The sequence below is a fragment of the Rathayibacter sp. PhB152 genome (assembly GCF_003751395.1).
GTDB classification, from domain to species: domain Bacteria; phylum Actinomycetota; class Actinomycetes; order Actinomycetales; family Microbacteriaceae; genus Rathayibacter; species Rathayibacter festucae.
The window spans coordinates 398,383-507,140 of sequence record NZ_RJUT01000001.1; the positions used below are offsets into that span (position 1 = coordinate 398,383).

The following is a 108,758-nucleotide window of genomic DNA, read 5'->3' on the forward strand; positions in this document are numbered from 1 at the left end:
GGGTCGGGGTGGCGGATCGGCACGTCGCGCCCGGAGCGCACCTCGGACCGGATCGCGTCGAGCAGCCCGGCGATCCAGACCTCGTCGCGGTCCGGCTCCTCGTCGGCGCGGCGGCGCAGCGCGCTCGCCGACAGCTCGTTCAGGCGGGTGAGGTTCGCGAGCGCCAGGCGGCAGGCCGCGGAGCCCTCGATGGAGGGATCGACCGGGGTGCGCCCGCGGTCGAGGTACTCGCCGAGCTCCTCCAGCGTGTGGCCGTCGAGGTCGTCGTCGGGCGCGGCGTTCTCGGGCACGGCGTCGACCGGCACGGCGTTGTCGTCCGGCTCGGCGGTGGGCATGTCGTCGGTGGTCATCGCCATGCCTCCAGTTCGTGGAGCAGGAAGCGGCGGGCTCGGGCGAGCAGGCCGCGGACCGTCGAGACGGGGAGTTCGAGAGCGTCGGCGATCTCCTGGTAGCTGTAGCCGGCGGTCTCGCGGAGCAGCCAACAGCGTCGCTGATCGGGAGGCAATCGGTCCAGTGCCTCCCAGACGGCGTCCAGCTGGAGCCGCGCCTCGACGATCCGCTCGGGCGAGCTCTCGGCGGGCGCCGGCGGGTCCCAGTCGTCGATGTCGTCGTGGCGGCGCCGGACGCGGATCCGGTCGATCGCCTTGTGCGAGACGATCCGCATCAGCCAGTTGCGGATGTGCGCGGGGCTGTCGAGGTCGCCGAGGCGGCGCCAGCCGGTGAGGAACGCCTCCTGCACGATGTCGTCGGACTCCGCCTCGGAGCCGAGCAGCTTGGCGGCGTACACCCGCATCAGCGCGCCGTGGCGCCGGGCGAGCTGCTCGAACGCGGCGACGTCGCCGTCCACGGCCCGCGAGGCGAGCGTCGCGTCGGACGCGCGGAGCAGCGGATCGTCGGGCTGCGCGTCGTCGGGCTGGGCGTCATCGGGCCGGGCGTCGTCGGGCCGGCCGTCGTCGGGTCGCGCGTCGTCGGGCCGGGCGTCGTCCTGCCGGGCGTCGTCGGGCTGCGCCGCGGGCAGTGCCTCCGCCACGATCGCCACCTCCCGCCGTTCCGCCGTCGTTCCGCGCCTGCGGGCGTTCTCCGCAGGTGCCGCTCCGAATGCCTATCAGCCTCCACCCTCTCCGGCGAATCCGCTGGCCGGATTGCGAGCACGCCCCGGATCCGTGACGTTTCCGGCCGTCGACCCGTCTGTATCTGTAGAGCCCCGAGGCCCACCCCCGGTCCGCCTCTGGTCTCCCAGACCCCGAGAGAAGCCCGACCATGCACACCTCCCCTCCACGGACGGCACGCCCGGCCGTCCCCGGCTCGACCGCGACCCCCGGCTCGACCCCCGCCCCCCGTTCCACCCCCGCCCCCGGCTCGACCTTCACGATGGGCAGCCCCTTCGCCTCCGCCGGCGACCTCTCCGGCGGCACCGAGCGGCGCTTCGAGGCCGCCGGAGGCGACCCCGCCGAGGCGTCCGCGGTCTACGCCGAGGCGTACGGCGGCGGCTCGTTCCGCGTGGAGCCGGGCTCGCGCGGCTTCTCCTTCCGCTACGCCTACCGCGGGAGCGAGCGCGTCACCCTCCGCACCTCCGACTGCGCCGGCGCGCTGACCGGCGAGATCGCGCACCTGCGCGAGTACGTCGTCGGCTGGTTCCGCGCCGGCGGCGGCCAGCTCAACCTGCGGCCCTTCACCCGCACCGGCGCCGCGTCGGCACCGTTCCTGCTGCCCGCCGAGCGCCAGTTCGGCCTGGCCTACCAGCCGCACCGCCAGAACCTCGTGCACTTCGCGCCCGGCTTCCTCGAGGACGTGGCGACCGAGTCGCACTCCGGCCCCCGCCAGCCCGTCTCCTTCGACCACGAGGCCGACGCCGACCCCGGCGTCCTCGCCCGCTGGCGCACCGCCGTGACCGACGCGACGGCCGCGCTCGCCAGCGCCGCGATCGCGCCGCTGGTGCGCTTCACCGCCGAGCTCAACCTGGCCCGCGCGCTGCTGCTGCTCTTCCCGTGGCGCGCCTGGGACGTCCCCGCCGTGCTGCGCCGCCCCTCCGCCTCGCGCACCCGCGTCGCCCTGGACTTCCTGCAGCACCACGCGCACGAGCCGATCACCCCGGCCGACGCCGCCCGCGCCGCCGGCCTGCACACCCGCACCCTGCAGCAGGCCACCCAGCGCCACCTCGGCGTCTCGCCGTCGGTCTACCTCCGCGACGTCCGCCTCGACCGCGCCCACCACGACCTCGTCGAGGGCGACCCCTGCTCGACGACCGTCGCCGCCGTGGCCCGCGACTGGGGCTTCGGCAACCTCGGCCGCTTCGCGAGCGCCTACCAGACCCGCTTCCAGGAGCTGCCGAGCCACACGCTGCGCCACTGAGCGCGCGGCGGCCGCGCCGCGGACGTCACTGCCCCCCGATCATCGCGAGCGACGGCGCGCGGCCCTTCTCGATGTGGGTGAAGGCGATCGACTCGGCGAGGCGGTCGTTGCCCGCGCGGATCGCGTCGAGCAGGCCGTGGTGCTCGTCGGACTGCTGGCGCTGGTCGCGGGCGCTGGTCAGGTAGAACAGCCAGGTCATCCGGCCGGTGACGGCGCGCATCAGCGAGGTGAGCAGGGCGCTGCCGGCCACCTCGACGATCGCCTCGTGCACGACGGTCGAGGTCTCGGCGACCTCCAGCCAGTCCTCGCTGTCGAGGGCGCGGTGCTCGGCGTCGATCGCGTCGAGCAGCGGAGCGAGGGAGGCGCCGCGGGCGACGGCCTGCGCGGCGAGGCGCGCGGCGAGCGTCTCGAGACTCAGCCGGACGTCGAAGAGCTCGACCACGTCCTCGACGCTCCACTGCGCGACGCGGGTGGAGCGACGGGGCAGCATCCGCACGAAGCCCTCGTTCGCGAGCTGCGGCACGGCCTCGCGCACCGGCAGCCGCGAGACGTGCAGCTCGGCGGCCAGTGAAGCCTCGACGAGCCGCGACCCCTGCGGGTGCTGGCCGAGGATGATCTGCCGGCGCAGCGTCCGGTAGGTCTGGCTGGCGAGCGACTCCTCGGTGCTGGCGAGTGTCATGACGGTCCTCCTCGCGACGCCGGTGCGCCCATTCAACACGCTCGGCCCGGCCTGCGCGGTCCGCCGGCCACCGCGCCCATCCGCGTGCTCAGCCGCCGGGCCAGCTGCGCTCCTTCGGCAGCGGCCGGGCGTAGCTGTCGATCCGGCTGGTGCCGAGCCGCTGGCGGACGAGCGTCTCGACGAGCGCGGCCGCCGCGGCGACCCCGTCGACGACCGGCACCGGCAGCCGCGCGCCGACGTGCTCCTCGAGTCCCGCCATGCCCGCGCAGCCGAGGCAGATCACCTCGGCGCCGCGGGCGATCGCCCGCTCGCCGGCGGCGACGAACGCGTCGAGGGTGGCCTGCGGATCCTCCTCCAGCTCGAGGACGCCGAGGCCGGTGTCCTCGATCGCGGCGCAGTGCGCGATCAGGCCCGCGGTGGTGAGGCTGTCCTCGATCTGGCCGACCGCGCGGCGGACCGTGGTGACCACCCCGTAGCGGCGGCCGAGCAGCATCGCGAGGTGCGCGGACGCCTCCGTGATGTCGACGACGGGCACGTCGAGCAGCTCGCGGGCGCCCTCGCGGCCGTGCTCGCCGAAGCCGGCCATCACGACGCCGTCGATGCCGGCCGGCAGCCGCTCGAGGGTGTGCAGGACGGCCGCGGCGCTGAGGAAGCTGTCGTACCAGCCCTCGGCCGAGGCGACGCCCCAGCTCGGCGTGATCGCGACGATCTCGGTGCCCGGCCCGACGGCGAGCCGGGCGCGGGCGGCGGCCGTCTCGGTCATCGACTCGGTCGTGTTGCAGTTGACGACGGCGATGCGCATCAGCGGCCCGCCGCCGCGGGGACGCCGGACAGCCGGACAGTGCTGCCCGCGTCCCGCAGCCGCGCCAGGTCGATCAGCGCGGCGGCGACGGCGAGGTCCTGCGCGGCGAGGCCGACGGAGTCGAACACGGTGATCTCCTCCGCGCGCGTGCGGCCGGGAGCGGTGCCGGCCACGACGTCACCGAGCTCGAGCAGCCCGGCCGCGGCGTCGAGGGCGCCCTCCGCGATCGCGAGGACGAGGTCGCCGGACTTCGCCCGCGCGGTGGCGGCGCTGTCGACGACGAGCGTGCCGATCGCCATCGCCGCGGAGTCGAGCTCGCGGTGCTCCGGCCGCGGGCGGGCGCCCACGGCGTTCACGTGCTGGCCGGCGTGCAGCCAGGCCCCGCGCACGATCGGCTCGACCGACGGCGTCAGCGTGCAGAGCACGTCGGAGCGCTCGGCGACGGCCCGCGGATTGGTGGCGCGGGTCACGGAGCGCCCCACCGCCTCCTCGAACCGGTCGAGCGTCGCGTCCGACCGCGACCAGACCACGATCTCGTCCAGGTCGCGCACCGCCTGCAGCGCGCGGACGTGCGCGACGGCGAGGTTGCCGGCGCCGATCAGCCCGAGGACCCGGCTGTCCGCCCGGGCGAGGTGCCGGGTGGCGACCGCGGAGGCGGCGGCGGTCCGGGCCCGGGTGATCAGCGCTCCGTCCAGGACGGCCACGCACTCCCCGGTGAGCAGCGAGGTGACCAGGATGGTCGAGCGCTGCGTCGGCAGCCCTCGCGCCGCGTTGCCGGGCAGGTCCGCCATCAGCTTCACGGCGGCCAGGCCCAGGGCGTCGGAGCGGACCGCCATCGGCAGGATCAGCCCGTCGTCCTCGCCCGCGAGGGCCGTCGGCGCGCCCTGGTGCAGCGCCCCGGAGCCGAGGTCCGCGAACACCTGCTCGACCGCGCCGAGCACGTCGACGTCGGGGAGCAGTCCGGCGATCTGCTCGGAGGCGAGGACGAGCGTCATCAGCGCGCGCCGACCGTCGTGCGGCCGGTCAGCTCGGCGAGCGAGGGGGCGCGGGTGACGAGCCCGGCCTCCGCGAGGATCCGCATCCAGCGGTCGGAGGCGGCCTCGTCGATCACGGTCGTGTCCCAGACCCCGCCGGCGGCCATCTCGTCGGCGGCCTCGTGCAGCAGCACCGGGTCGCGGTCGGGCCAGCGCGCGGCGAGCACCGCGTCGATCTCGGCGCCGGCCTCGCCCGCCGTGATCCGCTGCATGGCCGTCTCGATCGCGTCGACGAAGCGCTCGGTGCGGTCGGCGAGCTCCTCGACCCGCTCGGTGCGGGTGTAGTAGACGCTGTTGGGCATCACGCCCGCGTCGAGGTGGCGGAAGACGATCTGCCCGCCGCCGGCCGCGACGAGCTCCTTCGCCGAGAGCAGGTCGAGCACGATCGCGTCGCCGAGGCCGTCGCGGTAGAGCTCGAGCATCATCGCCGTGGACAGGTCGCGCGCCCAGCGGGTGGCGGAGACGTCGAGCCCGGCCTCGCGGATCAGCCCGGCGGTGAACTCGAACGGCGCGCTGCCGCCGGCGCCCGGGGCGAGGACGACCTTGCCGGCCAGCCAGTCGAGGCCGACCGGTCCGGAGCCGTCGCGGGCCACGATCGTCATCGGGAAGCGGTGGTTGAGCTGGCCGACGACGGTCAGCTCCCGGCTGGTGCCGGCGTACATGCCGGGGACCCAGAGCCCGCCGAGGGCGAGGTCGGCGGCGCCGGAGTCGAGGTCGTCGAGGACGCCGGTCCAGGGGTCGCAGGCGGTGGCGGTGACGGCGAGGCCGCGCTCGGCGAACAGGCCGCCGACGTCGGCGACGTACTCGGGGAGGTAGTTCAGTCCGTTGGCGGTGGCCGAGACGGTGAGGGTGTCCATGGTGCTCCTTGAGGTGCTGTCCGGTGGTGGGTCGCGCCCCCGGCGCCGGAGCGCCGGGGGCACGGGTGGGTCAGTGGGCGGCGGCGGCGATCGCGTTCTCGTTGACGTCCTCGAGCGAGCGTCCCCGGGTCTCCGGGGCGAAGCGGGAGGCGACGACGAGCACCGCGTACATCACGGCGGCGAGGCCGAAGACGCCGGCGAAGGCGAACGAGCCGTAGAGCGCGACGGCGAGGAACGGCATGACCGCTCCGGCGATGTTGCCGATGCCGTTGACGATCGAGGCTCCGGAGGCGCGGATCGCGGTCGGGAAGATCTCGGCGGTCCAGGTGGCGAGGGTCGTGTTGGTGACCATCGTGAAGAACTGGAAGAGCGCGCCGAGCACGAGGATCGCTCCGGTGCCGTTGCCGAAGCCGGCGAAGGCGAGCGCGGTGAGGCAGCCGAGGACTCCGGCGGCGCCGACGGCGGTGCGGCGGCCGACGCGACCGGCGATCAGGGCCGCGGTCGTCGCTCCGAGGAGCGAGCCGATGTTCATGATCATCGTGTAGAGCAGGCTCTCCGAGACGGAGTAGCCGCGCTCGACCAGCAGGGTCGGCATCAGGAAGTTCAGCGTGACCTGCGAGCCGAAGGCCATCCAGGACGCGATGCCGAGGGCGGCGGTGCGGCGGATCACCGGGCGGCTGAAGACGGCAGCGGGGGAGGCGGACATCCGCACGGGCGGCAGGTCGTCGGGCGAGAGCTCGACGGGCGGGCGGGCGGTGGTGGGGGTGAGCGAGTTCGAGGCGAGGATCGCGAGCGAGCGGTTCGCCTCCTCCGTGCGGCCCTGCGAGAGCAGCCAGCGCGGCGTCTCCGGCAGCTTGCGGCGGTAGAAGACGACCAGCAGTGCGGGGACCGCGAGGATCACGAACGACCAGCGCCACACCGAGTCGGGGCCGCCGAGCGGGGTCTCCAGCGGGCCGAGCAGCAGCAGGAACAGGCCGTAGGAGAGGAAGTTTCCCAGGCCGCCGGCGCCGACGTTGACGGCGCCGATCGCGGTGCCGCGGAAGCGGGTGGAGACCATCTCGGAGAGCATGACCAGGCCGATCATGAACTCGCCGCCGATGCCGATGCCGACGATCAGGCGGCTGACGAGCAGCATCTCGTAGTTCATCGCGACGGCGCTGAGCAGTCCGCCGAGCGTGTAGATCAGCAGGTTCAGGCTGAGCGAGAAGCGGCGGCCGTAGCGGTCGGCGAGGTAGCCGGCCAGCAGGCGGCCGATCAGTCCGCCGATGACCGTGGCGGTGTTGATCGTCGTGAGCTGGATGTCGCCGATCTGCAGCGTCTCCTTGATGTGGCTGCCCATGGCACCCACCGAGTTCTGCTCGAGTGTGTTGAAGAACTCCCCGGCGAGGATCAGCAGGAAGATCCAGAACTGCGCGCGGGTGAAGCCGATGGAGTCGAGGACGGAGGCGACCGTGTGTCCGGAGGCGGGCGGAGCGGTGGTGCGGGATACAGCTGACATGTGTAGCTCCCAGCAGGGCGAGGGGTGAGGCGGCTCCAGAGTGATGGTCACCGCGAGGACTCCTCTTTTGTATCCCAAACCCCGTTTCGGGCAGGTTTCCACGATGCTACAACCTGCGCACGCGGGCGTCGAACCGGGTGAGAGGGCGCTTGCGGTGCGGTGATTCCGCACCTGCTGTATACAAAACGGGTCTGAACGCAGTGCGGAGCCCGCCCCGAGCCCGCCCCACGACTGCGCGGAGCCCGCCCTGAGCCCGCCCGGACGCTCGCACGGACGCCCGTGTCGCCGACAGCTGCCGCGCATCTCCCGGGCCTGTGGACGGCGCTGGCCGCAGAGCGCGTCGTCGCTCGACGTTTCCTGCGCACTGGCTGATCCGGCGGGACGATCCCGGAGCCGCGCACGTCTGATTCATGTGCGACGGATCGTCGTCACCGCGACCGAGTCGCGCATCACCTTCTATCAGGGAGAGCATCATGACCAACGTCACCCCCAGCACCCTCGCCACCACCTCGGCCAAGCACGGCACCGAGACCTCGACCGGCAAGAACACGATCGCCGACGGCGTCGTCGAGAAGGTCGCCGGCATCGCCGCCCGCCAGGTCGCCGGCGTCCACGACCTCGGTGGCGGAGCCGCCCGCGCCATCGGCGCCATCCGCAACGCGATCAACGCGCAGGACCGCGGCCAGGGCATCTCCGTCGAGGTCGGCGAGAAGCAGGTCGCCGCCGACATCACGGTCGTCGCCGAGTACCCCGTCGCGCTGCAGAAGCTCGCCGACAGCATCCGCTCCGCCGTCTCCGAGGCCATCTCCTCGGTCGTCGGCATGGAGGTCACCGAGGTCAACGTGACCATCGCCGACGTCTACATCCCCTCGGACGACAAGGACGAGGACACCGAGAGCCGCGTCAAGTGACTCCGTCCCACCTCGGCCTGATCCTGGGCGCCGTCCTCGCCGTCACCGGCCTGGTCTTCGGCTTCTGGGCACTCCTCTGGGTCGCCCTCGCCATGGCCGTCGGCTACGGCGTCGGCCGCGTCGTCGAGGGCAAGCTCGACCTGAGCTCGCTCGCCGACACCCTCCGCGGGCGGCGGTCCTCGTGACCGCGGCGGTGATGGCCGACCAGGCCCGCCACGGCCGCACGACGATCACCTCGCGCGCCGTGCGCAGGGTCGTGTCGGCCGTCACCGCGGAGGCGCTCGACGTCGACGCGTCGGACGTCTCGGTCGAGCTGGACGACGACGGGGGGAAGCTGCACGTCACCGCGCAGGCCCCCCTGCGCATCCGTCCGCTCGGCGAGGAGGACCGCCGCTCCGGCACCGTCCTCAGCCGTCTCAGCACGGCCCAGTCCACCATCCGCACCCGCTGCCTCGAGCTGACCGGGTCCACCATCGGGCGCGTCGACCTCCGGATCACCGGGGCCGACCTGCGCGAGCGAAGGAGAGTCTCGTGACGACCCCCGCAGCATCAGGGACCCGCTCCACGGGCGCGCTGTACCCCAGGCTCGTCCGGCGCGAGATCACCTCGTCCCGCTCCACCTCGGCGATCGTCCTCGCGGTCCTGCTCATCCTCGTCTTCGCGTGGATCGGCACGGAGGCGGTGCTCGCCGCCCTCGGGCAGCCCGCGCTGCTCGTCGCCCCGCAGGACGGAGCGGCCGCGGTGCTCGGCGCCGCGAGCGCTCCCGTCCCGCTGATCGTCGCCGGCGGAGTGGTCGCCGCGCTGATCGGGCTCGTCCTGATCATCGTGTCCTTCTCCCCGGGCCGTCGCGGCCGCCGCCGCGCCGCCGCCGACCGCACCGCGGCCGTCATCGACGACCGCGTGATCGCGCAGAGCCTCGCCCGCACCGCCGCCTACGCCGGCGACGTCGACCCCGACCAGGTGTCGGTGTTGATCGGCGGACGCACGGCCGGTGTCACCGTCGGCCGCACCTCCGGGCGCAGCCTCGACGTCGGCACCATCCGCGAGGCGGTCGACGCCGAGCTCGCCGGCTACGACATCAGCCCGAAGCTCACGGCCCGCGTGCGCCTGTCCGAGAAGGGGACGGTCCGATGACCACCACCAACCGGTTCCTCAACCGCCTCCTCCTGTTCGTCGTGGGCCTCGTGCTCCTGCTCGCCGGCGGTGCCGTCGCGGCGGGGGCGCTGTTCCCCGACGTCCAGCAGACGGTCTCCACCGGCGCGGAGGACGCGACGCAGCCCACCAGCGACGCCCTCTCCGGCGGGCAGCCGTGGATCCTCTGGGTCGCGGCCGTGGTCGCCCTCGTGCTGATCCTGCTGCTGGTGCGCTTCATCGTGCGCCAGGGCCGGGGACGCACCTCGACGCTGCTGCGTGTGGGCTCCGGCTCCGGCGCGGGCACGCCGACCGGCGGCTCCGTGACCATCGACGCGAAGGTCGCCGAGCACGTCCTCGAGGAGGCGCTGTCGCACGATCCCTCGATCGTCGCGCTCGACGTCACCGCCTTCGAGGTCAAGCACCGCACCGTCCTCCGCGTCACCGCGCACACCCGCCGCGGCGTCTCGCCGATGCGGACCCGCCGCGCGATCGACGACGCGGTGAAGAGCTGGGACGCCGTGCTGGGCGAGGAGACCCCCGTGGTCATCCAGATCGTCAGCGGAATCCGCACCAGGATGAGCAGCAGCGCCCGCGTGCAGTAGCGGCGTCCGCGCCGCCCCGTGCCGCGCACCCGCCGCACCGGACGATCCGGCCCTCCCGCTCGGGAGGGCCGGAAGACCACTGAGGAGTACCCCATGACCGACACCGTCGGAACGAACGACCTCCGCGCCATCGACGGCGCGCACCCGGAGGACGAGTCGATCGAGCGACTGCTCGCGACCGCCGCCGCGGAGACCACCGCCGGTGTCACCGGCGTCCACCACCTCGGCGGCGCCGCCGCCCGCACCCTCGACCGCGCGACCCGCGCCGTCCTGGGCACCAGCACGAGCCCCGGCGTGAGCATCGCCCGCGTCGACGGCGCGCTCGTCCTCGACCTCGACCTGGTGTCGGAGTACCCGCGCCCCGTCCAGGAGGTCATCGACGCCGTCCGCGAGCAGGTCGGCAAGGCCGCCGCGCAGCTGACCCGCGAGCGCGTCGTCGTCAACGTCAACGTGACCGATGTGCACGGCCCCTTCGACCCGATCGAGGTGCCCGACTCGGAGCGCGAGGACGGCCCCTCGCTGGTCGAGAAGGCCGGCGACGCGATGGACTCCGCCCGCGAGAAGGGCGGTGCCGCCCTCGACTCCGCCCGCGAGAAGGGCGCGGCGGCGCTCGACACCGCCCGCGAGCGGACCGCCGACGCGCTCGACGACGCCTCGGACCGCCTCGACGAGGCCGCCGACCGCGCCGCCGCGTCGGACGCCACCGCGGACTCGCTGTCCGACGAGGTCGCGACCCGGCCGGCCCGCGCCGAGCGCGACGCCGACCTCGACGCGGACTCCGACTCCGACGCCGTCGAGACCGTCGTCGTCACCGCCGATGCTCCCGCCGCCGAGTTCGTCGTCCGCGTCGAGGTCGAGCCGGTGGAGGCCGGCACCTCGGCCACCGACGCATCGGCCGCCGACACCTCTGCCGACGGCTCCGACGCCGAGCGCCGCGGGTCGGAGTAGGCCGTGCGCACTCGCTCCTACGGCTCGCGCCGGAAGCCGCGCGCGGCCTGGGCCGCCCTCGCGACCGGCGTCGTCGTCAGCTTCCTGATCGTCGTCGGCGTGCTGCTGCCCGTGCTCGGCCTGATCGGCGCGGCCGACGCGACGACCGCGGGCGTCCTCGACGTCCCGGTCGGCGCGATCACCCTCTCGATCGTGATCAGCTACCTGATCGCCCTGGCGTTCCTCGCGCTGGCTTTCGTCTCCCGGAACGCCGCCCTCGCCTGGGTCGCCGCGGTCGCCGCCGTGATCGCCACCCTCGTCGGCTCCGTCTGGCCGCTGCTCGCCACCGCCTTCGCGAGCGTCGACCAGGCCGGCGACGTCATCCCCTTCATCCAGGACCTGATCGCCCGCGTCACCGGCTGAGCCCGGCGCCGCATCCCGCCGGTCGAGCAGGCGGAGCCGCTTCGCGCCTCGGCGATGGGGAGTGGACCCTCCTGGTCGATCAGCCCCACAGGGGCATGTCGAGTCTCATGCTGGTCGAGTAGCCCCGAAGGGGCGTATCGAGACCCGCCGTCATCCGCACGGCAGTCTGCGGACTCGTCTTCCGACGCGAGCGGACCTCCACGTGCCCGCTGCGCATGCTGTGCGATCAGCAGAGAAGCCGCTCGAACGGCGTGGAGCGCTCGATCGCTGCAGAACATCAGCTGAGAAGGGGTGGCCTCCGCTGTCAGGGGAGGCCCCCTGCTCTCAGCTGATGTTGTGCGCACCCCTGCCGGTCGAGGAGCCAGCAGGGGTGTCTCGAGACCCGCCGTCACCAGCAGGGCGGATCTGCAGACGCTCGGTGGTCGACCCGGGACTCGACCACCTGCTGACATCACAACATCAGCTGACAGCCACCCTCATCGCCCATCGCAGACGAGAACTCGCCTCGGCCGATGTTCTGCTCCGTCGATCCGGGTACACCTGCCGACCGCACCCCGCCAACGCCGCGATACAAGGAAAATCGGCCCGAGCCGTGAGGCGAGCGGGCCGATCGTGATGGTTCGAGGCTAGCCGTAGTCCGCCCGGTGGCAGGTTCTGGCGTCGTCGGCCGTAGCGTGGTGGGATGACCGCCAGCACCGACCCCGACGACCTCCGTGCCCAGTACCTGCGCGTCTACGACGAGCAGCTCCGCACCGACGCCGAGACGCCGAGCGCCGTGGCGGTGACTCTCGCCGGGCCGCTCCGGCTGGTGACCTTCGCCGGCGGGCGCGCCTTCGTCACCTACCGCGACCTCGGCGGGGCGGACGAGGCGGCGATCGACGCCCTCGTCGCCGCGGCCCGCGCGCACTTCGATGCCGACCCGGAGCTCCGGAAGGTCGAGTGGAAGACCCGCGGCCACGACCGGGCGCCCGGTCTGCACGAGGCGCTGCTGCGCCACGGCTTCGCCGCCGAGGAGACGGAGTCGATCATGATCGGCCCGCTCGAGGCGCTGACCCGCGACGCCCCGGTGCCCGACGGCGCGACCCTGCGCCGCGTCGTCGACGAGCCGGACGTCCGCGCGTTCAGCGCGATGATCGACGCCGCGTTCGGTGAGGACGTCGACACGGACATCGCCGACGCGCTGGTCGCACGGCTGGCTCGCGGCGACGGCATGGAGCTGTGGGTCGCCGAGGTCGACGGCCGCATGGTCGGCGGCGGCCGGCTCGAGCCGGTCGCGGACTCCGACGTCGTCGGCGTCTGGGGCGGCGCCGTGCTCGAGGAGTACCGCGGCCGCGGCATCTACCGCGCGCTGACGGCCGCGCGCGCCGCCTCCGCTCTCGAGTCGGGCCGCACCCTCGTGCACAGCGACTCGACCGAGTACTCCCGCCCCATCCTCGAGCGCTCTGGCCTCGTCAAAGTCTCGACGACGACCCCATACCTCTGGCGCCGCCCGTGAGAGGCACATGCTGATCGAGTAGCCCTCGGAGAGGGCGTATCGAGATCCACCGTCCTCAAGACGTGGGGTCTCGATACGCCCCTGCGGGGCTACTCGACCAGCATGGACGCGCGATCCGCGCGGCATTTCTTGCTGATGAAGCAGCGGGCCCGTTTCATGCTGATCGAGTAGCCCTCGGAGAGGGCGTATCGAGATCCACCGTCGTCCGATGGGTGGATCTCGATACGCCCCTGCGGGGCTACTCGACCAGCATGGAGGCGCGATCCGCGCGGCATTTCTTGCTGATGAAGCAGTGGGCCCGTTTCATGCTGATCGAGTAGCCCGCGCAGCGGGCGTATCGAGATCCACCGTCCTCAAGACGCCGGGTCTCGATACGCCCCTCCGGGGCTACTCGACCAGCATGGGCAGGTGTCAGCTCGGCGAGCTGATCTCCAGCGCGATGTTGTCGGGGTCGCGGAACTCGAGGATGCTCTGGCCGCCGGCGTCCTTGATCGGCTCGTGCGCGATGCCGAGCTCGTCGAGCGCGGCGGCGGCGGCCTTCAGGGCGTCGAGGTCGGCGACGGCGAAGCTGAGGTGGTCGAGGCCGATGCGGTCCTCGTCGAAGCGGTCGCCCGCGTCGGCGACCGGGCGCAGGCCCAGCAGTCCGCCCGGGAACTGGTAGATCACGCCGCCGAAGAGGAACGCGAGCTGCTCCTTCTGCTCCTCGGGGGCGTCCGCGGGCGGCGCCTCGAAGGCGACGTCGAAGCCGAAGACGGAGTCGTAGAAGGCGCGCGACACGGCGATGTCGCGGACGGTCAGTCGGATGTGGGCGTAGTCGACAGCGGGGATCGGCACGGTGGTTCCTCTCGGGAGCGGAGGGCGGAGTCGCCCTGCCTTCATGATTCGGAGCGGGCGCCGCACCCGGTGAGGGCTGGCGCCGCGCCTCGGGATCGAGTAGCGCCGCTCACTCCAGCTGGGCGGGCCGCGCCGGCTCGGCCAGCAGCGCGCGCGCCGCCATCCCGATCACGGCGCTGTAGGTCGGATACGCGAACCGCACGTTCGCCAGGGTCGCGACGTCGACGCCGGCCGCCATCGCGGATGTCACGGACTGCACGACCTCGATCGCGTTCTCGCCGACGGCGTGCGCGCCGAGCAGCAGCTCGCGGCGGCGGTCGGCGATCAGCGTCAGGAACCCGCCCTCGCGGTCGTCGATCACGGCGCGGTCCACACTCGAGAACGGCACCGACGCGACGATGCACTGCGGGTCGCGCTCGCGCGCCTGCTCCTGGGTGAAGCCGACGCCCGCGTAGTCCGGGTCCGTGAAGCCGCCGGCCGGCAGCAGGAACTGCGGAGTGCGCCGGTTGGCGCCCAGCACCGCGTTCTCGGCAGCCGCCTCCGCCTCGAACTGCGCCGCCTGCACGAGCATGTCGCGCCCGTTCGCGTCGCCGACCGCGAAGACGTGCGGCAAGACCGTGCGGAAGTACTGATCGGCCGGGATCGCCGAGCGGACGACCTCGATGCCGGCGTTCTCGAGCCCCAGGTCCTCGACGTCGGCGGGCCAGCCGGTCGCCATGATCACGGCGTCGACGCCCTCGGAACGCGCGGAGCCGTCCTCGCGCCAGGTGATGTCGATCGAGCCGTCCTCCGCGCGCTCGAGGCGCTCGACCGTCTCGATGCCCAGGTGCACGCGCACGCCCTGGCGCTCGAAGGCGCCGGCGACGTGCTCCGAGATGCTCGCGTCCGAGGTGGTGAGGATGCGCGGCGCGACGTCGAGCAGCGTCACCTCCGAGCCGAAGGCGTTGAACACCGTGACCAGCTGCGCGCCGGTGTTGCCGCCGCCGATGACCGCGACCCGGCGCGGGAGGGCCGGCAGCGCCAGCACGTCCTCCGGGACGGTGGCGAGCTCGGCGCCCGGGATCGGCAGGCGGCGCGAGTGGCCGCCGACGCAGATCAGGATCGAGCGGGCGCGGATCCGCCGGCCGCTGTCCAGGACGAGGGTGCTCTCGTCGACGAAGCGCGCGCGGCCCTCGTGGATCAGCTCGACGCCCGCCTCCTCAAAGCGCTGCGCCTCGCGCTTGATCGAGCGGACCTTGTCGACCCGCGCATGCACGTGGCGGACGGTCGCGGCCCAGTCGACGACGGGCGTGCCGACGTCGACGCCGTAGTCGCCGGCGGTGCGGGCCTCGCGGACGATGCGCGCAGTCTTCGCGAGCACGCGGGTGGGCACGCAGCCGGTGTTGACGCAGGTGCCGCCGACGCGGCCGGCCTCGAGCACGACCACCTTCGCGCCGAGCTCGGCGGCGCGCAGGGCGGCGGCGGTGCCGGCCGGGCCCGCGCCGATCACGGCGACGTCGTACTCCTGGGGCGCGGTGGTGCCGGGGTCGGTGGCGGCGGTGGCGTTCTGGGTGCTGGCGGGCACGGCGGGGCCTCTCGGGTCGGTGCTCGGCGGAGCGGGCGGTGTCCCCGCATCCTGGCGCCCGCGCCCTCGGTTTCTCTGAGCGTCCGCGCAGGCTCGACAGGCGCGTTCAGCGCTCGGTGCTCGCGCCGTCAGGACCGCCGGGCGCGGAGGAGCAGCTCCCGGTGAGCGCGATCGGCGCCCTGGGCCTCCGTCGCCGAGATCGGCCGCGCCGAGTAGCCCGCCTTGGTCTTCAGCGAGAGGAGCCGCTCCAGGTGCTTGGCCGCCTCCGGATCGGCGCGACGGAGCAGCGCGACGGCCTCGGCGTGCGAGCCGGTGGGCGAGTAACGCCCGAGGCGGCGGATGCAGATCACGTCGCTCGCGGCGATCCCCGCGTGCACGGCCATCGTCGTGAACGCGTCGGTGCTCTCGATCGTGCCGTCCGAGCCGACGAAGACCGCAGCGGCGTCGGCGAACTCCTCCGCCTTCGAGAGGCGGCCTGCGGCGACGGCCGGGTCGGCGTCGCGATCCGCCGTCATCGCGCGCCCACGAGCCGGCGGAAGGCGAGGGGCGAGCCGATCAGAGGGATGCCCTCGTCGACGATGGATCGGAGCACCGGCTCGTCCGCGGCGGCGTCGCGCAGCTCGCCCTCGGACATCTCGAGGACGCGCGGGTCGTTCCCGGTCCAGGCCTTCGCGTCGCGCACGAGGGCGGACACCTGCTCGTGCCAGGCGTCCGTCGGTGCCGCGGGCTGCTGCAGGAAGAGGTCGAGGTCACTGCCCGCCCGCATCTCTCCACGGGCGGCGGAGCCGAACATCGCCGCGTAGCCCGGCTGGGGCGCCCAGCCCTCGAGGGTCGAGACGAGGCGCTCGTGCAGCGTCTCGTCGAGGCGCGCGAGCTCCATGATCGCGCCGGCGGCCAGATGGGAGCGATTGAGCCGGTAGATCGTCGTCCTGCCGACCGCCTGGCTCGTGACGATGCCCTCCTCGACGAGGCGGGTGAGCGTGCGGCGGATTCCTTCGAGTGAGCGGCCGCCGATCCGGCTGCGCAGCTCGCCGACGGTGAACCAGTCGTCGGCGCGCGCCAGAACGGTCAGCACGTCGCCGTCGACGGTCGGCGTCACGACGGCGAGTGGGCTCTGCGTCCGCATGCGGCGCTCCTCACTCAGAAAAGTTGGTGACAACCGATAATAATACGCTTCCTGGGTCGAACAGTGAGCTCAGCGTCGTGATGGCGCGATCTACGCCTCCGGCCCTGGGGTCGCGACGAGCTGGAAGCCGCCCTCGATGCTGCCGTCGGGGCGGAGGGTGACGCGGGTGTACACCGGGGTCCCGTCGCCGGTGGCCGTGCCGACGACGTCGAGCGCGTCGCCGGCGAAGAAGGCCTCGAGGCCGGTGCAGCCGGCCGAGAGCGAGCCGTCGGGGCGCTCGAGGGCGAGGCAGATCCGGGTGGCGTCGGGCGCCGTGAGCAGCAGCCGATCGTTCTGGGTGGTCTCGAAGGTCGGGCTGTAGACCTCGGCGTCGCCCGAGATCAGCGAGAGACCGGTGGGGATGTCGGTGGTGACGGCCCAGCCCTCGACGATCGCGGCGAAGCGGTCGGTCGCGCGCGGGGTCGGGGTCCCGGTCGCCGGTGCGGGCCCGCTCGAGGACGGCTGCGGGACGGCCGCGCCGATGACGGAGGCGGTGGCCGCGCCGATCGCGAGCCCGCCGACGAGCAGCCCGGCGCCGAGGAGGACGAGGCGCGACCGGGCGGGGGGTGCGGCGGGCGAGGGTCCGCGCGCCGTCCGCGCGGGTCCGGCGGCTCGTGGGGCGGGCTGCGCCTCCGCGGCGGCGGCGGCCACGAGTCGGCGCTGCGCCTCGGCCCGCTGCACTTCGATCCGCTGCGCTTCGGCCCGCAGCGCCTCGTCGTGGTCGTCCCCGGTCGGGCGGGCGTAGAGCGCGCGCTCGAGATCCTGGCGCTCGTCGTCCTCGTCCTGCACGCCGTCAGTATGGCGGAGTGTCCAGCGGCCGGCGGGTCGATCAGCGGCTCAGGGCCCCGTCGTCCCGGTGCCGGGCGTCCCGTCGACCCGCAGGTACTGCAGGCGCACGACTCCGCGCGGCGAGGTGACGGCCGGCCCGTCGAGCCGCAGGTTCGACGGCACGGCACCGCCGCCGAAGACCGGCTTGCCGGAGCCGAGCATGATCGGGTGCAGCCAGAGGGTGAGCCGGTCGAAGAGCTGCTCCGCGAGCAGCGTCTGCACCAGGTCGAGGCTGCCGATCACGTGCACGGCGGAGTGGCGCTCGCGCACCTCGCGGACGGCGGCCGGCAGGTCGGCGCCGAGCTGCACCGATCCGGCCCAGGGGAGCGCCGGCGTGCCACGGGAGGCGACGTACTTCGGGATCCGGTCGAACAGCTCGGCGATCGGCCCCCGCTGCTGCGGCCAGTAGCCCGCGAAGATCTCGTAGGTGCGCCGGCCGAGCAGCAGGGCGTCCATGCCGGCCATCCCGTCCAGGACCTGCTCGCCGACCGTCTCGTCGACCAGCGGCGCCTGCCAGCCGCCGAACGCGAAGCCGCCGCTCGGATCCTCCTCGGGTCCGCCGGGTGCCTGCGCGACCCCGTCGAGCGTGCTGAACAGATCGATGTCGATGCTTCCCACGGTGCGCTCCTCTGCGTCGGCGGCTGCGGCCCACAGTCCCACTCGCGGAGGGGCTGGGCAAGCGTCCGCCGTCCCGCTGCCGGGGACACCGGCGCGTCGCTCCCGAGTCCCCCTTAGGGTGACACTCCGTCGATCCGCGCCCGGATTCCCAGGGGATCCGCGCCGGACCGGCGATCGCGTCCTGTACTCCTGCTCAGGCCCGGGGCTACGGTTCGACTCCACTCACCTCGGGTGTCACGCGCCCACGCTGTCGTGGGCGGAACGCTGCGCAACGATGCCGCACGGAACTCCTTCCCACGTTCGACGAGACCGGGCCCGCTGGAAGGTGGGGATCGCGGCGTCGACCGGGATCCTGCTCCTGTCCGCGGGGCTCCTCTCCGCCACCGCCGCCCAGGCGGCCACGGCGCCGACCCTCGGGAGGGCCGGGAACTTCTCGGTCCTCGGCGGATCGACCGTCACCAACACCGGCGACACGCTCCTGCCGCTCGACCTCGGCGTGAGCCCCGGCACCGCGATCACCGGCTTCCCGCCGGGCGAGGTCCTCGGCGCGACCCACGCCGCGGACGCCGACGCGATCGGCGCGCAGTCCGACCTGGTGAAGGCGTACGACCAGCTGACCTCGCAGGCCACCACCGAGTCCGTCGCCGGCGACCTCGTCGGCCGCACCTTCACTCCCGGCGTCTACACCGCCTCCGGCCCGATCGGAGTCACGGGCACCGTGACCCTCGACGCCGAGGGCGCGAACGGCGCCGTCTTCGTCTTCAAGGCCGCCTCGACCCTCATCACGGGCTCCGGGAGCCGGATCGAGCTGATCAACGGCGCGCAGGCCTGCAACGTCTTCTGGCAGGTCGGCAGCTCCGCGACCCTCGGCACCTCCTCCGACTTCGCGGGCTCGATCCTCGCGCTGACCTCGATCACCGTGACCAACGCGGTCACCGTCGACGGCCGCGCCCTCGCCCGCAACGGCGCCGTGACCCTCGACGACGACACCTTCGTCTCGTCCTCCTGCACCCCGGCGACCACCGCCCCGCCGACCACCGCGCCGACCACTGCGCCGCCGACGACGCCGCCGACCACGCCTCCGCCGACCACGCCTCCGACGACGCCGCCGACGACGACGCCTCCGACGACGCCGCCGACGACGCCTCCGACGACGCCTCCGACGACGCCTCCGACGACGCCGCCGACGACGCCGCCCGTCGTGACGCCGACCCCGACGCCCACGCCGACCCCGACGCCCACGCCGACCCCGACGCCGACGCCGACGGTCCAGCCCACGCCCCGGGCCTCCACCCCGCCGGTGATCCCGGCGAAGTCCGGGACGCCGCCGACCAGCGGACTCGCCTCGACCGGAGTCGAGACCGGTGCGGGTCTGTCGCTCGCGTTCCTCGCCCTGGGTGGCGGCGCACTGCTGCTGCTCCAGCAGCGACGAGCACGACGCCGCAACCGCAGCTGATCGCCTCGACGCGGCGCTGTCGCTGAGAGGGGGAGCCGAGCCTCCCCCTCCCGGCCGGCGGGTGCCGTGGTGACAGCACCGCGGCACCCGCACAACAAAGGCTGAGAGCGCCGGATCCCTGACTAGCAGGGGGTCCGGCGCTCTCAGCCTTCTCTGCGCCGTGCGGCGCACGCCCGGTTCAGCCGGACGGGTTCTCAACCGGGTCGCCCTCGGGGTCGGTCGCCGTCTCGGGGTCGACCTCGTCGGGCTCGACCGGCTGGGTGTCGGGGGTGCTCGTGTCCGTCATGGGATCCTCCTCGTTGCTCGTTCCGCGGTCGGTCCTGCTCCCGCGGGTGTTCGGATCGTGCGTCGGCCACGCTACGGTCCGCCCGGCCCGCCGTGACCCCCGTTGACGCGAGCGGGGAGAGCGTGAGCGGGGCCGTTCCGCGCGTGTCCCGCGCAGGGTCCGCGAGCGCGCGTGGCAGTCCGCCGCCTCCTCCGCAAGGCCTGGCTGGACTTCGGCGCGATTCGTAGGGTGAGGGCTCCTAAGTCGAGGAGCAGGCGCGCCAGATGATCCGAACCACCGTCACCATCGAGGGCAAGACCTACGGACTCTCCCAGGGGACGGACGTCGACGATCTCAAGGAGTCCGCGACCCGCGCGACCCAGGCCGGCGGCGGGCTCATCGACTTCGTCGTGGTCGGCAACCGCCAGGTCAGCGTGCTGATCTCCTCCGGCGTGCCGGTGATCTTCGAAGAGGTGCAGGTCCCCGACGACGACCGCGACACCGGCGACCTGCAGGAGCCGTGGGACGACATCGACTACCTCGACTGACCCGGACCTCCGCCCGGACGCCTCCCGAGGGAGCGCCGCCCCCGCGGTCTCAGACGCCTGAGGGGCGCCGCCGGCTGGACCCGGCGTCCCTCGGGCTCCTTCTCTCCTGCACCCGCCGCTGCGATCCGCGTGTCAGAGGGCGGTGGACTGGTCGTCCTCCGCACCGGCGTCGGCGAGCTCGCCCGCGACGAGGATCGCCGCAGCGCTGCCGAGGGCCGAGCGCACCTGCTCGGCGCTGATCGCGAGGAGGTCGGCGATCACCGCGACGTCGTGCCCGCCGGTGTGGCGCAGTAGCCAGCACTGGCGCTCGAGAGCGGGCAGGCCGTGCAGGCGGCGGTGGAACGCGGAGCGGAGCAGGTCGTCCTCGCGGAGCCCGACCGGAGCGGACTCCGGAACGAGCGCGGCGCGGCGGCCGACGCTGTGACGGCCGATCTCCGTCCGTGCGATCTCGAGGGCCGACTGCTCGTCGACGATCCTCGGTGATCCCGAGCGGAGGGTGACCGCGGCCTGGTGCAGGGCGGCGGTGGCCATCGACTCCGAGAGCGTGAGCCGGTAGGCGTAGGCGTAGAGGCCGGCGGTGCGGTTCAGCGCGGGGGACTGCGCCTTCTCCGCTCTCGCGGGCTGGGCCGTCGCCTGCAGGGCGTTCGCGGGCAGGGCGTTCGCGCTCACGGGTCTCTCCTCGTCTCTGCGCGGCCGGGGCGGGCTCGCGTCGAAGCCGATGCTAGAGGTGTCGAGAACGATCGTTCTACCCTTGACTTTCTCAGGCGATCATCGATACATACGCATCTTCGCTCGCCGTCACTCGCGCGCGGAGAGGATGCAGAACTCGTTCCCCTCCGGATCCGCGAGCACCACCCATGACTGCTCGCCCTGGCCGACGTCGAGCCGGGTGGCGCCCAGCGCGATCAGCCGGTCGACCTCCGCCGCCTGATCGTCGGGCACGAAGTCGAGGTGCAGGCGGTTCTTCACGGTCTTCCGCTCCGGCACGTCGAGGAAGAGGAGACTCGGGCCGCGGCCGGACGCGGGCAGCAACTCGATCCCCTCGTCGTCCTCATCGACGATGTCCCAGCCGAGCGCCTCCTGCCACCAGTGCCCCAGGGCGCGGAAGTCGGTGCAGTCGACGATGATCTCTTCGAAGCTCAGGCTCATGCCGCCGACGCTAATCGGCGTCCGCGGTGTCGCGGAAGGGGTCGCGGAGATCGGTGGAGAGAGCCCCGCACTCGGCGCCTGGGGAGGAGTCCGTGCCGAAGCGGCACGACGGCTGGCTCCGGAGCGCGCGGTCCGGCATCCTCGAGCGGAGCCGGACGCACGCGCCGCGCTCGCCGGAGGGAACGACATGAGCAGCGAGCACGAGCACCGCACCGAGCAGGACACCGAGCCCGGGACCGCCCGCGAGCACTGGGAGGCGCGCTACTCCGACTCCGACCGCGTCTGGTCGGGCCGGCCGAACGCGACCCTCGTCGAGCTCGTCGGCGACCTGACTCCCGGCCGCGCCCTCGACCTGGGCTGCGGCGAGGGCGGCGACGTCCTCTGGCTGGCGGCGCAGGGCTGGACCGTCACCGGCCTCGACCTCTCCGAGACCGCGCTCGAGCGCGCCCGGGCCGAGGCGCTCGCCCGGGGTCTCGTGATCGACGTCCGCCAGGCGGATCTCGGCGCCGACTGGCCGGTCGAGGGCGTCTTCGACCTGGTCGCGTCGAGCTTCCTGCACTCGATGGTGGAGTTGCCGCGGATCCCCATCCTGCGCCGTGCCGCCGAGCTCGTGGCGCCCGGCGGAGTCCTCGCGGTCGTCTCGCACGCGGCCGCGCCGCCCTGGTCCGCGCACGCGCACCGGCATGAGGGCGGACCCGTCCTCGCCTCGCCCGAGGAGGAGCTCGCCGCCCTCGCCCTCGATCCGGCGGAGTGGACGCCCCGGGTCGTCGAGACCCGCGAGCGGACGGCGACCGGCCCCGACGGCGAGGACACGGTCCTCCTGGACGGGGTCCTCCTCCTCGAGCGCGCAGCGCCTGCACGCTGAGGCGCCTGAGCCGCCGCCGTCGCTCCTCCACAGGAGCTCTTTCGCGGAGTTGTCTGAGGGCTGATCGAGACGGCCCCGCGGGTGTCGGCGGTCCCTGATTCGATACTCGTATGGATGAGATCAGCGACGCGAGCAGCGCGGAGGAACCGACCGGGCCGGTCGCCGCGGTCGGTGCGGTGCTCGGCGTCGCCGCCGATCTCGGTGTCACATCGGCGCGGTTCCTGCTCACGCGAGCCGAGGCCGTGCATCTGGCGTACCGCACGGCGCTCACCGCTCCCGAGGAGTTCGCGCGGGGCGGCGGACTGTCCCGGAGCGAGGCGACCAGCCTCGTCGAGCGGTCGATCCGGGCGCAGTTCGCGGTCGCGCTGCGCCTGTCGGAGCGGGCGGCGTCGAAGGTGATCGATCACGCGGTGCTGCTGGTCGAGGAGCTGCCGTGCGCGCGCGCCGCGGTGGCGGAGGGACGCCTCCTCTGGGAGTCGAGCGAGGTGATCTGCGCGACCGCCGCGACTCTGCCCGCCGCTTCTCGCGCCGCCTTCGACGAGCGCGCCGCGGGCGTCGCGCCGGACGTGACGCCGACGCAGCTGAGGCGGATCGTCGCCCGGCTCCGCGACGAGCTGCACGAGGAGCCGTTCGCTCAGCGCCACGCCCGCGCCCGCCAGGACCGCGCCGTGTGGATCTCGCCCGAGATCGACGGGATGGCCACCCTCTGCGCGCTCCTCCCCGCACCGGACGCGATGGGCATCGGGGATCGTCTCGACCGCATCGCCCGCTCCCTCCGGGAGGGCGGCGACGAGCGCACCCTGGCTCAGGTGAGGGCCGATGCCCTCACCGATCTGCTGCGCGACGGCGACATCGCCGGCACCACTCCCGCGAGCGACGGTCCTCCACTGTCCGCGTCGTTCGTCCCCGGGATCCGAGCCGAGGTGCGGCTCACCCTCGCCGCGTCGACCGCCGCGGGACTCGATGACGCACCAGCCGACCTCGACGGCTACGGCCTCATCCCGGCCGACCTCGCCCGCGCGCTGGTCGAGACCGGCGCCTCCTTCACCCGCGTCCTCACGGATCCGGACACCCGCGCGGTCGTCTCCGTCGGCCGCACCTACCGGGTCCCGCCCCCGCAGATGCGCCTGCATCTGCAGCTCCGAGACCAGACCTGCCGCTTCCCGGGCTGCACCCGCTCCGCATCGAGGTCGGAGGCGGACCACACGATCGAGTGGCGCAACGGCGGGGAGACGTCCCTGGAGAACCTCGTCTCCCTCTGCACGTCGCACCACCACGTGCGCCACGGCGATCGGTGGACCTACGTCCCCCGCCCCGACGGCGGCATCGTCTGGACCACCCCGACCGGCCGCACCGTCACGATCCGCCCGCCCGCCCTGGCCGGGGCGCCGCCGGGCCCCCGCTTCGAGGACGTCCCGCCGCCGTTCTGACGCGCGGGTCTCGATACGCGCTGCGCGCTACTCGACCAGCATGGTCCGCCCCCGTTCAGGCGGGGGGCGGGGCTCGATACGCGCTGCGCGCTACTCGACCAGCATGGTCCGCCCCGCGGACACCGGGCTGGAGTGATTCATGCTGATCGAGCAGCCCTCGGAGAGGGCGTCTCGAGATCCACCCTCCGGCAGAACGCTGACTACCGTGTTCCCCGTATCCCTCACCCACCCAGGAGGCACCGTTGCCGCTCGATCCCTACCTCGCCGCCCGCCTGCCGCTGCTCGACGGCGTCGCCTACCCGCTCGACGCGGCGCAGGCGGCGAAGGTCGCCGAGTTCGAGGAGGACCCCGGCCCGTGGTCGCTCCCCGAGGGCGTCACCGTCTCCGACGCCGCGATCGACGGCCCGCACGGCCCGATCCCGCTCCGGACCTACGCACCCGCAGAGCCCACCGTCTCCGCCCTGCTCTGGGTGCACGGCGGCGGCTTCCAGGCCGGCGACCTCGCGATGCGCGAGTCGCACGTCGTCTCCGCCGAGCTCGCCGCCCGCGCGGGCGCTCGCGTCGTGGCGGTCGGCTACCGGCTCGCGAGCGCCGAGGTCCGCTTCCCCGTCCCGCTCGACGACGTGCAGGCCGCCTGGCGCCACCTCCGCTCGGAGACCCCCGACGCGCTGCCCGTCGCGATCGGCGGGGCCAGCGCCGGCGCCGCCCTGGCCCTCGCCACGACGCTCCGCGAGCGCGACGCCGGCACCCGCCTCCCGGACCACGTGCTGCTCGCCTACCCGTTCGCGCACTTCCCGAACCCGGCACTCGACGACTCCGTGATCCGCGAGCTGCTCCCGCTCCCGCCGCTGCTGCGCTTCCCGACCGCCGGGATCGAGGACATGGTCCGCACCTACGTCGGGCGACTCTCCGACCTGCCCCCGCACGCGCTCCCCGGCGCCGCGCCGCTGCACGGACTGCCGCCGGCCTCGGTCCTCGTCAACGAATTCGACGAGCTCCGCGGCTCGGCCGAGCTCCTGCTCCGCCAGCTCGCGGAGGCGGGCGTCGAGGCGACGGGCTACCTCGCGCAGGGCATGCCGCACGGCCACCTCAACCGCACGCCCGCGCTGCCCGAGGTCGACCGCTCGCTCGCCTTCTTCGCGGCCCAGCTGCGCGCGCTGACGCAGGACAGGCGGTGAGGTCCCCGAACCCGCCCTCGGCGCCCCGGCCAGCACGTGGTGATGAGATGTCCTGTCTGCGCGGTCACCGGTCGTCGGTGCTGGGCTGTGAGTGATGGCCGGAGCCGTACGCTGCCCACCGCGTGACAGTGGGCCGGATTGACCGCCGGCCCGACGGTGTGTGCTCGCTCCGGTGCGCCTACCGACTCACCGCCCGACCGCGCCCCGCAGGGCGCTGCGTCTCACTCCTGCAGCAGATCGACCTCCCAGTTGGTGCGCTGGATCGCCGCGTCCAGGTCGCGCAGCTCGCGGGCGAGCACGTCGGCCCGCGCGCGCAGCTCGCGCACCGGCAGCGCCGGCAGCCGCCGCAGCTCGCTGCGCAGCTGCCGGTAGCCGCGGTCGCCCGCCGCCGCGTCGGCCGCGCGCACGACGATGCTGTGCTGCGACCGGAGCGCCTCGCGCCGGGCGAGCGCCGCGGTCAGCCGCACGCCGTCGGGCGTGGTCGCCGCCGTGTTCGTCAGATTGACCGCGGTGACCAGGCGCTCCAGTGCGTCCAGCGCGCGCAGGCCCTCGGCCAGCAGCTCCGACGGGTCCTCCGTCGGCTCCTCGCCCTCCTGGTAGGAGGCGTTCGCGACGATCCGCGACTGGAGGGCCTCGATCCGCTTCTGCAGATCGGCCCGCTCGAGGAGTGCTTCGGCAAGCTTCATGCCCCCAGGCAACCACACGCGCGGCGTCCTCGCTGCCCGTCTAGGCTGCCGATCGTGCCGCTGCAGAATCACCCGGGAGACGTCGAGTTCCCCGTGCGCTCCCGCCTGCGCTACGCGCGTGCCGCGGACGCGCACCGGCGCGCTCCCGGCGGCGGGATCGGCCGCCGCGCCCTGCTGGTCACGGCCGTCGCCGCGCCGCTCGGGATCGTCGGCTTCGTGCTCGGTCTCGCGAGCGCGGACGGCAGCACCGGACTGCCGATCTTCACCTTCGGCATCGGTCTCGTCCTCGGGCTGGCCCTCGCGTCGATCGCCTTCCAGATCCGCGACGCCGGAGCGCCACGCCGGCAGCAGCTCGCCTACCGCGCCGAGGCGCGGACGCCCGCGCCGACCCTGCGCCAGCAGCAGCTGCTCGCCCTCGACGCCGTCAGCGACTTCTCCTTCGGCGGCTGGAACTCCTCGCTCGCCTTCCAGCCCACCTGGGCCGAGCTGCCCGCCGAGCTGCGCGCCCGCTTCGCCGACGGCGCCAAGGGCTCGCCCTGGCCGGAGCTGCCGATGCCGGCGCTCACCGAGCAGCGCGGCGCGCTCGACCGCGACTTCCGCATCGCCTCCGCCGAGGACGTCGAGCTGTTCGTCGCCGACGTCCTCTCCCGCGGTCCGCTGTCGACGCGCTTCGCCGAGGTCTCCGCCTCGGAGGACGCCGAGCGGATGCGCTCCCGGATCGCCGCCCTCACCGGCGAGAGCGAGTTCCACCTCCTCGAGCGCGCGCAGCCGGTCGGCGGCCGCCCGCCCGTGCTGCTGCTCGCCGGCGACGCCGAGCGCACGATCGGAGCGATCCGCTACGCCTACGTCGCCGGCTACCTGACCGCCGACCGGGCCTGGGAGCTGCTGGAGAGCATCGGCTCCCGCGTCTTCGCGCAGTACAGCGGCTGGGACGGCTACTGGCGCGACGCCGCCGTCGCGATCGCGTTCCGCACCGACTCGCTCAGCGCCGTGCAGCAGTACCACCGGCTGCGCGGCGAGCTGCTGGCCTCGGACTGGCCGGCGGCGAGCACGCCGTATCCGGAGAGCGCATCGTGACCGAGTCGCGTCACGATCGAGACGCCCACGATCCCGAAGTCCCGGACGACCGCGACCCCGCCCAGCAGGCGCTCGAGGCGATCCAGCGGATCAGCAGCGGAGGCGATCCCGCCGCCGCGGCCTTCGCGCTGTCGAACGCGTGGACCGACCGGCAGGTCGACCGGCTCAAGGCCTTCTGGCGGCGGTCGCGCCGGGGCACCAGCGGCTCCTGACATCGGAGGCTCATAGGCGACGCAAAGGGTCGCGCCTGCCGCGCCGGTCAGCCTGGGGTTCCCCGAGCCCCCGAGTGACAAGGATCCCCCGATGTCCCGCATCCCCGAGCCCGACCGCACCCCCGACGGCCTCCGCTACGAGGGCCGTGCCCTCGTCCGCCCCGACGACGAGGTCGTCGACCAGGGCCTCTCCTTCGACGTCGGCACCCTGCTGAGCCGCCGGATGCTCGATCGGCGCCGCGTGCTCGGCCTGATCGGGGTCGGCGCCGCCACCACGGCGCTGGCCGCGTGCTCGGCCGTCGCGGGCAGCGCCTCCGGAACCGCGACGGGCAGCGCGAGCAGCAGCGCCGCCGCGACCACCGGCGAGATCCCCGACGAGACCGCCGGTCCCTACCCCGGCGACGGCTCGAACGGCCCCGACGTGCTGAGCGACTCCGGCATCGTCCGCAGCGACATCCGCTCGAGCATCGACGGCGGCGCCACCGCGGCCGGCGTGCCGCTCTCCTTCACCCTGACGATCCTCGACACCGCGAACGGCGGCGTCCCGTTCGAGAACGCCGCCGTCTACGTCTGGCACTGCGATGCGTCCGGCGGCTACTCGATGTACTCCGACGGCATCACCGAGGAGACCTACCTCCGCGGTGTGCAGATCGCCGACGCGAACGGCGAGGTCGGCTACAGCTCGATCTTCCCGGCCTGCTACTCCGGCCGCTGGCCGCACATCCACTTCGAGGTCTACCCCGACGTCGACTCGATCAGCGACTCCGGCAACGCGATCGCGACCTCGCAGCTGGCCGTCCCCGAGGACGCCTGCACCGCGGTCTACGCGCTCAGCGGCTACGAGGGCTCGAGTGAGAACCTCGCCCAGGTGAGCCTCGACGACGACAACGTCTTCGGCGACGACGGCGGCGAGCTGCAGCTGGCGACCGCGACCGGCGACGCCGCCTCCGGCTACCGCTTCGCCCTCACGGTCCGCGTCGACACGACGACGGAGCCGACCGGCGGGTCGGTGCCCTCGGGCGGCGGCGGCGCGGGTGGGGGACGTCCGCCCTCGGCCTGACCCCGCGCGGCGTGCCAGGCTTGCCGCATGGCTGTCGAGGTAGGTGCGGATCTCGAGGTGTCCGCGCGCCTGACGATCCCCGCGTCCGAGCTGCAGTGGCGGTTCTCCCGCTCCTCCGGCCCGGGCGGGCAGCACGTCAACACCTCGGACAGCCGCGTGCAGCTCACCTGGAGCGTCGCGGAGTCCGCCGCGCTCACGGACGACCAGCGCGAGCGCCTCCTCCAGCGGCTCGCCCAGCGCCTGGTCTCCGGAGCGATCACCGTCACCGTCTCGCAGGAGCGCTCGCAGCTGCGCAACCGCGAGGTCGCCCTCACGACCCTCCGCGACCTCGTCGCCGCGGCCCTCGCCCCGCCCGCCGCCGCGCGCCGGCCGACCCGCCCCACCCGCGGCTCCGGCCGCCGCCACCTCGCGAGCAAGCAGCAGCGCTCCGCCACGAAGCAGCAGCGCCGCCGCCCGACGGAGGACTGAGGACGCAGGACCGGCGCTAGAGCCGGTCGCTCCGCCACTCCGCCGCGAGCTCCTCGCCGCGGGCGAAGGCCTGCTCCTCGCGCTCGCGCAGCTCGACGCGGCGGATCTTGCCCGAGATGGTCTTGGGCAGCTCGTGGAACTCGATCCGGCGCACCCGCTCGAAGGAGGAGAGCAGCTCGTCGGTGTGGCGGAAGATCGCCGCGGCGGTCTCGGCGGTCGGCTCCCAGCCGTCCGCCAGCGCGACGTAGGCCTTGACCACGCTGTGCCGGGTCGGGTCGGGCGCCGGGACGACCGCGGACTCGGCGACGGCCGGGTGCTGCAGCAGCACGCTCTCGACCTCGAAGGGCGAGATCTTGAAGTCGGACGACTTGAAGATGTCGTCGGTGCGGCCGAGGAAGGTGATGGTGCCGTCGACGGCGCGGACGGCGACGTCGCCGGTGTGGAAGTAGCCGTCGGCCCGCGCGCGGGAGGTGCGCTCGTCGTCGCCGTGGTAGCCGGACATCAGGTTGACGGGTTCTGTAGACAGGTCGAGGCAGATCTCGCCGGTGGAGGAGGACTCGCCGGTGACCGGGTCGATCAGCGCGATCGCGACGCCCGGCAGCGGCCGGCCCATCGCTCCGGAGACGACCTCGGCGCCGGGCGGGTTGGCGATGATCGCCGTGGTCTCGGTCTGGCCGTAGCCGTCGCGGATGGTGAGGCCCCAATCGCGCTCGACGGTCGCGATCACCTCGGGGTTCAGCGGCTCGCCGGCCGAGAGGATCTCGCTGAGAGCGCGCGGGCGGGCACCGAGATCGGACTGGATCAGCATCCGCCAGACCGTCGGCGGCGCGCAGAAGGTGGTGACGCCCGCGCGGTCCAGCTGCTCGCGCAGCGCGACCGGCGAGAACCGCGAGTAGTTGTAGACGAAAACGGTCGCCTCGGCGTTCCACGGCGCGAAGAAGCAGCTCCAGGCGTGCTTGCCCCAGCCGGGCGAGCTGATCGCCGAGTGCACGTCGCCCGGCTGCACGCCGAGCCAGTACATCGTGCTGAGGTGCCCGACCGGGTAGGACTCGTGGGTGTGCACGACCATCTTCGGCTTCGAGGTGGTCCCCGAGGTGAAGTAGATCAGGCAGGCGTCGGTGCTGTCGACGACGACGCTCGGCGCGATGCCGGGGGCCTCGATCGAGTCGGCGTAGTCGAGCCAGCCCTCGGGCACGCCCGCCGCGCCGCCCACCGCGATCAGCCCGACGTCCTCCGTGAGGCCCTCGAACTTCGCGGTCTCGGTCGCGTCCGCGATCACATGCGCGACCTCGCCGCGCTCGAGGCGATCGGCGAGGTCCGCGGGGGAGAGGAGCGTCGTGGTGGGCAGGATGACCGCGCCGAGCTTCATGATCGCGAGCATCGACTCCCACAGCTCGAGCCGGTTGCCGAGCATGAGCATCACGTGGTCGCCCTGCTCGACGCCGACGGAGTGCAGCCAGGCGGCGACCTCGTCGGAGCGCCAGCGCATCTCGTCGAAGGAGACCTTCGTCTCCGAGCCGTCCTCCTCGACGATCCAGAGGGCGGTCCTCTCGTTGCCGATCGCGATCTCGTCGAACCAGTCGACGGCCCAGTTGAAGTGCGGGCCGACGTCCGGCCAGCGGAAGGCGTCCGTGGCGGCCGCCGCGTCGGTGCGGTGCTCGAGCAGGGTGTCGCGCGCGGCGCGGAGGCGCCCGGTGGGGTTCATCCGACCATCCTCTCGCGCCGCGGCGGCTTCGAGGAGAGGGCTCAGTACTTGATCGACTGCCCGCCGTCGATCGGCAGAACGACCGCGTTGATGTAGGAGGCGTCGTCCGAGAGCAGGAAGGCGACGACCGAGGCGATCTCGGCGGCCTCGCCGTAGCGCTTGGTCGGGTTCACCTGGATGAACTCCTCGGCGGCCTTCCGCGGGTTCTCGGCGTCGAGCTGCTTCATCGAGTTCTCGACCATCGGCGTCCAGATGGCGCCCGGGGCGATGGCGTTGATGCGGATGCCGTACTGCCCGTACTCGATGCCGGAGTTGCGGGTGAGGCCGACGACGCCGTGCTTCGCGGCCGCGTAGCCGGACTGGTTGCCGATGCCGGTGATGCCGCCGACGCTCGCGGTGTTGACGACCATGCCCGAGCCCTGCTCGCGCATCACCTTGAGCACCTTCTCGAGGCCGAGGAACACGCCGCGGAGGTTGATCGCGACGACCTTGTCGAACTCGTCGGCGGTGAAGTCCTCGGTGAGGTTCTGGCGGCCCTCGATGCCGGCGTTGTTGAAGAAGCCGTCGATGCGGCCGAAGCGCGCGAGGGTCTGCGCGACGTAGTCGTCGACGTCGGACGCCTTCGACACGTCCGCGATCACGGTGAGCGACTCGGTGCCCTCGGGGAGCGCCTCGACGGTCGCGGCGAGTCCCTGCTCGGAGACGTCGACGAGGGCGAGCTTCGCGCCCTCAGCGGCGAGGCGGACGGCGGTGGCGCGGCCGAGGCCGGAGCCGCCGCCGGTGATGAGGACGACGCGATCGGTGAAGCGGGTGCTGCTGATATCCATAGGTGCACTATATACCTAGTAGTACTCGGGAATCTGGGCGCAGGCTCCGTGGGTCCGATGCCCGGAACCGTCGCGTCCGGTGCTCCGCGTCCCTGGCAACCGCCGCAGAGACCATCCCGCTCGGCGACCGCCTCGGGTAGACCGGAGGGACCGACACGACCGCCGACACGAGCAGGGGGAGCCGTGAAGAGCAGGAGAAGAACGATGACGACGGGGGCCGCGCTGGCCCTCACCGGGCTGGCCTTGGCCGCCTGCACCGCCCCGGCGGAGAGCGGAGCGGAGGCGACGCCGACCGTCTCGGAGGCGCCCGCGGCCTCCTCGACGGCCTCGGCCTCGGCCTCGCCGGGTGACCGCCCGATCGGACCCGTCCGGCTGCCCGAGGGGGCGACCGCCGCCGTCGAGTGGGTCGACGAGACCGGCGCCGTCGAGCCGCGGACGGTGCGCCTCACCGGAGAGCCGCTCTACGTGACCGTCTCGGTCGTCTGCGACACCGACGACGCCGAGGTGACCGTCGAGGTCGAGGGCCTGATGACCACCGGCTCGTCCTGCGTCTACAGTCCGAACACCACCCGCACCCCGGGCGAGGGCGGCGGCAACACCGGCTCGATGGAGATCGCCGTCGACCAGGACGCGCGCATCACCGTGACGACCGACCCCGCCGACGCCCACTGGTCCGGCGCGGTCTCGACCGGCCCGCGCACCGTGCCGCTGGGCTGATCCAGAGGCTCCGGCTCGGCTCTAGCCCAGCGGCACGCCCAGGGCGGCCATGAACGGCACGGCGTCGACCGCCTCGCCGTCGACGCGGGTCTCGAAGTGCAGGTGGCAGCCGGTGGAGGCGCCGGTCGAGCCGCGGGTCGCGATGACCTCGCCCGCGACGACGGTGTCCCCGACGTCGACGAGCAGGTCGGTGTTGTGCGCGTAGCCGGTCTCGATGCCGTCGCCGTTGTCGAGCAGGATCCAGTTGCCGTAGCTGCCGGAGTAGGCCGCCTCCTCGACGGTGCCGCTCGCGGCCGCGAGGACCGGGGTCCCGCAGGCTCCGGCGAGGTCGGTGCCCTTGTGGAAGAGGTTCACGCCGGCGACCGGCTGGTCCGGGCGGGGGCCGTAGCTGCTGCTGATGTGGCCGGCGATCGGGAGCACCCAGGTGCCGGAGACCCCGGCGGCCGCGGCGGTCGACTCGCCCGCGCCGGCGGTGATCGCGTCGAGGGAGGCGGTGGGCACGAGGACCTCGGGCTTGGCCTCGGCGGCGAAGGCGTCGCGGGTGACGCTCTGCTGCACGACGCCCGCGGCGACGAAGCTCTGCGGGCGGGCCGCGGCGACGGCGTTCGCGGTGTCGGTCGCGACGGCGGACTCCGGGGTGTCGCCGACGGCGAAGGCGGGCATCGTCGAGGTGACGGCCAGGCCGACCACGAAGGTCATCGCGGCGAAGGCGGACACGCGGCGCGTCGAGGGGCGGCGGACGGCGGCGCTCCGGGCCGTGCTGCGCGCGGCGGCGGTGCGGGCGGCGGCGGTGCGGGCGACGCCGCGCGCGGCGACCTGCTCGGCCTCGCGCTGCTCGCGCAGCTGTCGGCGGGTCGGGAGGGCCTGCGGGGTCGCGGCGGAGACGGGGGCCGGCGCGTGGTCGGAGTGGTGCATGCAGTCGTGGTTTCCGGGTCGTTCGCCGCGGGGGAACGGGGGCGCGGCAGGGCGGGTCGGGGCGGCGGAGCGCTCAGCAGGGCTCAGCAGGTGGTGCTCAGGGGAGTGTCAGCCGGGGCTCAGGGGTCCGCGCGGCGACCCTCCAGAGTACCTGCGCAGCTCCGGAACGCCACTGGGAGAATGCCGAGTGGTGCACGGTATCGATGCCGCAGGCTCAGGCGAGCGCCTCCGCGCAGTGGCGGAGCAGGGCGTGCAGCTCACGGATCCGCGCCCCGTCCAGCCCCGTCAGCATGCGCTCCTCGACCGCCCGGACGGCCGCGCTCGCCTCGCCCAGGAGCTCCTCGCCGGAGGCCGTCAGCCGGATCGGCAGTGCCCGGCCGCTCGGCGCCGTCTCGGCCCGGATGAGGTGGCCGTCGCGCTCGAGCGACTGCAGCAGCACGTGCATCGACTGCCGGGTCACGAACGCGCCCCGCGCCAGCTCGGAGCTGGATAGCCCCGGCCGGTGCGCCAGCAGCTCCAGGCAGGAGTAGGCGGTGACCGTGATCCCGAGCGGCCGCAGCGCCGCCTCCATCGCGACGCGCAGGGCGCTCGACGCCTCCTTCAGCACGTAGCCGACGGAGGTGTCCAACTCGATCCGTGCCGTGCTCTCGCCCTGTTGACTCATGTCAGTAGTCTGACATACGCTCCATGTAAGGAAACTGACACCCACCCCCGACGAAAGGCGCTCCCATGGCGATCACCGGCCCCGACTTCCTCTCCCTCCAGGTCCGCGACCTCGAGCGCTCCGCCGAGTTCTACGAGACCCGCCTCGGCCTCTCCCGCCGCCCCGGCCCGCCGCACGCTGTCGTCTTCGACACCGCGCCGATCCCCTTCGCGATTCGCACTGTGCTCATTCCCTTCGCGTCCCGCGACAACCTCCCCGGCACCGAGCTCCCCGCCGAGCCCGGCCGCGGCGTCGCACTCTGGCTGCACGCCACCGAGGTGGCCGCCCTGCACGACGACCTCGCCGCCGCCGGCGTCCCGATCACGTCGGCCCCGGCCGAGGGCCCCTTCGGCCTGACCTTCACCTTCGCCGACCCGGACGGCTACCTGATCACCCTCCACGACCGCGCCTGAAGCGCGGTGCCGTCCGGGTGCGCCGGGCGGCTAGGCGTCCGCGCCCGCCGGCTGCCAGAGCTGGAGGCGGTTGCCCTCGGGGTCGTGCAGGTCGGCGAAGCGGCCGTTCGGGTAGGTCTCGGGGTCGATCTCGACGGTGATGCCCGCGGCGCGGAGCTGGGCGACGAGCGCGTCGAGCGAGCGGACGCGGAGGTTCAGGGTCCAGCCGGCGGGGCCGAGCGGCTCGGAGCCGGCCGGCATCGGGGCGAGGACGGTGGTGCCGGCGTCCTGACGCCACGAGGGGGCGCCGTACTCCATCGGCACCTCGTCGATGCCGAGGTGCTCGGCGTACCAGCGCGCCAGCGCCTCCGGGTCGCGCGCGGCGAAGAAGAAGCCGCCGATGCCCGTGACCCTCTCGCGCGGCACGACTAGTACCGGCCGCTCGTGAAGACCAGCAGGGCGATCAGGCCCGCGACGGTCGCGGCGACGCCGGAGCCGAGGCGCCACCACATCCAGCGGTCGCGCTTGGGGCCGCGCATCGGGCGGCGCAGGGCGTTCCGGCCGTGATAGCCGCCGGGGTTCGGAATGAAGACCATGACTCCAGCCTGCCTCACGCGGCGCGCCGGGTCACGGCCTCACGCGCTCCACTCGCTGTCGTCCCGCCAGGGCGCGAGATCGACCTCGTTGCCCTCCGGGTCAGCGAGGGTCCACCACTCCGGCGCGTTCGAGTCGTCGACGACGCGGCCGCCCGCGGCGAGGGCTGCGGCGAGGCGGGCGTCGACGACGTCGCGCGGCAGGTAGAGGTCGAGGTGGATCGTGTTGCGCTCCGGGCGCGGGCCCTCGATCCGCTGGATCCAGAGATTCGGGCCGAGGGCGCGCGGGTCGGCGAGGTCGGCGTCCTCGACGGGGGAGTAGCCGAGCACGGCCCGCCAGAAGGCGCGGACCGCGGCGACGTCGACGGCGTCGATCGCGATCTGCAGGCTCTGCACCGCGGCCGGCTCGGCGGCGAGGTCGAGCGCGCGGGCGGCGGCGGAGATCTCGCGGGCGAGGGCCACGTCGCGCTCGCTGATGTCGCCGACGTCGTGGCTGATCAGGCGCACGCCGACGCCGCCGTAGCGCAGATCGACGTCGGGGTGGTGGCCGGCTTCCTCGGCGAGGGCGGCGATCGCGGTGACCAGGGCGGCTCCCGCGGCGAAGGAGCCGGCCCCGAGACCGCCCGTGCGGAAGTAGGCGAGGGCGCCGTCGCCGACGACCCGCCAGTCGGCGGTGCCGGGGGCGGCGCGGAAGTCGCGCGGGGAGATCGCATCGGTCATGCGGCAGTTGTACTCCCCGGCCGGCCGTTCTGCCCAGGCCCCGTGCGGTGCCCGCTCGCTACGGTGGACCCACGACCGATCGGGTCGACGAGTGTGAGGAGCCAGCATGGCGCAGAAGAAGAAGTCGGATTCGAAGAAGTCGTCGCAGAAGACCGACGACAAGGCCGCGCAGAAGCGCGCGAAGAAGGCCCTCGCCAAGGCGGAGAAGTCGGTCCGTGCGGCCCACGACGCCGTCCGCGACTCCAGCAAGAAGCTGCGCAAGAAGGCCCGCAAGCTCGCCGAGCAGACCGACAAGCTCAAGCGCCGGCAGGAGAAGGCCGCGAAGAAGGCCGCCCAGGCCGAGAAGCGCAGCGCGCCCTCCGCGCCCAAGCACGTGGTCGAGCGCGAGCACGTCGCCGTCGGCGCGGCCGACCCGTCGGTCACGCCCGACTTCACGCCGCCGCTGCCGAGCGCGGCGCACGACGAGCAGGACCAGGAGCAGGCTCCCGAGGAGCAGGCCGAGGAGCAGGCCGAGGAGCAGCCCGAACAGCAGCCCGACGCCGACCCCGAGCACGTGCCGGACCTCACGCCGCCGCTGCCGCACTCCTCGAACTGAGCGAGCCCCGCGGGACGCCCCTACCCTGAGAAACTGCACAGGGTAGTCCGGCGCGCCGCTCGGAGAGGTGAACAGCCGGTGAACGCCCCGGCGAACCCTTCCGAGCGGCCTGCGCGGGCGAGAGGATCTCCTCCGTGGATCCCTTCATCCTTCTCGCGCTCGTCATCGTCACCGCTCTGGCGTTCGATTTCACCAACGGCTTCCACGACACGGCGAACGCGATGGCCACGTCCATCGCGACCGGCGCGTTGAAGCCGAAGGTGGCCGTCACGCTCTCCGCCGTCCTCAACCTGGTCGGCGCGTTCCTCAGCATCGAGGTGGCGCTGACCGTCACCAACGCGGTCGTCAAGATCCAGGACTCCACCGGCGCGCCCGACCCGGCGCTGCTCGAGGGCGGCGGCTCGGCGCTCCTGCTGATCGTGCTCGCCGGCCTCATCGGCGGCATCGTCTGGAACCTCCTCACCTGGCTGCTCGGTCTGCCCTCCAGCTCGTCGCACGCCCTCTTCGGCGGCCTGATCGGCTCGGCGCTCGCCGGCCTCGGCCTCAACGGCGTCAACTGGGCCGGTGACGGCTCGAAGCTCGACGGCGTCGTCGGCAAGGTGATCCTGCCCGCGTTGATGTCGCCGGTGCTCGCCGGCGCGGTCGCCGCGATCGGCACCTGGCTCGTCTTCCGCGTGATCGGGAACCTCGCCGACCGCCGCATCCACCGCGGCTTCCGGATCGGCCAGATCGGCAGCGCCTCGCTCGTCTCGCTCGCGCACGGCACCAACGACGCGCAGAAGACCATGGGCGTCATCACCCTCGCGCTGATCGCGGCCGGCGGTTGGAGCGACACCGAGTCCGTCCCGTTCTGGGTCAAGCTCAGCTGCGCGCTCGCCATCTCGCTCGGCACCTACATCGGCGGCTGGCGCATCATCCGCACCGTCGGCAAGGGCCTCGTCGAGATCGACACCCCGCAGGGCATGGCCGCCGAGAGCGCCTCCGCCGCGGTCATCCTCGCCTCCAGCCACCTCGGCTTCGCCCTCTCGACCACGCACGTCGCGACCGGCTCGATCCTCGGCTCCGGCGTCGGCCGCCCCGGCGCGCAGGTCCGCTGGCGCGTGGCGCTGCGGATGGTGATCGCCTGGGTGATCACGCTCCCCGCCGCCGCCCTGATGGGCGCCGTGATGTGGTGGATCGGCCACCTGGTCGGCGGAGCCGCCGGCGGCATCCTGATGACCGCCGTCCTCGTCGCCGTCGCGATCGTCATCTACGTCCGCTCGCGCCGCGACAGCATCGGCGCGCACAACGTCAACGACGAGTGGTCGGACGCGGGCACCGCGGCCGAGCAGCCCGCCGGCGCCCTGCGCTGACCCCTCTCCACTCCAGCGACTGAAAGGACCGACCCGTGCTCTCCCTCTTCTTCGGTGCCGCCGGCCAGGTGGCGCTCATCGCCGTGCTCCTCGGAGCGGGCCTGCCCGTGCTCTTCGCCGTCGGCGTCCGCTCGTTCGCCCTCGCCGGCGGTGACGGATCAACCGGAGCAGCGGCCTCGACCGCGCAAGCTCCCGGCCTCCCCGCGCCGCTGCTGCGCGCACTCGGCGTGCTCTGCTTCGTGATCGTGGTCGCCGCCGTGGCGGTGGGCCTCAGCATCATCATCGCGACCGGCCTCGGCCAGGCCGTGAGCTTCGAGCACGTCTTCCCGACGTTCGTCCCCAAGGGCTGAGCATGGCGGCGACCGACCCGGCGGCGCCCGACGCGGCCGCTCCCGATGCGGCGGCTCCCGCTCAGGCGGACGGCGTCGTCGCGCGGGTGGTCAGCTGGCTCCGCGCGGGCTACCCGACCGGCGTTCCCGAGACCGACTACGTTCCGCTGCTCGGCCTCCTCCAGCGCAGCCTCACCCGTGACGAGCTGGAGCAGGTCGTCCGCGAGCTGCTCTCCGACGCCGTCCGCGCCGATGCGGCCGGCGAGGAGCTCTCCGCGGCCCGGATGCGCGCGCGCATCGAGGAGACGCTCCTCGGACCCGCGCTGCCCGAGGACCTCGTCCGGGTGTCGGCGCGGCTCGCGAGCGCGGGCTGGCCGCTCGCCCGCCCGGAGGAGCTCGCCGAGCCGGAGCGCCCGGCCTCGGAGCGCGCCGGCCTCGTCACGCGGGTCGTCCGCTGGCTGCGCGCCGGCTACCCCGCCGGGCTGCCCGAGCAGGACTTCGTGCCGCTGATCGCGCTGCTGCGCCGCAGGCTCTCCGACGAGGAGGTCGCCGAGGTCGCGACGCGCCTGGCCGCCGAGGGCGGGCTGCCGGCCAGCCGCGTCGACGTCGGCACGGCGATCGCCGCGGTCACCTCGGAGCTGCCGTCGGACGCCGACATCGAGCGGGTCCGGCTCTCGCTGGCCGAGCACGACCGGCCGGAGGAGTTCGCGAGCTGAGCGGGCCGGTTCAGCGGGCTCAGGCCAGCAGCACGCGCTGCGGGTAGGGGTCGTGGCTGAAGCAGAGCGTCAGCCCGGCGGCCTCGAGGCGCTCCAGCTCGTGCGACGTGCGGTGGTGCGCCTCCGCGTCGTGGCTGATCAGCCGGGGGAGGAAGCGCAGCCGGTCCGACCAGGTCAGGAACTCGCGGCCCCAGGCCGCGTCGCCGGCCAGCAGCACGCGGCCCTCGACCAGCGCGCCGAGGTGGCCGCTCGCGTGCCCGGGGAGCGGGGTGATCACGAAGCGGCCGTCGCCGAACAGGTCGTAGCCGGAGACGCCGCTGGGAGTGGTCGCCACCGGCTGGTCGTCGACGAGCGTCGCCGTGTCCGCCCGGGTCGGGATCAGCGCCGCGAAGACGCCGTCGGTGATCCGGCTCCGCTCGATCGTCTCGAGCTGGCCGCGCGAGAGCACGAGCGTCGCGTCCGGGAACCAGCGCAGGCCGCCGACGTGGTCGGGGTGCAGGTGCGAGAGCACGACCGTGTCGATGTCGGACGGCGCGAGGTCGACGGCCGCGAGCCGCCGGTCGATCGTCTCGTCGGCGCCGACGCGCGCCGGGAGGATCCGCCGGTAGAGCGCGCCGACGGCCCCCGTGCCGCGCAGGGTCGGCGGGTAGCCGGTGTCGAAGAGCACGCGCCGGCCGCTCGGGTGCGTGTAGAGGAAGACGGCGGAGGGGAAGGTGCGCCGCGCGGGGCTCCCGCCGCGGAAGACACGGGAGAGCGGGAAGCTCGTCTCGCCGCAGGCGAAGACCTGGAGGGCCGGCCCGTGCTCGCTCATGCGGTCCTCCGGTAGTGCTCGCCGACCCTCCGCAGGCCCTCCGCGAGCGGCACCCGCGGCGCGTAGCCGAGCTCGGCGCGCGCCCTCGAGATGTCGAGGGTCTGCGCGTAGGCGAGGGTGGCGACCGTGTAGCGGGTGAACGGCGGCTCCGCGTCGCCGGGGAGCGCGGAGTACACGCGCTCGAGGACGGCCGCGAGCGCGCTGAGCACCCGCAGATCCACCGTCAGGTAGCGCGGCTCCTCGCCCATCGCGGCGAAGAAGCGGTCGAGCAGGTCGCCGAGCGGGGCCGGCTCGCCGTTGGTGATGTTGTAGACGCCGCCGGCCGCCACCGGGGCGTCCGCGGCGAGGCGGAGTGCGAGGGCCGCGTTCTCGACGCAGGTGATGTCGACCGGGTTCCGGCCGCCGTCGAAGAGCGGGACGCCGCGGCGACGGCTCGCGGCGACGAAGCGGGGGATGAGGCTCGGGTCGCCGACGCCGATCAGTCCGCGCGGGCGCAGGATCACCAGCTCCGGGATCCGGCCGGCGGCGTGCGCCTCCTGCAGCAGCCGCTCGGCGGCGATCTTGCTGCGGATGTAGAGGCTCATCCGGCTGCGGGTGTCGACGTCCTCCTCGCGGATGCCGAGCCGGTGGCGCCGGGCCGAGTAGATGCTCGGCGAGGAGACGAAGACGATCCGGCGGATCCCGCAGCGCTCGGCGAGGTCGATCATCGCCGCGGTGCCCGCGACGTTCGCCGCGTGGAACTCGCGCCAGCGGCCCCACGGGCTGGAGAGGGCGGCGGCGTGCACGAGCACGTCGGCGCGGACGTCGCGCGTCGCGAGCTCGGCGAGGTCGGCCGCGATCGTCTCGGCGCCCGTCGCGCGCAGGCGGGCGAGCGCGTCGGCGTTCCGGCCGGTCGCGATCACCTCGTCGCCCGCGGCCAGGAACTCGGCGACAGTGTGGCCGCCGAGGAAGCCGGTGGCCCCGGTGACCAGGACCCGGCGGGGCCCGGGCTGCTCAGCGGACTCCCGCGCGTCAGCGGACTCCCGCGCGTCAGCGGACATCGACGACCTCCGCGACACCCGCGCGGCCCCAGCGCTTGCGACCCCAGTACCAGAGCAGGATCCCCAGGTAGCCGAGCGCCTTGCCCTTGCGGATCGACATCCGCACGACCGCCTTCCGGTCGAGCCGGGCCTGCGTCCGCGGGATCACCCGGCAGACCTTCAGGTGCAGCTCCAGGTCCTCGTCGGTGTCGTCGATGCTCGAGCGCGGGAAGCCGCCGACCTCGAGGTAGAGCGCGGCGTCGATCGCCAGGTTCGAGCCGGCCGCCATGAACATCCGGTAGCGCTGGCCGGGCCGGCGGTAGAAGACTCCGGGAGCGTGCTCCATCAGGCGGATCATCGCGGTGCCGATCACGCCGTCGTACCAGTGGTAGACCGGCTCGTCGGTGCGGGGCACGAGCCTCCCGCCGACGAAGCGGACCCCGTCGGCGACGTCGGCCTTCAGCCGCGCCACCCAGTCCGGGGCGGGCAGGCAGTCCGCGTCGGTGCGCGCGACCGTCGCGGCGCCGTGCGCGACGGCGTGGCGGAAGCCGGTGTCCGAGGCGGCTCCGGTGCCCTTCTGCGGCTCGTCGATCACGACGAGCGGGCGGTCGGGGCGCCGGGCCCGGAACGCGTCGATCACCGCGCGGGAGCGGTCGGTGCTGCCGTTGTCGACGAGCAGCAGGATGAAGCCGGGGTCGGTCTGGTCGGCGAGGGCGTCGAGGGCGCCGCCGAGCAGCTTCTCCTCGTCGTAGAAGGGCACGACCACCCAGAACGCGCCACTCGTCGACTCGGTCACGCCGGACCCCCCTTCCGTCCCGCCGGAGCCTAGCGCGAGCGGGCACGGGCTCATCGGCGCTATACAGGACCGTGGCCGACGCGCTCCCGCTCCTCCTGCCCGTCCGTGTCCTCGGCACCGGCGAGGCCCTGCCGTCGCGCGTCGTGCCCACCGCCGAGGTCGCCGCGCTCTGCGGCATCGACGCGGAGGAGGCGGCGCGCCGCTCCGGAGTGCTGACCCGGCACTGGCTCGCCGACGACGAGGATCCGCTCGAGCTCGGCCTGCTCGCCGCCCGGCGGGCGCTGGACGCGGCGGGCATCGACGCGCGCGACGTCGACGTGGTGCTGAACGCCTCCGGGACCCAGCTGCAGGCGATCCCCGACGGCGGGGCGCTGGTCGCCGCAGGCCTCGGCCTCGAGGACGTCTTCGCCTACAGTCTGAACGCGACCTGCCTCTCGTTCCTCTTCGCGCTGCAGGAGGCCGGCTTCCTGCTCGCGACCGGCCGCGCCGAGCGGGTGCTCGTCGTCTCGACGGAGGGCGGCAGCCGCGGCATCGACGTCCGGCAGCCCGAGAGCGCGCTGCTCTTCGGCGACGCGGCGGCCGCCGTCGTCCTCGGCCGCGCCGAGCGGCCGGACCAGGGCATCGTCACCTCGCGCTTCGAGACCCGGCCGAGCGGCGTCCGGCACGCCGAGATCCGCGGCTTCGGCTCGCGCATCCGGATCGAGGACGCCCCGGGCCGGCTCGACGACTTCCGCTTCGACATGCACGGCGGCGCGCTGCTCGTGGACGCGCTCCGGCACTTCCCGGCCTTCCTCGAGCGGGTGCGGCCCGGCCTCGGCACCGGCCTGCCGGGCATCGACCGCGTCGTGCCGCACCAGACCAGCAAGGCCGGCCTCGACGGCATGGCCCGGCTCTGGGGCCGCGAGCGGATGGTGATCACCCTTCCCGAGGTCGGCAACACCATCGGCGCGGCGATCCCGCTCGCGCTGCACCGCGCCCGCGTGCAGGAGGGCGAGTCGGTGCTGCTGGTCGGCACCGGCGCGGGCACGCACTACGGCGCGGTGATCCTGCAGGCCTGAGCCGGGCGGCGCTCACCACGCCCGCCCGCTCACCAGGTGCTGACGGTCGTCCGGGTGATCACCCACTCGTCGCCGACCGGCACCAGCCGGCTGGTGAGCTGCAGCCGCCAGGTGGCGTGCAGCGAGCCGATCGTCGCCTCCGTCAGCGTGCGCGAGACGAGCACCGGATGCGCGGCCGTGCCGGAGACCGCGCTCTCGACGTGGTCGATCGCGTGGTACTCCTTCAGGCCCTCGGCGATGTCGTCCATCCAGTCGAGCTTCGACTGCACGAGCCCGGTCGGGTGCTCGATCACGAAGCGGGTGTCGAGCAGCGCGTCGAGCACGGGGAGGTCGACGAACACCAGCGCGTCGAAGAGCTCGTCGTGCGCGTCGCGGGGCTCGGCCCCGCCCTCGCCCGGTGTCAGGTCGTCCGGTGTCAGCGCGTCCGGCATCAGGGTGTCCTCCGCATCGAGGGCGGCGCGGTCGTCGCGCGCCGCACCAGCTGGGTCGGCAGCTGCACGTGCAGCGAGGCGGGGGTGCCACCTGCCATGAGCGTGATCAGCATCTCGGCGGCCGTCGCGCCGAGCGTCTGCATCGGCTGCCGGATCGTGGTCAGCGGCGGATCGAAGCGGGCCGCCTCGGGCACGTCGTCGAAGCCGACCACCGAGAGGTCGCGCGGCACGTCGAGCCCGAGGTGCGCGGCCGTCTCGATGATCGCCAGGGCCGAGACGTCGTTCGCGGCGAAGACCGCGGTCGGCCGGTCGGCCAGCGAGAGCATCGTCGAGGCCGGCAGCCGCGCCGTGTCGTGGTGGTAGCTGCCCACCCGGAGCAGCCGCTCGTCGAACGCGATCCCCGCCTCCGAGAGCCCGGCGCGGTAGCCGGCCTCGCGCAGCCGGGCGGAGCGGAGGTCGACGCGGCCGGCGACGAAGCCGATGCGCCGGTGGCCGAGGGCGACGAGGTGGCGCACGGCCTGGAGGGCGCCGCCGAAGCTGTCGGACTCGACGGTCGGCACGTCGGCGCGGCCCGTGTGCGGGTCGACGGCGACCAGCGGGATGTCCGACGGCGTGCTGACCACCGAGGGCGTCACCACGATCGCGCCGTCGATCAGGGTGCCGCTGAGCCGGCTGAGCGAGCGCCGCTCCCAGCCCTCCTGCTCGCCCTCGTGCGAGCCGCTGTAGGCGAGCAGGTCGAAGCGCGACCGGCGCAGCACCGAGCCGACGCCCTTGAGGATCTCCGCGCTGAACGGCTCGAAGCCGGCGACCAGCACGCCGATCACCCCGGTGCGCCGCGAGCGCATGCTGCTGGCGACCAGGCTCGACTCGTAGCCGAGCTCGCGCACGATCTCGAGCACGCGGTTCGCCGTCGCGGGCGCGATGCCGTAGCGGCCGTTCATCGCCTTCGACACGGTCGCGACCGAGACGCCGGCGGCGGCGGCGACGTCGTGGATGGTCGGGCGGAGGGACATGCGGTCGACCCTAGACCCCGGAAGGGCGCCGATGAGAGCGCGATCCGGATCCGGAGCCCGGCGCATGGAAAATGGTTTCGAAAACGTTTGCCGATCCTTTCGGCCGCTCTGAGACTGATCGGGCCCGTCCTGGACGGGCGCACCCCGGCGCCGCTCTCCCTGGCGGCGCCTCTCAGCGAAGAGAACGGTTCGAACGATGAAGTTCACGAGATCAGCATTCAGGAAGACGGCGGTGGCTACCGTGGCCCTGCTCGGCGCGGCGGCGGCCCTCAGCGGCTGCTCCGCCCAGGACGCGGGATCCTCCGACGGCACCGTCGCGATGACCCTCTGGCAGAACTCCACCACCGGCCCCGGCCAGGAGTTCTGGGAGAAGACGATCGCCGACTTCGAGGCCGCCAACCCGGGCGTCACCATCGAGTCGCAGGCCATCCAGAACGAGGACCTGGACGGCAAGCTGCAGACGGCGCTCAACTCGGGCGACGCCCCGGACATCTTCCTCCAGCGCGGCGGCGGCAAGCTCGCCGCGATGGTCGCCGGCGGCCTGGTCAAGGACCTCACCGGCGGCATCTCGGACCAGGCGCGCAGCGAGATCCCCGAGGGCTCGTTCCTGGCGAACACGCTCGACGACAAGGTCTGGGCGATGCCCGTGGCCGTGCTACCCGGCGGCCTCTTCTACAGCCAGGACCTCTTCACCGAGGCCGGGATCACCGAGACGCCGAAGACCCTCGACGAGCTCGACTCCGCGGTCACCGCGCTCAAGAGCGCCGGAGCGCAGCCGATCGCGCTCGGCGCGAAGGACGCCTGGCCCGCCGCGCACTGGTTCTACTTCTTCGCCCTGCGCGAGTGCAGCGCGGACACCATGGCCGAGGCGGCCGACTCCAAGGACTTCTCGGACGACTGCTGGCTGAAGGCGGGCGAGGACCTGCAGTCCTTCGCCGGCACCGAGCCGTTCAACGAGGGCTTCCTCACCACCGCCGCCCAGCAGGGCGCCGGATCCTCGGCCGGACTCCTGGCCAACCACCAGGCCGGCATGGAGCTGATGGGCGCCTGGAACCCCGGCGTCATCGCCTCGCTCACCCCCGACGAGAAGCCCCTGCCCGACCTCGGCTGGTTCCCCTTCCCCGAGGTGGACGGCGGCGCCGGCGCGCCCGGCTCGATCATGGGCGGCGTCGACGGCTACTCCTGCTCCACCGCGGCGCCCGACGAGTGCGTCGACTTCCTGAACTACCTCGCCACCTCCGACGTGCAGAAGGAGTACTACGCCGCCTTCAACGCGCCGCCGGTGAACACCGTCGCGCAGGAGGCCGTCACCGAGCCGTACCTGAAGGACATCCTCGCCGCGTACAACTCGGCGCCTTACGTCTCGCAGTGGCTCGACACCGTCTACGGCCAGAACGTCGGCAACGCGCTGAACGTCGCCGTCGTCGACCTGCTCGCCGGCAAGAGCGATCCGGAGCAGCTCGTCGAGGCCGTCGACGCCGCCGCGGCCAAGGCCTGACCGTGACGACCACAGCGCTCCGCGAGGACGCGCGCCCCGAGGCCCCGGCGGCGAAGCGACGCCGCCGGGGCCTGCGCCCTCGAGGATTGGGCTGGTCCGGCCGCCTCGAGGTCGCGATCCTCGTCGGCCCGGCGCTGATCGTCTTCCTCGCCTTCGTGATCTTCCCGGTCGTGATGGCGGCCTACTACGGCTTCTTCAGCTGGCAGGGCTACGGCGTCCCGACCGACTTCGTCGGGTTCAAGAACTACCTGACGATCCTGCAGGACCCGACCTTCCACGAGGCGCTCAGCCACAACGGCACGATCGTGGTGCTCTCGCTCGTCCTGCAGGGGCCGGCCGCGATCCTGATCGCGCTGCTGCTCAACCGCAAGCTCCGCGGGCAGTCGATCATCCGCGTCCTGATCTTCGTGCCCTACGTGATCTCCGAGGTCGTCGTCGGCACCGGCTGGAGCCTCATGCTCCAGACCAGCGGCGCCGTCAACGGCTTCCTCGAGAAGGTCGGGCTCGGCGCACTGAAGCAGGACTGGCTCTCGGACCCCTCGATCGCCCTCTGGACCCTGATGCTGATCATCACGTGGAAGTACATCGGCTTCGCCGTGATCCTCTTCCTCGCCGGCCTCCAGGGCATCCCGGAGGAGCTGTCCGAGGCGGCGTCGATCGACGGCGCGTCCTACTGGCAGGTGCAGCGGCGGATCACGCTGCCGCTGCTCGCGCCGACGCTGCGGATCTGGGCGTTCCTGTCGATCATCGGCGCGCTGCAGCTGTTCGACCTCGTCTACATCATCTGGGGGCAGTACGTGTCCTCGACCGCCGGCACCTCGACCATGGCGACGTACCTCGTCACCAACGGCCGCAACGCCGGCAACTACGGCTACGGCAACGCGGTCGCCGTGGTCCTGTTCCTCGTCTCGCTGATCGTCGCGCTGCTCTACCAGCGCTTCGTGCTGCGGCGGGACACCGAAGGCGCCCTCACGGGAGACACCAGAAAGGCGGGTGACAAGCGATGAGCACCCTGACCGCCGTGCCCCCGGGCACCAGACCCCCCACTGCCACGACGCCGCTCGCGCCGCGCCCGCCGAAGCCCCGCCGTCGCCCGCTGGGCCGCGGCACGATCATCGCCTACGTCGTCGCGATCGTCGTGATCGCCCTGATGCTCGCGCCGGTCGCCTACATCATCATCGGCGGGTTCCGCACGAACGCGCAGATCACCACCGACCCGTCCGGGTTCCCCGCGCCGTGGAACGTGCAGAACTACCTCGACGTGATCACCGGCGGCATCTTCTGGCGCGAGATCGGCAACTCCGCCATCGCGGCCGGAGCGACCACCCTCGGCGTCGTCGTGCTGGGGCTGATGGCGAGCTACGTGCTCGCCCGCTACACCTTCAGCGGACGCGGCGTGTTCTACGCGCTCTTCGCGGCCGGACTGATGTTCCCGATGACCGTCGCGATCACCCCGCTCTACCTGGTGATCAAGAGCCTCGGCCTGATGAACTCGCTCGCCGGCGTCGTGCTCCCGCAGATCGCGTTCGGCCTGCCGACGACGATCATCATCCTGGTGCCGTTCCTGCGGGCGATCCCCGACGAGATCCAGGAGGCGGCCTTCATCGACGGCTGCAGCCGGATCGGCTTCTTCTGGCGGATGGTCGTCCGCCTGGCGATGCCGGGCGTGATCACGACGGGCATCCTCGCCTTCATCGCGAGCTGGAACAGCTACCTGCTGCCGCTGTTCATCCTCAGCGACGAGTCGAGCTTCACCCTGCCGCTGGGCGTGCAGGCCTTCTCGTCGCAGTACTCCGTCGACACCGCGAAGGTGCTCGCCTTCGTGTCGCTGTCGATGATCCCGGCGCTGATCTTCTTCAGCGTCTTCGAGCGCCGCATCGTCGGCGGACTCACCGGAGCGGTGAAGGGATGACCCCCATGAACGAGAGCCCGACCACCGAGACGCAGGCCCCCTCCGCGCGCGTCGCCGACCTGATCGGACGGATGACGCTGGAGGAGAAGCTCACCCAGCTGGTCGGCTACTGGGTCGATCAGGGCGGCGAGGTCGTCGCGCCGCTGGCCGGCGAGATGGCCACCTCCACCGGCTACGCCGACGCGACCCGCGAGGGCATCGGCCAGCTCACCCGCGTCTACGGCACCCGCCCGGTCGACCCGGTCGAGCGCGCGCAGTGGCTGTGGGCCGAGCAGCGCCGGCTGGTCGAGGAGACCCGGCTGGGCATCCCGGCGATCGTGCACGAGGAGTGCCTGACCGGCCTCGCGGCGTGGAAGGCGGCGACCTTCCCCACTCCGCTGGCCTGGGGCGCCTCGTTCGACCCGGAGCTGGTCGAGGAGATGGCCGCGGCCATCGGCGGCTCGATGCGCGAGCTCGGCATCCACCAGGGCCTCGCGCCCGTGCTCGACGTGATCCGCGACCCCCGCTGGGGCCGGGTGGACGAGTGCATCGCCGAGGACCCGTACGTGGTCGGCACGATCGGCACCGCCTACGTGCGCGGACTGCAGTCGGCGGGTGTCGACGCGACACTCAAGCACTTCATCGGCTACTCCGCCTCGCGCGGCGGCCGCAACCACGCGCCGGTGCACGCCGGACCGCGCGAGATCGCCGACGTGCTGCTGCCGCCGTTCGAGATGGCGATCCGCGACGGCGGCGCCCGCTCGGTGATGAACTCCTACGCGGAGATCGACGGCGACCCGGTCGGCGCGACGCCGGCCCACCTCACCGGCGTGCTCCGCGAGCGCTGGGGCTTCGACGGCGTGGTGGTGGCCGACTACTTCTCGGTCGCCTTCCTGCACCTCATGCACGCCGTCGCCGCCGACCTCGGCGAGGCCGCGCAGCTGGCGCTCGAGGCCGGCATCGACGTGGAGCTGCCGACCGGCGACGCCTTCCTCGCGCCGCTCGCCGAGCGGATCCGCTCCGGCGGCGCCGACGAGGCGATCGTCGACCGCGCGCTGCTGCGGGTGCTCGCCCAGAAGGAGCGGCTCGGCCTGCTCGACGCCCGCTTCGACGACGCGCCCGAGTCGATCGACCTCGACTCGCCCGCGCACCGCGACATCGCCCGCCGCCTGGCCGAGGAGTCGCTCGTGCTGCTGACGAACGACGGGCGACTGCCGCTCGCCCAGCCGCGCCGGATCGCCCTGATCGGCCCGAACGCCGACAGCGCGCCCGCCCTGATGGGCTGCTACTCCTTCGCCAACCACGTGCTGGCGCACCACGAGGGCGTGCCGCTCGGCTTCGAGATCCGCACGGTGCGCGAGGCGCTCGCCGCCGAGTTCCCGGGGAGCGAGCTGCTCCTCGCCGAGGGCTGCTCGGTGGAGGGCGACGACCCCTCCGCCGACAGCGCCTCCGACGACACCGCAGGGATCGCCGGGGCCGTCGAGGCCGCCCGCGACGCGGAGATCGCCGTGGTCGTCGTCGGCGACCGCGCCGGGCTCTTCGGCCGCGGCACCGTCGGCGAGGGCAACGACGTCGAGAGCCTCGAGCTGCCCGGCCGTCAGCGCGAGCTGGTCGAGGCGGTCGTCGCCACCGGCACGCCGGTCGCCCTGGTGCTGCTCACCGGCCGCCCCTACGCGATCGACTGGGCGATCCGCGGCGCCTCCGCCCCCGCGGCGGTGCTGCAGGCGTTCTTCCCGGGGGAGGAGGGGGCCGGCGCGATCACGGGCGTCCTCTCGGGCCGCGTCGCGCCGTCCGGCCGGCTGCCGGTCTCGCTGCCGCGCTCGGCCGGCGCGCAGCCGTTCTCCTACCTGCACCCGATCCTCGGCGGGCCCTCCGACGTGACCAGCGCCGACAGCACGCCCGTCCTGCCGTTCGGGCACGGGCTGGCGTACACGACGTTCAGCCGGTCGGAGCTGGCGCTGGAGTCGGCGGGTCCCGGAGCCGCGGAGGCACCGACCGACGGCGCTTTCACCGCGACCGTGCGGGTGCGCAACACCGGGGAGCGTGACGGCGTCGACGTCGTGCAGCTCTACGCCCGCGACGTGGTCGCCTCGGTGACCCGCCCGGTCGCGCAGCTGCTCGGCTACGCGCGGGTCGAGCTCGCGGCGGGGGAGGAGGCGCTGGTGCGCTTCGACGTCCCCTCCGCTCGGCTGGCGTTCACCGACCGCTGCGGCGTCCGCTCGGTCGAGCCGGGACTCGTCGAGCTCTGGGTCGGGCCGGACTGCGCCTCGAGGGAGGCGACGGCCGAGGTCGTGCTGACCGGCGAGGTGTCGCCCGTCGGCGCCGAGACCCGGCGCACCGTGCTGACCGAGGTCGTCCGCGAGGACGCGCGGGTGGCGGTGCTCTGAGGCCCGGGCCAGGCTGGGGGGCATGAGCACCGATCCGAGCAGCGCCGATCAGAGCAGCGCCGATCAGAAGCAGACCCTCCTCCGCTATCTGCAGGAGGGCCGCGACGCCCTCCTGCAGAAGCTCGACGGCCTGGGCGAGTACGACCTCCGCCGGCCGCTGGTGCCCACCGGCACCAACCTGCTCGGCCTGGTGAAGCACGTCTCGGGGACGGAGGCCGGCTACCTCGGCGCCGTCTTCGGCCGGCCGTTCCCCGAGCCGATGCCGTGGATGGAGGACGAGTCCGAGCCGAACGCCGACATGTGGGCGACGGCGGACGAGTCCCGCGAGCAGGTGGTGGAGCAGTACCGCCGGGTCTGGGCGCACTCCGACGCGACGGTGGCCGCGCTCGACCTCGACGCGCCGGGCGTCGTGCCGTGGTGGACGACCCGGGACGTGACGCTGCACCGGATCCTCGTGCACCTCACCGCCGAGACCCACCGGCACGCGGGGCACGCCGACATCGTCCGCGAGCTGATCGACGGCCGCGTCGGGCTGCGCACGCCGGGCGACAACCTGCCGCCGGTCCCCGGCGAGTGGTGGCCGGAGCACGTCGCCCGCCTGGAGGCGGTGGCGCGCGCGGCGGAGCAGTAGCGCTCCCGGCGGGGCTCCCGGGCGCCACCTCCCCCGTAGGGGTGGCATCCGGACTGAGAGGGCTCGCAGGGATTCGGCTGGCCATCAGGTGTCGGTTAGCGTGAGCGCGTGTCCCCGGAAGGGGGACGCACCGCGCCGACGTCTGGAGACGACATGACCACCGCCCCCTCCCGCCGCACCACTGCATCCCGCACCACCGCATCCCGCACCACCGCATCCCGCACCCTCGACCGCCGCACCCTCACGACCGCCGCCGCCTGGAGCGTCCCGATCGTCGCGGTCGCCGCCGCCGCCCCGCTCGCCGCGGCCTCGACCACGCCGCCGCCCGCGCCGTCGGTCCGCTCGGTCGAGTACACCCTGTTCACGGCGCAGAGCTTCCGCGACGAGCAGGTCAACGTGAACCGCCCCCTCGCGATCGCGATCGAGGGGCAGCTCACCGCCGGCGAGCTCGTCACCCTGACCGTCGCGCCGCGGATGACCCGCTCCGGCTCCGGCGACTCGCGCGCGACTCCGCTGCGCATCACCGCCGCCGACGGCCCCAACTTCTCGGTCGTCTCCTCGAGCGTCGGCTCCGACGGGTCGCAGACGCTCCTGCTGCGCACCAACCGCGACCTCGCCGACGGCTCGTACCGCAAGAGCATCGCCTGGGTCCCGGTCGACGGCCGCACCCAGGAGCAGACCGCCGACCTGCTGCTGACCTGGCCGCTCGGCACCTACACGGCGCCGATCACGGTGATCGTCGCGGGCGTGGCCGGCAGCGAGCAGGCCTACACGCTCAACCGCACGCCCGTCGGCGGCGCGGAGGAGTAGGGGAGCTCTCGGACCCTCCGTCAAGGGGGTGGGAGCTCTCAGCGCCGCGTTCTAGCGTCGGATTTCGGCGCGGTCGTGCGCGCGAGAGGGGAAGACGATGCAGAAGCTGTACTACGCGAGCGGATTCGTGCTGCTGGGGGATGCGGTGTGCACCGCGGTCGTCGAGTACGCCCAGGCCCTGGCGAACGTCGGGAAGTCCGACCTCGTCGTCGTGCCCGGGCTGTCCGACGAGGGGCTGCGCGGCGAGACGCGCCTGCTGCTCGGGCCCGCGAGCCAGCTCTTCACCAGCCCGGCGCTCGACCGCGGGATCGACCTCGACGACGACGAGGCGGTCGAGTCCATGCGCGACAGGACGCGGCGGCTGCTGCCGGCCCGGCCCACCACGGAGGCCCGCGCGAGCGAGGACCACGACAGCGGCGGGGACTTCTTCTAGGCGCCGGTCATCCGGGCGCGCGTCACTTCTCGAGCGTCGTGCTCGGCCGCTCGCCGAAGCGGTGCGCGTACGACGCCGAGAAGCGGCCGAGGTGCGCGAAGCCCCAGCGGTGCGCCACCTCGGTCACGCTGACCTCGCCCGAGGCCTTGGCGCGCAGCTCCTTGCGCACGGCGTCGAGCCGGATGCGGCGCAGGTAGTCGACGGCGGTGAAGCCGAACTCGCGGCGGAACTCCGACTGCAGGGTGCGCAGGCCCACGCCGCAGGCCTCGGCGATCGTCTCGGTGCGGATCGGCTCGTGCGCGTGCGCGTACATGAACTCGATCGCGGTGCGCAGACGCCCGCTGCGCGGCACGGCGAGGTCGGTCGGCGCCGCGAGGGACTCGTGCGGGAACGTCTCGAGCAGCGCCACGGCGACGGCGCGGTCGGCCTCCTGGCGCAGGAGCGCGGAGCTGTCGACGTCGTAGATCACCCGGGCGACCGCGGCGACCGTGGCCGACCAGCGGCGCAGCGCCTCGCCCTCGGGGCGCGCGGTGGTGTCGAACAGCAGTGGTCCGCCCGCCGTGCCCTCCATCTCCTGGGCGACGCCCTCGAGGTAGCCGCCGTCGAAGTGGATGAGGTTCTGCCGGTAGTCGTGGAACTCGAAGGCGTTCGGCCGGCCGGTCACGAAGATCGCGGGGCGGCCGTAGATCTGGCGCATCGGCGCGTGGTCGAGGTCGGTGACGCCCTCGCCGGCGGTGAGCCAGGAGACGACGTACTCGCCGTCGGTCTGGATCCGCCCTTCGATCGAGCCGGCGAACTGGCTGCCGCGGAGCGTGACGTCGCTGTCGCCGACCGAGGTGTAGCGGTAGGAGAAGTCCTCGCCCGGCTCCACCGAGAAGCGGTGGCCGTTGTACACCGACTCGAGCAGCGCGCGTGCCTGCTCGAAGTCCCGCCCGCCGATGTCGGAGCGGATGACCTCGCCGTTCGAGTCGTCCATCGCGACCAGCGTCGCATGCGTGCGCATCGAGGTCGAGAGCAGCGGCGCGGAAGTTCGCTGGGCGGATACGGCCTGCGGAGACGACCTAGGCGGCGGCGCGGCGCCTCCGCGGCCCGAAGGCCTGCGTCATGGCGACCACCGTGGCACCGCGGAACTGCGAGAGCAGCACGACCGAGTGCCGGGCCCCGGATTCGACGGCGAGCGAGAACGTGCCGCCCGTCGAGGTGTCCCACCAGGAGCGGATGTCGAGCGCCCGCAGCCGGACGGTCGGCTGCGTGCCGCCCAGGACCAGCAGTCCCTCGGTGACGCAGAGCGAGCCCGTGACGCCGTCGAGCGTCGTCGAGCAGGCGAAGTCCGCGTCGCGGTGCGCCGGCCCGGCGAGCCGGAGGAAGTCGGGGGCCCAGTGCTCGGTGCCGTGCATCATCATCTCCCCGCCCCCCGCCTGCGTGACGGGATCAGGCCGCGGCGGTGGCGACGGCGGAGTCCGGCTGCTGCGCCGGCTCGGGCACGATGCGCAGCCCGCGGCCGCTGTTGGCCTCCTCCATCAGCGCGCGCACCCAGGCGCCGTTGATGGCGGGGACGCGGCTGCCGTGGAAGGAGAACTGCAGCGGGATGGTCGGGTGCAGCCAGAGCGTCTGGCGGCCGGTGCCGTGTGCGCTCGAGGCGTCCAGCTGGAAGGCGAAGGCCTCGTTGCGGCGGAACTTGTTGATCATCACGATCTGCAGGTGCGCGAGTGCGCGGTCGTCGATCTCGTGGGAGGTGGCCGGAGTGCCGTAGAGGAGAGCGCCCATGTGCGGAGCCGCCGTTCTGTGTGGGAGTCGCGGTGTCGGCCGCGACGGGACGTGGGGGAACCGGCGGAGCGCCGGGACGTCGTGCGAGTCGGAGGAGGCCGACCCACCGCCGGGCTCGAAGGGCCCTGGCGGCGACTCCCTCTGCCGGGTGCCGGGCGGAGGGGGGAGTCGAGCGAGTGGTCGCAGGAACGACCGTTCTCCGAAGGTACGGGGAGCGGCCCTGGAACGGGGGCCGCTATCCGCTTTGCGAAGCAGCGCCCGGGTGCCGCGGGCGGACTCCCAGGAATCCGTCGTGCGGAGCTCTTGCTCTCTCAGCCCGACTTCTCTCACGAGCGGCATGAACAGGAGTTTTCTCGAGAGAACTCGCCTCTCTGCGCATGATCGCGGATGCCCGAGGCGAAGCATCGCAGGCCTGCGTGATCCGTCGCCCGCGCTCCGGTGTCGATGCTGCTCGATCCGCAGGGCCCGTGGGCGGGGCACTTCGCGACGCCGATGCAGGAGGCCGGCGATGAGGAGCCGGAGGAGCGGCTGCGCGCCGATGCGGCCGCAGGGGCGTCGCTCCTCCTCCGGACCCTCGATCAGAACGCGTAGCGGACGCGGCAGTAGGGCAGGTGCTCGGCGAGGAGGGCGAGGAAGCGGTCGAGGGCGGCGCGCTTGAGGTCGCGGCGGTAGCGGATGTTGACGGCGCCGTTCTCGGAGACCTTCGACTCCTGCATCCGGGGCGCCCAGAGCAGGTCCTCGGCCTTCGGGTGCCAGCCGAGGTTGACCTCGTGCAGGCCCGCGTTGTGGGTGAGCAGGATCACCTCGGCGGCGAGCTGCGCCTTCGCCCGCGGGTGCAGGGCCGCGTCGAGCTGCTCGAAGAGCTCGGTCCAGTCGCGCTGCCAGGTCTCGGTGAGGATCACGGGCGAGAAGTTGACGTGCACCTCGTAGCCGGCGTCGACGAAGTCGTTGATCGCGGCGATCCGCTCGGCCATCGGCGACGTGCGCACGTCGGTGACCTTCGCCGTCTCGGCGGGCATCAGCGAGAAGCGGATGCGGGTGCGGCCGAGCGGGTCCCACTCGAGCAGCTCACGGTTGACGTACTTGGTGGCGAACGAGGCCTTGGCGGTCGGCGACATCCGGAAGAGGTCGCAGAGGTCGCGGACGTTGTCGCTCAGCAGCGCGTCCACCGAGCAGTCGCTGTTCTCGCCGATGTCGTAGACCCAGGCCTCGGGGTCGCACTGGTTCGCCTCGGCCTTCACGCCCTGCTTCGCGATGTGGCGGGCGAGGTGGCGCTGGATCTGCTCGATGTTCGCGAAGACCGTGATCGGGTTGCTGTAGCCCTTCCGCCGCGGCACGTAGCAGTAGACGCAGGCCATCGCGCAGCCGTTGGCGGAGGAGGGGGCGATGAAGTCGGCGGAGCGGCCGTTGGGACGGGTGACCAGCGACTTCTTGACGCCCACGACGAGCGCCTCCGTCTTGATCCGCACCCAGCGCGCGACGTTCGCCTCGTCGCCGTGCACCTCCGGGATGTTCCAGTGCGAGTCGACCGGCACGATCTCGGCCGCGGGCCAGCGCTCGACGATCTCCTGCCCGCGGGGCAGCTCGAGCGCGGCCGGCTCGGCGTAGATGCGCCGGACGTCGAGGAGGGTGCGCTGACGGATGCCGGACATGCGTCCGTTCTACCGGCGACCACCGACAGTGCAGCCCCCCGACGGTGCGGGTGACCTCGGGAGTAGAGTCCCGCGCATGGACGCCGCCGTCTCCTCCGCCATCGGCGCCGCCGCCGTCACCGAGCTGCCGCCCGACTTCGTGCTCGCCCTCGGGGCCGTCGGCGAGGCGCTCGCCGCGATGGCCGCGGGCGATGCGGAGCCGTACCGCCGCTGCTGGGCCGACACCGCGGACTCGACGCTGTACGGCGCGTTCGGCACGATCGAGCGGGGCCGCGCGGCGATCGACGAGACGCTCGGCTGGGTCGCGAGCCGGTTCGCCGGCGGCGGGCTGACGCCGCACTACGACCTGATCCACGTCGCCGGCGATCTGGCCTACACGGTCGGCCGCGAGATCGGCGCGACACGGATCGACGGGCGCGAGACGGCTCCGCTGGTCATCCGGGTCACCCACGTCTACCGCCGCATCGACGGGCAGGGCTGGCGGATCGTGCACCGGCACGGCGACCACCCGCCGCACCTGGAGCGCTGAGCGGGTCGTCGCGGCGGGTGGGGCATCGCGGAGGATGGAGGCATGGAGCCGACCGCCGACCGCTACCGCCGCGCCGCCGCCGAGCTGGCGCAGACCTCCGAGCTGCAGGTCGAGTGGGCGCTCGCCGTCGCCGGCGACGAGGCGCTGCTGGCGCTGATCGACGAGCTGCCGCCGGCCCACCGGCAGCCGTCGCTGCTGTTCTCGGTGGCGCGGCTGCTCGGGGCGCCCTCGGTGGACGGCCCGGGCTTCGCGGAGTGGCTGCGGCGGGAGTGGCCGCGGGTCGCGCCGGTGGCGGCGGAGCGCCTCACCCAGACGAACGAGGCGCTGCGCTGCGTCCCGCTGGTCGCGGCGCTGGAGCGGATCACGGAGCCGGGGGAGCCGGTCGCGCTGATCGAGATCGGCGCCTCGGCCGGGCTGTGCCTGGCGCCGGAGCGGTACTCGTATGTGTTCACGGGGGCTGAGGGCACGACTCGGCTGGGGCGGGGCGAGCCGGGGCGAGGTGAGCCGGTGCTCGAGTGCGCGGTGACCGGGGGAGCGGCGCCCTCGCGGCTCCCCGTCGTGGCCTGGCGGCGCGGGCTGGACCTGCGTCCGCTCGACGTCGGCTCCGCCGAGGACCGCGCCTGGCTGGAGGCGATGCTGCCGCCGGACCGGCCGGAGCGCACTGAGCGGCTCCGGGCCGCCGTGGCGACGCTGCGGGAGGACCCGCCGGAGATCGTCGCGGGTGACGCGGCGGAGGCGCTACCGGAGGTGCTCGCCGCGGTGCCGCGTGGGCTGCGGACGGTCGTGGTGTCGCTCGGGACGCTGGTGTACCTGCCGTGGGCCGCGCGGGAGCGGGTGCTGGCGGCGGTCGCCGAGTCGGGCGCGAGCCTGGTGACGCTCGAGGCGGAGGCGCTGCTGCCGTCGCTCCGGGAGCGGGCCGCCGCGCTGACGGCGTCCGAGCGCACGCCCTTCCTGCTCGCGGCGGACGACGCACCGCTCGCCTTCGCGGCGCCGCACGGCGGCCGCCTCTCCTGGCTGAGCTGACGCCGACCGCTGCATGTTGATCGAGTAGCCCGCGGAGCGGGCGTATCGAGATCCACCACCGTCAGAACGCGAGTCTGCAGACCCGCCCTGCTGGTGGTGGCGGGTCTCGATACGCCCCTGCGGGGCTACTCGACCACCATGGCGCGGCGCCGCCGCGTCCTTTCCCTCACCACCGAGACGAGAAGCGGCTTCGCGGCTCGATACGCGCTGCGCGCTGCTCGACCGGAAGGGGGTCCGCACAACATCAGCTGAGAGCAGGGTCCCTCCCCTGACAGCCGAGGCCACCCCTTCTCAGCTGATGTTCTGCAGCGCCCGAGCGCTCTCCCTCGCCACTGAGCCGCGCCGCTAGAGGGCGTCGACGAAGAGCTGGGTCGCCTGGGGGACGTAGGAGGTGTTCGTCGACGGGTCCCAGCCGACGAGGGCGACGACGTCGCCGCCGACGCGGGTGGTGATGCCGACGAGGGTGAAGGGGGCGCCGCCGACGTCGCCGGTGACGGTCCAGCCGACGGCCTCGTCGGTGCCGGTGATCGTCGGCTCGGTCTGCTCGACGGTGGTCTGCACCGGGGTGCCCTGCAGGGCGAACAGCTCGGAGCCGTCGGCGCAGCGCTCGAGCGCGTCCTCGGCGGAAGCGACGAGGGCGGAGGCGGTGTCCGCGTCCCCGGTGCTCGCGACGACCGAGGTCATCGAGCGGTCGGCGCTCGTGCCGTAGGCGAGGCCGGCGTCGGTGAGCGTGTCGTCCGCGTCCCAGCCAACGCCGAACGGCGCGAGGCAGGAGGCGTCCGTCGCGGTGAGCCCCGGGTAGACGGAGCCGAGCATCTCCTCGGTGCTGGTGAACTCCGCGGGCACGAACTGGATGTCGTCGAAGATCGTCGCCAGCTCGGCGTCGGTGTGCTGCGGCAGCGCCTCGGCGGTCGGCTCGGGCTCCGCGGCGGCGGTGCAGCCGGTCAGCGCGAGCAGCAGGGCGCCTGTCAGCGCCAATCCGGTTCGGACCGCTCCGGCTCGGGCGGCGGTGGTGTGCGTCATGGTGGTTCCCCCTCTGCTCCGCCGTGCGTCCGGGCGGAGGCGGCCCGAGGCTAGCAGAGGCCTCGGACACCGCCCCGCCGCTAGATCTCCGTGTGCCCCAGGTCCGCGTGCGCGAGCAGCCGGATCTCCGGCTCCGCGATCGACTCGAACTCCAGCACGACCACCTCGTTGCGACCCACTCGGGTGACCGGCGACGGCACGATCAGCGTGCGCTGCGGCCCGCGTCGCCAGTACCGGCCGAGCAGGAAGCCGTTCACCCAGACCAGGCCCTTGCCCCAGTGCAGCGTGTCCAGGTGCAGGTCGGCCTGCGCGTCGAGCTCGAAGGATCCGGAGGCGAGCCCCGGTCCGGCCGCGAACGACCCGCTTCCGGGCACCCGGCCGCACTCGGGCAGGCACTCCAGCGCGAGCGGCCGGGCGACCCAGCCGCCCAGCTCCGCGCCGTCCAGCCGCACGCCGCCGATCAGCCCCTTGTGCTCGCCGATCCGCTCGCCGTAGTTCACCCGGCCCTGGTCCTCGACGAGGACCGCCAGCTCGCCGGTGCCGCGGGGCAGGGTGATCGCCCGCTCGTGGTCGTCGCGCGCGAGCACGCCGACCGGGACGCCGTCGAGCAGCACCCAGGCGCGGTCGCGCACCTCCTCGCCGACGACGAGCCGGGCGGGAGCGTCGCCCGCGGCCAGCGTCGTCGTGAACAGCGCGAACCCGCCGGCCAGCCCGAGGTCGTCGAAGCTCGCCATCGACTCCAGGCGCGTCGCCGGCCCGAAGACCGCGTCGAGTCCGAGCAGCGCGGGGCCCGGCGCAAGCGGCGCGGTGAGCACCGGCGCCGGCGGGGAGACCGCGGGCACCTCCTCCGGCACCGGCGCGTAGCGCGCGATGACCTCCCGGAAGGCCCAGTACTTCGCCGTCGGGTCGCCGCTCTCGTTCAGCGGGGCGTCGTAGTCGTAGCTCGTGGTGATCGCGGCGTAGCGGCCCTTGTCGTTCGCGCCGCTGGTCAGGCCGAAGTTGGTGCCGCCGTGGAACATGTAGATGTTGACCGAGCCGCCGACCGCGAGCAGCGCGTCGAGCTCGCCCGCCGACGCCGCCGCGTCCGTGGTGTGGTGCTGGGTGCCCCAGTCGTCGAACCAGCCGCACCAGAACTCCATGCACATCAGCGGGCCGGTCGGCTGGAACTCGCGCAGCGTCGCGAGGCGCTCGGCCGTCCGCGAGCCGAACGACCCGGTCAGGTGCAGGCCGGGCAGGCTGCCGTCGGCGAGCATCTGCGGCGTCGGCTGGTCGATCGTGGTGAGCGGCACCGTGATGCCGCTGTCGCGGGTGACCCGGACCAGCTCGGCGAGGTACTCCTTGTCGGAGCCGTACGCGCCGTACTCGTTCTCGATCTGCACGAGCACGACGGGCCCGCCGCTGTCGATCTGGCGCGGCGCCACGATCGCGGAGATCCGGCGGAGGTAGTCGCTCACCGCGGCGAGGTAGTGCGGCTCGGAGCGGCGCACGCCCACCTCGGGGTCGCGGAGCAGCCAGGCGGGCAGGCCGCCGTTGTCCCACTCCGCGCAGATGTAGGGGCCGGGGCGCACGATCGCGTGCAGGCCCTCGGCGGCGATCAGGTCGAGGAAGCGGCCGAGGTCGAGCCCGGCGTCCTCGCGCCAGGCGCCGCGCTGCGGCTCGTGCGCGTTCCAGGCGACGTAGGTCTCGATGGTGTTCAGGCCCATCAGGCGGGCCTTGCGGATCCGGTCGGCCCAGAGGTCCGGGTGGATCCGGAAGTAGTGCAGCGCTCCCGACAGGATGCGGTGCGGCCTGCCGTCGAGCTCGAAGTCGGTCGCGCCGATGGCGAAGCGGCTCTGAGCCTCGGCGGTCGGCGCGGCGCTCGGCGCAGTGGAGTCGGGAGCGGTGGTCATGCGGGATCCCCCTCAGGATCGTGGGACGGGTCGAGGCCGGCCGGAGCGATCCGACCGGCCTCGAACGCCGCCAGTGCTGCTTGAGAACAGTGCTACTCGGAGACGGTGAAGCCCTGAGCGTTGCCGTACTCGACGAGCTTGCTCTGCCAGGCGGCGATGCCGTCGTCGAGGCTCGACTTGTTGGCGTAGGCCTGGCCGACGGTGTCGCCGAAGACGCTGTTCGCGTAGACCTGGAAGGGCAGGTACGACCAGCCGGGACGGACGTCCGTCGAGGCCTGGGTCAGCACCTCGTTGATCTTCTGGCCGCCGAAGTACTCGGACTCGGCGCCGGTGAAGTCCGGGCTGCTGAGGTCGGCCGAGGTCGACGGGAATCCGCCGCTCTCGAGGAAGACGTCGACCGAGGCCTCGTCGCTGTTCAGCCAGCGCAGGAACGCGGCGGCCAGCGCCGGGTTCTCGCTCTGCTTGGTGACGGACTGGCCGCCGCCGCCGTTCTCGGCGCTGACGGCGGTGCCGTCGTAGGTCGGGATGGGCGCGACGGCCCAGTCACCGGAGGCGTCGGGGACGCTGGACTCGAGCACACCGGGCATCCAGGCGCCGGTGATCAGCGAGGCGATCGAGCCGTCGCCGAGGCCCTTGTACCACTCGTCGCCCCACGCGGGGGTGTCGGAGAGGAGGCCGCCCTCGACGAGCTGGTTCCAGACGCCGGTCCACTTCTCGGTGCCCTCGTCCTTGAGGTTCACGGTGACGTTCGTGCCGTCGGTCGTGAAGGGCTCGCCGCCCGCCTGCCAGATCATGCTGGTCGCGAAGCCGGCGTCGCCGGTGTCGGCGGTGATGAACTTCGACGGGTCGGCCGCCTGCAGCGACTTCGCCGCGGCGATGTACTCGTCCCAGGTGGTCGGCACGGCGATGCCGTACTGGTCGAAGACCTTCTTGTTGTAGAACATCGCCATGGGGCCCGAGTCCTGCGGGAGGCCGACGAGCTTGCCGTCGATGTTGACGCTGCCCCAGGTGGACGCCGAGAACTTGTCCTCGAGGTCGCCCATGCCGTACTGCGAGAGGTCGAGCAGCGAGTCCGACAGCGCGAACTGCGGCATGGCGTAGTACTCGATCTGGACGACGTCGGGGGCGCCCGAGCCGGCCTTGATCGCGTTCTCGAGCTTGGTGTACTCGTCCTTGTTCGTGCCGGCGTTGACCAGCTCGACGTCGACCTTCGGGTACGCCTTCTCGAACGCGGCGACCTGGGCCTCGGCGCTGGGGGTCCAGCTCCAGTAGGTGATCTTGCCGCCGGTCTCGAGCGCGGCGTCGAGGTCGGCCGCGGTGCCGGAGGCGGTCGTGCCGCCTCCGGTGGTGCCGCCGGACGAGCAGGCGGCGAGCGAGCCCGCGGCGAGTGCTGCGGCCGCGACGACCGTCAGGGTCCGCCGGAGGGCGGAGTGGGCGATCTTCATGGTGATTCCCTTCACTTCTTCGTGCTGTGGGGTGGTGCGGGTGGAGTGGTGCGGGGCAGGACGCTCCGACCGGGGGGACGGGTTCGTGGGGAGGGCCTAGCCCTTGACGCTGCCGGCGCTCAGGCCGGACTGCCAGAAGCGCTGGAGGCCGAGGAACGCGACGACGATCGGGATGATCGTCAGCAGCGAGCCGGTGATCACCAGGTTGTAGATCGGCTGCGCGCTGACGCCGGTGGCCTGCGCGTTCCACTGGTTGAGGCCGACGGTGAGCGGGTACCACTGCGGGTCGCTCAGCATGATCAGCGGGAGGAAGTAGTTGTTCCAGGTCGCGACGACCGAGAACAGCAGCACGGTGACGATGCCGGGGGCGAGCAGGCGGATCGAGATGGTGAAGAAGGTGCGGAACTCGCCCGCGCCGTCCATCCGCGCCGCCTCGAGCAGCTCCGTGGGCACCGACTCGACCGCGTAGACCCAGACCAGGTACAGGCCGAAGGGGCTGATCAGCGAGGGGATGATGATCGCCCACGGGGTGTTGGTGAGGCCGAGCTGGCTGAACATCAGGAAGGTCGGGACGGCGAGCGCGGTGCCGGGGACGGCGATCGCGCCGAGGACGACCGCGAAGACCGCCTTGCGCCCGGCGAAGCGGAACTTCGCGAGGCCGTAGCCGGCGAGCGTGGCGAGCAGGGTCGCTCCGCCCGCGCCGACCACCACGTAGAGCAGCGTGTTGCCGAGCCAGCGGAGGAAGATGCCGTCGCGGTAGGTGAGCGTCTCGGCGATGTTCTGGAAGAGGACGAAGTCGCCGTCGAACCAGAGGCCGAAGCTCGAGAACAGGCCGGCCTGCGTCTTGGTCGCGTTGATCACGAGCCAGGCGAGCGGAACGAGGCTGTAGAGGATGAACGCCGACATCAGCAGCGTGAAGGCGATCGACTTCTTCGGGGCGACCGAGGAGCCGCGGCGGGCGGGGCGCTTGGCCGGGGCGGGCTTGGTGCCGGCGGGACGGGGTGCGGTTGCGATGGCCATCAGTTCTCCTTGCGCGCGCCGCGGAGCTGCACGACGTAGGCGATCACCGCGGTGATCACGCCCATGACGATGGCGACCGTGGCCGACGCGTTGTACTGCTGACCCGCGAAGGACAGGTTGTAGGCGTACATGTTCGGCGTGAAGTAGGTGGTGATGATGTTCGGCGCGAGCGTCCGGAGGATGTTCGGCTCGTTGAACAGCTGGAAGCTGCCGATGATCGAGAAGATCGAGGCGATGACGATCGCGCCGCGCAGGGCGGGCAGCTTGATCGAGCGGATGACCCGCAGCGGGCCGGCGCCGTCGATCTCGGCGGCCTCGTAGAGCTCGCCGGGGATGGTCTTCAGCGCCGAGTAGAAGATCAGCATGTTGTAGCCGACGAACTCCCACGTGACGATGTTGCCGATCGAGACCAGGATCCAGTCGCGCGAGAACGGCGCGATCAGGTCGGAGCCGAGCAGGTCGTTGACGTTGGCGGTGAGGCCGAAGTTGTCGCCGTAGATGAAGCCCCACATCAGGACCGCGACGACCGCGGGGACCGCGTAGGGGAGGAAGACGACGATGCGGAAGAAGCCGGTGCCGTGCAGCCGGCCGCTGTCGATCGCGAGGGCCGCGACGAGCGCGAGGACCAGCATCACCGGGACCTGGACGACCAGGAACAGCAGGACGCGGCCGAAGCCCTCCCAGAAGTTCGGGTCGCGGAAGATCGCCAGGTAGTTCTCGAAGCCCACGAAGGCGTTGCCGCCGATGAGCTGCTCGCGGAACAGGCTGAGGTAGATCGAGTAGATGACCGGCGCGATGAAGACGAGCAGGAACACCACGAGGAAGGGGGCCACGAAGGCCAGGCCCTTCCACTCGCTCTTCGCGCGACTGCGCGGAACGGCGAGGGGTGCGGCCGGAGGGGTGACCTCGCGCAGCGGGACAGGGGGAGACGTCGTCGTCATCGAGGAGATTCCGTTCGGGGTCGGTTCCGACATGTTCACGTCAACATGGCAGGACGCCACCGTAGCATGGCGACGTCAACACGCGCACGATCCGTTAGGTTTCGATGGGGAAACGATGTTCCGCCACCGGCGCGGGACTCGTGGAGGGACGGCATGGCCATCGAGACGAACGCGGCGACCGCCGTCCCACGCCGACGGAGCGTGTCGATGGCCGACGTCGCGCGGCGCGCGAACGTGTCCGGGCAGACCGTCTCGCGGGTGTCCAACGGCAAGCAGAACGTCGACACCGAGACGCGCGAGCGCGTGCTCGAGGCGATGCGCGCCCTCGGCTACCGGCCCAACAGCGCGGCGCGGGCCCTGCGCACCGGCCGCTTCCACAGCATCGGCGTGATCATGTTCACGCTGTCCTCCTTCGGCAACATGCGCACCCTGGACGCCATCGCGGTCGCCGCGGCCGACGCCGGGTACTCGATCACCCTCATCCCCGTGCCGCACCCGACGCAGGGCGAGGTGTCCGTCGCCTTCCACCGCCTGAGCGAGGAGGCGGTCGACGGCGTCATCATCGTCATGGAGGCGCACCTGCTCGACGAGGCCGACATCGTGCTGCCGCCCGATCTGCCCGTCGTGGTCGTCGACTCGGCCGGCGGCGACCGCTACCCGGTCGTCGACACCGACCAGGTCTCGGGCGCGCGCCAGGCCGTCGAGCACCTGCTCGGGCTCGGCCACCGCACGGTCCACCACATCGCCGGGCCGGAGCGCTCCTACTCGGCCGAGCGGCGCCGGGAGGCGTGGGAGTCGACGCTGCGCGCGCAGGGCGCTCCCGTGCCCGAGGCGCTCGTCGGCGACTGGTCGAGCGCGTCGGGGTACCGGATCGGCCGGGAGCTGGCCGCGGACCCGGCCGTGACGGCGGTCTTCGCCGCGAACGACCAGATGGCGCTCGGCGTGCTGCGCGCCCTGCACGACGCGGGCAAGGCGGTGCCGGGGGAGGTCAGCGTCGTCGGCTTCGACGACATGGAGGAGTCGGCGAGCTTCTGGCCGCCGCTGACCACCGTGCACCAGTCGTTCGGCGACACCGGGCGCCGCTCGGTCGACATCCTGCTGCGCGAGCTGGAGTCGGGCGAGCGCTCGGGCGTGACGCTGACGCCGACGGAGCTCGTCGTGCGCGAGAGCACGGGGCCGGCGCCGCGCTGAGGTGCCCGGGCCGCCCCGAGGTGTCGACTGCGGGCGATACTGTGAGGCTTCTCACCCGTCCTCGCTAAGGAGCACCCATGTCGGTCGGCCTGCTCGCCGTCGTCGATGACATCCTCACCGCCGCCCTGAAGGCGAGCGCGAAGACGGCCGGTGTCGTCATCGACGACGCGGCCGTCACTCCGCAGTACGTCCAGGGGCTGACTCCGGCGCGCGAGCTGCCCGTGGTCGGGCGGATCGCGCTCGGCAGCCTCGTCAACAAGTTCGTGATCATCATCCCGATCGCGCTGCTGCTCTCCTCGTTCGCGCCCTGGGTGCTGCCCTACCTGCTGATCGTCGGCGGCGCCTTCCTCTGCTTCGAGGGTGCGGAGAAGGTGCTCGAGTGGTTCGGCGTGCACCACGCGGCGGGCGAGACGGAGGCGCGCGACGAGAAGAAGCTGGTCTTCGGCGCCGTCCGGACCGATCTGATCCTCAGCACCGAGATCATGCTGATCGCGCTCGACGGGCTCGACACCGACCTCGGCTTCGGCGGGACGCTCGGCGCGCTCGCCGTGGTCGGCCTCGGCATGACGCTGCTCGTCTACGGCGCGGTCGCTCTGCTGGTCAAGATCGACGACGTCGGGCTGCGGCTGATGAAGAACGCGGCGCGTGGCGTCCGGCGCTTCGGCGTGCGTATCGTCGCCTCGATGCCGGCCGTCTTCCGCACCATCAGCATCATCGGCACGCTCGCGATGCTCTGGGTCGGCGGGCACCTCGTCACCGCCAACCTGGCCGAGACCTTCTGGCACGGCCCGTACGACCTCGTGCACGTCGTCACCCATGCGGTCGAGGGCGCCGGCCCGGTCGTCGTCTGGATCGCCGACACCTTCGTCTCGATGATCTTCGGCCTCGTGCTCGGCCTGATCGTCGTCGCCGCCGTCACGGGCGTCCGCCGTGTCCTGAAGCGCGGCGAGCCGGCCGAGGCGCACTGACCACCGCATGCTGATCGAGTAGCCCGCGCCGCGGGCGTATCGAGATCCACCGGCGTCAGAAGACGAGTCTGCAGACCTGCTCTGCTGGCGACGCCCGGTCTCGATACGCCGCTCCGCGGCTACTCGACCAGCATGGGTAGGCCCGCGGCTCTTGCATGCTGCGCCCTCCGGCAGGCGGGCCTTTCATGGTGATCGAGTAGCCCCGCAGGGGCGTATCGAGATCCCGCGTCCTCAGCGCTCCAGGTGCGAGTACTCCGGCAGCTCGATCGCATCCGCAGGCGGCGTGAAGAACCGCCCCATCGTCCGCCCGATCACCGGCGTCGCCGCGACCTTCACCGCGAGCCCGAACGCCGCCACTCCGAGCCGCGACACCGGGTTCGCGACCCGCGGCACGCCCGGCGGCAGCGCCTGCGCCTGCTTGACGTAGGGCCGCATGATCCGCTCGTACCCCGCGAAGCCGTCGCGCGGATCCACGTGCGCGGCGAGCTCGCCAGCCAGCACGTACGCCCCCGCGAGCGACAGGCTCGTCCCCATCCCGCTGACCGGGGAGGCGCAGTAGGCGGCGTCGCCGACCAGCGCGACCCGTCCGCTCGACCAGCGCGGGGCGTGCACCTGGCCGATCTGCTCGTAGTAGAGGTCGTCGGCCTCGTCGAGCCCGCGGAGGACGCGCTGCGCCTCCCAGCCGGCGTCGCCGAAGACCGCGCGGAGGTGGGCGCGCTGCTCGTCGAGCGAGCGTCGCTCGGTACTCGCGCGGTCGAGGCGGCGGTCGATCACCTGGGAGAGCGCGACGCGGAGGGTGCCGTGCGGGTCCGGACGGAGGGTGATGCTGCGCCCGCCGGCCGCGCTGTACCAGCGCCACCAGTCGTCGTCCGCGGCGGTCCGCGGGACGGTGGCGTAGGAGGTCTCGAGGCCGAGCGAGCGGATCTCCGGCTCCGCGCCGAAGACGAGCCGGCGGGTGCTCGAGCCGATGCCGTCGGCAGCGACGACGAGGTCGAAGCGCTCGTCGGGGGCGTGCTCGAAGGAGACGGTGACGGCGGCTCGGCCGCTGACGTCATTGTCGTCGTCGAGGCCGGTGATGCGGTCGCCGTAGCGGTACTCGGTGTGCTCGACGGTGCGGTCGACGAGGAGCCGCGCGAGGTCGCCGCGGAGGATCTCGAGCTCGGCCGTCGCGCCGCCGCTGTCGGAGGTGCCGGCTGGGAACTCGGCGAGGGTGCGCCCGCCGCGGCCGACGAAGCGGGTGCCGACCTCGCCGGTCGTCGCGGCGCGGATGTCGTCCTCGAGGCCCATCCGGCGGGCGACCTCGCGGCCGGCGCCGCGGACGTCGACGTTCTGCCCGCCGAGCCGCAGGGCGGGGGCGCGCTCGACGATGGTCGTCTCGATGCCGTAGCGGTACAGCCAGAACGCGAGGGCGGGTCCGGCGATGCTGGCGCCGGAGATCAGGACACGGGTCATGGTTGCCGCCTTCGTTGATAATCAATGAGATTGGCAATCTACACCGTTATCGTGGAGGCATGAGTGACAGCATGCCCGATCTCGGCATCCGGACCCGCGTGCGCCAGGTGACGGAGCGGCAGCGGCTCTTCGAGCAGTCGCTGACCCGCGCGCTCGCGGTCGACGCCGTCGGGCTCGACGCGATGACGCACCTGATGTCCGCCGGGCCGCTGACGCCGACCGAGCTCGCGGGGCGCCTCGGCGTCTCGACGGCGGCGACGACCCTCGTGCTGAACCGCCTCGAGGCGGCCGGCCACGTCCGCCGCGACCGGCACCCGACCGATGGCCGCAAGCTGATCGTCACGGCCTCGGAGGAGTCGGCGCGGCGCGCGCAGGAGCGGGTCGCCCCGCTGATCGCGGGCGTCGAGGCGGTCGTCGCCGAGCTCGACGAGGCCGAGCGCGCGACGGTGCAGGCCTTCCTCGACCGCCTGCTCGCGGTCTACGACGCGGCGACGGACTGACGCCCGGCGTCCTGGCCGCGGCGGGTCTCGATACGCCGCTGCGCGGCTACTCGACCAGCATGCACGAGGGCGACGAGTGGACCTGAGGCGGGGTGTGGCTGAGCTGAAGGGCCCGATGCGGGTCCGTTCGCGGGAGGTGGGGGATGCGAGTGGACGCGTGCTGGGCTCTGCTGAAGGTGCAGGGCCCGTTCCGGGTCCGCTCGCGTGGTCATGCTGATCGAGTAGCACGCGGAGCGGGCGTATCGAGATCCACGTGTTCGGCGGGTGGGTCTCGATACGCCGCTGCGCGGCTACTCGACCAGCATGAGCGCGCCGCTGCGCGGCTACTCGACCAGCATGCAGGGCGTCAGCAGGTGCGGGCTCCGTACGTGGCCGGGATCACCGTGGTGACGGGCTTGCCGTCGACGGTGGCGGTCGCGGTGACGGTGGCCTGGCCGGCGGGCACCGAGGCGGCGCGCGTCGAGAAGGCGGCGGAGGCGTTCTTGCCGGGGAGGATGCCGGTGAACTCCTTCGAGCCGTAGGCGGAGGCGACGGTCATCGAGACGGGGACGGTCGCGTTGTTCTGCGCCGTGACCGTCAGGGTGACCTTGCCGGCGATGCAGCGGGTCGTGGCCGTCACCGCGACGGCGAGGGCGGCGGGCGCCTTCAGCGTCACGGTCACGGTCGTCGTCTGCGAGACCGTGCCGTCGGCCGACGTGATCGCGATCGTGCCGACTCCGCCGTTCGCGGTGGTCGGCTGCGTGACCCGCACGCGGGCCGCCGAGTCGGTGGCCACCGCGGTGAGCACCGGCATCGTCGTGCCGTCGACGGTCACGGCGTAGGAGCCGCGGGCCGGCTCGAAGCCGGCGACGCCGACTCCGTTCACGCGCAGGGCGCCGAGGGTGGCGACCGCGGCGGGTGAGGCCACCGACTCGTACAGCTTCGTCTCCGACACGATCAGGTGCGTGTTGGCGTAGGCGTTCATCACGACGCGGAAGGCCTTGGCCGTGACCGGCGCGAAGGTCGCGTTCAGCGTCGGCGCGGTGCCGTCGGCGGGCGCCGCCAGGGCGACCGCCGACTCGTAGCCGGGGACCGCGGTCCACGTGCTGCTCGAGGCGCCCTGGTACTGCAGCTGGTAGCTCTGCGCCCAGCTGGTGCCGCCGTCGCGCTGGAACTGCACCGACGCCTGCTGCACCTGGCGGGTGGCGGGGAAGGTGTAGGTCAGGCTGCTCTGCGCGGCCTTGGTGCCGCTCGTCCAGTTGGACCAGCCCTTGTCGCCGTCGACGCCGTTGCGGGTGCGCTCCGGTCCGAAGCCCGACTCGGACGAGCTCGCGGTCGCGACGATGCCCGCATCGGGGTTGAAGTTGCGGAGCGTGCCGGCGGTGACCAGCACCGTGAGCGTGGCGGGGAGGGTCTGGCCGTCGGCCGTCGCGGTGCCGGAGATCGTCACCGATCCGGGCGCCGCGAGCGAGGCGGTGGTCAGCGGCGTCCAGTCCCAGGTGACCGGCACCGCGAAGGTGCTGGTCGAGGCGCCGACGCGGGCCGGCACGGTCGTGGGGGCCGCGGCCTGCACCGCGGCGACGGAGGCTCCGGCGGCGACGGTGAGCGACGCCGGGTCGGTGGCGGTGAGGCCGCCGACGTCGACGAGCGCGGTGACGGGGATCGACTGGCCGAAGAGGTCGGTCGCGGTGCCGGTCACCTCGACGCGGCCGGCGGCGGCGTAGGCCGAGTCGGCCGGGCGCTGCCAGGTGACGGCGATCGGTGCCCCGGCGCCCCAGGCGTACTGCGGGGCGATCGAGGCCGGCAGGGTCGGCGCGACGCCGACGGTGGTGCGGACGGCGACCGTCTGCGCGGCGGACGGGGCGAGGTCGCGCAGCGTCCAGGACTGGTTCGCTCCGCCGTTCGAGCCGTAGACGCCGACCGTGGTGTTCTCGGTGCTGGACTGGCCGTTGACGTCGAGCGAGAGCCCGATCGACTCGTTGACGAGCGTATACGCGGTGCCGTCGGTGGTGCTGACGATCCAGCGGGTCGCGGCGTCGGCCTTCGCGGCGTCGACCGAGAGCGTGCGCAGGTCGGTGCCGGCGCTCGTGGCGCCGAGCACGCGGCCGTCGGCGTTCTGCAGCACGACGCGGCGGGTGGCTTCGCGCTCGCCGGGGGCGACCTCGCGGACGGTCCAGCTCTGCTTCGCGGCGGCGGCGGAGTCGGTGGCGAGGGTGGTGATCGTGGTCGCGGCGCCGGTGGGGTTGCCGGTCAGCGCCTTGCCGCTCTGCGTGCCGACCAGCTGGTAGCGGTGGCCGTCGCGGAGGGCGGGGGCGGAGTCGGCGACGCCGGAGACGCCGTCGATGGAGAAGGAGGTGACCGACTTGGCGGGCACCGTGACGGTCGCGGTGCGCGACTCCCGGTCGATGGCGACCGCGGGCTTGGCGACGAGCGCGTTGCCGGTGGGCGCGGCGGCCGAGGCGGCCTGGGTCGTGACGTAGGGGGTGACCGTCGCGCCGGCGGCGATGCTTCCGAAGCGGGAGAGGTCGAGCACGACGGTCTTCGCCGTCGCGGCGGTGTTGGTGTGCACCACGGTCGCGCCCGAGCCGTCGCCGCGGACGGCGGCGGTGGAGGAGGGGTCGTTCGTGGGCATCAGGTGGTCGCCCTCGTGGACGAACTTGGTGAAGTTGCGGATCGTGTTGAACTTCGAGTTCGTCTCGACGCCGCAGACCGGGGCCTTGGTGGAGTCGCCGCCGGCGTCCGCGACGCGGCGCGCCGACTTCCAGACCTCGGCTCCCGCCTCCTGGTAGGGCTTGCAGTCGAGGTCGATGAAGATCGAGCCCCAGTTGAGGTTCTCGCCCTTCGGGCTCATGTTGTAGAGGTCCTCGACCGGCTGCCAGAGCACCCAGGCCTTCGGCTCGAGCTCGCGCAGGTCGTCGTTGATGCGGCCGGCGATGCCGAGGCCGTTCTCGATGTTGACCGGGTCGTAGCCGGCGACCCAGTTGCCCTCGATCTCGCTCATCCAGAGGTCCTTGTCGGCCTGCTTGGCGAGGTCGCGGACCGCGAGGCGGTCGGAGGTGCCGTAGGTGTGCACGTTCATCCGGTCCACCTCGGCGCGGACGGCGGCGGAGTAGGCGGCCCAGTTCGTCTTGAAGATGCTGGGGTTGGTCTCGTCCATCGCGGCGATGCCGGCGTCGCTCGACGAGGCGTCGAGGGCGGCGGCGACGTCGGGGATCAGGTCGGCCTGGCGGGTCGGGCCCATGTGCATGCCCTCCTGCCGTCCGCCGGTGGGGACGCCGTTGGTGAGCTGCGTGCCCCAGTAGTTGGTGTTCGGCTCGTTGAACGGGTCGAGGGTGTCGAAGTCGATGCCGTACTCGTTCTCCATGTGCGCGGTGACGGTCGCGAGGTACTGGGCGAACTTCGCCTCCGCGGCGGGCTTCAGCTGCTCGCTGGTGGCGTTGAAGCCGCCGGAGACGTAGCCGCTCTCGGTCATGAAGTAGGGGGCGGAGTTGGCGAACGCCTCCCAGTGCGAGATCTGCTTCTCCTCGGCGAGCTTCTCGACCCACCAGCGCTGCGTCTCGTCGCTCGTCCAGTCGTAGGAGGAGGCGTCGCCCGCGTTCCACTTCGCGAGGAGCGCGTCGCGGTCGGCGTAGTTCGTGCTCGTGCCGCCGTAGGTCGCGGCGTCGCCGGCCGGGTTCTGCTTCCACCAGCCCTCGACCGCGCCGCCGGGGCGGAGGTAGTCCTTCACGTCGGAGGCGTTGCCGCCGCCGATGTTGTAGCGGGCGATGTTGAGGTCGAGGCCGTCGTCGCCGAAGACCTTCTGGTAGAGCTCCTCGCGGAGGGCCTCGGGGTAGTTGCCGGTGGCGTTCGCGAACCAGACGAGGCTGGTGCCCCAGCCCTCGAACGACTCGCCCGCCGCGGCGGGGTTGGGGGTGATGCGGAAGGCGTCGGCGGCCTGCGCGGGGGCGGCGGCCGCGGGGAGCGCGAGCAGCGCTCCGGCGGCGAGGGCGGCGCTCGTGGCGAGCGCGGCGATCCGGCCCGCCTTCCGGCGAGTGCGTCTGGCAGTGGACATCGACATCGATGCGTCTCTCTTTCAACTCTGAAAGGGGAGCTGTTCACGTGAACACGCCCGTGGCCTCCGACTGTACATGTTGACGTCAACAGGCGGAAGGGCGGTCGGCGTGCTCGCGACTCCGCAGAAGTTGTCGTACCGGAGCGCCGAGTACGACAACTTTCGCGGAGGCGTGCCCGCTTCCGTCGCGGCCCTGCGCAGAAGTTGTCGTAGTGGGGCGTCGAGTACGACAACTTTTGCGGAGGAGTGGGGAGGAGTAGCGGCGGGGCGGCGCTCAGATCGCGTGCGGGCGCTCCGGGAACGCCTCGGGCTCGCACTGGATGGTGGCGTGGTCGATGCCGTGGTCGTCGTGCAGGACGGCGAGCACTCCGGCGAGGGCCTCGCGGTAGTCGGCGTCGGCGGCGACGACGATGTGGCCGGTCGCGCTCTCCATGCCGGAGGTGATGGTCCAGACGTGCAGGTCGTGCAGCGCGAGCACGCCGGGGACGGCGCGGACGTCGCGCTCGACGGCGGCGAGGTCGACGTGCGCGGGCGCCGACTCCATCAGGATGCCGAGGGCCTGGCGGGTCAGCGACCAGGTGCGCGGCAGGATGAGCAGGCCGATCAGCACGCCGACGATCGGGTCGGCCCAGGCCCAGCCGGTGGTCAGGAGCACGATCGCGGCGAGGATCACGCCGATCGAGCCGAGGGCGTCGCCGAGCACCTCGAGTGAGGCCCCGCGCAGGGTGATGCTCTCCTTCGCGCCGGCCGAGAGCAGGCGCAGGCTGACCAGGTTGACCGCCAGGCCGATGACGGCGGTGATCAGGAGCGGCGCGCCGGGCACCGCGGGCGGCTCGGCGAAGCGGCGGACCGCCTCCACGATGACGAAGCCGGCGACGCCGAAGAGCAGTACGCCGTTGGCGAGCGCGGCGAGCACCTCGAGCCGGTAGGAGCCGTAGGTGCGCGCCTTCGCGGCGGGGCGGGCGGCGAGCGAGATCGCGGCGATCGACATCCCGAGCGCGATCACGTCGGTGCCCATGTGCGCGGCGTCGGAGATCAGCGCGAGCGAGCCGGTGGTGAGGCCGACGACGAACTCGACGACCGCGAAGGCGGCGGTGAGCACGAAGGCGATCACGAGGGGGCGCCGGTGGCGGGCGGCGGCGGAGCCGGCGTGCCCGTGGTCGTGTCCCATGCGACTCCCTGCGCTCCGCTCGCCGCGACGACCGCGGACGTATTGTCGTATGCACACTCTTGCACATATCGGCTCGGATGCGAAGGGTGCCCGCGCCGATCCGCCTGCGACACTGGAGAGGTGTCGTCCTCCCGCTCCCTCCGCACCCTCCGCGGTGTCGTGGCGGCGACGGTGGCGACCCTCACGGCCCTGTTCTCGCACGTCGCAGGTGGCGGCGAACTGCCGGGCCTCCTCGGACTCGCAGTGCCGCTCGTGCTGTCGGTGCCGGTCTGCGTCGCGCTCGCCGGCCGCGGGCTCTCGCTCGCCCGCCTGGCCGCCTCGGTCGGAGTGAGCCAGCTGCTCTTCCACGCGCTCTTCGAGATCGGCGCCGCGGCCGGGCCGACCGGTGCGGCGCACGCCCACGGCGGCCCGATCGACGTCAGCGCCGCGACGGCCCACGCGGGCGGGCACGACTCCTCGATGGGGATCGCGCACCTGCTCGCGGCGGTCGTCACGATCGCGGTCCTGCACCGGGGCGAGGCGCTGCTGATCGCGGTCGCCGCGACGACGGTCCACGCGGCGGCGCGATTCGTGCGGGTGCCGGCCGTCCCGGTCCCCGCGGCGGCGACCGGGCGCCGCTCGTCGTCCGCGCCGCGCGCGATCCTCCCGGTCGTGGCGGACGTGCTCGCGGACGCCGTGCCCCGCCGCGGCCCGCCCGCCGCCCCCGCCTCCTGATCCTCGACGCGCGCTGCGCGTCCTCATCGACCCCTGCCCGCGGGCGGGGTCTGTGCGCGATGCCCCGTCCCTCCGGACCGGCCGCGCGAAGGGAGCCACTGCTGTGGCGCACGCACCGTCCTCCACACCCCTCGGCCACGACGACCACGGCCCCGGCGGCCCCGGCGGTCAAGGCCCCGACGACGACCTCCTCCCGCCCGGGCGGCCGGCCGCCGCTCCGCTCCGCGCGGCGGAGGCGACCCTGCTGCTCGCCGTCCCCGCGGCGGTCGCGATCGCGCTCGCCGGGCTGACGTTCACAGGCGCGTTCTCGACCGAGACGCGCCTGATCGACCCCGGCGAGCTGGTCACCCGCGGCCTGCCGATCGCGCGGGTCGTTCACGACACCGCTGCGTCGCTGACGATCGGCCTGCTCACGGCCGCGACCTTCCTCCTGCCCGGGCAGCGGATCGCGCCCGGGATCGTCTCGTACTCGCAGAACCGGGCGCTGCGCTGGGCGACCTGGTCGGCGGCCGTCTGGGTGGCGTCGGCGCTCGCCGTGCTCGTCTTCACGGCGGCGAACGCGATCGGGCAGCCGCTGGACGCGCCGGGCTTCCGGACCCAGCTCGTCTTCTACGCCACGCAGCTCGAGCTCGGGCAGACCCTCGTGGCGTCCACGGCGTGCGCGACGGCGGTGCTGCTGCTCACCCTCTTCTCCCGTCGGCTCGGCTGGGTGGCGGCGGCGACCGCGATCGCCGTGCTGGCGCTCCTGCCGCTCTCGCTCTCCGGGCACGCGGCCGGCGCGGACGAGCACGCGAACGCGGTGAACAGCCTCGCGGTGCACCTGATCGGAGTGACGGCCTGGGCGGGCGGGCTCGCCGCGGTGATCCTGCTGCGGCGGACCGTCGGCAGCGAGATCGGCACGGTCGTCGCGCGCTACTCGGTGCTGGCCGGCTGGGCGTTCGGAGCGGTCGCCTTCTCCGGGCTCGTCAACGCGTCGCTCCGGATCGAGGGGCTCGAGGACCTCGGCACGCCCTACGGGCAGCTGCTGATCGTGAAGGCCGTCGCGCTGCTCGCGCTCGGCGGCGCGGGGGCCTGGCACCGGCTCCGGCTGATCCCGCGGCTGCGCGCGGACCCGGCCGATCGCCGCGCGTTCACCGCGGTCGCGGTCGGCGAGGTGCTGGTGATGGCGCTGACCATCGGCGTCTCGGTGGCGCTCTCGAACAGCGCGCCACCGGTCTCGCAGGACCCGGTGAGCGGCGACGCGCGCCGCAGCCTGCTCGGCTTCCGCTACCCGCCCGAGGTGACGCCGGAGCGGATGCTCGACCAGTGGCACCTCGACGCGGTGTGGCTCGGGATCGCCGTCGTCGGCGCCGCCCTCTACGTGCACGCGGTGCTGAAGCTCCGGCGCCGCGGCGACGCCTGGCCGCTCGGCCGCACGCTCGCCTGGGTGGCGGGCTGCGCCGCCCTCGCCTACACGACCAGCGGCGGGCCGGGCGTGTACGGGCAGGTGCACTTCAGCACGCACATGATCCAGCACATGCTGCTGATGATGGTCGTGCCGCCGCTGCTGGTGCTCGGCGGGCCGGTGCTGCTCGCGCTGCGGGTGCTGCCGGTGCGCCGCGACGGCGGGCGGGGGCTGCGCGAGTGGATCCTCGCGGTCGTGCACTCGCGCTACCTCGCCGTGCTGTCGAAGGCGCCGGTCGCCGCGGTGCTCTTCGCGGGGAGCCTCGTCGCGTTCTACTACACCGGCTGGTTCGAGTGGGCGATGTTCAGCCACCAGGGCCACGTGCTGATGACCCTGCACTTCCTCGCGACCGGCTACCTCTTCTTCTGGGTCCTGATCGGCGTCGACCCGGGGCCGGACCGCCCGGGGCACGTGCTGCGGCTGCTGGTGATGCTGGCGACGCTGGCCTTCCACGCCTTCTTCGGCCTGGCGATCATGTCGCAGACCACCGTCCTCGCCGCGCCCTGGTGGACGGCGCTCGGGTACACCGACACGGACGCGCTGCTCGCCGATCAGGGTGTCGGCGGCGGGATCGCCTGGTCGGCGGGCGAGATCCCGATGGTGCTGATCGCGCTGGTCGTGGTGTCGCAGTGGGTGCGCTCGGAGGAGCGGACGGCCAAGCGCTACGACCGCCGGGCCGACCGGGACGGCGAGGCCGAGCTCGCGGCGTACAACGCGCGGCTGGACCGGCTCGACCGCCGGGGGTCCTGAGCAGCGGGGCGTCCTGAGCGGCGGGTGTCCTGAGCGGCGGGGCGACCGGCCCCGCCGGCGCGCGTCAGTGGCGCGAGGCGGAGTCCGCGTCCCAGAGGGCCTCGAGCGGGTCGTCGGCGTCCTCACCGGCGAGGAGCTCGGCGTGCCGGCGCTCCGCCTCCTCGGCGGAGATCTCGCCGAGGTCGATCGAGGCGCGCAGGGCCGCGGCCCGGCCGCCCTCGCGGGTGAGGAACGGGTCGGCGGGGGTGGCGTGGCGGACGCCGTCGCGGGCGTCGAACGCGGAGGCGGTGATCCCCGTCACCGCGGGGGAGGAGGCGAGCAGGGCCATCGCGACCCGGTCGGCCGCCTGCCAGGCCGAGGCCGACGAGCCGCGCTCGGCGATGATCGGGCCGTCGGGGGTGCCGATGGTGAGCCGCTCGATGTCCGGCAGGAGGCGGAGGATGCGCGCCGCGGCGTCGAGCGCCTCGGCGGGCACGGAGTCGACGGGTCCGGAGAACAGCGGGGTCCAGTCCTCGATCGGGAGACGGTGCCTCCAGGTGTCCATCCGGGCTCCTTCCGTGATCGTTCACGGCGTCGTCACGACGTGCACGTGCCTGAAGGCTAGAGCGGGCCCCCGCGCGCGTCGACCCCCGGATCGAGGGAGTGCGTTTTCGGGACCACGCCGATCGGGGGCGGCGAGGCCGTCCCTCCGGGCGACCTGTCGAGCTGTGCGGGCGCTGTGCCGCGCGGAGCGCGGGTGGGTGCCTGCGGCGTGATGCCTGGTCGATCCACGTGCCCCGGGGTGACCCCGGAGAGGACGGAGCAGCGCGTGCCCCGTCCGCCTCGCCCGGAGGGGCGGTGCCGCCCAGCCTAGGCTGGAGCGCACGAGGCGGGGGGTCGTCGTGCACGGACGGGACGCGGTGGTCGAGGCGCTCGCGCACGCGTTCCTCGGCGCGGAGTGGACCCCCGCCGGGCTGCGCGCCGCGGCCGCCGACTCCCTCGGCGCCCGCCGCCGCTGGATCGGCCCGCTGGTCACCGCGGTGCTCGTCGCCTTCCCGCATCCGCCGCTCGACGCGCCGCGCGAGCTCGCGCAGGTGGTCGCGGGGCTGCTCCCGGAGCGCGCGCAGCCGGTGGTCGCGCACCTCGCGCCGGTTCCCGCGCGGGCTGTGCCCTCCTCCTCGCCGGTGCCGGCGATCGACGGCCGGGACGACCTCGCGCGGCTGCTCGGGCTCGCGCCGGCGCAGCTGGACGGGTTCGCCGATCTCGGGCAGTGGAACCGCCGGACGCCGCACGGTGCTCCCAACCCCGGCGCTCTCCAGAACTACGACCACGTCTGGCGGCAGCGCCCGGGCCGGGCACCGCGGCTGCTCGAGGTGCCGCGCTCGCGGCTGCGCGCGGTGCAGCGGAGCGTCCTCGACGAGATCGTCGGCCTGGCGCCGGTGCACCCGGCCGCGCACGGCTTCGTCCCGGGCCGCAGCGCGATCACCGGCGCGGCCGTGCACACGGGCTCGGCGATGCTGATCACCCTCGATCTGCAGCGCTTCTTCGCGCAGGTCACCGCGGCGCGGGTCTTCCGGCTGCTGCGCGGCGAGGGGCTGCCCGAGGCGGTCGCCTTCGCGCTGACCGGGCTGTGCACCCACGCGGTGCCGGTCGCCGCGATCCACCGGATGCCCGCGGGCGGCGAGCCGGAGGAGCGGGCCGCGCTGCGCCGCTCCCTCGCCCTCGCGCACCTGCCGCAGGGCGCGCCGACCTCGCCCGCGCTGGCGAACCTAGCGCTGCGCCGCCTCGACGCCCGGCTGACCGGCTATGCGGAGGCGGCCGGCGCCCGCTACACCCGCTACGCCGACGACCTGGCCTTCAGCGGCGGCACCCGCTTCGCCCGGCGGGCGGAGGCCTTCTCCCGCGGGGCCGCGCGGATCGTGGAGGACGCGGGCTACGCCGTGAACCCGCGGAAGACGCGGCTGCGGCCCGCCTCGACGCGGCAGAGCGTGACCGGGATCGTGGTCAATGCGCACCCGGCCGTCCGGCGGGCCGACGTCGACCGGCTGCACGCGATCCTGCACAACTGCGCCGTGCACGGGCCGGCCGGGCAGAACCGGGCGGGGGTGCCCGACTTCCGGGCGCACCTCCTCGGCCGGATCGCCTGGGTGAGCGCGGTGCATCCCGGCCGCGGAGCGAAGCTGAGGGCGGTCTTCGAGCGGATCCCGTGGCCGGAGCCCTCGGGGGCCTCCCCGTCCCTCGATCCCGCGGGGCCGCGCCCGTAGGATTCAGCGGTGCCCGTCACCCTCCCCGCTCCGCGAACGATCGACCCCGCCTCCGTCCCCGCCCTGCGCTGGGGAGTGATCGGCACGGGCATCGCCGACGCCTTCGTCGCGGCGATCCACTCCCGCTCGGTGCAGCGCGCCGTCGCCGTCACCGCGCGGGACGCCGAGAAGACCCGGGCCTTCGCGGACAAGCACGGCATCGCGACGGTGCACGCGACGGTCGAGGAGCTGGTCGCCGACTCCGGGATCGACGCCGTCTACATCGCGACCCCGCACCCGCTGCACCGCGCGCAGGCGCTCGCCGCGCTCGCGGCCGGCAAGCACGTGCTGATCGAGAAGCCGATGGCGATGTCCGCGGACGAGGCGCGCGAGATCACCGACGCGGGCCGCGCCGCCGGCCTGCTGGTGATGGAGGCGATGTGGGCGCGCTACCTGCCCCAGGCCGATGTCATCCGCCAGGTCGTCGAGAGCGGGGTGCTCGGCGAGCTCCGCCTGGTCACCGCCGACTTCGGCTTCTCCGTCCCCGTCGATCCGACCGGGCGGCTCTGGGCGAAGGAGCTCGGCGGCGGCGCGCTGCTGGACGCCGGCGTGTACCCGATCTCGTTCGCGTCCTCGGTGCTCGGCGCGCCCGTCTCGGTCGTCGCCTCCGGGACCGTCGACCCGGGCACGGGCGTCGACGCGAGCGCCGATCTGCTGCTGACCACCGCCTCCGGCGCCCGCGCGCTGCTGTCGACCTCGCTCCAGACCTCACTGCCGGTCGAGGCGATGGTCCTGGGCTCGGAGGGGCGGCTCGCGGTGCACAGCCCGTTCTTCGGCCCGAGCGGCGTGACGCTGACGCTCGGCAGCATGAGCTCGGGGCAGGACTCGGAGGTCTGGAGCGACGAGGGGCCGTGGCCCTACGGCGCGCTGTCCTTCCAGGCGACGGCGTTCGCCTCCTACGTCGCCGCGGGGCTCGTGGAGTCGCCGGTGCACCCGCACCACGAGGTCGTCTCGGTGCTGGCGACGATCGACGAGGCCCGGCGCCAGGTCGCGGCGCAGGCGCAGGCTCAGGCGGCCGCGTCCACCTCGGCCGCGTCTCCCGCTCCGGCTGTCTGATGCGCATCCTCACCTGCCTGCACACGATGGAGGTCGGCGGCAGCCAGATCAACGGGATCGAGCTGGCGGGGCGGATGGCCGCGCTCGGCCACGAGGCGGTGGTCTACGGGCCGGACGGCGATCTGCGCCCGCTGGTCGCGGAGCTCGGGCTGGACTGGGAGGAGGCGCCCGAGAAGGGGCCCCGCCTGTCCGTCCGGAGCATGGCGCGGCTGCGGCGCATCGTGCGCGAGCGGCGGATCGACCTGATCCACGCCTACGAGTGGGCGCCGACGATGGACGCCGCCTTCGGTCCGCACCTGATCGACGGCGTGCCGGTGGTGACCACGGTGCTCTCGCCGGAGGTGCCCGACTTCGTGCCGGCCGCGTTCCCGATGATCGTCGGCGTGGTCGAGCTGCTCGAGGAGGAGTCGCGGCGCCGGCCGACGCTGCACCTGATCGAGCCGCCGGTGGACACCGAGCTGAACGCGCCGGTCGCGGACGCGGCGCGGACGGCGGAGCTGCGGGCGCGCTTCGACGTGCAGGACGACGAGATCGCGATCGTCACGGTGGCGCGGCTGGTGGTCGACCTCAAGCGCGAGGGGATCCTGGCGGCGATCGAGGCGGTCGGCGCGATCGGCGACGAGCACCGCCTGCGCCTGATCGTCGTCGGCGACGGTCCGGTCCGCGGCGAGCTGCAGGCCGCGGCCGACCGGGTGAACGCCGGGCGCTCGCGCGAGCTGGTGACGCTGACCGGGCAGATGCTCGACCCGCGCGACGCCTACGCGGTCGCCGACATCGTGCTCGGCATGGGCAGCAGTGCGCTGCGGGGGATGGCGTTCGCGAAGCCGCTGGTCGTGCAGGGCGAGAAGGCGTTCTGGCGGCTGCTCACGCCCGAGTCGCTGCCGTTCTTCCTCGACGGCGGCTGGTACTCGCTCGGCGACGGCGTCGACGGGCCGGGGCGTCTCGCCGGGATCCTGGCGCCGCTGGCTGCCGATGCGGAGCTGCGGGAGCGGCTCGGCGCGCTCGGGCGCGAGGTGGTCGTCGAGCGCTTCAGCCTCGCGGCGGCGGCGCGCGCCCAGGCGGCGATCTACGCGGAGGCGGTCGCCGCGCGGAGCACGCTGCCGCGGCGGCTGCGGGCGCTCGCCCACCCGGCGATGCGGTACGCGGCGTACCGGCTGCACCCGCTCAAGCGGCGCGTCCTGGGGCTGCTCGGGCGCTGAGTGCGGCGCTCCCCGACAGCTGTTGCCCACGTCGGCGGATCCGTCAAGGGTCTCCTCCTGGCCGCTGAGCGCGTCCTACAGTCCTGTCATCCGGCCGCATCCGGAGACTCCGTCGTCCCGCGACGGCTGCGGGCGCGGCCCCGACGACGGGGAGGACCAGATGTCCAGAGACGATGTGATGCCGGGCCGGTTCGCGCGCTTCGTGAAGTGGGTGCACCGGGCCGACGGCTGGGAGCCGCAGTACCTGCGCGGCCGCGTGCTGGCGAAGACCGACGGTGCGTGGATCGTCGCCGTGAACGGCGAGGAGACCCGCGTGATGAAGAAGGAGTGGAGCGTGTACCGCTGAGACTGCCCGATCGCCGGACGCCGGAGATCCGGGAGACCGGTCCCGGCGCGTTCGTCCTCGAGCTGCGCCGCACCCGCCGCCGGCCGGCCGAGGAGCTCGGCCTGCTGCTCCGCGACCGCGGCCGCTGGATCGCGATCGGCCCGGAGGGCGTGCTCGCCTCCGCGGAGAGCTTCGACGAGGCGCTCGCGACCCTGCAGCCGCCCTGCTGATCGAGCAGGCCGCGGAGAGGGCGCATCGAGATCCGGCGGCGCCGAGAGGTGGGGTCTGCCGGCTTGCCTACCGGGACACGGTGGGTCTCGATACGCCCCTGTCGGGGCTACTCGACCGGCGTGGGGCGTGCAGGCGGTGGTGGGCGTCGCACAACATCAGCTGAGACGGGTGGGCCTCCTCTGTCAGCGGAGAGCACCCCTTCTCAGCTGATGTTGTGCGGAGCTCGCGTCCCTCCATGCTGATCGAGTAGCCCGCGGAGCGGGCGTATCGAGATCCGGCGGCGTCTGGAGTGGGGTCGCCGGGCCCGCCGTGCAGGGGAGGGCGGGTCTCGATGCGCCCCTGTGGGGCTGCTCGACCAGCATGGTCAGGGGCGGCGGCGTCAGCGGTGCTTGCCCGGGGCCTGGACGCCGAGGACGGCGAGGGTCAGGGTGCCGGAGGTGCTCTGCGCGGCGGACGGGGACGACTCCGGGAGCCGCAGGGTGAGGCGGAGGTGATCCGTCGCTCCGATGGCGAAGGCGGGGGAGGCGGGCAGGTCGATGCGGGCCGTGGCGGGGCGGTCGGCCGCGACGGTGGTCGTGGTGCCGGGGCAGGTCGCGGCGTCGGACGACCAGGCCACCGAGCAGCGCTCGAGGGCGAGCTGCAGGCCGTCGGAGGCGCTCGCGCCGACGGTCGTGGCGGCGGACTCGAGCTGCAGGGCGCCCATCGAGACGGTGCCGGCGTTGGTGAGGTCGACGAGGCGCCGGGCCGTGCCGCCGGGCAGCAGATCGGCGACGGGGACCTGCACGGTGGTGACTCCCGTGGCGTCGAACTCCGCGACGACAGTGCCTGCGCCGACCTGAGCGCCGGCGGTCGCGCGGTCGAGGAACAGGGCGGAGGCGGAGGCGCCGGCGCCGAGCACCAGCGCGATCGCCGCGGCGAGGGCGAGCGGTGCGCGGGAGCGGCGGCGGACCGGTGCCGCGCGCCGTCGGCCGGGCGCGCGGGTCGCGGGCGCGCCGCTCACGACCGCACCTCCGCCGGCCGGCGCCAGATGACGACGAGCACGGCGCCGACGACGAGCGCGCCGCCGACCGCGAAGAACGCGAAGCGGGCCTGGGGCTGCGCGAGCGCGATGCTCGGCCAGCCCAGCAGCGGCACGACCGACTCCTCCCGCCAGATCCGCTGATCCGCGATGGTGACGATCCACGGGTCCGCCTGCGGGTTGTTGTCGCCCTTGGTGGTCAGCGCGAGGAGCCCCGGCGACCAGCCGCGCAGCTCGGCGGCCTCGGCCTCGGAGTAGACGAGCGTGACGCGGTGGATCACCCGGCGCTCGGGCACGTCGGGGTCGGTGAAGACGATCACGTCGCCGGCGCGCACCGCGGCCTGGTCGACGGGGAGGGTGACGGCGAGCGAGCCGACGGGCATGTCCGGCGCCATCGAGTTCGAGAGCACGGGCACGAGGCGCACGACGCCGAGGGCGGACGCGACGAAGACGGCGACGCCGGCGATCGCGACGAGCGCGACGACCAGGCCGAGGAGGCGGCGGAGGCCCGTGACGACCGGTCCGCTCGCGACGGGGTTGCTCATGACCGAGCCTCCTTCCGGCGGCGGCCGGTGGCGGCGAGCAGCAGCCCGGCGCCGAGGGCGAGCAGGCCGCCGAGCAGCGCGGCGCCGACGTCGCGGCCGGTGACGGCGAGGCCGTTCCCCGGTCCGCCGGTCCCGAGGGCGCCGTTCCCGGAAGCGCCGTCACCGACTGCGCCCTCGCCGACCGCGCCGTTCCCGGACGGGCCGCCCCCGGGAGCGCCGGAGTCGTCGATCGCCCCGGTCTCGCGGACGAGCACGCGCAGGGCGGCCGACGTGCTCTCGAGCGCGTTGCCGGAGCCGGCCGGGAAGCTCACGCGGACCCGCACGCCGACGGTCTCGCCGCGGTCGAGCGCCCGGGACCCGTCGAGCCGGCCGAGCGACGCGGCCGGTCCGGTGCCCATCGGCTCGACGCCCTCGGGGCAGCGGTAGCGCTCGACGGAGCGGCCGTCGGCGACGAGGACGTCGTCGATCGTGAAGGCGGCGGGGCAGAGGTCGACGACCAGCTGGAGCCCGGCGCGCGGGTCGGTGGCGAGCGCGTCGCCGCCGTCGACCGCGAAGGCGATCGAGACCTGGTGCGCCGACGAGCCGACGTTGGTGACCTCGGCGGCCCACTCGGTGGTGTCGCCGGGGGCGAGGCCGGTGAGGGCGGCGGGAGCCGCCAGCTCGCGCACGTCGAGCAGCGCGGCGGGCGGAGCGACCGACGCCGCGGACACCGCGGGCGCGAGGAGGACCGCCGCGAGGACGGCGCCGATCGCGCGCAGGGCTGGCATGGGGCTCCGAAAGGAAGAAAGGAGGGGGAGGATGGGGAGGGGGAGCTCCCGCCCCGGCCGCGCGTGCGGGCGGGCACGGCGCCGGGGCGGGAGCGGTCGGCTACTTCTGGATGCCGGCGCGCTGGATGGCGGCGGCGGTGAAGGTGATCTGCGCGGCGGCGTTCTCGTAGTCGTTGTCGGCCGCGGTGGGCAGCACGAGCTCGATCAGCGTGTTCAGCGAGACGTCGCCGGCGTCCGACGGGAAGGTGCCGGTCGCCGTGGGGGTGAGGCCGAAGTTCGCCGGCGTGAAGTTCGCGGCGTTGGCGACTCCGCCGATGGTCGACAGCTTGCCGCTGCCGGTCGTCGTCGTGGTCCCGGCGCAGGTGTACGGGCCGTTCACCGCGGGGGCGGTCGCGGCGGTCGTCCATGCCACCGTGCAGGTCAGCAGGCGGTAGTTGAGGCCGTCGGTGCCGGTGACGAGCGACTCACCGGGGCCGGCGAGCAGCGGGTCGTCGGTGCCGGCGGTCTCCGAGGTGACGTCCTGGTAGAAGCGCACGGTGGAGACGAGGTCGCCGTCGTTGGTCGCGTTGGGGAGGACGAGGGTCAGCGGGCGCTGGATCGTGTCGCCGGGCGCGATGTCGGTGACGGTGAAGCCGCCGGTGACGTTGATGTCGGTCTGGCCGGCGTCGACGTTGCCGACCGCGGTGCCGGAGTCGGTGAAGACGGCGAAGGCGCCGGCGCCGGCGAGGGCGCCCGCGGCGAGGAGGACACCGCCGGTGAGGGCGATCCTCTTCCAGGGGGCGCGCTTGCGGGAGTCGTTCTCGGTGGAGGCTGTGGCGGTCATGACGGTTCCTTTCAGATGGGTGCCCGGTGCGGGCCTGGTCTCCCTCACGCGGGCGTGTGCAGGACGGGTGGGAGGGTTCGTGGGGCGAGGCGGCCGCGGCATCAGCAGCCCCTCGCGGTGGCGACGGCCGGCTGCGCGACGGCGGTCGAGGGGGCCGACGCGACACCGAGCCAGCGCTGCAGGTCGGGTCGGACCCGCCACTGGTAGCTGCGGCCCTCGCCGAGTCGGTCGTCGGTGAAGGAGGTGGCGCTCGCCGCGGGCGTCGCGACGACGGTCCAGGCGCCGGGCGTCGCTCCGGCCAGGCGGCGCTCGAGGGTCCAGCCGGTGGCGCCGGGCGCGGCGGACCAGCTCACGAGCGTGCTCGGACGGTTCGCGGTGCAGCTCGCGACGGGGGTGGCGACGACGGAGGAGCGGGTCCAGGCGCCGAGGCCGATCGCTCCGCTCGTCGTGTCGGTGTCGGTGAAGCCGCGGGGGACCAGCGGTGCCGGGTCGACGAAGACCGTGATCGTGCTGCTCGCGGTGAGCGCGCCGTCGCTCGCGGTGTAGGCGATCGGCACGGTGCCGGTGAAGGCCGCGGCGGGCGTGTAGCTGCAGGTCGCGCCCGTGCAGGAGAAGGTGCCGCTGCTCGCGGTGCCGACGGCGCTCAGGGTCAGCGTGGTGCCGGCGTCCTCGTCGGTGTCGTTGGCGAGCGGCGAGACGGTGACGGCGGGGCCGCCGGCGGTCGCGACGGCGCGGTCCGGGCGGGCGATCGGCGCGTGGTTGAGGGCGGTCACGGTGATCGTGACGCGGACGTTCCAGGTGCCGTAGGTGCCCGAGAGCGCGTAGTCGAAGACGTCGGTGCCGACGAAGGCGGCGATCGGGCGGTAGGTGCACTGCCCGCGGGTGGCGCCGCTGTCGACGCAGGTGACCGAGCCGAAGACGGGGGTCGCGGGGGCGGGGGTGGCGGCGCCTCCGACGACCTTGGGGGTCGCCGAGAGCTGGGCCCGGGAGAAGGTCGCGCCGGTCGCCGCGGCGCCGTCGTTGGCGAGGACGTCGACGACGACCGAGCCGCCCTGCACGACCGTCGCCGCGTCGGGCAGCGGGTCGGGGATCACCGAGATCGTGACGGAGGCGGTGCGGGTGATCGCGGAGCCGGTCGGCGGGGTCGCGGTGGCGGTCGCGGTGTTCGAGATCGTGCCGGCCGTCACGTCCGCCGCGGTGGTCGTGTAGGTGGCGGTGGCGGTGACGACCTGGCCGGGGGTGAGCCGGCCGGCGGTGCCGGGCCAGGTGAAGGCGAGGGCGGAGAGGCCGGACTTGGGGTCGGTGATCCCGACGCTCGTCAGGGTCGTGTTGCCGGTGTTGGTGGCGCGGAAGGTGTAAGTGACGACGGTGCCGGCGGTGCTGATGAAGGCCGGGTTCGCGGTCTTGGTGAAGGCGAGGTCGGCGGCGCGGGTGAGCGTGATCGTCCGGGTGGCCGTGGTGGTGACCGCGGCGCCGGTGGGCGGGGTGCCCGTCGCGGTGGCCGTGTTGACGACCGAGCCGGCGTCGACGTCGGCCTGGGTGAGCGTGTAGGTCGCGGTCGCGGTGACCTGCTGGCCGATGCCGAGCTGGCCCGCGGTGCCGGGCCAGGGTCCGTAGACCACGGTCGCCTTGGGGTCGGCGATCGCGACGGACGTCAGCGGCACGTTGCCGGAGTTCGTGAGGGAGAAGGAGTAGGTGATCGTCGAGCCGACCGCGGCGGCGCCGTTGAGCGCGCCGGTCTTGGTGAGCGCGAGGGCCGGCGCGTAGCGGATGGGCGTGGTGGTGCTCGAGCTCGCCGTGACGGTCGTGGGGCTGGCCGCGAGGGTGCGGCCGGTGACCGTCGCCGTGTTGGGGATCGCGGTGCCGCTGTTGATGTCGGCCTGGGTCACCGTGTACGCGGCGGAGGTGAAGACGGCCTGCGCGCCGGGGGCGAGGGCGGCGCTCGCCGGGGTGATGGAGGCGACCTTCGTGTCGGTGACGGCGACGTTCTGCAGCGAGACGTTGCCGGTGTTGGTGGCGCGGAAGGTGTAGACGATCTGCTCGCCGACGTCGGCCTGCGCGTTGCCGTTGGTGTCGGTCAGGGCGCCGGACTTGACCAGGGTGATCGCGGGGGCGGGGGCGGTGATGGGGGCGGTGACGGTCGAGCTGTTGCTCGTGAGCGTGGTCGTGCCGCTGAGCGCCGTGGCAGTCGCGGTGTTCACGAAGGTGGTGGCGAGAGCCTCCGCCGCGGTCACCCGATGGGTCGCTGTGCAGGTGACGGACGCGAGTGGCGCCAGCGTCGTGGCGGGGCAGGACATCCCGGTCGCGCCGGGATCGGCCACCGCGACGTTCGAGACGGACGCGAGCGACGAGGTGTTGGTGACGACGAACTGGTAGGGGATCGTCGAGCCCTCGCCGTAGCTCGCCGGCTGCGCGGTGGTGCGGTCGATCTGCTTGATCAGGCTGAGAGCGCCGAGATCGTTGATCGTCGAGACCTTCACGTTGCGGATGAGGTGCGTGTCGCTCGACCCGCCCGTCGACGCGGTGAAGCCGAGCTTGAAGGTGGCGGGAGCGTCCGTCGTCATCGTGAACGCCAGGAGCGGGGTGAGGCTCGCAGCGTCCATGCCGGCCGAGTTGCCCCAGTAGACGGTGACCAGGGGACGCACGGCCGGCGAGACGGTGATGCGGACGGTACGGCCGTACGCGGTCGTCGGATTCTGCGCGTCGGCGAGGACGAGCGTCGTGCGCACGGGACCGAGCAGAGGCGCCGGCGCATTGGCGATGTAGCAGTAGTTCGCCCGGTCCTGCCCCGGGCCGCGAGCGACGATGCGATTCGCCTGCTGCCCGGGCGGCGCAGGACTGGCGGGGCAGCCGGTGCCGAGTCCGCCGACCTGGGCCGCCGTGTTCGAGAAGTTGCCGAAGGCATCGAGCCCGATGCCGAGGTAGCCGCCGTTGACGCCGTTCGCCGCGGTGGCACCGGACGTGTTCTGCCCGTAGCCGAGCGCTCCGCCGGCGGCACCCGCCGCGGTCAGGGTCTTCGAGCCGTCGGTGAGGAAGAAGCCGATCCCGTCCGCACCGGTGCCGAGGCCGACCGTCCCGTACTGGTACTGGTCGAACTGCACGTCGAGCCCGCCGGTCGCCGGGATGGGCCGGTTGAAGACGGCGCCGCCCTTCAGATTGGTGCGGTTGTCAGTGAGCTGGAGGAACCCCAGGGCGGAGGACGCGAGCGGGGCGCCGGTGCGGTTCGCGCAGACGCCGAGGTTGGAGGAACCCGAGGGGGGCGCGGCGGTCGCCTTGGTGAGACAGGCCTGATCGAGGGCCTGCCAGGCGGGGTCGGGGACGCTCGTGGTGCCGAAGGACTCCTGCACGAGGACGGTCCCCGCCTCAGCGCGCGGCGCGGGCAGCACGACGAGCACGGCCGAGACCAGGACGAGGATCAGCGTCAGCGCGAGCGAGCGGTGCGGGGCGTGCGGGGTCGGGCGACGGTGGCGGGCGAGCGCGCGCACTTCCGTCATGATCCGATCCCTCCGGGCTGCTCCGGCGGGCGGTCCGGGTGGAGCAGGCATCAAGATACGTTTCGGGTCGACGCGTCTTGCCCCCCGGACTGGGCACGCGCAGGCCCAATCCAGCGACGTGCTCTCAGGCGGCGTGCAGGGTGCGCTCAGCGGGGAGTGGTTGCCGGTGGCGACGCACGGCGGCGGCGGCGCGCGGGCTGGGCGACGGGCGCACTGCGAGCGGGCGCGGATGGTGGCGGCGGACCGCGGGATCAGCGTGTCGTCGCGGTCACCGCGGGGGAGCGGCGGGGGACGGGCCGCGACAGCGGGCGGCGGGCGAGGCGGTGGCGCTCCGGTGCGGAGCGGCGGGCGCAGGCCCCGGCACTGGCGGGGATGCGCAGACGACTGGCGCGACGGCGCGGTCGGCCCGGGCGGGGCGCGCGCCGCGCATCCGTCATCCTGCGCCGATGCGGGGTCTCGATACGCGCTGCGCGCTACTCGACCAGCATGTCTGCCGGTGCGCTTCATGCTGATCGAGTAGCCCGCGCAGCGGGCGTATCGAGATCCGCCCCCTGCAACAGCCGTGCGCCTACCCGCGCCGCCGGATCCGCCAGGGCAGCGCCAGCCAGATGCCGGCGATCAGCACCGCCGTGATCGACGCCATCGTGATCGCCAGCGGCCGCGTCGTGACGACGTCGAAGATCAGCAGCACCGTCCCCACGAGCACCAGCGCCACCGCCATCAGCGTCAGCCGCAGCAGGACGTCGGCCGCGCGCACCAGCGTCCGCTTCGCCCGGCGGCGGAACAGCTCGCGGTGCAGGCTGACCGGCGCGAGCCCGAGCAGGGTCGCGAGCACCGAGCCGCTGATCAGCACCAGGTAGACGTTGGTCTGGAAGAGGTCGAGGTCCTCGAAGCGCTGCTGGAAGGCGATCGCCAGCAGGAACCCGGTGAGGATCTGCGTCCCGGTCTGGATGACCCGCAGCTCCTGCAGGATCTCGCTCCAGTTGCGGTCGAGCCGCTCGTTCTCGGTCTCGTCGCGGCCGTCGCCGGGCAGGTCGTCGCGCGGGTCGGCGGCGGGGTCCGGCTGCGGATCCGAGCGCGGGTCGGCGGGGGTGGGCGGCACCCTCCCATTGTGCCCGGCGACGTCCGTTCACCCCGCGTTCGTCCGAGCGCGGCCCTCGGCACTGGCGAGACGGGCGCCGGCGAGGCACCCTGGTCGCATGACGAGGCGGTGGTGGCTCTCCCTGGCGGCGGTCGCCGCGATTGGTCTCGCGGTCGGCGGGGCGACCCTGTTCAGCTGGACGATCAGCGAGACGCCGTTCGACCGCCCCGACCCGGGCTTCGACCGGCTGACCGCGCAGCTCGCGAGCGTCCCCGGAGTCGAGGTGCGGGAGTCCGCCCGCTGGGTCGAGGCGCCGGTCTTCCTCGACCCGACGTCCCGCCTCGTCCTCGACGTCGACGAGGCGAGCCTCCCCGCGGTGCTCGAGACCGCCTGCTCCACCGAGTACGCCGACCACGTCGCCTGGACGTTCCGCGTGCTGACCGACGGCGGCAACGCGGTCTCCGTGCACGGCCCGTGGGAGGGCCCCGGAGGCGCGAGCCGCTGCCCCGAGCTCGACGTCGATCCCGCCGGCCTGCTCGGCCCCCTCGACGACGTCGTCAGCGGACTCGAGCTGCAAGCCGCCGTCTGGGACGGCACCGACGGCCGGACCGGCCGGTTCTCCCTCCTGGCGATCGAGGACCCCGAGGCCCCCGACGCCCTCCTGCCGCTCGTCGCCCACGCCGAGGACCTCCGTGCGGCGGCCGGGGTCGCCGGTGACCGCCCGATCGAGATCAGCGGCTCCCGGATCAGCGCGCTGGTCCGGTCCGGGGAGCAGGAGCGCTACGCCGCCCTGCTCGCCGAGCTGCTGGAGCGGCGCGGCGTGACGGGCTTCTTCGACAGCAGCGACGGCACGCAGACGGACGGCGTCGACAAGGTCCAGGTCACCGCCCCCGAGAGCGAGCACGCCGCCGTCGAGGAGGCGCTGCGCGAGTCCGGGCTGTCCATCGCGGACCTGCCGGTGCGGTTCCTGCCCGAGTCCTGAGCGCGGATCCCTCAGCGTGCGCCGCTACAGGTGCAGCAGGCTCCAGTCGATGATGACCGCGAGCGCGGTGAACAGCGCCGCGACCGCCCCGACCGCCTTGCCGGCCCGGTCGAGGTCGCTGCGGGGGCCGGGCCGCATGTCGGCGACGACGCGCAGCAGCGCCCCGAGCAGCGCGATCACGGTGACGGCCAGTATCCAGACCTTCAGCGAGACGTGCGAGTCGACGTCGAGGAGGGTGAGGGTCACCACCGGCACGAGCACGGCGAGGACCGACACGACGACCAGCAGGACGCCGCGCCGCGTGAGATCGGTGGGGCCGTAGGAGCCCTGGCTCAGCCAGGCGCGGAGCGGGCGGCGGGAGGCGGGGTCGGCGGTCTCGGCGCTCTCGGTCTTCGAGGTCTCGGTCGCGGTGATAGCGGCGGTCCCCGTCGCGGCGGTCTCGGTCTCCGCGGTCTCGGTCTCGCCGGCCTCGGTCGCGGCGGAGGCCTGGGGTGCGCTCGTGCTCACGGGCGGGCTCCTGAAGTGGATGCGGGAGTGGCGCTGCCGCGGACGCAGAGGGGATCGGTCGAGTCTGACGCCGCCCGGCCGCCGGCGGAAGAGCCGCTTGCGGACGTGTCCGGAAGCGGACAGGGGGGTCGACTCAGGCGCTGGTCACGGCCGGAACACTGGCCAGGTACTCCTCGGAGGCGACCTCGGTCCGGAACTCGAGGATCTCGACGGAGTGAGCCCGGAGAGCGCCGAGCACGTCCTCGGGCGTCACGTAGAAGAACTCCCGCCGGAGATTCACGCGATTGACGCGCTTCTCGGAGAACGTCTGGTGGAGCATCGTCTCGATCCCGACCGCATCGTCAGCGAAGAACAGCGCGTGGACATCGAATCGGAAAGGCACGGAGGCGTCGCCGAGCTCGTTCACGCGGTCCATGGGCTCGAGGCGTCTGGTCATTCCGATCTTCACCATGTGGTCCCCGAACGCTCCTCTGTTCGAGATGACGTAGACGTATCCCGCGCGGATGTTCGCAGCACGGTAATCCACGTCGTGCAGTGCCCGATCGACATCGGCGATCCTGGCGCGGAGCCTTTCCGCGCCTTCCAGATCGCCGTTCGCCTCCAGCGCGGTGAGAGTGGCCGTGTAGTGCGCCTTCTCCTTGTCCAGCCGCTCGTGCTCGCGCGCCAATTCCTGCTCCGCCTTGCGCTGCTCGCGGAGTTCCTCTCTCCGGGCGCGTTCCATCTCCTTCTCCCGCTGCAGCGCCTGGAGATGCTGATTCGCCAGCTGGATCTCCGTGAGCCTGAGGTGGTGGTACTCGGGGTCGATGGTGAGCGAGATCATCGATCCCTGACGCTCGATCATCTCCGCGGCCTTGCTCAGCCGCGCCTGCGCGACCGCGAGGTTGCCCGCGCGGACCGTCTTCACGCAGTTCTCCGCCTCCGCGTTGTAGGCCCTCAAGAGGATCTTCGTCATGTCGCTGACGAACCGCTTCCCCTGGGCCTGGGAGTTGTTGAAGGTGAATCCACTCGCCGCTCGCGCAGCGTTCTTGTCTCTGATCGCCGTCTTGATCCGGGAGCGGACCACCTCGAGTCGCGTGGCAAGATCTGCCGAGGCCTCAGCAGGGTGCTCGTAGTCGTAGAGTCCGAGCTCCTGGATGTCGATCGTCTGCCGGACGCCGATGATCTGGTTCTCCAGATCCTCGAACTCCCGGCGCCGACGAGCGACGTGCGTCTCGATCTCCTCGAGGACCGTGCGAGACGCCGCTGCACGGGCCTCTTCCTGAGCTGTGCGCGCCGCGATGTCGCTCTTCCACCTGGACTGCTCCTCGGCGATCTCGGCACGTCGACGGACCTTCTCCGCATCGAGTTCCGTCAGCTCGAGCAGCCCATAGCGCTCCTGCGCGCGCTCGAGTTCGGCGACGCGCGCCGCGAGCTCTCGCGCAGCCTTCCTCGCGCCGAAGAACGGGATGCCGGGAGTGCTCTCTGCCGTGGAGGCCGCGATCGACTCGCGCCCGTTCTCTCTCACGCTCTGCTCGGCGAGACGGCTCTCTCGGCGAGAGGGTGAAGAAGGACTCGCCATTGCTTCGGCAGGGGCGACGGGATGGGTGTGCTCGGTCCAGGCAGTGCCGTCCCAGTATCGGAGGAGCGAGGGGTCGGCGGGGTCGGGATACCAGCTGGCGGCGGCGGTCATAAGTCCGAGCGTAAGGGGACGAGAACTCCATGTCCGATGCTTGTGCGACTATCAGGTCATGCCCGGCTCACTCCATTCCCACATCGTCGAAGGATCGCGTCTCCGAGTGGAGGTGATCTCGGACCAGGGAGCGAAGCTCTCCCTTGTCGGCGAGTACACCGACCTCGAGCCGAGTGTCGAGAGTGGCGGCGTTCTCGAAAGCAATCCCGCACTCCGCAGCAACATGTGGGCCTTCGCCAAGACCTGGCATGCTGCGCGGACCGCCTCCAATCTGGACGCACTCGGCATCGCCGATCCGGCGGAGCAGAAGGCTGCCCTGAAGATGCTGGACATCGAGCGGAAGACCGCGCAGAAGCGTGCGGACGAGTACGCGAAGACGGCGCAGTGGATCGCCGATGTCGCCGACGACGTCTCGCTTCTGACCGTGGAGCACGGCTGGTGCTCGTCCTGCTTCTTCCACACGGAGCACCGGAAGTCGAATCGTCCCGCGGGCCAGCTCCCGGTCTACGTCTGCCAGGGCTGCGGTTCTCCGACTCTCCCGTGCATGGCGCCTGGCTGCGTCAACCTGGCGGTGCGGGATCGTGGAGCCGTCCGCATCCCGCAGTTCTGCGCTGAGCACAAGCGCGAGATCCCGGGATTCGAGAAGGCCCAGGGCTCCTTCGGGGAGCTCCACGACTACGAGGACTTCCTGAAGTACGAGAAGCCCGATCTCGATGCCATCTCGAGGATCGCGGTGGGAAGCGTCGTCGCCCTCGGCGTCGCCGCTCCGCTCGCTCTCGTCGCCGCACCCGCGATCGGAGGAGCGCTGGGCTCGCTCGGAGTGTTCGGCGGCCTGTCCGGTGCCGCCGCGAGCTCTCACGGGCTGGCGCTGCTGGGCGGGGGCACGCTCGCCGCCGGTGGACTCGGAATGGCCGGTGGTACGGCGGTCGTCACCGCAGTCGGCGCGGCTGTCGGCGGCGCCCTGGGTGCCTCCGTCGCGAACGCCTACCTCCGCGAGGACAAGTCGTTCCGGATCGAGCTGCTCCGGCCCGGTACGGGCGGAGTACCGGTGATCGTCGCGAACGGATTCCTCACCGACGGCACGCGCGAGAAGTGGGGAGGGTGGAAGGCGATCGTCGATGCGCGCTACCCGGATTCTCCCGTCTACCGCGTCCATTGGGGCTCGAAGGAGCTCGCTGATCTCGGTGACCTCGTGACAGGGGTCGCCGGCAAGGCCGGTGGTGTCGGGTTCGTCAAGGCTGCCGCAGCGATCGGCACCAAGGCGGGCGCGAAGTTCCTGGGGAACGTCGTCGGTCCGGCGTTCATCGCCGCCGATCTCCTCAAGAACCCCTGGCATGTCGCGAAGAGCCGGGCGGACAAGACCGGTGTCATCGTCGGAGACCTCCTCGCCCGGACTGAGGCCGAGTCCTACGTGCTCATCGGGCACAGCCTCGGAGCGCGGCTGCTGGTCGTCGCCGCCGAGGCGCTAGGGACCAAGCCGGGAGGACCGCGCATCGAGGCCGCCCATCTCCTCGGCGCCGCCATCGGGGCGAAGAGCGACTGGGGCTCCCTGACCGCAGCGGTCGACGAGGCGGTCTACTGCTACCACTCGCTGAACGACGCTGTGCTCAAGTACGTCTACCGGACCGCACAGGGCGGCGAGACGGCCGCAGGGCTCGTCGGCTTCAGCCCGGTGTCGAGCAAGCTGCAGAACATCGACGTCTCCGACGCCGTCAAGACGCACTTCGACTACCAGAGCGAGGTCCTGCTCCGCGCTGCCCGGTGACAGCGCGGGACGTCGGCCGACTCGCCGTCGTCCCGACCTCGCCGCGAGCCCCGTCCCCGTGCGCGGCACCGCCGACTCGCCCGAGAAGGCTCGTTCTCGGGGGTGGGTACGAGCCTTCTCGGGCGACTCAGCGGCGGGGAGGGGCTAGGCGGGCGGCGCGGGCGCGTCCAGCGCCAGCGCCCGGCCGCGGCGGAGCCGCGCGCGCAGGGCGTCGGCGCCGGGCTGCGGCGCCCGCCCCGTCAGGTGGACGAGGTCGTCGAACGGTCCGTCGATCGACTCCGCGACGAGGAACGCGGCGAGGTGGACGTAGGAGGACGCCCCCGCGATCCGCTCGTTGGACGCGTCCTCGAAGAAGGTCACCGGCCCCTGCTGCGCGAGGGCGCGGACCTGGACGGCCGCGGCCTCCCGCTCGGCTCCGGTGAGCAGCGCGACCTCGGCGACGACCGCCGTGCGGTGCGTCCGCCGCGGCGGCGGGACCGCCTCGTCGAGCACGGTCCGATAGACGGCGATCGTCGCCTCGGCGATGCCGTCCCAGGTGGTGGGGATCGTGCCGGACAGCGCCCGCAGCTCGGAGCGCAGCGCCTCGTCCTCGAGGCCGCGGCGGATGGCCGCGGCGATCGAGGCGTCGTCGTGGGGATCGAACCTGGCGGCGTCGATCGGCACGAGGTCGATCAGGGACGAGTTGTCGGACACGACGGCCGGCGCACCGCTGACGAGCGCCTCGGCGACGGGCAGCCCGTAGCCCTCGTAGAAGGAGGGGAACACGAACAGCTCCGTGCTCCGGTACAGCGCCGCGAGGGTCTCGGACTCGACGTACCCGGTGAGGAGCACGTCGTCCTCGATCCCCAGCTCGGCCGCCATCGTCCGGTAGTGGTGCCGGGTCGGAGCATCGAGGCGGCAGACGACGCAGAGCTGGTGCGCCCGCCGGGTGTCGCTCGGCAGCAGCGCGTAGGCGCGCAGGAGTCCCGAGATGTTCTTCCGCAGATCGCTGCCGCCCGTGTACATCAGGAAGCCCGCGCGGAGCCCCTCGGCGTCGGCCGCCGCGCGCTCCCAGGCGGTCTCGGCGGGGACGTCGGAGGCGAAGTGCTCCTCGACGGCGATCCCCGTCACGACGACGCGGTCGGGGTCCAGCCCGAGGCGCTCGATCGCCTCGTCCGCCGCCGCCTGCGAGATGCACAGCACGCGATCCGCCTGGCGCACCAGCTCCACGTGCGCCAGGTAGCGCGCCCGGGCCGACGGCAGGCGGAGGTACTCGTCGTCGAACACGAACGGGATGATGTCGAAGAGCGACACGACGTACGGGACGCGTCGCGGGTTCAGGATCCGGAACGGGTCGTGAGAGGTGTCGAAGGGCGACGGGATGTGCCAGAGCCGTGCGTCCGGCAGCTCGCCGGGCTCCGTCGTCACGACGCGACCGGACTCCTGCAGCCCGGCCGGCAGCGGGGGAGTGCCCGCGCCCGGGGCGAGCACGAACGCCTCGACGACTCCCGGCTCGAGCGCCTCGATCGCGGCGAAGAGGCCCCGGGTGTAGACCGCGATCCCGCGCTCGGAGTGCAGCGGATCCTGCGTCGGGGTCAGGTCGACGAAGACGCCGCTGCTCACCGGCCCGCCCCGTCGTCCGTCGCCGCGGACGAGACCGCGCGCCCGAGGAGGGCGATGGAGTCGATGAGGGCCCGGTGGACCTCGGTGCTCTCGCGCGCGGTCGACGTGATCAGGTCCTCGAGGTGCCGTGCGCTCCCCTCGGTCGCCTCGGTGATCTCGGACAGCCGAGCGCTCCGACGGTCGTCGCCGGCCTCGATCTCGGCGATCCGGCCCTGCAGCGCCTCGACGGCGGTGGTCACCTCGGCGAGCTGACGCGTCACCTGGGCGAGCTGGTCGAGGACCAGCCGGGAGCGGGCCTCCTCCGCCTCGTCCCGGGACGCGCGCTCCTCCTCGGCCCGCTGCGAGCTCGGCCGGCTCGCGACGTCGTAGAGGCGGCCGAGGCCGCGTCCGACGAGCCGGCGGCCGCGGCCCAGGCCCCTGCCCAGGGGCGACCCGGGGTCCGGGCGTCCCGCGGTCATCGTCCGCTCCGGTCGTGGGGTCGCGGGGACCGGTCGGTCGCGCGGCCGTCCCGATGCGGGAGGCGGTGCTCCCGGTCCGGAGAGCAGCGGTTCTGGTTCGGAGAGGAGGACATCGTCGGGGTCACGGTTCTCGCAGTCTGGTCGGGCTGGTGGTGCACGCCGACGAGCGGCGCCCGGTCTGCGCTCACGTGGGACGACGGAGCGCCCACTTTTCGCGCCGGAACATCCTCACACGATCCGGGTGCGAGAAGCTGGGCGGTCCGTCATCGACGTCGGCGTCAGCGGGACACGATCCGCGCCGCGCAGGCCCCGATCAGCGCCCGCAGGCCCCGATCAGCCCCTGCTGGACCAGATCGCCCGGCCGTCCCGCGAGTAGAGCACGAGGTTGCCGTCGTTCTGCATGACCATCCTCGCGCCGGGGTTCCCGCCGGTGTTCGTCGCCCACCGGGAGGAGCCGGACGTGGTGTAGACGACGGCGTTGCCGTCCGACTGCATCTCGAGGCGGTTGCCCGCCCCCGTGGTGCCGGTCGCCCAGCGGGGGGTGCCGCGGGTGACGACCACGAGGTTGCCGTCGGTCTGCATGACCGCCTCGCTGGTCCCGTCGTTCGAGCGCAGCTTCTGGCCGGCGGTCAGGCGGCTGCCGGCGGCCAGCGTGTCGCCGCTCGCGGGCTTCGGGGCGGAGTCGCTCGCCCACAGGGCGCGGCCCGAGGTGGAGTAGACGACGAGGTTGCCGTCGTTCTGCATGACCAGCCGCGCACCCGGCTGTCCCGCGGTCTCGGAGGCCCAGACCGCCCGGCCGGAGGCCGTGTAGACGACGGCGTTGCCGTCCGTCTGCATCACGAGGCGGTCGCCGTCCGGCTGCGTGCCCGCCGCCCAGCGCACGCCGGTGCGCGAGTAGACCGCGAGGTTGCCGTCGCCCTGCATCGCCGCCCGGGAGGCTCCGTCGGCGGAGGTCAGCTGCTGGCCCCTGCGCAGTTCGCCTCCGGCGGTGAGGACGTCGCGGCTGGTGCTGCTCCCGCCCTGGTACTGCACGGAGGAGCAGCCGAGGTCCTTCGAGCCCGGGCCGCGGGAGTCGCCCGTGCCGACCCAGCGGTTCCAGTCGACGGAGGCGGCGCTCGCGCAGACCGTGTAGGTGCCGGTCGCCGAGGCGGGGGCCGTGGCCGTGTAGCCGTGGCGGCGGCCGGCCGCCGGGTAGTCCCGGGCGGAGATGTCGCCGCGGTCGCCGTCGGCGGTCACGGTGCGCACGGTGCGCGACCCGTTGGGAGCGGTGATCGTGACGGTGACGCGGAGCGCGGCCTGCTGCGTGGTCGGGTCGACGGTCCAGCCGTTGGCGGTGAGGGTGTTGTTGGAGATCTGCGGTCCGTCGACCTGGCCGACCGGCGCGATGCCCGCGTTGGCGAGGGTGCCCGCGGGGTTCCACTCGCTGAAGAGGAACCAGAAGTTGATGTTGCCGTACGTCGCGCAGGAGGCGTCGCCCTGCCCGGTCAGCGCGTAGCGGTTGGGCTGGTACGGCGTGTAGTAGTAGAGGTCCGAGGTGGCCTGGTTGCGCACGGTGACGGGCGAGGAGCCGCAGCGGGACTCGGGGTAGTAGGCGATGGACGGCGTCCGGCCGGGCGCGTACGTCGTGAAGTTCGAGCCGGATCCGGGCGGGTTCGCGTAGCGCTTGAACTGGCGCGCCGCGCTGTACACCTGGGTGAAGAAGCCGGCCGAGCCCGGGTCGCAGGCGGCGGTGTCGGGGCAGTTGAACCCGGTCGCCTTGTTGTAGTCGTTCGCGGTCGGCGTCGTCGTGGTGACGAGGCTGCGCTCCTTCTGCACCAGCACGACGAGCACCAGCGGATTGATGCCGCAGGCCGCGCCGACGCGGGTGAAGATCGACGCCGCGCTCTCGTTCGCCGCTCCGGCGTAGGCGCTGCACATCGCGTCCGCGGGCTTGGAGCTCGTGCGCTGCGAGAAGTTCTTCAGGCAGGGGACGTCCACACCGGTCGTGCAGCTGCTCCCCTTGTCGTTCAGCAGGTTCTGCACCTGCTGGGTCGTCATCGCGTCGCTGTCGAAGAAGTTCGCGTCGCTCACGATGAAGTCGGCGCGGAAGCTCTTCGTCTGGCTCTCGCTGTAGACCTGGGTCGACTGCGGCGGCAGCCCCTGGTCGGCACGGTCGAGCGACGGATCGAGTGCCCCCGTCTCGACCGACTGGGTCGACTGCGTCGAGGTCGTCGCGTCGTCCGCGGCGGTGGCCGCGGTGACGGGGACGAGGGCCCCTCCGACCCCGACGGCGGCGGCGAGCAGCGCGGTGAGCAGGCGGGACGAGCGTCGATGATTCCCCATGGTGGTGCAGCCTACAAGCGGCCTGCGCCCCCGGCAGGGCCGCCCGACGCCCCCCGTCCGGCGGGCACGCGCCCCCTCACCCCTGTCCTGTCGCGAAGTGCCGCACGACCGGGCGGGTCCGCCCGTTACCCGGAGCGACGGCGAGGTGTCCGGCCTGCCCCCAACCGCGCAGCCTCCCGCTGTCCGCGCAGCTGATCGGCGCGCACGGCGACGACCTCGCGACCCTCGGCGCAGCCCGGCTGCTGGCGGCCGAGGGCCTGGTGCCGCAGACGCTGCGGGCGCCCGAGACGGCCTGACACGCGGTCCCGACAGGCTGGGGAACGAGAAAACCCGGCCCCAGAGGGGCCGGGTGGTATCCGGAAAGCGTAGCCAGGGAGCCCGCGACGCACAGCGCGAGCACCACGGCTGGCGCCGATCGACCGCTCGCGAGAACCGGCACATCCACTCGGGGAGGAGCCGCGCCTCACCCGCGTCGCTTCACCATCCGCCAATTCACCAGCTCCACGCCCGCGCGCACCGGGTGCTGCTCGGCGACCGCGACGAAGCCGTGGTGCTCGAAGAAGGGGCGCGCGGTGATGCTCACGTCGGCCGACAGCTCCGGTGCAGCCGGCGCCTGCGACTCCGCCTCGGCGAGCAGGCGGGTCGCGACGCCGCGGCGGAGGAAGCGCGGGGCGACGAACATCATGTCGATGTACCCGGTGGCGCTGACGTCCGAGAAGCCGGCGAGCTCGCCGTCGATGATCGCGACGAAGGCGTTCCGCGCCAGCATGGCGGAATGCCAGGTCGGCACGTCGCGCTCGCCGGCCCAGGCGCGGATCTGCTCGGGGGAGTAGTCGGCGGCGGCCGTCTCGGTGACGGCGGCGAGGAAGACGGCCAGGGTTCCGGCGGCGTCGGACGCGGCGTAGGGGCGGATCGCGATCGGAGGCACCTCGACACCCTCCGCGCGAGATGCCACTTATGAGCTCGACACGCCGACGAACGCCGTCATAAGTGGCATCTCGCGGAGGGGGGGGTCAGCGTCCCAGCACCCGCGCGTACACGCGGAGGTAGTCGTCGACCATCCGCTCGACGGCCAAGCGGCGGACGGCCGTCTCGCGGACCCGCGCGCGGTCGAGCCGGCGGGCGCGCGGCACTGCGGCGACCGCCTCCGCCGCCGAGTCGACGACGAAGCCGCTCACGCCCTCGTCGACGATCTCGGGCATCGATCCGCGCCGGTACGCGATCACGGGGGTGCCGCAGGCCATCGCCTCGACCACCGAGAGGCCGAACGGCTCGTCGAAGCCGATCGGGTGCAGCAGCGCGACCGCCGAGCCGAGCAGCGCCGCGCGCTCGGCCGGCCCGACCGAGCCGGCGTAGACCACGCGGTCGCCGTCGACGTGCGGCTCGACCTCCTCGCGCCAGTAGCGCTCGTCCTGCACGATGCCCGCGATCACGAGGCGCAGGCCCGCACCGGCGGCGATGCGCACCGCCTCCGCCGTGCCCTTGTCGGGGTGGAGGCGGCCGAGGATCACCAGGGCGTCGCCGGGCCCGTCCGAGAACGGCAGCTCCGACAGGTCGATCCCGTGGTGCACCGTCGCGACGTAGTCGAGCTCGGGCGAGCGGTCGCTCTCCGAGATCGAGACAAGATTCGCGGTCAGCGGGTGCCGCAGCGCCTCGCGGTACGCGGGCAGGATGCCCGGGCCGGAGAAGCCGTGCACCGTCGTCACCAGCGGCACCGGCCACTGCGCGGCGAGCGCCAGCGGCAGCCAGTCCAGGTGGTTGTGCACGAGGTCGAACTCCCGCGAGCGGGCGAGCGCGTGCGCGATGTGCAGCGACTCCTGCACCCGTCCGTCGGCGCCGGTCTCGGCGTAGCCCTCCGGCACGACACTCGAGAGCCGGCCCGCGGTCTCGGAGTCGCCGGTCGCGAACAGCGTCACGTCCACCCCGCGGCGCACCAGGCCCTCGGTGAGCAGGCTCGCCACCCGCTCCCACGGCCCGTAGTGCCGCGGCGGGGTGCGCCAGGCGACGGGCGCGAGCATCCCGACGCGCAGTCCGCTCAGCACGGGCGTCACGCCGCGGCCGCCTGCGCGAGCTCCGCGCGGCGGACGACGAGCGAGGTGTGCAGGGCGGCGATGGTCGACTCCGCGCCCCGGTTCTCGTTGCGGCCGGTCGGCGTCAGGCCGTCGTAGCCGGCGCCGGTGACCGGGTCGATCATCACGGTCCCGGAGTCGTTGACGCCCCGGAACCAGGCCCAGCACGCGGCCAGGCCGTCGCGCCAGAGCGGGTCCTCCTCGATCGTCAGCGCGCGGGCGCAGGCGGCCGCGAGCGCCGCGACCTCGATCGGCTGCTGGTCGAAGAGCGCGCCCGTCTCGCCGGGGCCGCGGCCGGCGACTCCGCAGACCGACAGGCCGTTCTCGCCGGTCTCGAGCGCGAGCAGGAACGCCAGCTGCCGGAAGCCGCGGGTGAGCAGCACGGGGTCGCCGAGAGCCGCGCCGGCCGCGAGCAGCGCCTCCGGGACGCAGCCGTTCGCGTAGCGCAGCCGCGGCTCGGGCCAGGGCCAGTCGGCCTCGGTGATCGGGAGCAGCGGCGTGATCGGGAGCAGCGGCGCCTGGTGCAGCAGCGCCGAGCCGTCCGCGACGAGCTGCGCGGCGGCGGCGCTCTCCGGATGCGCCTCGAGCACCTCGACCGCGCCGAGCACGGCGGAGGTCATCGCACGCAGGTGCGGCGAGCGCCGCTCGGCGAGGCGCAGGAACAGCCGCATCCCGCGGTGCCGGCTGAGCGGCAGCTCCGCCCGCGCCGCGACGACGCCGGCGGCCCAGACGGCGCGGCCCCACCAGTCGCCGAGCGACGGCTCCTCCGGGGAGTCGCCGTCGGCCGACACGCGGTTCCGCACCGTGCCGTCCGCGGCGCTCGCGCGCTCGAGGAAGCGCAGGTACTGCTCGGTCAGCCGCCGCGTCACCTCGGACTGCTCCGGCTCCTGCGCCACCACGATCAGCGCGCGCGCCACGTCGTCGACGCAGTAGCCGTGCTCCCGCCGCGGCACGTCGAGCAGCGCGTGCTCGAAGAGCCCGCCCGCGTCGGTGAGCGCGTCGAGGTGGGAGTAGGGGAGCGCGGTCGAGAGGACCGGCGCCGTGCCGTCCGCTCGGGAGGTCACGCCGCGCGCTCCACCCGGAGGTGCTCGACCAGGTCCAGGTAGCGGCCGGCCGCGGCGGGCCAGGACAGCGCCTCCGAGGGCAGGCCAGTGGCGGGCAGCTCCGTGGCGGACGGCCCCGTGGCGTCGGACGCGGCCCCCGCGACCCCGGCGAGCACCTCCCGCAGCGCGTCGGCCATCGCCGCCGGGTCCTCGTGCGCGACGGTGCGGCCGCGCGGCGCGGTCAGCAGCTCGAGCGCGTGCGGGAACGCGGTCGCGACGACCGAGCGCCCCGCGGCGAGCGCCTCCACCAGCACGCCGGAGGTGACCTGGTTGCGGGAGTCGTAGGGGAGCAGCACCGCGTCGGCCTCCGCGACCGCGGCGGCGAGCTGGGCCGGGTCGAGGTAGCGGCCGTCGAGGACGACCCGGTCCCCGAGACCGAGCTCGGCGACGAGCGCGGCGAGCGACTCGCGGTACGCCTCCCCGTGCGAGGCGACGACCTTCGGGTGCGTCTGCCCGTAGACCGTGTAGCGGGCGTCCACGCCGGCGTCGCGCAGGAGCGCCGTGGCGCGGATCCCCCACTCGATGCCCTTGCCTGGGCCGATCAGGCCCCAGGTGATGACCTGCGGGGTGGCGCCGGAGCCGGCGTGCGGCGCGGTGCGCTCGGCGCCGCCCGTCCAGACCGGCACGCCGTGGGCGATGACGCCGACCTTGCGGGTGTCGACGGAGTAGCGGCGCTCGAGGATCTCGGCGGCGACGGCCGTCATCACCACGACCGCGTCGGCGAGGTCGGCGACCCGCTCCAGCACCGAGCGCTGGGAGTCGCTGGGCGTCCCGAGGACGGTGTGCAGGACGACGATCGCCGGGACCGTGAGCCGCTCCATCAGCGCGAGGACCTCGTCGCCGTCCGGGCCGCCGTAGATGCCGTACTCGTGCTGGACCACGGCGACGTCGCTGCGGCTGAGCTCCGCCGCGGCGTGCGCGATGCTCGCCGGGTCGCCCGCGACGAGCTCGGCGACGACACTGCGGCCGACGGCCGAGCCGGGGACGGCGAGCTCGTCCATCACCCGGACGGTGCGGATCGTCGCGCCGTGCTCCGCGGCCAGCGCGTCGCCGAGCGACTGGGCGAAGGTGGCGAGGCCGCAGCGGGTCGGCGGGAAGGTCGAGAGCATCCCGACGACGGCGCCGCCGCCGTGCGCGAAGGGGAGGTGCTGCGTGGGGGTGAGGGGGTGCGCCATGTTGACTCCAGCCGCGGTCGTGCGGCCTCGGGGAGTGGCCGCGAACGGGCGAGGCGACTGCCGGCCGGCACCCCTCGCGGGATCGCGGCGTGCGGATCCGGTCCATCGCCGGCGGACCGGTCCTGAGTGTCGTCACCCTAGAGGGGGTGGATGAACATCCAGGGTCGACGTCGTTCGCGGCCGTCGAGATGCCACTTGTGCACGCTTTTCACGGCGTGTCGCGTGCACAAGTGGCATCTCGCGGCGGGGGTCAGATCCGCGCGGGTGTCAGGGCGGTGGCCACCAGGGCGGCGCAGAGGAGGGCGATCGCCGTCAGAACCGCGGCGACGCCCAGGGGCGCGGTCAGGAGGGGGGTCGCCAGCACCGCGAGAGCAGCGGGCAGGACGAGGGCGGCGCGGAGCGGGCGGCCCTCGTCGAGCGGCAGGTGCACGGCCCACAGCATCACCAGGAAGGCGGCGACCGGCACGGCGACCGCGGCGCCGATCACGGTGTCGCTCGCCTCCAGGTGCCCGGCCGTCGCCGCGACCGCCGACTCGAGGCCGGCGCCCAGGCCGCCGAGCGCCGCGAAGATCACGAAGTGCGCGTACCCCCAGCGGAAGGAGAGGTCGCGCCGCCGCTCGAGCAGCTCGCCCGAGGGGTGCAGGAACGACAGCCACCACAGCGCGAAGACGATCACCAGCGCGCAGGCCGCGACGACCACGAGCGACAGGCTCACCCCCGACTCCGTCACCGCCTGCTGCACCCCGTTCACGGCGGCGAGCACGCCCTCGCCGAGCAGGATGATCGTGAACAGCCCATAGCGCTCCGCGATGTGGTGCGGGTGCCAGCTCGACTCGCCCGCCCGCAGCGCCCAGAGCGGCACGGCCAGCTCGAGCAGCGCCAGCACGACGAAGCTCACCACTCCGTACTCCTCCGGCAGCAGGAGCCGCAGCAGCCAGCCGACCTGCACGATCGAGAACCCGCCCGCGCTGCGCAGCGCCGAGACCCGCTGCTCCGGCGTCGACACCGCGACCCGCAGCCACTGGCTCACCAGCGCGAACCGCATGATCGCGTAGCCGACGGTGATCGCCGTGAAGTCGCCCTCCTCGAACGCGGTCGGCACGCCCGCCGCGAGCACGAGCACCCCGCCCATCTGCGCGAGCGTGAGCAGGCGGTAGGGCACGTCGTCGGTGTCGTAGCCGGAGGCGAACCAGGTGAAGTTCATCCAGGCCCACCAGATCGCGAAGAACACCATCGCGAAGGGGAGGACCGTCTCGCCGAGGTGCCCCTCCTCCGTCGCATGCGCGAGCTGCGCGGCGATCTGCGCGATCGCGACGACGAAGGTCAGGTCCACGAGCAGCTCGAGCGGCGACGACACCCGGTGCGGCTCGTCGACGGCGCGCGGGCGCATCCGGACGCGGAGGAGGGTCATGCGCTCATCCTGCACCCGCGTGCCCCGCCGCCGCGCTGCCGTACTCTGCTGCCATGCATCGAGGGGCGGTCGTGCGGTGGGGGCGCGTCTACTTCGCCGTGCAGGCGCTCGGCGGGGCGGCCTGGTGGCTGGCGGTCGCTCTCGTCCCGGCGGTGCGGCTGGCGACGCTCGGCCCGCTCGATCCGGTGCCGGTCGCCGTGCTCGATCTGCCGCTCTTCGTCGGCGCCTCCGCCCTGGCGGCGCTCGGACTCCGCTGGGCGGCGTGGACCGCGACCGTCTGGACCCTGCTCGTCACCGTCGCGCTCGCCGTCGTTGCGACGGTCACCGGCGAGGCCGGCTGGGGCGTCCTCCTGATGCTCGCCGCGTCCGGCGGCTCGGTCGCGGCGCTCTGCCTGCTGACGCTCGGGCGCATCCCGACGCGCTGGCTCGCCTCCGGGCCGTTCGCGTTCCGGCTCGCCGCCCGCGGCCGGACGCCGCTCGCGCACCTCGCGGCGACGCTCGGGCAGATCGCGGTGTTCTGGGGCGGCGCGCTCGTCGTGATCCCGCTGGTCGTCGCGGCGCTGGAGTCGCGCTGGGGGCTCGCCGTCGCGTTCCCGGAGCCGCTGCGCACGGTCGGGCTCGCGCTGCTCGTGCTCGCGAGCGCGCTCGGGCTGTGGTCGGGGGCGACGATGTCGCTGCTCGGCGACGGGACCCCGCTGCCCGTCGCGATGACGAACCGCCTCGTGATCGCCGGACCCTACCGCTGGGTGCGCAACCCGATGGCGGTCGCGGGGATCGGCCAGGGCGTCGCGGTCGGGCTGCTGCTGTCCTCCTGGCTGGTCGTCGTCTACGCGCTGCTGGGCGCGCTGGTGTGGAATCTCGCGGTGCGCCCGCTCGAGGAGGCGGACCTCGAGGCGCGGTTCGGCGCCGAGTTCCGGCGCTACCGCGACGCCGTGCGGTGCTGGCTGCCGGGGCGTCCGGTGCCCGGCGCGCGCTGAGTGCCGCCCGCCTACGATGGTCCGGATGACGATCGACAGGGCGACCGCCACCTCCGAGCGCGGAACGACTCCGCCCGGAAGCGACCGCTCCGTCCTCGCCCGCCGCGCTGTCCTCCTCCGCCGGATCGGCCTCGGCCTCGCGCTCGTCGCGGCCGCCGCGCTCCTCCGGGTCCTCTCGCCCGACGCCGCCGGCGACGTGCTCTCCGACGCCGTCCGCGACTTCCTCACCCTCGCGATCAGCGTCGTCATCGAGTCGCTGCCGTTCGTCTTCCTCGGCATCGTGCTCTCGATCGCCGTGCAGCTCTGGGTGCCGGAGGCGGTGCTGCTGCGGATCCTGCCGAAGCGCGCCCTGCCGCGCCGCCTGGTGATCTCGCTGCTCGGCGTGCTGCTGCCGGTCTGCGAGTGCGGCAACGTGCCGCTCGCCCGCGGGCTGATCGTGAAGGGCCTGTCCGTCTCGGAGTCGATGACGTTCCTGCTCGCGGCGCCGATCGTGAACCCGATCACGATCATCACGACCTACCAGGCCTTCGGCTGGGCCGACGGGATCCTGGTCTGGCGCATCGTCGGCGGCTTCGTGATCGCGAACCTGGTCGGCTGGATCTTCAGCCGGCACACCGACCCGATGGCGCTGCTGACGCCGCGGTTCCGCGCGGCCTGCGAGGCGGGCGAGCGGCCCTCCCGCACCGTGCGCGCCAAGGCCCGCCGCAGCGTGCTGCTCTTCGCGGAGGAGACCGGCGCGATGCTGCCGGCGCTGTTCGTCGGCGCCGCGATCGCCGGACTCATCCAGGTCGGCGTCTCGCGCGACGTGCTGACCACCCTCGGCGGCGACCCGCTCTGGTCGGTGCTCGCGCTGATGGTCCTCGCGTTCGTGATCTCGATCTGCTCCAACGTCGACGCGTTCTTCGTGCTCTCCTTCGGCTCGACCTTCCTGCCCGGCGGCATCATCGCCTTCCTCGTCTTCGGCCCGATGATCGACATCAAGATGCTCGCGCTGCTGCGCACCACCTTCTCCGCGCGCACGCTCGTGCGGATCACCGCGCTGGTCGGCCTCGCCGCCGCGGTCCTCGGCCTGGCGGTGAACTATGCGCTCTGAGCGCCTGCTCGCCCGCTGGAAGGGCGTCGTCCTCAGCCTGATCGGCGTCGTCTCGACGCTCTGGCTCGCGGCGACCGGCCGGCTCGGCCTCTACATCCACCCGCGCTACTTCGAGTTCTCGGTGATCCTCGCGGCGGTCGCGGCGGTGCTGCTGATCTGCGCGTTCGCGATCGTGCCGGGGGCGGAGGAGGACGACGGGCACGCGGAGGACCACCTCCACGAGCACGCCCCGCGCCGCCGCGGGCGGGCCGGACTCGCCGCGCTCGGGAGCCTCGCGGTGATCGCCTGCGCCGCCGTCGCGCTGCTGGTCGTGCCGCCCGCCGCGCTGACCGCCTCGACCGCGACCCAGCGCGAGGTCAACACCAGCGCCGTCGACGCCTCGGTCACCGCGCAGGCGCCCACCGGCGACACCGCGTCCTTCACCGTCCGCGACTGGGCGACCCTCCTGCGCCAGGGCGCGAGCGAGCAGTTCCTGGCCGGCCGCACCGCGACGGTCAGCGGCTTCGTCACCCCCGACGCGAGCGACCCCGAGAACGTCTTCTACGTCGCCCGCTTCATCGTCACCTGCTGCGCCGTCGACGCGCAGCCGGTCGGCGTGCCGATCCACCAGCCGGGCTGGGCCGACACCTGGACCGAGGGCGAGTGGCTCGAGGTGACCGGCGGCTTCGGGGCGAACCCGAGCGTCACCAGCGCCGAGGCGGTCGTCCTCGAGCCCGACGTCGTGACGCCGATCGACGAGCCGGCGATGCCCTATGTCTACTGAGCGCCGGGGCGGGGAGCGCGCGTTCTCCCGCGTCTTCTGGAGCGCCACCGCCGTCCTCGTCCTCGCCGTCGGCGGCCTCACCGCCGCCACGATCGCCAAGGGCCCGCGCGTCGCCTCGCTCGAGGTGAGCACGTCGGGCGTCGTCGAGCGCGACGGCGGCCGCGCCCGCGTGCACCTCGACCAGGCGATCGAGCACGACGCCCTCGACCGCGTCCGCGTCACTCCGGAGACGCCGCACACCGCCGAGCTCGAGGGCGGCGTGCTCACCGTGACCTTCGCCGGCACCCTCCGCTACGCCACCGAGTACGAGATCGCGATCGACGACGCGCGGGGCACCGCGACCGGCGCCGAGTCCGACCTCGCCGCCGCCTTCACCACCAAGGACCCTGACCTCTACACGCTCGACCGCACCGCGGACGATCCCGCCCAGCCCGACGCGATCCGGGTGCGCCCGCTCTCCGGCGGCGACACCCGCGTCCTCTACACGGCGGACCGGATCCAGGACTACGCCGTCGTCGGCCCGGTGCTCGTCGTCGTGACGCTCGAGCCCGACGACACCACCCTCATCCGCACGCTGACCCTCGACACCGGTTCCGAGGGCGTGATCCCGCTGCCCGGCCCCGGCGTCGTCCGCGAGCTGCACGCGTCGCCCGAGAAGGGTGTGCTCGGCTGGACCTTCACCGGCTCCGCGCCCACCGGCCCGCTCGACCGCGCGCTCTACGCCTACGACCTCACCGACCAGAAGGCGGAGGCCGTGCCGATCACCGGCATCGACGGCGGCCCGCTGCGCGCGACCGACTGGATGTTCGTCCCCGGCACCACCTCCGTCATCACCCACTCCCTCGACGACACCGTGCTGCTCGTCGACCTGCTGACCCCCGGCACCATCAGCCCGCTCGGCCAGCACGCCGAGCTGCGCGGCTTCGTCCCCGGCGCGAACCGGCTGGTCGTCGCCGACCCCGACTCCGGCTCCGTGATCGACCTCGCCGACGGCTCCGTCGAGACGCTCGCCCTGCCGCCCGCCAACGTCGGCCCGACCACCTCGCCGGTGCAGCTGCTGCTCCTCGACTCCGACAGCTACCTCGAGCTCGAGGCCGACTACTCGCCTGAGACCGGCACCGCCCAGTACTCCGTCGTCCGCGTCGACGCGAGCGGCACCACCGAGATCTTCCGCACCTCGCCGACCGGCCGGATCCGCGGCGTCTGCCTCTCGCCCAACGGCCAGTTCGCCGCCGTCGAGGCCGTCTCCGCCGAGGGCGTCCCCGACGACTACCCCGACGTCCCCGGCTTCAGTGCCACCTCGACCGTCCTCGTCGACCTCGGCACCGGCGACACCTCCCGCAGCGTCAACGGCGTCTCCCGCGACTGGTGCGCGTAGCCGCCCCCTGCTGGCCGAGCAGCCCCGCGGCGCTGTGGGCGAAAGAATGCGGCGGCAATTCCTCCCATGCTGGTCGAGTAGCCCCGAAGGGGCGTATCGAGACCCACCCTCGTCAGCAGGCCGGCCCTGCAGACTCAGGTCCTGACGCGGGTGGATCTCGATACGCCCACTCCGCGGGCTACTCGATCAGCATGAGCACCGCGCGTCGACCGCCTGCCTGCCGGTCGAGCAGCCGCGCGACGCGGCCCCCCATGCTGGTCGAGTAGCCCCGAAGGGGCGTATCGAGACCCACCCACCCTGAGGACGCGGCGGCGGACGACATGCTGGTCGAGTAGCCGCGCCGGGGCGTATCGAGATCGACCCATCCGGAGGACGCGGCGGCGGACAACATGCTGGTCGAGTAGCCCCGAAGGGGCGTATCGAGACCCGCCCTCGTCAGCGGGGTGGTTCTGCAGACCCCTGTTCTGACGCCGGTGGATCTCGATGCACCCGCTCCGCAGCCCGGCACGCCGAATCCGCCCGTACTGACGTGCCGAAGCCGCTTTCACGTGCCGGACTTCGGTGCCGCCGACTTCCGGCTCGTAGATCCACCCCCGGCACGCCGAAATCCGGGATTCTGACGTGCCGAAGCCGCTTTGACGTGCCGGACTTCGGTGCCGCCGACCTCCGGCTCGCGGATCCGTCTCCGGCACGCCGAATCCGCCCGCTCCGGCGTGCCGGAGCTGATCTCACGTGCCGAGCGTCGGCGCCGTGGACCTTCGGCTCGCGAATTCGTCCCCGGCTCGCCGCATCCGACGATTCCGGCGTGCCCGAGCCCGTTTCACGTGCCGGACTTCGGTGCCGCAGACCTTTGGCTCGCGGATCCACCTCCGGCACGTCGAATCCGCCCGCTCCGGCGTGCCGGAGCCGGTTTCACGTGCCCGACTTCAAGGCCGCCGCGTCGAGCCACGCCGGCAGCCGTGCGTCCTTCCACCGCAGCGCCGGCCGCTCCACCAGCCACCACGAGGCCACCGCGAGCAGGAGCGTCACCGCCACGACGAGCGCCAGGTTCGCCGCCGTCGGCAGCCGCCCCAGCACCTCGAGCACGAGCTGCTGCACCGGATAGCTCCACAGGTACAGCCCGTAGGAGAAGTCGCCGAACCGCGCCGCCCGCCGCAGCACCGGCAGCGATCCGGTGCCCGCGACGATCACGAGCACCGGCAGCGCGACCCACAGCGCGACCTGCTGCAGCGGAGTCCCGGCCGCGAGGAGCAGCACCGCGAGCGACACGACGCCGGCCGGCCAGCGCAGCCACACGGCCGGCACCAGCAGCCGCACCGCCGAGGCCGCCGCGAAGAACGCGCAGAGCTCCGCGGAGGACCCGATCGCCCCGCCGATCCCGGTCGCCACCGCGAGCCCGACGAGCGCCACCACCGCCAGCACCCCGCGAGCCCGCCCCCGCCCCGGCACCCACCGCAGCGCCAGCACCCCGAGGTAGCAGCAGAACTCCACCCCGAGCGTCCAGAGCGACCCGTTCACCGCCGGCCGCGCGTGCACCGCCGAGTCGAAGACGCCCGGCAGCTCGTACTGCGCCAGCAGCGGCACGTTGAGCGCATAGGCCCAGGTCTGCGGCGAGGAGAAGTACGCCCCGACCGGCAGCGACGACACCAGCGGCCCCAGCGCGAGCATGCTCACCGCGACCACGACGATCAGCGCCGGGAAGATCCGCAGCACCCGGTGCCAGAGGAACCGCCCCGCGCTCGGCGCCCGCTCCATGCTCCCCGCGATCAGGAACCCGCTGACGCAGAAGAACACCGAGACGCCGAGCGAGTGCACGGGCAGCCCGAGCAGCCGCGGCGCCGGCTCGCCGAGCAGCACGGCGCCGTGGCCGACGACGACCATCAGCGCGGCGACCAGCCGCAGGGCGTCGAAGTCGTTGCCGCGCGCAGTCACGCCCTCACCGTAGAGGGCGCGAGCGACACCGCGAGCATCAGTCGAAGCGCATCCCCTCCGGCCGCGGCGGCAGCACGAACAGGATCAGCAGGAACACCGCGCCCGCGATCGGGATGAACAGCGCGAAGATCCACATTCCGCTGTGGTTCACGTCGTGCAGCCGTCGCCAGATCAGCGCGAGCGAGGGCACCAGCGTGCCGAGCGCGATCGCCCCCGCGAGCACGGCCACCCACGGCGTCGCGAAGTCCAGCTCGCCCGAGCGGAACGGCGTGAACGACAGCTGCAGCCCCGGCTCCGAGCCGTCGAGCAGCTGCAGCGCGACGTTCAGCAGGGTCCCGGCGAGGATGATCCACCAGTACTCCGCGCGGCTCGCCCTGCCGCGGAAGCGTGCGTACTGCGAGAAGAAGCGCCGGATCGCGGCGAGCGGAGGAGCACCGTAGTACGGCTGGCCGGGGACGGGGATCGTGCTCTGACTCATGCGCTTCACGCTATCCCGCACTCGTCGGGCAGTTCGTCGTCCGCGGGGAGGAGGCGCCTCGCCCTAGCGGACCGCCGCGGCCTGCTCGCGTCGCACCGCGCTCGTCGCCCGCGCCTCGACGACCAGGCTCACCACGAGCCCGACCGCGATCATCACGATCGCCACCCACGGCAGCAGGTCGAGTCCGCTCAGGTCGATGGTCAGCCCGCCGACGATCGCGCCGCCGCCGATGCCGATGTTGAACGCGGTCGTCTGCAGCGCCGCGGCGAGGCTGCGCAGCTGGAA

Annotated in this window: 112 protein-coding genes (2 of these 112 only partly in view); 51 read left to right on the forward strand and 61 right to left on the reverse strand. The window is 73.3% G+C overall.

Translation table 11 applies throughout. The features are described from left to right. Window positions 1-350, reverse strand: partial view of an Asp23/Gls24 family envelope stress response protein gene (locus EDF36_RS01735; RefSeq protein ID WP_133961001.1) — the 5' portion only. It extends 298 nt beyond the left edge of the window; the window shows 350 of its 648 coding nt (coding positions 1-350); the start codon lies at window positions 348-350; its stop codon lies off the left edge, out of view. Further along, entirely contained in the window at window positions 347-1,030 is a 684-nt protein-coding gene (locus EDF36_RS01740; protein WP_311316372.1) for an RNA polymerase sigma factor, read from the reverse strand. The genes EDF36_RS01735 and EDF36_RS01740 overlap by 4 nt, the downstream gene beginning before the upstream one ends. Before the next feature lie 230 nt (window positions 1,031-1,260). Between EDF36_RS01740 and EDF36_RS01750 the strand changes: the two genes are divergently transcribed. Next, on the forward strand, window positions 1,261-2,352 hold the full coding sequence (locus EDF36_RS01750; RefSeq protein WP_148059948.1) for a helix-turn-helix domain-containing protein: 1,092 nt from the start codon (window positions 1,261-1,263) through the stop codon (window positions 2,350-2,352). Window positions 2,353-2,377: 25 nt separating this feature from the next. Here EDF36_RS01750 and EDF36_RS01755 read toward each other — a convergent pair whose 3' ends face one another. From EDF36_RS01755 to EDF36_RS01775, 5 genes are all read right to left on the reverse strand, one after another. Continuing rightward, entirely contained in the window at window positions 2,378-3,031 is a 654-nt protein-coding gene (locus EDF36_RS01755; protein WP_123731652.1) for a GntR family transcriptional regulator, read from the reverse strand. A gap of 88 nt (window positions 3,032-3,119) precedes the next feature. Continuing rightward, a complete protein-coding gene (locus EDF36_RS01760; protein ID WP_104226500.1) occupies window positions 3,120-3,833 on the reverse strand; it encodes an aspartate/glutamate racemase family protein in 714 nt (237 codons plus the stop codon). After that, window positions 3,833-4,828, reverse strand: coding sequence for an ornithine cyclodeaminase family protein (locus tag EDF36_RS01765; protein ID WP_123705850.1), 996 nt, complete (start codon window positions 4,826-4,828; stop codon window positions 3,833-3,835). Before EDF36_RS01765 ends, EDF36_RS01760 begins: the two co-directional genes overlap by 1 nt. After that, entirely contained in the window at window positions 4,828-5,724 is an 897-nt protein-coding gene (locus EDF36_RS01770; protein WP_104238902.1) for an ABC transporter substrate-binding protein, read from the reverse strand. The genes EDF36_RS01765 and EDF36_RS01770 overlap by 1 nt, the downstream gene beginning before the upstream one ends. Before the next feature lie 70 nt (window positions 5,725-5,794). Then, the gene (locus EDF36_RS01775) at window positions 5,795-7,222 is read right to left on the reverse strand and encodes an MFS transporter (RefSeq protein ID WP_243581528.1); all 1,428 of its coding nucleotides are present in this window, start codon (window positions 7,220-7,222) and stop codon (window positions 5,795-5,797) included. Window positions 7,223-7,695: 473 nt separating this feature from the next. Here EDF36_RS01775 and EDF36_RS01780 point away from each other — a divergent pair, with 473 nt between their 5' ends. The 8 genes from EDF36_RS01780 to EDF36_RS01815 all read left to right on the forward strand — a co-directional run bounded on the left by EDF36_RS01780 (window position 7,696) and on the right by EDF36_RS01815 (window position 12,714). After that, entirely contained in the window at window positions 7,696-8,133 is a 438-nt protein-coding gene (locus EDF36_RS01780; RefSeq protein WP_123705848.1) for an Asp23/Gls24 family envelope stress response protein, read from the forward strand. Continuing rightward, a complete protein-coding gene (locus EDF36_RS01785; RefSeq protein ID WP_123447468.1) occupies window positions 8,130-8,318 on the forward strand; it encodes a DUF2273 domain-containing protein in 189 nt (62 codons plus the stop codon). Before EDF36_RS01780 ends, EDF36_RS01785 begins: the two co-directional genes overlap by 4 nt. Beyond that, window positions 8,315-8,668: a hypothetical protein gene (locus tag EDF36_RS01790; protein WP_243839852.1), complete on the forward strand. Its 354-nt coding sequence runs from the start codon at window positions 8,315-8,317 to the stop codon at window positions 8,666-8,668. Before EDF36_RS01785 ends, EDF36_RS01790 begins: the two co-directional genes overlap by 4 nt. Then, complete coding sequence (locus EDF36_RS01795) at window positions 8,665-9,267, forward strand: hypothetical protein (protein WP_123731653.1); 603 nt, start codon at window positions 8,665-8,667, stop codon at window positions 9,265-9,267. Before EDF36_RS01790 ends, EDF36_RS01795 begins: the two co-directional genes overlap by 4 nt. Continuing rightward, window positions 9,264-9,869 (forward strand): hypothetical protein, encoded by a 606-nt coding sequence (locus EDF36_RS01800; RefSeq protein ID WP_123731654.1) that lies wholly within the window; start codon window positions 9,264-9,266, stop codon window positions 9,867-9,869. The genes EDF36_RS01795 and EDF36_RS01800 overlap by 4 nt, the downstream gene beginning before the upstream one ends. 93 nt (window positions 9,870-9,962) lie before the next feature. Continuing rightward, window positions 9,963-10,817 carry an Asp23/Gls24 family envelope stress response protein gene (locus EDF36_RS01805; RefSeq protein WP_123731655.1) on the forward strand — a complete coding sequence of 285 codons (855 nt, stop codon included), beginning with the start codon at window positions 9,963-9,965 and terminating at the stop codon, window positions 10,815-10,817. A gap of 3 nt (window positions 10,818-10,820) precedes the next feature. Continuing rightward, window positions 10,821-11,219, forward strand: a complete 399-nt coding sequence (locus EDF36_RS01810) for a hypothetical protein (protein ID WP_123731656.1) — start codon at window positions 10,821-10,823, stop codon at window positions 11,217-11,219. A gap of 682 nt (window positions 11,220-11,901) precedes the next feature. Further along, window positions 11,902-12,714, forward strand: a complete 813-nt coding sequence (locus EDF36_RS01815; protein ID WP_123731657.1) for a GNAT family N-acetyltransferase — start codon at window positions 11,902-11,904, stop codon at window positions 12,712-12,714. Window positions 12,715-13,125: 411 nt separating this feature from the next. Here the strand turns inward: EDF36_RS01815 and EDF36_RS01820 are convergent, their stop codons facing one another. The 6 genes from EDF36_RS01820 to EDF36_RS01845 all read right to left on the reverse strand — a co-directional run bounded on the left by EDF36_RS01820 (window position 13,126) and on the right by EDF36_RS01845 (window position 17,723). Beyond that, window positions 13,126-13,548 carry a VOC family protein gene (locus EDF36_RS01820; protein ID WP_123447474.1) on the reverse strand — a complete coding sequence of 141 codons (423 nt, stop codon included), beginning with the start codon at window positions 13,546-13,548 and terminating at the stop codon, window positions 13,126-13,128. Window positions 13,549-13,657: 109 nt separating this feature from the next. After that, window positions 13,658-15,112: an NAD(P)/FAD-dependent oxidoreductase gene (locus EDF36_RS01825; protein WP_123731658.1), complete on the reverse strand. Its 1,455-nt coding sequence runs from the start codon at window positions 15,110-15,112 to the stop codon at window positions 13,658-13,660. Window positions 15,113-15,240: 128 nt separating this feature from the next. Next, on the reverse strand, window positions 15,241-15,627 hold the full coding sequence (locus EDF36_RS01830; protein WP_123705841.1) for a hypothetical protein: 387 nt from the start codon (window positions 15,625-15,627) through the stop codon (window positions 15,241-15,243). Continuing rightward, window positions 15,624-16,238: a nucleotidyltransferase domain-containing protein gene (locus tag EDF36_RS01835; protein ID WP_123731659.1), complete on the reverse strand. Its 615-nt coding sequence runs from the start codon at window positions 16,236-16,238 to the stop codon at window positions 15,624-15,626. Before EDF36_RS01835 ends, EDF36_RS01830 begins: the two co-directional genes overlap by 4 nt. A gap of 90 nt (window positions 16,239-16,328) precedes the next feature. Beyond that, window positions 16,329-17,066 (reverse strand): hypothetical protein, encoded by a 738-nt coding sequence (locus tag EDF36_RS01840; protein ID WP_123731660.1) that lies wholly within the window; start codon window positions 17,064-17,066, stop codon window positions 16,329-16,331. Between the two features lie 48 nt (window positions 17,067-17,114). Then, entirely contained in the window at window positions 17,115-17,723 is a 609-nt protein-coding gene (locus EDF36_RS01845) for a dihydrofolate reductase family protein (protein WP_123731661.1), read from the reverse strand. 325 nt (window positions 17,724-18,048) lie between these two features. Here EDF36_RS01845 and EDF36_RS01850 point away from each other — a divergent pair, with 325 nt between their 5' ends. Both EDF36_RS01850 and EDF36_RS01855 read left to right on the forward strand, forming a co-directional pair. Continuing rightward, window positions 18,049-19,179 carry an ice-binding family protein gene (locus EDF36_RS01850; protein WP_260300481.1) on the forward strand — a complete coding sequence of 377 codons (1,131 nt, stop codon included), beginning with the start codon at window positions 18,049-18,051 and terminating at the stop codon, window positions 19,177-19,179. Window positions 19,180-19,728: 549 nt separating this feature from the next. Next, on the forward strand, window positions 19,729-19,992 hold the full coding sequence (locus tag EDF36_RS01855) for a hypothetical protein (RefSeq protein WP_123447479.1): 264 nt from the start codon (window positions 19,729-19,731) through the stop codon (window positions 19,990-19,992). Window positions 19,993-20,124: 132 nt separating this feature from the next. Here EDF36_RS01855 and EDF36_RS01860 read toward each other — a convergent pair whose 3' ends face one another. Both EDF36_RS01860 and EDF36_RS01865 read right to left on the reverse strand, forming a co-directional pair. Then, window positions 20,125-20,661 (reverse strand): RNA polymerase sigma factor, encoded by a 537-nt coding sequence (locus EDF36_RS01860; protein ID WP_123731663.1) that lies wholly within the window; start codon window positions 20,659-20,661, stop codon window positions 20,125-20,127. A gap of 129 nt (window positions 20,662-20,790) precedes the next feature. Beyond that, on the reverse strand, window positions 20,791-21,141 hold the full coding sequence (locus EDF36_RS01865) for a VOC family protein (RefSeq protein ID WP_123731664.1): 351 nt from the start codon (window positions 21,139-21,141) through the stop codon (window positions 20,791-20,793). Window positions 21,142-21,328: 187 nt separating this feature from the next. Between EDF36_RS01865 and EDF36_RS01870 the strand changes: the two genes are divergently transcribed. The 3 genes from EDF36_RS01870 (at window position 21,329) to EDF36_RS01880 (ending at window position 24,614) form a co-directional block, all read left to right on the forward strand. Continuing rightward, window positions 21,329-22,006, forward strand: a complete 678-nt coding sequence (locus EDF36_RS01870; RefSeq protein WP_123705835.1) for a cyclopropane-fatty-acyl-phospholipid synthase family protein — start codon at window positions 21,329-21,331, stop codon at window positions 22,004-22,006. A 110-nt stretch (window positions 22,007-22,116) separates the two neighbouring features. Next, complete coding sequence (locus EDF36_RS01875; RefSeq protein ID WP_123731665.1) at window positions 22,117-23,436, forward strand: HNH endonuclease signature motif containing protein; 1,320 nt, start codon at window positions 22,117-22,119, stop codon at window positions 23,434-23,436. A gap of 242 nt (window positions 23,437-23,678) precedes the next feature. Further along, complete coding sequence (locus EDF36_RS01880; RefSeq protein ID WP_123731666.1) at window positions 23,679-24,614, forward strand: alpha/beta hydrolase fold domain-containing protein; 936 nt, start codon at window positions 23,679-23,681, stop codon at window positions 24,612-24,614. A 221-nt stretch (window positions 24,615-24,835) separates the two neighbouring features. Here EDF36_RS01880 and EDF36_RS01885 read toward each other — a convergent pair whose 3' ends face one another. Continuing rightward, window positions 24,836-25,300 carry a DIP1984 family protein gene (locus EDF36_RS01885; RefSeq protein WP_123731667.1) on the reverse strand — a complete coding sequence of 155 codons (465 nt, stop codon included), beginning with the start codon at window positions 25,298-25,300 and terminating at the stop codon, window positions 24,836-24,838. A 54-nt stretch (window positions 25,301-25,354) separates the two neighbouring features. Here EDF36_RS01885 and EDF36_RS01890 point away from each other — a divergent pair, with 54 nt between their 5' ends. The 4 genes from EDF36_RS01890 (at window position 25,355) to arfB (ending at window position 28,117) form a co-directional block, all read left to right on the forward strand. Beyond that, window positions 25,355-26,377 carry a DUF1266 domain-containing protein gene (locus EDF36_RS01890; protein WP_123731668.1) on the forward strand — a complete coding sequence of 341 codons (1,023 nt, stop codon included), beginning with the start codon at window positions 25,355-25,357 and terminating at the stop codon, window positions 26,375-26,377. Then, window positions 26,374-26,589 carry a hypothetical protein gene (locus EDF36_RS01895; protein ID WP_123731669.1) on the forward strand — a complete coding sequence of 72 codons (216 nt, stop codon included), beginning with the start codon at window positions 26,374-26,376 and terminating at the stop codon, window positions 26,587-26,589. Before EDF36_RS01890 ends, EDF36_RS01895 begins: the two co-directional genes overlap by 4 nt. Before the next feature lie 91 nt (window positions 26,590-26,680). Further along, a complete protein-coding gene (locus EDF36_RS01900; RefSeq protein WP_123731670.1) occupies window positions 26,681-27,649 on the forward strand; it encodes an intradiol ring-cleavage dioxygenase in 969 nt (322 codons plus the stop codon). A 27-nt stretch (window positions 27,650-27,676) separates the two neighbouring features. Continuing rightward, a complete protein-coding gene (gene arfB / locus EDF36_RS01905; protein ID WP_123731671.1) occupies window positions 27,677-28,117 on the forward strand; it encodes an alternative ribosome rescue aminoacyl-tRNA hydrolase ArfB in 441 nt (146 codons plus the stop codon). Window positions 28,118-28,133: 16 nt separating this feature from the next. On the opposite strand, the gene EDF36_RS01910 is transcribed toward arfB, so the two are convergent. Beyond that, window positions 28,134-29,822: an AMP-binding protein gene (locus EDF36_RS01910; protein WP_123731672.1), complete on the reverse strand. Its 1,689-nt coding sequence runs from the start codon at window positions 29,820-29,822 to the stop codon at window positions 28,134-28,136. Between the two features lie 41 nt (window positions 29,823-29,863). Then, entirely contained in the window at window positions 29,864-30,649 is a 786-nt protein-coding gene (locus tag EDF36_RS01915; protein ID WP_123447493.1) for a glucose 1-dehydrogenase, read from the reverse strand. 204 nt (window positions 30,650-30,853) lie between these two features. Here EDF36_RS01915 and EDF36_RS21085 point away from each other — a divergent pair, with 204 nt between their 5' ends. After that, a complete protein-coding gene (locus tag EDF36_RS21085) occupies window positions 30,854-31,366 on the forward strand; it encodes a hypothetical protein (RefSeq protein ID WP_185020327.1) in 513 nt (170 codons plus the stop codon). Window positions 31,367-31,387: 21 nt separating this feature from the next. Here the strand turns inward: EDF36_RS21085 and EDF36_RS01930 are convergent, their stop codons facing one another. Then, a complete protein-coding gene (locus tag EDF36_RS01930; RefSeq protein ID WP_123731674.1) occupies window positions 31,388-32,281 on the reverse strand; it encodes a M23 family metallopeptidase in 894 nt (297 codons plus the stop codon). A gap of 214 nt (window positions 32,282-32,495) precedes the next feature. Beyond that, window positions 32,496-32,945 carry a MarR family winged helix-turn-helix transcriptional regulator gene (locus EDF36_RS01935; protein WP_123731675.1) on the reverse strand — a complete coding sequence of 150 codons (450 nt, stop codon included), beginning with the start codon at window positions 32,943-32,945 and terminating at the stop codon, window positions 32,496-32,498. 65 nt (window positions 32,946-33,010) lie between these two features. On the opposite strand from EDF36_RS01935, the gene EDF36_RS01940 reads away from it, so the two are divergent. Then, on the forward strand, window positions 33,011-33,397 hold the full coding sequence (locus tag EDF36_RS01940) for a VOC family protein (RefSeq protein ID WP_123705822.1): 387 nt from the start codon (window positions 33,011-33,013) through the stop codon (window positions 33,395-33,397). A 30-nt stretch (window positions 33,398-33,427) separates the two neighbouring features. On the opposite strand, the gene EDF36_RS01945 is transcribed toward EDF36_RS01940, so the two are convergent. From EDF36_RS01945 to EDF36_RS01950, 3 genes are read right to left on the reverse strand one after another with little or no spacing between them, the layout of a single operon-like run. Then, a complete protein-coding gene (locus EDF36_RS01945; RefSeq protein WP_123731676.1) occupies window positions 33,428-33,802 on the reverse strand; it encodes a VOC family protein in 375 nt (124 codons plus the stop codon). Between the two features lie 2 nt (window positions 33,803-33,804). Further along, complete coding sequence (locus EDF36_RS21090; protein WP_185020328.1) at window positions 33,805-33,972, reverse strand: hypothetical protein; 168 nt, start codon at window positions 33,970-33,972, stop codon at window positions 33,805-33,807. A 39-nt stretch (window positions 33,973-34,011) separates the two neighbouring features. After that, a complete protein-coding gene (locus tag EDF36_RS01950; protein ID WP_123731677.1) occupies window positions 34,012-34,689 on the reverse strand; it encodes a VOC family protein in 678 nt (225 codons plus the stop codon). 106 nt (window positions 34,690-34,795) lie between these two features. On the opposite strand from EDF36_RS01950, the gene EDF36_RS01955 reads away from it, so the two are divergent. From EDF36_RS01955 to EDF36_RS01970, 4 genes are all read left to right on the forward strand, one after another. After that, on the forward strand, window positions 34,796-35,284 hold the full coding sequence (locus tag EDF36_RS01955) for a hypothetical protein (protein ID WP_123731678.1): 489 nt from the start codon (window positions 34,796-34,798) through the stop codon (window positions 35,282-35,284). Between the two features lie 134 nt (window positions 35,285-35,418). Continuing rightward, window positions 35,419-36,636 carry an inorganic phosphate transporter gene (locus EDF36_RS01960; RefSeq protein ID WP_123705818.1) on the forward strand — a complete coding sequence of 406 codons (1,218 nt, stop codon included), beginning with the start codon at window positions 35,419-35,421 and terminating at the stop codon, window positions 36,634-36,636. A 35-nt stretch (window positions 36,637-36,671) separates the two neighbouring features. Continuing rightward, on the forward strand, window positions 36,672-36,986 hold the full coding sequence (locus EDF36_RS01965; protein ID WP_123731679.1) for a hypothetical protein: 315 nt from the start codon (window positions 36,672-36,674) through the stop codon (window positions 36,984-36,986). A gap of 2 nt (window positions 36,987-36,988) precedes the next feature. Then, window positions 36,989-37,681, forward strand: a complete 693-nt coding sequence (locus EDF36_RS01970; RefSeq protein WP_123731680.1) for a DUF3349 domain-containing protein — start codon at window positions 36,989-36,991, stop codon at window positions 37,679-37,681. Between the two features lie 19 nt (window positions 37,682-37,700). On the opposite strand, the gene EDF36_RS01975 is transcribed toward EDF36_RS01970, so the two are convergent. Genes EDF36_RS01975 through EDF36_RS01985 form a run of 3 tightly spaced genes read right to left on the reverse strand, consistent with a single transcriptional unit; the run spans window position 37,701 to window position 40,307 of the window. Beyond that, complete coding sequence (locus EDF36_RS01975) at window positions 37,701-38,492, reverse strand: MBL fold metallo-hydrolase (RefSeq protein ID WP_123731681.1); 792 nt, start codon at window positions 38,490-38,492, stop codon at window positions 37,701-37,703. Next, window positions 38,489-39,532 carry an NAD(P)-dependent oxidoreductase gene (locus EDF36_RS01980; RefSeq protein WP_123731682.1) on the reverse strand — a complete coding sequence of 348 codons (1,044 nt, stop codon included), beginning with the start codon at window positions 39,530-39,532 and terminating at the stop codon, window positions 38,489-38,491. The genes EDF36_RS01975 and EDF36_RS01980 overlap by 4 nt, the downstream gene beginning before the upstream one ends. After that, window positions 39,522-40,307 carry a glycosyltransferase family A protein gene (locus tag EDF36_RS01985; RefSeq protein ID WP_185020329.1) on the reverse strand — a complete coding sequence of 262 codons (786 nt, stop codon included), beginning with the start codon at window positions 40,305-40,307 and terminating at the stop codon, window positions 39,522-39,524. The genes EDF36_RS01980 and EDF36_RS01985 overlap by 11 nt, the downstream gene beginning before the upstream one ends. A gap of 71 nt (window positions 40,308-40,378) precedes the next feature. Here EDF36_RS01985 and EDF36_RS01990 point away from each other — a divergent pair, with 71 nt between their 5' ends. Beyond that, window positions 40,379-41,365, forward strand: coding sequence for a 3-oxoacyl-ACP synthase III family protein (locus tag EDF36_RS01990; protein ID WP_123731684.1), 987 nt, complete (start codon window positions 40,379-40,381; stop codon window positions 41,363-41,365). Window positions 41,366-41,394: 29 nt separating this feature from the next. Here EDF36_RS01990 and EDF36_RS01995 read toward each other — a convergent pair whose 3' ends face one another. Next, window positions 41,395-41,796 (reverse strand): nuclear transport factor 2 family protein, encoded by a 402-nt coding sequence (locus EDF36_RS01995; protein WP_123731685.1) that lies wholly within the window; start codon window positions 41,794-41,796, stop codon window positions 41,395-41,397. Next, window positions 41,796-42,809, reverse strand: a complete 1,014-nt coding sequence (locus EDF36_RS02000; RefSeq protein ID WP_123705810.1) for a LacI family DNA-binding transcriptional regulator — start codon at window positions 42,807-42,809, stop codon at window positions 41,796-41,798. Before EDF36_RS02000 ends, EDF36_RS01995 begins: the two co-directional genes overlap by 1 nt. 196 nt (window positions 42,810-43,005) lie before the next feature. Between EDF36_RS02000 and EDF36_RS02005 the strand changes: the two genes are divergently transcribed. The 7 genes from EDF36_RS02005 to EDF36_RS02035 all read left to right on the forward strand — a co-directional run bounded on the left by EDF36_RS02005 (window position 43,006) and on the right by EDF36_RS02035 (window position 50,459). Further along, window positions 43,006-44,307 (forward strand): extracellular solute-binding protein, encoded by a 1,302-nt coding sequence (locus tag EDF36_RS02005; RefSeq protein ID WP_123731686.1) that lies wholly within the window; start codon window positions 43,006-43,008, stop codon window positions 44,305-44,307. A 71-nt stretch (window positions 44,308-44,378) separates the two neighbouring features. Then, window positions 44,379-45,314 (forward strand): carbohydrate ABC transporter permease, encoded by a 936-nt coding sequence (locus tag EDF36_RS02010; protein WP_260300509.1) that lies wholly within the window; start codon window positions 44,379-44,381, stop codon window positions 45,312-45,314. Then, on the forward strand, window positions 45,311-46,219 hold the full coding sequence (locus EDF36_RS02015) for a carbohydrate ABC transporter permease (protein ID WP_123731687.1): 909 nt from the start codon (window positions 45,311-45,313) through the stop codon (window positions 46,217-46,219). Before EDF36_RS02010 ends, EDF36_RS02015 begins: the two co-directional genes overlap by 4 nt. A gap of 5 nt (window positions 46,220-46,224) precedes the next feature. After that, complete coding sequence (locus EDF36_RS02020) at window positions 46,225-48,585, forward strand: glycoside hydrolase family 3 N-terminal domain-containing protein (RefSeq protein WP_123731688.1); 2,361 nt, start codon at window positions 46,225-46,227, stop codon at window positions 48,583-48,585. A 22-nt stretch (window positions 48,586-48,607) separates the two neighbouring features. Then, on the forward strand, window positions 48,608-49,216 hold the full coding sequence (locus EDF36_RS02025; protein ID WP_123731689.1) for a DinB family protein: 609 nt from the start codon (window positions 48,608-48,610) through the stop codon (window positions 49,214-49,216). A gap of 153 nt (window positions 49,217-49,369) precedes the next feature. After that, window positions 49,370-50,026: a hypothetical protein gene (locus EDF36_RS02030; protein WP_123731690.1), complete on the forward strand. Its 657-nt coding sequence runs from the start codon at window positions 49,370-49,372 to the stop codon at window positions 50,024-50,026. A gap of 97 nt (window positions 50,027-50,123) precedes the next feature. Then, window positions 50,124-50,459 (forward strand): hypothetical protein, encoded by a 336-nt coding sequence (locus EDF36_RS02035; RefSeq protein ID WP_123731691.1) that lies wholly within the window; start codon window positions 50,124-50,126, stop codon window positions 50,457-50,459. 22 nt (window positions 50,460-50,481) lie between these two features. Here the strand turns inward: EDF36_RS02035 and EDF36_RS02040 are convergent, their stop codons facing one another. The 3 genes from EDF36_RS02040 to EDF36_RS02050 all read right to left on the reverse strand — a co-directional run bounded on the left by EDF36_RS02040 (window position 50,482) and on the right by EDF36_RS02050 (window position 52,226). Then, the gene (locus EDF36_RS02040) at window positions 50,482-51,435 is read right to left on the reverse strand and encodes an AraC family transcriptional regulator (RefSeq protein WP_185020330.1); all 954 of its coding nucleotides are present in this window, start codon (window positions 51,433-51,435) and stop codon (window positions 50,482-50,484) included. A gap of 85 nt (window positions 51,436-51,520) precedes the next feature. Beyond that, the gene (locus tag EDF36_RS02045; RefSeq protein ID WP_148059949.1) at window positions 51,521-51,856 is read right to left on the reverse strand and encodes a hypothetical protein; all 336 of its coding nucleotides are present in this window, start codon (window positions 51,854-51,856) and stop codon (window positions 51,521-51,523) included. 34 nt (window positions 51,857-51,890) lie between these two features. Next, on the reverse strand, window positions 51,891-52,226 hold the full coding sequence (locus tag EDF36_RS02050) for an ATP-dependent DNA ligase (protein ID WP_123705802.1): 336 nt from the start codon (window positions 52,224-52,226) through the stop codon (window positions 51,891-51,893). A gap of 444 nt (window positions 52,227-52,670) precedes the next feature. Between EDF36_RS02050 and EDF36_RS21095 the strand changes: the two genes are divergently transcribed. Further along, a complete protein-coding gene (locus EDF36_RS21095) occupies window positions 52,671-52,817 on the forward strand; it encodes a hypothetical protein (protein ID WP_185020331.1) in 147 nt (48 codons plus the stop codon). Here EDF36_RS21095 and EDF36_RS02055 read toward each other — a convergent pair. Then, window positions 52,805-53,878, reverse strand: coding sequence for a spore photoproduct lyase family protein (locus EDF36_RS02055; RefSeq protein WP_123731694.1), 1,074 nt, complete (start codon window positions 53,876-53,878; stop codon window positions 52,805-52,807). The genes EDF36_RS21095 and EDF36_RS02055 overlap by 13 nt on opposite strands. A gap of 76 nt (window positions 53,879-53,954) precedes the next feature. Between EDF36_RS02055 and EDF36_RS02060 the strand changes: the two genes are divergently transcribed. Together EDF36_RS02060 and EDF36_RS02065 are read left to right on the forward strand one after the other, a co-directional pair. After that, window positions 53,955-54,407, forward strand: coding sequence for a DUF4440 domain-containing protein (locus EDF36_RS02060; RefSeq protein WP_185020332.1), 453 nt, complete (start codon window positions 53,955-53,957; stop codon window positions 54,405-54,407). Window positions 54,408-54,449: 42 nt separating this feature from the next. Next, the gene (locus tag EDF36_RS02065) at window positions 54,450-55,430 is read left to right on the forward strand and encodes a DUF2332 domain-containing protein (protein ID WP_123731695.1); all 981 of its coding nucleotides are present in this window, start codon (window positions 54,450-54,452) and stop codon (window positions 55,428-55,430) included. Window positions 55,431-55,775: 345 nt separating this feature from the next. Here EDF36_RS02065 and EDF36_RS02070 read toward each other — a convergent pair whose 3' ends face one another. The 5 genes from EDF36_RS02070 to EDF36_RS02090 form a co-directional block, all read right to left on the reverse strand. Next, the gene (locus EDF36_RS02070) at window positions 55,776-56,453 is read right to left on the reverse strand and encodes a hypothetical protein (RefSeq protein ID WP_123731696.1); all 678 of its coding nucleotides are present in this window, start codon (window positions 56,451-56,453) and stop codon (window positions 55,776-55,778) included. An 80-nt stretch (window positions 56,454-56,533) separates the two neighbouring features. Then, a complete protein-coding gene (locus EDF36_RS02075; protein ID WP_123731697.1) occupies window positions 56,534-58,342 on the reverse strand; it encodes a beta-galactosidase family protein in 1,809 nt (602 codons plus the stop codon). A gap of 92 nt (window positions 58,343-58,434) precedes the next feature. Next, window positions 58,435-59,787 carry a sugar ABC transporter substrate-binding protein gene (locus EDF36_RS02080; protein WP_123731698.1) on the reverse strand — a complete coding sequence of 451 codons (1,353 nt, stop codon included), beginning with the start codon at window positions 59,785-59,787 and terminating at the stop codon, window positions 58,435-58,437. A 96-nt stretch (window positions 59,788-59,883) separates the two neighbouring features. Next, window positions 59,884-60,807 carry a carbohydrate ABC transporter permease gene (locus EDF36_RS02085; protein WP_123731699.1) on the reverse strand — a complete coding sequence of 308 codons (924 nt, stop codon included), beginning with the start codon at window positions 60,805-60,807 and terminating at the stop codon, window positions 59,884-59,886. Further along, complete coding sequence (locus EDF36_RS02090; protein ID WP_123444496.1) at window positions 60,807-61,748, reverse strand: carbohydrate ABC transporter permease; 942 nt, start codon at window positions 61,746-61,748, stop codon at window positions 60,807-60,809. The genes EDF36_RS02085 and EDF36_RS02090 overlap by 1 nt, the downstream gene beginning before the upstream one ends. Before the next feature lie 153 nt (window positions 61,749-61,901). Here EDF36_RS02090 and EDF36_RS02095 point away from each other — a divergent pair, with 153 nt between their 5' ends. Together EDF36_RS02095 and EDF36_RS02100 are read left to right on the forward strand one after the other, a co-directional pair. Then, window positions 61,902-62,939 (forward strand): LacI family DNA-binding transcriptional regulator, encoded by a 1,038-nt coding sequence (locus EDF36_RS02095; protein ID WP_123731700.1) that lies wholly within the window; start codon window positions 61,902-61,904, stop codon window positions 62,937-62,939. A gap of 77 nt (window positions 62,940-63,016) precedes the next feature. Continuing rightward, window positions 63,017-63,907 (forward strand): DUF808 domain-containing protein, encoded by an 891-nt coding sequence (locus EDF36_RS02100; protein ID WP_123731701.1) that lies wholly within the window; start codon window positions 63,017-63,019, stop codon window positions 63,905-63,907. Window positions 63,908-64,138: 231 nt separating this feature from the next. Here the strand turns inward: EDF36_RS02100 and EDF36_RS02105 are convergent, their stop codons facing one another. Beyond that, window positions 64,139-65,359 carry an FAD-dependent monooxygenase gene (locus EDF36_RS02105; protein ID WP_123731702.1) on the reverse strand — a complete coding sequence of 407 codons (1,221 nt, stop codon included), beginning with the start codon at window positions 65,357-65,359 and terminating at the stop codon, window positions 64,139-64,141. A 59-nt stretch (window positions 65,360-65,418) separates the two neighbouring features. Here EDF36_RS02105 and EDF36_RS02110 point away from each other — a divergent pair, with 59 nt between their 5' ends. Beyond that, a complete protein-coding gene (locus EDF36_RS02110; RefSeq protein ID WP_123731703.1) occupies window positions 65,419-65,859 on the forward strand; it encodes a MarR family winged helix-turn-helix transcriptional regulator in 441 nt (146 codons plus the stop codon). 346 nt (window positions 65,860-66,205) lie between these two features. Here EDF36_RS02110 and EDF36_RS02115 read toward each other — a convergent pair whose 3' ends face one another. Next, complete coding sequence (locus EDF36_RS02115; RefSeq protein WP_123731704.1) at window positions 66,206-69,889, reverse strand: discoidin domain-containing protein; 3,684 nt, start codon at window positions 69,887-69,889, stop codon at window positions 66,206-66,208. 274 nt (window positions 69,890-70,163) lie between these two features. Beyond that, entirely contained in the window at window positions 70,164-71,060 is an 897-nt protein-coding gene (locus EDF36_RS02120) for a cation diffusion facilitator family transporter (RefSeq protein ID WP_123731705.1), read from the reverse strand. Between the two features lie 120 nt (window positions 71,061-71,180). On the opposite strand from EDF36_RS02120, the gene EDF36_RS02125 reads away from it, so the two are divergent. Both EDF36_RS02125 and EDF36_RS02130 read left to right on the forward strand, forming a co-directional pair. After that, entirely contained in the window at window positions 71,181-71,774 is a 594-nt protein-coding gene (locus EDF36_RS02125) for a hypothetical protein (protein WP_123731706.1), read from the forward strand. 103 nt (window positions 71,775-71,877) lie between these two features. Beyond that, a complete protein-coding gene (locus EDF36_RS02130) occupies window positions 71,878-73,968 on the forward strand; it encodes a cytochrome c oxidase assembly protein (protein WP_123731707.1) in 2,091 nt (696 codons plus the stop codon). A 64-nt stretch (window positions 73,969-74,032) separates the two neighbouring features. Here the strand turns inward: EDF36_RS02130 and EDF36_RS02135 are convergent, their stop codons facing one another. Beyond that, entirely contained in the window at window positions 74,033-74,512 is a 480-nt protein-coding gene (locus tag EDF36_RS02135; RefSeq protein WP_123444444.1) for a hypothetical protein, read from the reverse strand. Window positions 74,513-74,849: 337 nt separating this feature from the next. On the opposite strand from EDF36_RS02135, the gene EDF36_RS02140 reads away from it, so the two are divergent. From EDF36_RS02140 to EDF36_RS02155, 5 genes are all read left to right on the forward strand, one after another. Continuing rightward, on the forward strand, window positions 74,850-76,211 hold the full coding sequence (locus EDF36_RS02140) for a reverse transcriptase family protein (protein ID WP_185020333.1): 1,362 nt from the start codon (window positions 74,850-74,852) through the stop codon (window positions 76,209-76,211). Window positions 76,212-76,220: 9 nt separating this feature from the next. Next, window positions 76,221-77,306: a Gfo/Idh/MocA family protein gene (locus tag EDF36_RS02145; RefSeq protein ID WP_123731709.1), complete on the forward strand. Its 1,086-nt coding sequence runs from the start codon at window positions 76,221-76,223 to the stop codon at window positions 77,304-77,306. After that, window positions 77,306-78,505 (forward strand): glycosyltransferase family 4 protein, encoded by a 1,200-nt coding sequence (locus tag EDF36_RS02150; RefSeq protein WP_123731710.1) that lies wholly within the window; start codon window positions 77,306-77,308, stop codon window positions 78,503-78,505. The genes EDF36_RS02145 and EDF36_RS02150 overlap by 1 nt, the downstream gene beginning before the upstream one ends. A 160-nt stretch (window positions 78,506-78,665) precedes the next feature. Then, window positions 78,666-78,851 (forward strand): hypothetical protein, encoded by a 186-nt coding sequence (locus EDF36_RS20845; RefSeq protein WP_148059211.1) that lies wholly within the window; start codon window positions 78,666-78,668, stop codon window positions 78,849-78,851. After that, on the forward strand, window positions 78,833-79,060 hold the full coding sequence (locus EDF36_RS02155) for a hypothetical protein (protein ID WP_123731711.1): 228 nt from the start codon (window positions 78,833-78,835) through the stop codon (window positions 79,058-79,060). Before EDF36_RS20845 ends, EDF36_RS02155 begins: the two co-directional genes overlap by 19 nt. 380 nt (window positions 79,061-79,440) lie before the next feature. On the opposite strand, the gene EDF36_RS02160 is transcribed toward EDF36_RS02155, so the two are convergent. From EDF36_RS02160 to EDF36_RS02185, 6 genes are all read right to left on the reverse strand, one after another. Continuing rightward, window positions 79,441-80,061, reverse strand: coding sequence for a peptidase (locus tag EDF36_RS02160; protein WP_123731712.1), 621 nt, complete (start codon window positions 80,059-80,061; stop codon window positions 79,441-79,443). After that, window positions 80,058-80,624 (reverse strand): signal peptidase I, encoded by a 567-nt coding sequence (locus EDF36_RS02165; protein ID WP_123731713.1) that lies wholly within the window; start codon window positions 80,622-80,624, stop codon window positions 80,058-80,060. Before EDF36_RS02165 ends, EDF36_RS02160 begins: the two co-directional genes overlap by 4 nt. Continuing rightward, on the reverse strand, window positions 80,621-81,391 hold the full coding sequence (locus EDF36_RS02170; RefSeq protein ID WP_123731714.1) for a sortase: 771 nt from the start codon (window positions 81,389-81,391) through the stop codon (window positions 80,621-80,623). The genes EDF36_RS02165 and EDF36_RS02170 overlap by 4 nt, the downstream gene beginning before the upstream one ends. Window positions 81,392-81,491: 100 nt before the next feature. Continuing rightward, the gene (locus EDF36_RS02175; RefSeq protein WP_123731715.1) at window positions 81,492-82,214 is read right to left on the reverse strand and encodes a TasA family protein; all 723 of its coding nucleotides are present in this window, start codon (window positions 82,212-82,214) and stop codon (window positions 81,492-81,494) included. Between the two features lie 101 nt (window positions 82,215-82,315). Beyond that, window positions 82,316-85,708, reverse strand: coding sequence for an Ig-like domain-containing protein (locus tag EDF36_RS02180; protein ID WP_123731716.1), 3,393 nt, complete (start codon window positions 85,706-85,708; stop codon window positions 82,316-82,318). Between the two features lie 568 nt (window positions 85,709-86,276). Then, the gene (locus EDF36_RS02185; RefSeq protein WP_260300482.1) at window positions 86,277-86,810 is read right to left on the reverse strand and encodes a DUF6328 family protein; all 534 of its coding nucleotides are present in this window, start codon (window positions 86,808-86,810) and stop codon (window positions 86,277-86,279) included. A 97-nt stretch (window positions 86,811-86,907) separates the two neighbouring features. Between EDF36_RS02185 and EDF36_RS02190 the strand changes: the two genes are divergently transcribed. Continuing rightward, window positions 86,908-87,771, forward strand: a complete 864-nt coding sequence (locus EDF36_RS02190) for a hypothetical protein (RefSeq protein WP_123731717.1) — start codon at window positions 86,908-86,910, stop codon at window positions 87,769-87,771. 24 nt (window positions 87,772-87,795) lie between these two features. Here the strand turns inward: EDF36_RS02190 and EDF36_RS02195 are convergent, their stop codons facing one another. Both EDF36_RS02195 and EDF36_RS02200 read right to left on the reverse strand, forming a co-directional pair. Beyond that, window positions 87,796-88,278, reverse strand: a complete 483-nt coding sequence (locus EDF36_RS02195) for a hypothetical protein (RefSeq protein WP_123731718.1) — start codon at window positions 88,276-88,278, stop codon at window positions 87,796-87,798. A 133-nt stretch (window positions 88,279-88,411) separates the two neighbouring features. Further along, window positions 88,412-89,947, reverse strand: coding sequence for a DUF4041 domain-containing protein (locus EDF36_RS02200; RefSeq protein WP_123731719.1), 1,536 nt, complete (start codon window positions 89,945-89,947; stop codon window positions 88,412-88,414). A 112-nt stretch (window positions 89,948-90,059) separates the two neighbouring features. Here EDF36_RS02200 and EDF36_RS02205 point away from each other — a divergent pair, with 112 nt between their 5' ends. After that, the gene (locus EDF36_RS02205) at window positions 90,060-91,712 is read left to right on the forward strand and encodes a TMCO4 family protein (protein WP_260300483.1); all 1,653 of its coding nucleotides are present in this window, start codon (window positions 90,060-90,062) and stop codon (window positions 91,710-91,712) included. A 144-nt stretch (window positions 91,713-91,856) separates the two neighbouring features. On the opposite strand, the gene EDF36_RS02210 is transcribed toward EDF36_RS02205, so the two are convergent. The 8 genes from EDF36_RS02210 to EDF36_RS02245 form a co-directional block, all read right to left on the reverse strand. Next, complete coding sequence (locus EDF36_RS02210; RefSeq protein WP_123731721.1) at window positions 91,857-93,314, reverse strand: glycosyltransferase family 1 protein; 1,458 nt, start codon at window positions 93,312-93,314, stop codon at window positions 91,857-91,859. Beyond that, on the reverse strand, window positions 93,311-93,772 hold the full coding sequence (locus tag EDF36_RS02215; RefSeq protein WP_123705775.1) for a hypothetical protein: 462 nt from the start codon (window positions 93,770-93,772) through the stop codon (window positions 93,311-93,313). Before EDF36_RS02215 ends, EDF36_RS02210 begins: the two co-directional genes overlap by 4 nt. Before the next feature lie 333 nt (window positions 93,773-94,105). Continuing rightward, a complete protein-coding gene (locus EDF36_RS02220) occupies window positions 94,106-96,094 on the reverse strand; it encodes a hypothetical protein (RefSeq protein ID WP_123731722.1) in 1,989 nt (662 codons plus the stop codon). 463 nt (window positions 96,095-96,557) lie between these two features. Further along, window positions 96,558-97,022: a GNAT family N-acetyltransferase gene (locus tag EDF36_RS02225; protein WP_123731723.1), complete on the reverse strand. Its 465-nt coding sequence runs from the start codon at window positions 97,020-97,022 to the stop codon at window positions 96,558-96,560. 85 nt (window positions 97,023-97,107) lie between these two features. Continuing rightward, a complete protein-coding gene (locus EDF36_RS02230) occupies window positions 97,108-98,145 on the reverse strand; it encodes a glycosyltransferase family 4 protein (protein WP_260300484.1) in 1,038 nt (345 codons plus the stop codon). Further along, entirely contained in the window at window positions 98,142-99,227 is a 1,086-nt protein-coding gene (locus EDF36_RS02235; protein ID WP_123731724.1) for a glycosyltransferase, read from the reverse strand. The genes EDF36_RS02230 and EDF36_RS02235 overlap by 4 nt, the downstream gene beginning before the upstream one ends. Further along, window positions 99,224-100,441, reverse strand: a complete 1,218-nt coding sequence (locus EDF36_RS02240; protein ID WP_123731725.1) for a glycosyltransferase — start codon at window positions 100,439-100,441, stop codon at window positions 99,224-99,226. Before EDF36_RS02240 ends, EDF36_RS02235 begins: the two co-directional genes overlap by 4 nt. A gap of 250 nt (window positions 100,442-100,691) precedes the next feature. Further along, the gene (locus EDF36_RS02245) at window positions 100,692-101,852 is read right to left on the reverse strand and encodes a low temperature requirement protein A (protein ID WP_221181588.1); all 1,161 of its coding nucleotides are present in this window, start codon (window positions 101,850-101,852) and stop codon (window positions 100,692-100,694) included. Between the two features lie 53 nt (window positions 101,853-101,905). Here EDF36_RS02245 and EDF36_RS02250 point away from each other — a divergent pair, with 53 nt between their 5' ends. Genes EDF36_RS02250 through EDF36_RS02265 form a run of 4 tightly spaced genes read left to right on the forward strand, consistent with a single transcriptional unit; the run spans window position 101,906 to window position 106,063 of the window. Then, the gene (locus EDF36_RS02250; protein ID WP_123731726.1) at window positions 101,906-102,829 is read left to right on the forward strand and encodes an isoprenylcysteine carboxylmethyltransferase family protein; all 924 of its coding nucleotides are present in this window, start codon (window positions 101,906-101,908) and stop codon (window positions 102,827-102,829) included. A 25-nt stretch (window positions 102,830-102,854) separates the two neighbouring features. After that, the gene (locus EDF36_RS02255; RefSeq protein WP_123731727.1) at window positions 102,855-103,922 is read left to right on the forward strand and encodes a permease; all 1,068 of its coding nucleotides are present in this window, start codon (window positions 102,855-102,857) and stop codon (window positions 103,920-103,922) included. Further along, complete coding sequence (locus EDF36_RS02260) at window positions 103,912-104,685, forward strand: TIGR03943 family putative permease subunit (RefSeq protein WP_123731728.1); 774 nt, start codon at window positions 103,912-103,914, stop codon at window positions 104,683-104,685. Before EDF36_RS02255 ends, EDF36_RS02260 begins: the two co-directional genes overlap by 11 nt. Further along, on the forward strand, window positions 104,675-106,063 hold the full coding sequence (locus EDF36_RS02265) for a hypothetical protein (protein WP_123731729.1): 1,389 nt from the start codon (window positions 104,675-104,677) through the stop codon (window positions 106,061-106,063). The genes EDF36_RS02260 and EDF36_RS02265 overlap by 11 nt, the downstream gene beginning before the upstream one ends. 178 nt (window positions 106,064-106,241) lie before the next feature. On the opposite strand, the gene EDF36_RS02270 is transcribed toward EDF36_RS02265, so the two are convergent. From EDF36_RS02270 to EDF36_RS02285, 4 genes are all read right to left on the reverse strand, one after another. Next, on the reverse strand, window positions 106,242-106,454 hold the full coding sequence (locus tag EDF36_RS02270) for a hypothetical protein (protein WP_123731730.1): 213 nt from the start codon (window positions 106,452-106,454) through the stop codon (window positions 106,242-106,244). Window positions 106,455-106,975: 521 nt separating this feature from the next. Beyond that, the gene (locus EDF36_RS02275; protein WP_123731731.1) at window positions 106,976-107,995 is read right to left on the reverse strand and encodes an acyltransferase; all 1,020 of its coding nucleotides are present in this window, start codon (window positions 107,993-107,995) and stop codon (window positions 106,976-106,978) included. Window positions 107,996-108,032: 37 nt separating this feature from the next. Next, window positions 108,033-108,473: a DUF805 domain-containing protein gene (locus tag EDF36_RS02280; RefSeq protein WP_148059950.1), complete on the reverse strand. Its 441-nt coding sequence runs from the start codon at window positions 108,471-108,473 to the stop codon at window positions 108,033-108,035. A 63-nt stretch (window positions 108,474-108,536) separates the two neighbouring features. After that, a protein-coding gene (locus tag EDF36_RS02285; RefSeq protein WP_123731733.1) for an MFS transporter crosses the window boundary here: on the reverse strand, window positions 108,537-108,758 show its final stretch. 1,035 nt of this gene lie beyond the right edge of the window; 222 of the gene's 1,257 nt are visible here — the last part of the coding sequence; the start codon falls outside the window, past its right edge; the stop codon is at window positions 108,537-108,539.

What these genes read in the sequence shown, in the direction of transcription:
- EDF36_RS02065 (WP_123731695.1), top strand. Translation starts at nt 54,450, where the DNA reads ATGGAGCCGACCGCCGACCGCTACCGCCGCGCCGCCGCCGAGCTGGCG.
- EDF36_RS02270 (WP_123731730.1), bottom strand. Translation starts at nt 106,454, where the DNA reads ATGTTGTCCGCCGCCGCGTCCTCCGGATGGGTCGATCTCGATACGCCC.
- EDF36_RS02255 (WP_123731727.1), top strand. Translation starts at nt 102,855, where the DNA reads ATGACGATCGACAGGGCGACCGCCACCTCCGAGCGCGGAACGACTCCG.
- EDF36_RS02040 (WP_185020330.1), bottom strand. Translation starts at nt 51,435, where the DNA reads ATGGACGACTCGAACGGCGAGGTCATCCGCTCCGACATCGGCGGGCGG.
- EDF36_RS01995 (WP_123731685.1), bottom strand. Translation starts at nt 41,796, where the DNA reads ATGCCGGACGCGCTGACACCGGACGACCTGACACCGGGCGAGGGCGGG.
- EDF36_RS02090 (WP_123444496.1), bottom strand. Translation starts at nt 61,748, where the DNA reads ATGACGACGACGTCTCCCCCTGTCCCGCTGCGCGAGGTCACCCCTCCG.
- EDF36_RS02105 (WP_123731702.1), bottom strand. Translation starts at nt 65,359, where the DNA reads ATGACCCGTGTCCTGATCTCCGGCGCCAGCATCGCCGGACCCGCCCTC.
- EDF36_RS02115 (WP_123731704.1), bottom strand. Translation starts at nt 69,889, where the DNA reads ATGTCCACTGCCAGACGCACTCGCCGGAAGGCGGGCCGGATCGCCGCG.
- EDF36_RS01915 (WP_123447493.1), bottom strand. Translation starts at nt 30,649, where the DNA reads ATGGATATCAGCAGCACCCGCTTCACCGATCGCGTCGTCCTCATCACC.
- EDF36_RS01955 (WP_123731678.1), top strand. Translation starts at nt 34,796, where the DNA reads ATGGCGCAGAAGAAGAAGTCGGATTCGAAGAAGTCGTCGCAGAAGACC.
- EDF36_RS21090 (WP_185020328.1), bottom strand. Translation starts at nt 33,972, where the DNA reads ATGGTCTTCATTCCGAACCCCGGCGGCTATCACGGCCGGAACGCCCTG.
- EDF36_RS02200 (WP_123731719.1), bottom strand. Translation starts at nt 89,947, where the DNA reads ATGACCGCCGCCGCCAGCTGGTATCCCGACCCCGCCGACCCCTCGCTC.
- EDF36_RS01835 (WP_123731659.1), bottom strand. Translation starts at nt 16,238, where the DNA reads ATGCGGACGCAGAGCCCACTCGCCGTCGTGACGCCGACCGTCGACGGC.
- EDF36_RS01900 (WP_123731670.1), top strand. Translation starts at nt 26,681, where the DNA reads ATGTCCCGCATCCCCGAGCCCGACCGCACCCCCGACGGCCTCCGCTAC.
- EDF36_RS02020 (WP_123731688.1), top strand. Translation starts at nt 46,225, where the DNA reads ATGAACGAGAGCCCGACCACCGAGACGCAGGCCCCCTCCGCGCGCGTC.
- EDF36_RS01910 (WP_123731672.1), bottom strand. Translation starts at nt 29,822, where the DNA reads ATGAACCCCACCGGGCGCCTCCGCGCCGCGCGCGACACCCTGCTCGAG.
- EDF36_RS01765 (WP_123705850.1), bottom strand. Translation starts at nt 4,828, where the DNA reads ATGACGCTCGTCCTCGCCTCCGAGCAGATCGCCGGACTGCTCCCCGAC.
- EDF36_RS01940 (WP_123705822.1), top strand. Translation starts at nt 33,011, where the DNA reads ATGGCGATCACCGGCCCCGACTTCCTCTCCCTCCAGGTCCGCGACCTC.
- EDF36_RS01805 (WP_123731655.1), top strand. Translation starts at nt 9,963, where the DNA reads ATGACCGACACCGTCGGAACGAACGACCTCCGCGCCATCGACGGCGCG.
- EDF36_RS01750 (WP_148059948.1), top strand. Translation starts at nt 1,261, where the DNA reads ATGCACACCTCCCCTCCACGGACGGCACGCCCGGCCGTCCCCGGCTCG.
- EDF36_RS02165 (WP_123731713.1), bottom strand. Translation starts at nt 80,624, where the DNA reads ATGAGCAACCCCGTCGCGAGCGGACCGGTCGTCACGGGCCTCCGCCGC.
- EDF36_RS02135 (WP_123444444.1), bottom strand. Translation starts at nt 74,512, where the DNA reads ATGGACACCTGGAGGCACCGTCTCCCGATCGAGGACTGGACCCCGCTG.
- EDF36_RS01775 (WP_243581528.1), bottom strand. Translation starts at nt 7,222, where the DNA reads ATGTCAGCTGTATCCCGCACCACCGCTCCGCCCGCCTCCGGACACACG.
- EDF36_RS20845 (WP_148059211.1), top strand. Translation starts at nt 78,666, where the DNA reads ATGTCCAGAGACGATGTGATGCCGGGCCGGTTCGCGCGCTTCGTGAAG.
- EDF36_RS02025 (WP_123731689.1), top strand. Translation starts at nt 48,608, where the DNA reads ATGAGCACCGATCCGAGCAGCGCCGATCAGAGCAGCGCCGATCAGAAG.
- EDF36_RS02175 (WP_123731715.1), bottom strand. Translation starts at nt 82,214, where the DNA reads ATGACCGCCACAGCCTCCACCGAGAACGACTCCCGCAAGCGCGCCCCC.
- EDF36_RS02240 (WP_123731725.1), bottom strand. Translation starts at nt 100,441, where the DNA reads ATGGCGCACCCCCTCACCCCCACGCAGCACCTCCCCTTCGCGCACGGC.
- arfB (WP_123731671.1), top strand. Translation starts at nt 27,677, where the DNA reads ATGGCTGTCGAGGTAGGTGCGGATCTCGAGGTGTCCGCGCGCCTGACG.
- EDF36_RS01800 (WP_123731654.1), top strand. Translation starts at nt 9,264, where the DNA reads ATGACCACCACCAACCGGTTCCTCAACCGCCTCCTCCTGTTCGTCGTG.
- EDF36_RS01855 (WP_123447479.1), top strand. Translation starts at nt 19,729, where the DNA reads ATGATCCGAACCACCGTCACCATCGAGGGCAAGACCTACGGACTCTCC.
- EDF36_RS02075 (WP_123731697.1), bottom strand. Translation starts at nt 58,342, where the DNA reads ATGACCACCGCTCCCGACTCCACTGCGCCGAGCGCCGCGCCGACCGCC.
- EDF36_RS01760 (WP_104226500.1), bottom strand. Translation starts at nt 3,833, where the DNA reads ATGCGCATCGCCGTCGTCAACTGCAACACGACCGAGTCGATGACCGAG.
- EDF36_RS02100 (WP_123731701.1), top strand. Translation starts at nt 63,017, where the DNA reads ATGTCGGTCGGCCTGCTCGCCGTCGTCGATGACATCCTCACCGCCGCC.
- EDF36_RS02260 (WP_123731728.1), top strand. Translation starts at nt 103,912, where the DNA reads ATGCGCTCTGAGCGCCTGCTCGCCCGCTGGAAGGGCGTCGTCCTCAGC.
- EDF36_RS02045 (WP_148059949.1), bottom strand. Translation starts at nt 51,856, where the DNA reads ATGCACGGCACCGAGCACTGGGCCCCCGACTTCCTCCGGCTCGCCGGG.
- EDF36_RS02085 (WP_123731699.1), bottom strand. Translation starts at nt 60,807, where the DNA reads ATGGCCATCGCAACCGCACCCCGTCCCGCCGGCACCAAGCCCGCCCCG.
- EDF36_RS01830 (WP_123705841.1), bottom strand. Translation starts at nt 15,627, where the DNA reads ATGACGGCGGATCGCGACGCCGACCCGGCCGTCGCCGCAGGCCGCCTC.
- EDF36_RS02005 (WP_123731686.1), top strand. Translation starts at nt 43,006, where the DNA reads ATGAAGTTCACGAGATCAGCATTCAGGAAGACGGCGGTGGCTACCGTG.
- EDF36_RS02215 (WP_123705775.1), bottom strand. Translation starts at nt 93,772, where the DNA reads ATGACCGCGGGACGCCCGGACCCCGGGTCGCCCCTGGGCAGGGGCCTG.
- EDF36_RS01755 (WP_123731652.1), bottom strand. Translation starts at nt 3,031, where the DNA reads ATGACACTCGCCAGCACCGAGGAGTCGCTCGCCAGCCAGACCTACCGG.
- EDF36_RS21095 (WP_185020331.1), top strand. Translation starts at nt 52,671, where the DNA reads ATGCTGCTCGATCCGCAGGGCCCGTGGGCGGGGCACTTCGCGACGCCG.
- EDF36_RS02080 (WP_123731698.1), bottom strand. Translation starts at nt 59,787, where the DNA reads ATGAAGATCGCCCACTCCGCCCTCCGGCGGACCCTGACGGTCGTCGCG.
- EDF36_RS01980 (WP_123731682.1), bottom strand. Translation starts at nt 39,532, where the DNA reads ATGTCCGCTGACGCGCGGGAGTCCGCTGACGCGCGGGAGTCCGCTGAG.
- EDF36_RS02265 (WP_123731729.1), top strand. Translation starts at nt 104,675, where the DNA reads ATGTCTACTGAGCGCCGGGGCGGGGAGCGCGCGTTCTCCCGCGTCTTC.
- EDF36_RS02120 (WP_123731705.1), bottom strand. Translation starts at nt 71,060, where the DNA reads ATGGGACACGACCACGGGCACGCCGGCTCCGCCGCCGCCCGCCACCGG.
- EDF36_RS01870 (WP_123705835.1), top strand. Translation starts at nt 21,329, where the DNA reads ATGAGCAGCGAGCACGAGCACCGCACCGAGCAGGACACCGAGCCCGGG.
- EDF36_RS01865 (WP_123731664.1), bottom strand. Translation starts at nt 21,141, where the DNA reads ATGAGCCTGAGCTTCGAAGAGATCATCGTCGACTGCACCGACTTCCGC.
- EDF36_RS02060 (WP_185020332.1), top strand. Translation starts at nt 53,955, where the DNA reads ATGGACGCCGCCGTCTCCTCCGCCATCGGCGCCGCCGCCGTCACCGAG.
- EDF36_RS02220 (WP_123731722.1), bottom strand. Translation starts at nt 96,094, where the DNA reads ATGGGGAATCATCGACGCTCGTCCCGCCTGCTCACCGCGCTGCTCGCC.
- EDF36_RS01885 (WP_123731667.1), bottom strand. Translation starts at nt 25,300, where the DNA reads ATGAAGCTTGCCGAAGCACTCCTCGAGCGGGCCGATCTGCAGAAGCGG.
- EDF36_RS02245 (WP_221181588.1), bottom strand. Translation starts at nt 101,852, where the DNA reads ATGACCCTCCTCCGCGTCCGGATGCGCCCGCGCGCCGTCGACGAGCCG.
- EDF36_RS02095 (WP_123731700.1), top strand. Translation starts at nt 61,902, where the DNA reads ATGGCCATCGAGACGAACGCGGCGACCGCCGTCCCACGCCGACGGAGC.
- EDF36_RS02110 (WP_123731703.1), top strand. Translation starts at nt 65,419, where the DNA reads ATGAGTGACAGCATGCCCGATCTCGGCATCCGGACCCGCGTGCGCCAG.
- EDF36_RS01875 (WP_123731665.1), top strand. Translation starts at nt 22,117, where the DNA reads ATGGATGAGATCAGCGACGCGAGCAGCGCGGAGGAACCGACCGGGCCG.
- EDF36_RS02070 (WP_123731696.1), bottom strand. Translation starts at nt 56,453, where the DNA reads ATGACGCACACCACCGCCGCCCGAGCCGGAGCGGTCCGAACCGGATTG.
- EDF36_RS01770 (WP_104238902.1), bottom strand. Translation starts at nt 5,724, where the DNA reads ATGGACACCCTCACCGTCTCGGCCACCGCCAACGGACTGAACTACCTC.
- EDF36_RS02280 (WP_148059950.1), bottom strand. Translation starts at nt 108,473, where the DNA reads ATGAGTCAGAGCACGATCCCCGTCCCCGGCCAGCCGTACTACGGTGCT.
- EDF36_RS01970 (WP_123731680.1), top strand. Translation starts at nt 36,989, where the DNA reads ATGGCGGCGACCGACCCGGCGGCGCCCGACGCGGCCGCTCCCGATGCG.
- EDF36_RS02170 (WP_123731714.1), bottom strand. Translation starts at nt 81,391, where the DNA reads ATGCCAGCCCTGCGCGCGATCGGCGCCGTCCTCGCGGCGGTCCTCCTC.
- EDF36_RS02015 (WP_123731687.1), top strand. Translation starts at nt 45,311, where the DNA reads ATGAGCACCCTGACCGCCGTGCCCCCGGGCACCAGACCCCCCACTGCC.
- EDF36_RS02000 (WP_123705810.1), bottom strand. Translation starts at nt 42,809, where the DNA reads ATGTCCCTCCGCCCGACCATCCACGACGTCGCCGCCGCCGCCGGCGTC.
- EDF36_RS01935 (WP_123731675.1), bottom strand. Translation starts at nt 32,945, where the DNA reads ATGAGTCAACAGGGCGAGAGCACGGCACGGATCGAGTTGGACACCTCC.
- EDF36_RS01780 (WP_123705848.1), top strand. Translation starts at nt 7,696, where the DNA reads ATGACCAACGTCACCCCCAGCACCCTCGCCACCACCTCGGCCAAGCAC.
- EDF36_RS02030 (WP_123731690.1), top strand. Translation starts at nt 49,370, where the DNA reads ATGACCACCGCCCCCTCCCGCCGCACCACTGCATCCCGCACCACCGCA.
- EDF36_RS01950 (WP_123731677.1), bottom strand. Translation starts at nt 34,689, where the DNA reads ATGACCGATGCGATCTCCCCGCGCGACTTCCGCGCCGCCCCCGGCACC.
- EDF36_RS02055 (WP_123731694.1), bottom strand. Translation starts at nt 53,878, where the DNA reads ATGTCCGGCATCCGTCAGCGCACCCTCCTCGACGTCCGGCGCATCTAC.
- EDF36_RS01815 (WP_123731657.1), top strand. Translation starts at nt 11,902, where the DNA reads ATGACCGCCAGCACCGACCCCGACGACCTCCGTGCCCAGTACCTGCGC.
- EDF36_RS01975 (WP_123731681.1), bottom strand. Translation starts at nt 38,492, where the DNA reads ATGAGCGAGCACGGGCCGGCCCTCCAGGTCTTCGCCTGCGGCGAGACG.
- EDF36_RS02050 (WP_123705802.1), bottom strand. Translation starts at nt 52,226, where the DNA reads ATGGGCGCTCTCCTCTACGGCACTCCGGCCACCTCCCACGAGATCGAC.
- EDF36_RS21085 (WP_185020327.1), top strand. Translation starts at nt 30,854, where the DNA reads ATGACGACGGGGGCCGCGCTGGCCCTCACCGGGCTGGCCTTGGCCGCC.
- EDF36_RS01930 (WP_123731674.1), bottom strand. Translation starts at nt 32,281, where the DNA reads ATGCACCACTCCGACCACGCGCCGGCCCCCGTCTCCGCCGCGACCCCG.
- EDF36_RS02150 (WP_123731710.1), top strand. Translation starts at nt 77,306, where the DNA reads ATGCGCATCCTCACCTGCCTGCACACGATGGAGGTCGGCGGCAGCCAG.
- EDF36_RS02035 (WP_123731691.1), top strand. Translation starts at nt 50,124, where the DNA reads ATGCAGAAGCTGTACTACGCGAGCGGATTCGTGCTGCTGGGGGATGCG.
- EDF36_RS02190 (WP_123731717.1), top strand. Translation starts at nt 86,908, where the DNA reads ATGACGAGGCGGTGGTGGCTCTCCCTGGCGGCGGTCGCCGCGATTGGT.
- EDF36_RS02250 (WP_123731726.1), top strand. Translation starts at nt 101,906, where the DNA reads ATGCATCGAGGGGCGGTCGTGCGGTGGGGGCGCGTCTACTTCGCCGTG.
- EDF36_RS02180 (WP_123731716.1), bottom strand. Translation starts at nt 85,708, where the DNA reads ATGACGGAAGTGCGCGCGCTCGCCCGCCACCGTCGCCCGACCCCGCAC.